Source organism: Pseudomonas sp. WS 5412, from assembly GCF_012985615.1.
GTDB lineage: Bacteria > Pseudomonadota > Gammaproteobacteria > Pseudomonadales > Pseudomonadaceae > Aquipseudomonas > Aquipseudomonas shahriarae.
In genome coordinates this window covers 227,689-343,031 of the sequence record NZ_JAARMB010000002.1, presented here as the reverse complement: position 1 = coordinate 343,031, position 115,343 = coordinate 227,689, and the positions used below count along the sequence as shown (strand labels likewise).

97 protein-coding genes, 1 tRNA gene and 5 pseudogenes (2 of these 103 only partly in view) are annotated in these 115,343 nt (G+C 57.7%); 66 read left to right on the top strand and 37 right to left on the bottom strand.

Annotated features, from left to right (window positions below; all coding sequences use genetic code 11):
- Window positions 1–147, bottom strand: the 5' portion of a protein-coding gene (locus tag HBR94_RS04510; protein WP_170044255.1) for a histidine phosphatase family protein. 564 nt of this gene lie to the left of the window's left edge; 147 of the gene's 711 nt are visible here — the first part of the coding sequence; it begins with the start codon at window positions 145–147; its stop codon lies beyond the left edge, outside the window.
- A 361-nt stretch (window positions 148–508) separates the two neighbouring features.
- Between HBR94_RS04510 and sohB the strand changes: the two genes are divergently transcribed.
- Complete coding sequence (sohB, locus tag HBR94_RS04505; protein WP_057959237.1) at window positions 509–1,531, top strand: protease SohB; 1,023 nt, start codon at window positions 509–511, stop codon at window positions 1,529–1,531.
- Window positions 1,532–1,565: 34 nt separating this feature from the next.
- On the opposite strand, the gene HBR94_RS04500 is transcribed toward sohB, so the two are convergent.
- Window positions 1,566–3,092 carry an MFS transporter gene (locus tag HBR94_RS04500; protein ID WP_057440823.1) on the bottom strand — a complete coding sequence of 509 codons (1,527 nt, stop codon included), beginning with the start codon at window positions 3,090–3,092 and terminating at the stop codon, window positions 1,566–1,568.
- A gap of 150 nt (window positions 3,093–3,242) precedes the next feature.
- Here HBR94_RS04500 and HBR94_RS04495 point away from each other — a divergent pair, with 150 nt between their 5' ends.
- Window positions 3,243–4,118, top strand: coding sequence for a LysR substrate-binding domain-containing protein (locus tag HBR94_RS04495; RefSeq protein ID WP_057959238.1), 876 nt, complete (start codon window positions 3,243–3,245; stop codon window positions 4,116–4,118).
- A 10-nt stretch (window positions 4,119–4,128) separates the two neighbouring features.
- Here the strand turns inward: HBR94_RS04495 and dhaL are convergent, their stop codons facing one another.
- The 7 genes from dhaL to HBR94_RS04460 form a co-directional block, all read right to left on the bottom strand.
- The gene (gene dhaL / locus HBR94_RS04490; protein WP_115128449.1) at window positions 4,129–4,776 is read right to left on the bottom strand and encodes a dihydroxyacetone kinase subunit DhaL; all 648 of its coding nucleotides are present in this window, start codon (window positions 4,774–4,776) and stop codon (window positions 4,129–4,131) included.
- A gap of 3 nt (window positions 4,777–4,779) precedes the next feature.
- Window positions 4,780–5,781, bottom strand: coding sequence for a dihydroxyacetone kinase subunit DhaK (locus HBR94_RS04485; protein WP_057440830.1), 1,002 nt, complete (start codon window positions 5,779–5,781; stop codon window positions 4,780–4,782).
- A 90-nt stretch (window positions 5,782–5,871) separates the two neighbouring features.
- Entirely contained in the window at window positions 5,872–6,987 is a 1,116-nt protein-coding gene (locus HBR94_RS04480) for an alcohol dehydrogenase catalytic domain-containing protein (RefSeq protein ID WP_115128447.1), read from the bottom strand.
- 26 nt (window positions 6,988–7,013) lie between these two features.
- Complete coding sequence (locus tag HBR94_RS04475) at window positions 7,014–7,769, bottom strand: SDR family oxidoreductase (protein WP_170044254.1); 756 nt, start codon at window positions 7,767–7,769, stop codon at window positions 7,014–7,016.
- Between the two features lie 136 nt (window positions 7,770–7,905).
- Window positions 7,906–8,913, bottom strand: coding sequence for a substrate-binding domain-containing protein (locus tag HBR94_RS04470; RefSeq protein ID WP_115128445.1), 1,008 nt, complete (start codon window positions 8,911–8,913; stop codon window positions 7,906–7,908).
- A 55-nt stretch (window positions 8,914–8,968) separates the two neighbouring features.
- Window positions 8,969–9,946, bottom strand: a complete 978-nt coding sequence (locus HBR94_RS04465) for an ABC transporter permease (RefSeq protein WP_115128444.1) — start codon at window positions 9,944–9,946, stop codon at window positions 8,969–8,971.
- Entirely contained in the window at window positions 9,943–11,430 is a 1,488-nt protein-coding gene (locus tag HBR94_RS04460; protein ID WP_057444030.1) for a sugar ABC transporter ATP-binding protein, read from the bottom strand. The genes HBR94_RS04465 and HBR94_RS04460 overlap by 4 nt, the downstream gene beginning before the upstream one ends.
- Window positions 11,431–11,712: 282 nt before the next feature.
- Between HBR94_RS04460 and rpiB the strand changes: the two genes are divergently transcribed.
- The 3 genes from rpiB (at window position 11,713) to HBR94_RS04445 (ending at window position 15,223) form a co-directional block, all read left to right on the top strand.
- Entirely contained in the window at window positions 11,713–12,174 is a 462-nt protein-coding gene (gene rpiB, locus HBR94_RS04455) for a ribose 5-phosphate isomerase B (RefSeq protein ID WP_057440839.1), read from the top strand.
- A gap of 63 nt (window positions 12,175–12,237) precedes the next feature.
- Window positions 12,238–13,218, top strand: a complete 981-nt coding sequence (locus tag HBR94_RS04450) for a sugar-binding transcriptional regulator (protein ID WP_029293725.1) — start codon at window positions 12,238–12,240, stop codon at window positions 13,216–13,218.
- Window positions 13,219–13,660: 442 nt separating this feature from the next.
- Entirely contained in the window at window positions 13,661–15,223 is a 1,563-nt protein-coding gene (locus HBR94_RS04445; protein WP_170044253.1) for a TerC family protein, read from the top strand.
- Here HBR94_RS04445 and HBR94_RS04440 read toward each other — a convergent pair.
- Window positions 15,220–15,582, bottom strand: coding sequence for a thioredoxin family protein (locus HBR94_RS04440; protein WP_170044252.1), 363 nt, complete (start codon window positions 15,580–15,582; stop codon window positions 15,220–15,222). The genes HBR94_RS04445 and HBR94_RS04440 overlap by 4 nt on opposite strands.
- 306 nt (window positions 15,583–15,888) lie before the next feature.
- On the opposite strand from HBR94_RS04440, the gene HBR94_RS04435 reads away from it, so the two are divergent.
- The 8 genes from HBR94_RS04435 to HBR94_RS04400 all read left to right on the top strand — a co-directional run bounded on the left by HBR94_RS04435 (window position 15,889) and on the right by HBR94_RS04400 (window position 22,478).
- A complete protein-coding gene (locus HBR94_RS04435) occupies window positions 15,889–16,734 on the top strand; it encodes a transporter substrate-binding domain-containing protein (RefSeq protein WP_057440842.1) in 846 nt (281 codons plus the stop codon).
- A 52-nt stretch (window positions 16,735–16,786) separates the two neighbouring features.
- Window positions 16,787–17,449 carry an amino acid ABC transporter permease gene (locus tag HBR94_RS04430; RefSeq protein ID WP_057440843.1) on the top strand — a complete coding sequence of 221 codons (663 nt, stop codon included), beginning with the start codon at window positions 16,787–16,789 and terminating at the stop codon, window positions 17,447–17,449.
- A gap of 12 nt (window positions 17,450–17,461) precedes the next feature.
- Window positions 17,462–18,112: an amino acid ABC transporter permease gene (locus HBR94_RS04425; protein WP_057440845.1), complete on the top strand. Its 651-nt coding sequence runs from the start codon at window positions 17,462–17,464 to the stop codon at window positions 18,110–18,112.
- Window positions 18,109–18,876: an amino acid ABC transporter ATP-binding protein gene (locus HBR94_RS04420; RefSeq protein ID WP_057440847.1), complete on the top strand. Its 768-nt coding sequence runs from the start codon at window positions 18,109–18,111 to the stop codon at window positions 18,874–18,876. Before HBR94_RS04425 ends, HBR94_RS04420 begins: the two co-directional genes overlap by 4 nt.
- A gap of 15 nt (window positions 18,877–18,891) precedes the next feature.
- On the top strand, window positions 18,892–19,281 hold the full coding sequence (locus tag HBR94_RS04415) for a RidA family protein (RefSeq protein ID WP_057959246.1): 390 nt from the start codon (window positions 18,892–18,894) through the stop codon (window positions 19,279–19,281).
- A 180-nt stretch (window positions 19,282–19,461) separates the two neighbouring features.
- The gene (locus HBR94_RS04410) at window positions 19,462–20,226 is read left to right on the top strand and encodes an IclR family transcriptional regulator (RefSeq protein WP_057440989.1); all 765 of its coding nucleotides are present in this window, start codon (window positions 19,462–19,464) and stop codon (window positions 20,224–20,226) included.
- Window positions 20,227–20,243: 17 nt separating this feature from the next.
- Window positions 20,244–21,452, top strand: a complete 1,209-nt coding sequence (locus HBR94_RS04405; RefSeq protein ID WP_115128439.1) for an amino acid deaminase — start codon at window positions 20,244–20,246, stop codon at window positions 21,450–21,452.
- A gap of 117 nt (window positions 21,453–21,569) precedes the next feature.
- A complete protein-coding gene (locus tag HBR94_RS04400) occupies window positions 21,570–22,478 on the top strand; it encodes a sugar kinase (protein WP_170044251.1) in 909 nt (302 codons plus the stop codon).
- Between the two features lie 113 nt (window positions 22,479–22,591).
- On the opposite strand, the gene HBR94_RS04395 is transcribed toward HBR94_RS04400, so the two are convergent.
- From HBR94_RS04395 to HBR94_RS28535, 13 genes are all read right to left on the bottom strand, one after another.
- Window positions 22,592–22,867, bottom strand: coding sequence for a peptidylprolyl isomerase (locus HBR94_RS04395; RefSeq protein WP_029293742.1), 276 nt, complete (start codon window positions 22,865–22,867; stop codon window positions 22,592–22,594).
- Window positions 22,868–22,908: 41 nt separating this feature from the next.
- On the bottom strand, window positions 22,909–25,458 hold the full coding sequence (locus tag HBR94_RS04390; protein ID WP_170044250.1) for a PAS domain-containing protein: 2,550 nt from the start codon (window positions 25,456–25,458) through the stop codon (window positions 22,909–22,911).
- 145 nt (window positions 25,459–25,603) lie between these two features.
- Entirely contained in the window at window positions 25,604–27,556 is a 1,953-nt protein-coding gene (locus HBR94_RS04385; protein ID WP_115128436.1) for an acetoacetate--CoA ligase, read from the bottom strand.
- Between the two features lie 100 nt (window positions 27,557–27,656).
- Window positions 27,657–28,430: a 3-hydroxybutyrate dehydrogenase gene (locus HBR94_RS04380; RefSeq protein ID WP_170044249.1), complete on the bottom strand. Its 774-nt coding sequence runs from the start codon at window positions 28,428–28,430 to the stop codon at window positions 27,657–27,659.
- A 7-nt stretch (window positions 28,431–28,437) separates the two neighbouring features.
- A complete protein-coding gene (locus HBR94_RS04375; protein ID WP_057959253.1) occupies window positions 28,438–29,829 on the bottom strand; it encodes a GntP family permease in 1,392 nt (463 codons plus the stop codon).
- Window positions 29,830–30,115: 286 nt separating this feature from the next.
- Window positions 30,116–31,522, bottom strand: coding sequence for a sigma 54-interacting transcriptional regulator (locus HBR94_RS04370; protein WP_170044248.1), 1,407 nt, complete (start codon window positions 31,520–31,522; stop codon window positions 30,116–30,118).
- Window positions 31,523–31,571: 49 nt separating this feature from the next.
- Entirely contained in the window at window positions 31,572–33,149 is a 1,578-nt protein-coding gene (locus HBR94_RS04365) for an ABC transporter ATP-binding protein (protein WP_170044247.1), read from the bottom strand.
- 14 nt (window positions 33,150–33,163) lie between these two features.
- On the bottom strand, window positions 33,164–34,186 hold the full coding sequence (locus HBR94_RS04360; RefSeq protein ID WP_057959255.1) for an ABC transporter permease: 1,023 nt from the start codon (window positions 34,184–34,186) through the stop codon (window positions 33,164–33,166).
- Window positions 34,186–35,247, bottom strand: a complete 1,062-nt coding sequence (locus HBR94_RS04355) for a microcin C ABC transporter permease YejB (RefSeq protein ID WP_170044246.1) — start codon at window positions 35,245–35,247, stop codon at window positions 34,186–34,188. The genes HBR94_RS04360 and HBR94_RS04355 overlap by 1 nt, the downstream gene beginning before the upstream one ends.
- The gene (locus HBR94_RS04350; RefSeq protein ID WP_169960884.1) at window positions 35,247–37,106 is read right to left on the bottom strand and encodes an extracellular solute-binding protein; all 1,860 of its coding nucleotides are present in this window, start codon (window positions 37,104–37,106) and stop codon (window positions 35,247–35,249) included. The genes HBR94_RS04355 and HBR94_RS04350 overlap by 1 nt, the downstream gene beginning before the upstream one ends.
- A gap of 135 nt (window positions 37,107–37,241) precedes the next feature.
- A complete protein-coding gene (locus HBR94_RS04345) occupies window positions 37,242–37,523 on the bottom strand; it encodes a peptidylprolyl isomerase (RefSeq protein ID WP_057440868.1) in 282 nt (93 codons plus the stop codon).
- Window positions 37,524–37,603: 80 nt separating this feature from the next.
- Window positions 37,604–38,674 (bottom strand): 3-deoxy-7-phosphoheptulonate synthase, encoded by a 1,071-nt coding sequence (locus HBR94_RS04340; protein WP_115128431.1) that lies wholly within the window; start codon window positions 38,672–38,674, stop codon window positions 37,604–37,606.
- A gap of 339 nt (window positions 38,675–39,013) precedes the next feature.
- Entirely contained in the window at window positions 39,014–39,148 is a 135-nt protein-coding gene (locus HBR94_RS28535) for a hypothetical protein (RefSeq protein ID WP_262383353.1), read from the bottom strand.
- A gap of 147 nt (window positions 39,149–39,295) precedes the next feature.
- On the opposite strand from HBR94_RS28535, the gene HBR94_RS04335 reads away from it, so the two are divergent.
- Both HBR94_RS04335 and HBR94_RS04330 read left to right on the top strand, forming a co-directional pair.
- Window positions 39,296–40,045: a carbon-nitrogen hydrolase family protein gene (locus HBR94_RS04335; protein WP_170044245.1), complete on the top strand. Its 750-nt coding sequence runs from the start codon at window positions 39,296–39,298 to the stop codon at window positions 40,043–40,045.
- A gap of 19 nt (window positions 40,046–40,064) precedes the next feature.
- A complete protein-coding gene (locus HBR94_RS04330; RefSeq protein ID WP_057440872.1) occupies window positions 40,065–40,514 on the top strand; it encodes a GNAT family N-acetyltransferase in 450 nt (149 codons plus the stop codon).
- 36 nt (window positions 40,515–40,550) lie between these two features.
- Here the strand turns inward: HBR94_RS04330 and HBR94_RS04325 are convergent, their stop codons facing one another.
- Entirely contained in the window at window positions 40,551–40,790 is a 240-nt protein-coding gene (locus HBR94_RS04325; RefSeq protein ID WP_057440874.1) for a DNA-binding protein, read from the bottom strand.
- Between the two features lie 81 nt (window positions 40,791–40,871).
- Here HBR94_RS04325 and HBR94_RS04320 point away from each other — a divergent pair, with 81 nt between their 5' ends.
- The 6 genes and pseudogenes from HBR94_RS04320 to HBR94_RS04295 all read left to right on the top strand — a co-directional run.
- Window positions 40,872–41,237: a helix-turn-helix transcriptional regulator gene (locus tag HBR94_RS04320; protein ID WP_115128428.1), complete on the top strand. Its 366-nt coding sequence runs from the start codon at window positions 40,872–40,874 to the stop codon at window positions 41,235–41,237.
- A gap of 151 nt (window positions 41,238–41,388) precedes the next feature.
- A complete protein-coding gene (gene uvrY / locus HBR94_RS04315) occupies window positions 41,389–42,030 on the top strand; it encodes a UvrY/SirA/GacA family response regulator transcription factor (RefSeq protein ID WP_029293774.1) in 642 nt (213 codons plus the stop codon).
- A gap of 16 nt (window positions 42,031–42,046) precedes the next feature.
- On the top strand, window positions 42,047–43,870 hold the full coding sequence (gene uvrC, locus HBR94_RS04310; protein ID WP_170044308.1) for an excinuclease ABC subunit UvrC: 1,824 nt from the start codon (window positions 42,047–42,049) through the stop codon (window positions 43,868–43,870).
- Window positions 43,871–43,902: 32 nt separating this feature from the next.
- Complete coding sequence (gene pgsA / locus HBR94_RS04305) at window positions 43,903–44,463, top strand: CDP-diacylglycerol--glycerol-3-phosphate 3-phosphatidyltransferase (protein WP_115128427.1); 561 nt, start codon at window positions 43,903–43,905, stop codon at window positions 44,461–44,463.
- 63 nt (window positions 44,464–44,526) lie between these two features.
- Window positions 44,527–44,602, top strand: a tRNA-Gly gene (locus HBR94_RS04300).
- 222 nt (window positions 44,603–44,824) lie between these two features.
- Window positions 44,825–45,485, top strand: a pseudogene (locus HBR94_RS04295) (integrase arm-type DNA-binding domain-containing protein); the annotation flags it as partial.
- Here the strand turns inward: HBR94_RS04295 and HBR94_RS28930 are convergent.
- Window positions 45,484–45,801: pseudogene (locus HBR94_RS28930) on the bottom strand (ABC transporter substrate-binding protein); the annotation flags it as partial. The pseudogenes HBR94_RS04295 and HBR94_RS28930 overlap by 2 nt on opposite strands.
- On the opposite strand from HBR94_RS28930, the gene HBR94_RS04290 reads away from it, so the two are divergent.
- Window positions 45,703–45,978, top strand: coding sequence for a hypothetical protein (locus HBR94_RS04290; RefSeq protein ID WP_346342836.1), 276 nt, complete (start codon window positions 45,703–45,705; stop codon window positions 45,976–45,978). The pseudogene HBR94_RS28930 and the gene HBR94_RS04290 overlap by 99 nt on opposite strands.
- 43 nt (window positions 45,979–46,021) lie before the next feature.
- Here the strand turns inward: HBR94_RS04290 and HBR94_RS04285 are convergent.
- Window positions 46,022–46,434 (bottom strand): annotated as a pseudogene (locus HBR94_RS04285) (DNA topoisomerase); the annotation flags it as partial.
- Here HBR94_RS04285 and HBR94_RS04280 point away from each other — a divergent pair.
- From HBR94_RS04280 to HBR94_RS04170, 23 genes and pseudogenes are all read left to right on the top strand, one after another.
- Window positions 46,434–46,826: pseudogene (locus HBR94_RS04280) on the top strand (DDE-type integrase/transposase/recombinase); the annotation flags it as partial. The pseudogenes HBR94_RS04285 and HBR94_RS04280 sit on opposite strands and share 1 nt — an antisense overlap.
- Window positions 46,827–47,790: 964 nt before the next feature.
- Entirely contained in the window at window positions 47,791–48,294 is a 504-nt protein-coding gene (tssB, locus tag HBR94_RS04275) for a type VI secretion system contractile sheath small subunit (protein WP_170044306.1), read from the top strand.
- 35 nt (window positions 48,295–48,329) lie between these two features.
- A complete protein-coding gene (tssC, locus tag HBR94_RS04270) occupies window positions 48,330–49,871 on the top strand; it encodes a type VI secretion system contractile sheath large subunit (protein WP_170044244.1) in 1,542 nt (513 codons plus the stop codon).
- Window positions 49,872–49,895: 24 nt separating this feature from the next.
- Entirely contained in the window at window positions 49,896–51,257 is a 1,362-nt protein-coding gene (tssK, locus tag HBR94_RS04265; RefSeq protein WP_170044243.1) for a type VI secretion system baseplate subunit TssK, read from the top strand.
- Entirely contained in the window at window positions 51,254–51,934 is a 681-nt protein-coding gene (tssL, locus tag HBR94_RS04260) for a type VI secretion system protein TssL, short form (protein ID WP_170044242.1), read from the top strand. Before tssK ends, tssL begins: the two co-directional genes overlap by 4 nt.
- Before the next feature lie 8 nt (window positions 51,935–51,942).
- A complete protein-coding gene (locus tag HBR94_RS04255; RefSeq protein WP_178112781.1) occupies window positions 51,943–53,670 on the top strand; it encodes an OmpA family protein in 1,728 nt (575 codons plus the stop codon).
- Window positions 53,671–53,685: 15 nt separating this feature from the next.
- Window positions 53,686–54,177: an Hcp family type VI secretion system effector gene (locus HBR94_RS04250; protein ID WP_170044240.1), complete on the top strand. Its 492-nt coding sequence runs from the start codon at window positions 53,686–53,688 to the stop codon at window positions 54,175–54,177.
- A 143-nt stretch (window positions 54,178–54,320) separates the two neighbouring features.
- A complete protein-coding gene (tssH, locus tag HBR94_RS04245) occupies window positions 54,321–56,978 on the top strand; it encodes a type VI secretion system ATPase TssH (protein WP_170044239.1) in 2,658 nt (885 codons plus the stop codon).
- Window positions 56,979–56,980: 2 nt separating this feature from the next.
- On the top strand, window positions 56,981–59,500 hold the full coding sequence (gene vgrG / locus HBR94_RS04240; RefSeq protein ID WP_170044238.1) for a type VI secretion system tip protein VgrG: 2,520 nt from the start codon (window positions 56,981–56,983) through the stop codon (window positions 59,498–59,500).
- 17 nt (window positions 59,501–59,517) lie between these two features.
- On the top strand, window positions 59,518–61,806 hold the full coding sequence (locus HBR94_RS04235) for an ATPase (protein WP_170044237.1): 2,289 nt from the start codon (window positions 59,518–59,520) through the stop codon (window positions 61,804–61,806).
- Between the two features lie 14 nt (window positions 61,807–61,820).
- A complete protein-coding gene (locus HBR94_RS04230) occupies window positions 61,821–62,831 on the top strand; it encodes an SUMF1/EgtB/PvdO family nonheme iron enzyme (protein WP_170044236.1) in 1,011 nt (336 codons plus the stop codon).
- Window positions 62,832–62,841: 10 nt separating this feature from the next.
- Entirely contained in the window at window positions 62,842–63,870 is a 1,029-nt protein-coding gene (locus HBR94_RS04225; protein ID WP_170044235.1) for a formylglycine-generating enzyme family protein, read from the top strand.
- 10 nt (window positions 63,871–63,880) lie between these two features.
- On the top strand, window positions 63,881–64,834 hold the full coding sequence (locus tag HBR94_RS04220) for an SUMF1/EgtB/PvdO family nonheme iron enzyme (RefSeq protein WP_170044234.1): 954 nt from the start codon (window positions 63,881–63,883) through the stop codon (window positions 64,832–64,834).
- 107 nt (window positions 64,835–64,941) lie between these two features.
- On the top strand, window positions 64,942–65,640 hold the full coding sequence (locus HBR94_RS04215; RefSeq protein WP_170044233.1) for a DUF3592 domain-containing protein: 699 nt from the start codon (window positions 64,942–64,944) through the stop codon (window positions 65,638–65,640).
- A 34-nt stretch (window positions 65,641–65,674) separates the two neighbouring features.
- On the top strand, window positions 65,675–65,938 hold the full coding sequence (locus HBR94_RS04210; protein ID WP_170044232.1) for a PAAR domain-containing protein: 264 nt from the start codon (window positions 65,675–65,677) through the stop codon (window positions 65,936–65,938).
- Between the two features lie 73 nt (window positions 65,939–66,011).
- Window positions 66,012–67,133 carry a hypothetical protein gene (locus HBR94_RS04205; RefSeq protein ID WP_170044231.1) on the top strand — a complete coding sequence of 374 codons (1,122 nt, stop codon included), beginning with the start codon at window positions 66,012–66,014 and terminating at the stop codon, window positions 67,131–67,133.
- 28 nt (window positions 67,134–67,161) lie between these two features.
- On the top strand, window positions 67,162–70,521 hold the full coding sequence (locus HBR94_RS04200; protein ID WP_170044230.1) for an ImcF-related family protein: 3,360 nt from the start codon (window positions 67,162–67,164) through the stop codon (window positions 70,519–70,521).
- The gene (tssA, locus tag HBR94_RS04195; RefSeq protein ID WP_170044229.1) at window positions 70,518–72,101 is read left to right on the top strand and encodes a type VI secretion system protein TssA; all 1,584 of its coding nucleotides are present in this window, start codon (window positions 70,518–70,520) and stop codon (window positions 72,099–72,101) included. Before HBR94_RS04200 ends, tssA begins: the two co-directional genes overlap by 4 nt.
- A gap of 24 nt (window positions 72,102–72,125) precedes the next feature.
- Window positions 72,126–73,895 carry a type VI secretion system baseplate subunit TssF gene (gene tssF, locus HBR94_RS04190; RefSeq protein ID WP_170044228.1) on the top strand — a complete coding sequence of 590 codons (1,770 nt, stop codon included), beginning with the start codon at window positions 72,126–72,128 and terminating at the stop codon, window positions 73,893–73,895.
- Window positions 73,859–74,956: a type VI secretion system baseplate subunit TssG gene (gene tssG, locus HBR94_RS04185; protein ID WP_170044227.1), complete on the top strand. Its 1,098-nt coding sequence runs from the start codon at window positions 73,859–73,861 to the stop codon at window positions 74,954–74,956. The genes tssF and tssG overlap by 37 nt, the downstream gene beginning before the upstream one ends.
- Window positions 74,937–75,473 carry a type VI secretion system lipoprotein TssJ gene (gene tssJ / locus HBR94_RS04180; protein WP_170044226.1) on the top strand — a complete coding sequence of 179 codons (537 nt, stop codon included), beginning with the start codon at window positions 74,937–74,939 and terminating at the stop codon, window positions 75,471–75,473. The genes tssG and tssJ overlap by 20 nt, the downstream gene beginning before the upstream one ends.
- Window positions 75,474–75,476: 3 nt before the next feature.
- Window positions 75,477–75,917 carry a type VI secretion system baseplate subunit TssE gene (tssE, locus tag HBR94_RS04175; RefSeq protein WP_170044225.1) on the top strand — a complete coding sequence of 147 codons (441 nt, stop codon included), beginning with the start codon at window positions 75,477–75,479 and terminating at the stop codon, window positions 75,915–75,917.
- Window positions 75,918–75,940: 23 nt separating this feature from the next.
- Window positions 75,941–77,086 (top strand): OmpA family protein, encoded by a 1,146-nt coding sequence (locus HBR94_RS04170; protein WP_170044224.1) that lies wholly within the window; start codon window positions 75,941–75,943, stop codon window positions 77,084–77,086.
- 824 nt (window positions 77,087–77,910) lie between these two features.
- Here the strand turns inward: HBR94_RS04170 and gltS are convergent.
- The gene (gene gltS / locus HBR94_RS04165) at window positions 77,911–79,110 is read right to left on the bottom strand and encodes a sodium/glutamate symporter (RefSeq protein ID WP_170044223.1); all 1,200 of its coding nucleotides are present in this window, start codon (window positions 79,108–79,110) and stop codon (window positions 77,911–77,913) included.
- A gap of 673 nt (window positions 79,111–79,783) precedes the next feature.
- On the opposite strand from gltS, the gene HBR94_RS04160 reads away from it, so the two are divergent.
- From HBR94_RS04160 to HBR94_RS04125, 8 genes are all read left to right on the top strand, one after another.
- Window positions 79,784–81,052 carry an outer membrane protein transport protein gene (locus tag HBR94_RS04160; RefSeq protein ID WP_170044222.1) on the top strand — a complete coding sequence of 423 codons (1,269 nt, stop codon included), beginning with the start codon at window positions 79,784–79,786 and terminating at the stop codon, window positions 81,050–81,052.
- A gap of 324 nt (window positions 81,053–81,376) precedes the next feature.
- Entirely contained in the window at window positions 81,377–81,535 is a 159-nt protein-coding gene (locus HBR94_RS04155) for a hypothetical protein (protein WP_170044221.1), read from the top strand.
- Window positions 81,536–81,630: 95 nt separating this feature from the next.
- On the top strand, window positions 81,631–82,788 hold the full coding sequence (locus HBR94_RS04150) for an efflux RND transporter periplasmic adaptor subunit (protein ID WP_170044220.1): 1,158 nt from the start codon (window positions 81,631–81,633) through the stop codon (window positions 82,786–82,788).
- 16 nt (window positions 82,789–82,804) lie between these two features.
- Window positions 82,805–85,897, top strand: a complete 3,093-nt coding sequence (locus HBR94_RS04145) for an efflux RND transporter permease subunit (protein WP_170044219.1) — start codon at window positions 82,805–82,807, stop codon at window positions 85,895–85,897.
- 80 nt (window positions 85,898–85,977) lie between these two features.
- A complete protein-coding gene (locus HBR94_RS04140) occupies window positions 85,978–87,192 on the top strand; it encodes a PrpF domain-containing protein (RefSeq protein ID WP_170044218.1) in 1,215 nt (404 codons plus the stop codon).
- Between the two features lie 135 nt (window positions 87,193–87,327).
- Window positions 87,328–87,762, top strand: a complete 435-nt coding sequence (locus HBR94_RS04135) for a hypothetical protein (RefSeq protein WP_170044217.1) — start codon at window positions 87,328–87,330, stop codon at window positions 87,760–87,762.
- 158 nt (window positions 87,763–87,920) lie between these two features.
- Window positions 87,921–88,337 (top strand): DUF4398 domain-containing protein, encoded by a 417-nt coding sequence (locus HBR94_RS04130; protein ID WP_170044216.1) that lies wholly within the window; start codon window positions 87,921–87,923, stop codon window positions 88,335–88,337.
- Between the two features lie 11 nt (window positions 88,338–88,348).
- Window positions 88,349–89,122 (top strand): OmpA family protein, encoded by a 774-nt coding sequence (locus HBR94_RS04125; RefSeq protein WP_170044215.1) that lies wholly within the window; start codon window positions 88,349–88,351, stop codon window positions 89,120–89,122.
- A 320-nt stretch (window positions 89,123–89,442) separates the two neighbouring features.
- Here the strand turns inward: HBR94_RS04125 and HBR94_RS04120 are convergent, their stop codons facing one another.
- The 4 genes from HBR94_RS04120 to HBR94_RS04105 all read right to left on the bottom strand — a co-directional run bounded on the left by HBR94_RS04120 (window position 89,443) and on the right by HBR94_RS04105 (window position 93,544).
- Window positions 89,443–90,249: a TlpA disulfide reductase family protein gene (locus tag HBR94_RS04120; RefSeq protein ID WP_170044214.1), complete on the bottom strand. Its 807-nt coding sequence runs from the start codon at window positions 90,247–90,249 to the stop codon at window positions 89,443–89,445.
- A complete protein-coding gene (dsbD, locus tag HBR94_RS04115; RefSeq protein ID WP_170044213.1) occupies window positions 90,249–91,973 on the bottom strand; it encodes a protein-disulfide reductase DsbD in 1,725 nt (574 codons plus the stop codon). The genes HBR94_RS04120 and dsbD overlap by 1 nt, the downstream gene beginning before the upstream one ends.
- Window positions 91,974–92,198: 225 nt before the next feature.
- On the bottom strand, window positions 92,199–92,597 hold the full coding sequence (locus tag HBR94_RS04110; protein ID WP_170044212.1) for a hypothetical protein: 399 nt from the start codon (window positions 92,595–92,597) through the stop codon (window positions 92,199–92,201).
- A gap of 260 nt (window positions 92,598–92,857) precedes the next feature.
- Complete coding sequence (locus HBR94_RS04105; protein ID WP_170044211.1) at window positions 92,858–93,544, bottom strand: response regulator transcription factor; 687 nt, start codon at window positions 93,542–93,544, stop codon at window positions 92,858–92,860.
- A gap of 381 nt (window positions 93,545–93,925) precedes the next feature.
- On the opposite strand from HBR94_RS04105, the gene HBR94_RS04100 reads away from it, so the two are divergent.
- The 3 genes from HBR94_RS04100 (at window position 93,926) to HBR94_RS04090 (ending at window position 99,121) form a co-directional block, all read left to right on the top strand.
- On the top strand, window positions 93,926–97,558 hold the full coding sequence (locus HBR94_RS04100) for a transporter substrate-binding domain-containing protein (protein WP_170044210.1): 3,633 nt from the start codon (window positions 93,926–93,928) through the stop codon (window positions 97,556–97,558).
- 49 nt (window positions 97,559–97,607) lie between these two features.
- On the top strand, window positions 97,608–98,234 hold the full coding sequence (locus HBR94_RS04095) for a response regulator transcription factor (protein ID WP_170044209.1): 627 nt from the start codon (window positions 97,608–97,610) through the stop codon (window positions 98,232–98,234).
- Window positions 98,235–98,329: 95 nt separating this feature from the next.
- On the top strand, window positions 98,330–99,121 hold the full coding sequence (locus tag HBR94_RS04090; protein WP_170044208.1) for a response regulator: 792 nt from the start codon (window positions 98,330–98,332) through the stop codon (window positions 99,119–99,121).
- A 144-nt stretch (window positions 99,122–99,265) separates the two neighbouring features.
- Here HBR94_RS04090 and HBR94_RS04085 read toward each other — a convergent pair whose 3' ends face one another.
- Window positions 99,266–99,955, bottom strand: a complete 690-nt coding sequence (locus HBR94_RS04085) for a response regulator transcription factor (RefSeq protein WP_262383352.1) — start codon at window positions 99,953–99,955, stop codon at window positions 99,266–99,268.
- A 435-nt stretch (window positions 99,956–100,390) separates the two neighbouring features.
- Between HBR94_RS04085 and HBR94_RS04080 the strand changes: the two genes are divergently transcribed.
- Window positions 100,391–101,182: a response regulator gene (locus HBR94_RS04080; protein ID WP_170044207.1), complete on the top strand. Its 792-nt coding sequence runs from the start codon at window positions 100,391–100,393 to the stop codon at window positions 101,180–101,182.
- A gap of 144 nt (window positions 101,183–101,326) precedes the next feature.
- Here the strand turns inward: HBR94_RS04080 and HBR94_RS04075 are convergent, their stop codons facing one another.
- A complete protein-coding gene (locus HBR94_RS04075) occupies window positions 101,327–102,016 on the bottom strand; it encodes a response regulator transcription factor (RefSeq protein WP_262383351.1) in 690 nt (229 codons plus the stop codon).
- Between the two features lie 280 nt (window positions 102,017–102,296).
- Between HBR94_RS04075 and HBR94_RS04070 the strand changes: the two genes are divergently transcribed.
- From HBR94_RS04070 to HBR94_RS04045, 6 genes are all read left to right on the top strand, one after another.
- Window positions 102,297–102,872: a fimbrial protein gene (locus HBR94_RS04070; protein ID WP_170044206.1), complete on the top strand. Its 576-nt coding sequence runs from the start codon at window positions 102,297–102,299 to the stop codon at window positions 102,870–102,872.
- An 83-nt stretch (window positions 102,873–102,955) separates the two neighbouring features.
- Window positions 102,956–103,723 (top strand): fimbria/pilus periplasmic chaperone, encoded by a 768-nt coding sequence (locus tag HBR94_RS04065; RefSeq protein ID WP_170044205.1) that lies wholly within the window; start codon window positions 102,956–102,958, stop codon window positions 103,721–103,723.
- 22 nt (window positions 103,724–103,745) lie between these two features.
- Window positions 103,746–104,525 (top strand): fimbria/pilus periplasmic chaperone, encoded by a 780-nt coding sequence (locus HBR94_RS04060; RefSeq protein ID WP_170044204.1) that lies wholly within the window; start codon window positions 103,746–103,748, stop codon window positions 104,523–104,525.
- Window positions 104,526–104,656: 131 nt separating this feature from the next.
- A complete protein-coding gene (locus tag HBR94_RS04055; protein ID WP_170044203.1) occupies window positions 104,657–107,221 on the top strand; it encodes a fimbria/pilus outer membrane usher protein in 2,565 nt (854 codons plus the stop codon).
- A gap of 74 nt (window positions 107,222–107,295) precedes the next feature.
- Window positions 107,296–108,405, top strand: coding sequence for a fimbrial protein (locus HBR94_RS28530; RefSeq protein WP_262383350.1), 1,110 nt, complete (start codon window positions 107,296–107,298; stop codon window positions 108,403–108,405).
- Window positions 108,406–108,485: 80 nt separating this feature from the next.
- Window positions 108,486–109,004, top strand: a complete 519-nt coding sequence (locus HBR94_RS04045) for a fimbrial protein (RefSeq protein ID WP_170044202.1) — start codon at window positions 108,486–108,488, stop codon at window positions 109,002–109,004.
- A gap of 49 nt (window positions 109,005–109,053) precedes the next feature.
- On the opposite strand, the pseudogene HBR94_RS28455 reads toward HBR94_RS04045, so the two are convergent.
- Window positions 109,054–110,133 (bottom strand): annotated as a pseudogene (locus HBR94_RS28455) (transporter associated domain-containing protein).
- A 312-nt stretch (window positions 110,134–110,445) separates the two neighbouring features.
- On the opposite strand from HBR94_RS28455, the gene HBR94_RS04030 reads away from it, so the two are divergent.
- Window positions 110,446–110,817 carry a type 1 fimbrial protein gene (locus HBR94_RS04030; protein ID WP_170044201.1) on the top strand — a complete coding sequence of 124 codons (372 nt, stop codon included), beginning with the start codon at window positions 110,446–110,448 and terminating at the stop codon, window positions 110,815–110,817.
- A gap of 226 nt (window positions 110,818–111,043) precedes the next feature.
- Window positions 111,044–111,553 carry a DUF3757 domain-containing protein gene (locus HBR94_RS04025; protein ID WP_170044200.1) on the top strand — a complete coding sequence of 170 codons (510 nt, stop codon included), beginning with the start codon at window positions 111,044–111,046 and terminating at the stop codon, window positions 111,551–111,553.
- Window positions 111,554–111,741: 188 nt separating this feature from the next.
- On the opposite strand, the gene HBR94_RS04020 is transcribed toward HBR94_RS04025, so the two are convergent.
- The 3 genes from HBR94_RS04020 to HBR94_RS04010 all read right to left on the bottom strand — a co-directional run bounded on the left by HBR94_RS04020 (window position 111,742) and on the right by HBR94_RS04010 (window position 114,466).
- Window positions 111,742–112,491: a 3-oxoacyl-ACP reductase family protein gene (locus HBR94_RS04020; RefSeq protein ID WP_170044199.1), complete on the bottom strand. Its 750-nt coding sequence runs from the start codon at window positions 112,489–112,491 to the stop codon at window positions 111,742–111,744.
- 183 nt (window positions 112,492–112,674) lie between these two features.
- Window positions 112,675–113,634 carry an alpha/beta hydrolase gene (locus tag HBR94_RS04015; RefSeq protein WP_275942094.1) on the bottom strand — a complete coding sequence of 320 codons (960 nt, stop codon included), beginning with the start codon at window positions 113,632–113,634 and terminating at the stop codon, window positions 112,675–112,677.
- An 82-nt stretch (window positions 113,635–113,716) separates the two neighbouring features.
- Window positions 113,717–114,466 carry a 3-oxoacyl-ACP reductase family protein gene (locus tag HBR94_RS04010; RefSeq protein ID WP_170044300.1) on the bottom strand — a complete coding sequence of 250 codons (750 nt, stop codon included), beginning with the start codon at window positions 114,464–114,466 and terminating at the stop codon, window positions 113,717–113,719.
- A 123-nt stretch (window positions 114,467–114,589) separates the two neighbouring features.
- Here HBR94_RS04010 and HBR94_RS04005 point away from each other — a divergent pair, with 123 nt between their 5' ends.
- Window positions 114,590–115,343: the 5' portion of a LysR family transcriptional regulator gene (locus HBR94_RS04005; protein ID WP_170044198.1), read on the top strand. The gene runs 167 nt beyond the window's last position; the window shows 754 of its 921 coding nt (coding positions 1–754); it begins with the start codon at window positions 114,590–114,592; the stop codon falls past the right edge of the window.

The following is a 115,343-nucleotide window of genomic DNA, read 5'->3' as shown; positions in this document are numbered from 1 at the left end:
CGACACACAGCGGTCGAACGTCAGGCCCAGGTCTGCCAGATGGCTGCCCAGTATCTGCGCCTGCTGCACACCCACGGGCGACAGGACATCATAGTCGTCTGCACCGAAGGAGGCCTGGCCATGTCGAATCAAATAGATGCTGCCCACGTCCGTCACCCGGTACGTTGAAAGTCTGGCGAGGTTATGAGGATGCCGGGAAGCTGTCAATGAAAAAACATACGCTTGTTTTAAAAGCCCGTTAGAGGCCGATATCCGTGTCGGAGCTGTCGAGCCTTGGCGAGGCTGCGATGGCAGCGGCACTGTGAGCAGAGATGTTGCCTGGCCCACCGCTATCGCGGCCTCGCCAAGGCTCGACAGCTCCCACAGGGTTTAGCGGTGTTTGTTGGATCCTTTCACGAGCATGAGCCTTGAGAGGCCCGTTTCAAGGGGTTTCAGCTCTGGCTCACCGGCCGTCCCATCGGTATGCTGGGGCAATCGCGCCTGGCGCACCGTTTCTGTAAGGAGTCCCATGGAGTTTTTGGCTGAGTATGCAAGTTTTCTGGCTAAAACCGTCACGTTGGTCGTCGCCATCCTGGTGGTGCTGATCAGTTTTGCGGCGTTGCGCAGCAAGGGCCGGCGCAAGAATGCCGGGCAGTTGCAGGTCAGCAAGCTCAATGACTTTTACAAAGGCCTGCGCGAGCGCCTGGAGCAGACCCTGCTCGACAAGGATCAGCTCAAGGCCCTGCGCAAGTCCCAGGGCAAGGCCGAGAAAAAACAGAAGAAAACCCCCGAAGCCAAGCCACGGGTGTTTGTGCTGGATTTTGACGGGGACATCAAGGCGTCGGCCACCGACAGCCTGCGCCACGAAATCACTGCGCTGCTGAGCCTGGCCACGCCCAAGGACGAAGTGGTACTGCGCCTGGAAAGCGGCGGTGGCATGGTCCACAGCTATGGCCTGGCGTCCTCGCAATTGGCGCGGATCCGCGAGGCGGGCGTGCCGTTGACGGTGTGCATCGACAAGGTCGCGGCCAGCGGCGGCTACATGATGGCGTGCATCGGCGAGAAGATCATCAGCGCACCGTTTGCCATCCTCGGCTCGATTGGCGTGGTGGCCCAGTTGCCCAACGTCAACCGCCTGCTGAAAAAGCACGATATCGACTTTGAAGTACTCACCGCTGGCGAGTACAAGCGCACCCTGACGGTGTTTGGCGAAAACACCGAGAAGGGCCGGGAGAAGTTCCAGGAAGACCTGGATATCACCCATCAACTGTTCAAGAACTTCGTGTCGCGCTATCGCCCGCAACTGGCGATTGATGAAGTGGCTACCGGCGAAGTCTGGTTGGGCGTCGCGGCGCTGGACAAGCAGTTGGTAGACGCGCTGCAGACCAGTGACGAATACCTGGCCACCAAGGCCAAGACCGCCGAGTTGTTCCACCTGCACTATGCCGAGCGTAAAAGCCTGCAGGAGCGGGTGGGCCTGGCGGCCAGCGGCTCGGTGGACCGGGTGCTGCTGACCTGGTGGAGCCGCCTGACTCAACAGCGTTTCTGGTAACTCACCCACCCTGTAGGCGCCGGCAAGCCGGCACCTACAGGGGATCGCGTCGATCCTGCAGCAGTGGAATCGGATGCCTCATCAGCAGGCCCACCACCAGCGCCCCCAGCAGCCCCAATAGCCCCGCCACCCACAACACCCTGGCAAACCCGCCGACAAACGCTTGCCACGCCAAGGGTTGCACCCATCCCTGCGCCGATTCCGGCAGCAGTGCCATGGCCGCTGGCATATCCCCGGCCACCACCCGCGAGGCAATCCCCGGTACCTGGGCCTGCCATTGCGTGCCAAGGCTGGTTTGCAGCAGATACTCGCTATGGCTGGCCAATAGCGCGCCATACACCCCAATCGCCAACATGATCGCGCTGAAACGCATCGTGGTGCTCATGCCCGATGCCATGCCCGCGCGGTCCCTTGGCACGCAGGCCATGATGTTTTTCTGGGTGTCGCCATTGAGCAGGCCGGCCCCGGCGCCAGTCACTGCAATCGCCAGGGCGAACGGCAGATAACCGCCGACATTCACCGCCCAGGCGCTGAGCAGGTTGCCGCTGCCCACCAGGGCCAGGCCGGCCGCCATCATGGTCGCGGGGGCGAAGCGGCTGGCCAGGCGTGCGCCGATCCGCGGGCAGATCAGCATGGTCAGGGCAAACGGCAACATCCCCAAGCCCGAGGCAATCGCGGAAAACCCCAGGCCGTTTTGCAGGTAGAACGGCAGCAGCGTCATCATCACCTGGGCACACCCGGCATAGGCAAACATCCCCAGCAAGGCCCCGATAAACCGTGGGTACTGGAACAGTTGCAGGTCCACCATGGGCCGGCGCTGCAAGCGCTCCACCCACACAAACAGGCCCAGCAGCAACGCGCCGCCGAGCAGCCGCGCATAGGTCAGCGGGTTGTCCCAGCCGATGCGATTGGCTTCGATCAGGCCCCAGATCAGGCACAGCAGGCTGGCGCTGAAGGTCAGGCTGCCCCAGGGGTCGAGGCGCGCCGATTGGCTGTCGCGCGATTCCGGGATGGCGTGCAGGACCAGTGCGAGCAAGGCCAGACCCACCGGCAGGTTGAGGTAGAAAATCCAGCGCCAGCCCATGTAGTGGGTAATCAGGCCGCCAAGGGTCGGCGCGGCGGTCATCGCCACGCCCATGCAGGCGCCCCAGAATGCCCAGGCCTTGGCCCGTTCCAGGTCATCGTGAAAGGCATGGCCGATGGAGGCCAGGGCCGAGGTCAGCAGCAACGCTGCACCGACACCCTTCACGGCACGGGCGATATCCAGCAGCAGCACGCTGGGCGCGGCGCCACAGCCCAGGGAGGCGAGAATAAAAATCCCCAGGCCCCACACCAGGGTTTTCTTGCGGCCGAAGCGGTCGGCAATGCTCCCGGCTGGCAGCAGCAGGGCGGCGAACGCCAGCATATAGGCGCTGACTACCCATTCGATATCGGCGAAATTGGCGCCCAGGTCGCGAGCAATGGTCGGCAGGGTCACGGCGACGATGTTGGTGTCGAGGACAATCAACGAACAGACCCCGGAGGCGGTCAACAGGGTAAGGCGGGGGCTGACCCGGCTCATGGCAGGATTACCTGACAGGCAACAGGCAAGACGGATTTGACGGGCATCAGGTGGACTCTCTACTGTGGATGTCCTGTGAGCTTATCGTCGGCGCCCAATGATTCTGTTAGCCGAGGCGAAGCACATCATTACCTTTGAGCTAATCCTGCGATGGAAATACGTCATTTCCGCTACTTCCTGGCCGTTGCCCGGCACCGCAACTTCACGCGGGCCGCCGAGCAACTGGATATTGCCCCACCCACCTTGAGCCGACAGATCCAGGATATGGAGCGCGCCCTGGGTACCCGCCTGTTTATCCGGCGTCAGCGGGATGTCAGCCTGACCGAGGCGGGCAGCGCGTTGCTGGGTGAAGCTGAAGCCACCGTGCGCCAGTTCGAGTTCGCCCAGCGCAATGCCCAGCGCGCCGGGCGTGGCGAGATCGGCCATATCGAGTTGGGCTATGTGGCGTCGGCGGTGTATTCCGGCGTGTTGCAACGTCAGGTGCAGGGGTTTTGTGCGGAGTTTGCCGATGTCAGCCTCAGTGTGCGGGAAAGCCCCATGGCCCTGTTGCCGGGGCTGGTGGCCGAAGGGCGCTACGACATTGGCTACATTCGCTCACCCATGACCCTGCCCGACGGCGTGGAGGCGCTACGCCTGGGCAGTGAGGGTTTTGTCCTGGCGCTGCCACAGGGCTCGTGGCTGCTGGGCTTGAAGGCGATCACCTGCGAGCATTTGCAGAACGAGACCTTCATCCTGCCCGAGCAAATCAGCGGCACCTTGCAGGTGGCCGCGCAAGGCGGGTATGCCCCGCGCCTGGGGCCGCAGCCGGGAGGCCTGGTGGCGGTGATTGCCCTGGTGTCCCTGGGGCAGGGCGTGGCGGTGGTGCCGGAGTCGGTGGTGGGGCATGTCAGCTTGCCGGGTGTGCACTACCGCACCCTCCAGGGCAGCGATGCGTCGTCGTGGCTGTCGCTGATCTACCGGCGCTTTGAAAAAGCCCCGGCGGTGGCGCGGTATATCCAGCACATCAAACACAACCCCACCCCGTAGCAACTGGTCCCTACCGGGTCAGGCGGGGCTGTATCGAGTCTGCCAGCTGCGTGAGGATCAGGCAGCAGGACACCGCCCCCGCATCCAGCACCCCCAGCGAGCGTTCGCCCAAACGGCTGGCCCGGCCGATCTTGGCCACCAGGTCCTTGGTCGAGTCGCGGCCCTGGGAGGCGGCGCTTTTCATCGCATCCAGGGCGTCGCTGAAGGACGCACCCGCCGCCTGCGCCTGCTCAAACGCCTCCACCGCCGGGATCAGGGTGTCCATCAGGCACTTATCGCCGACGCCGGCTTCGGTGATGTCCTGCAGGGAGGTGAGGCCGCCGCGCAGTAGATGGGCGAAGGTCGCGGCGTCGATGTTTTCGCTGCCGCGCACTTCATCGGCCATGCCGATAAACAGGCTGCCATACAGCGGGCCCATGGAACCGCCGATGCCTTCCATCAGGCTCAGGGTCAGTTCATCCAGGGCCTCGGCCAGGGTCAGTTGCCGGCCTTCGAGGGTGCGGCCGCAATGGGCGAAGCCCTTGGCCATGTTGATGCCGTGGTCGCCATCGCCAATCGCGCCATCGACTTCGCTGAGGTATTCACGGTTGGCGACGATCACGCTGACCAGGTCGGTGACAATCGCACTGCCGTCGTGGGTAGAAAAATGCTGGCTCATGGTCTATTCCGCCTGGGTCATGCCGATGGAGCGGCAAGGTTGGTCGATCAGGGTTTTCAGCTCGGCATCCAGGCCCAGCAGGGTCAGGGTCACGCCCATCATTTCCAGGGAAGTGAAGTAGTTGCCGACGTAGCAGCGATGGATCTTCAGGCCCTTGGCCTTGAGCTGGCTTTCGACTTCGGCGTAGAAGATGTACAGCTCCATCACCGGCGTCGCGCCCAGGCCCGAGACCAGCACCACCACGCTGTCATCCTGGCTGAAATCGCGGTCGGCGAGGATCGGTGCAAGCATGCGTTCAGCCATGGCCGCTGCAGACTCGATCGGGATCACCTCGATCCCGGGTTCGCCGTGGTGGCCGATACCCAACTCCATCTGGCCGTCCGGGATCTGGAAGTTCGGCTTGCCCACCGCGGCAATGGTGCAAGGCGTCAGGCCGATGCCGATGGAGCGGCAGTGATCGACCGCCTTCTGTGCGACGCGGATCACTCCATCCAGGTCATAGTGCTGCGCGGCGGCGGCCCCGCCGATCTTCCACATGAAGATTTCCCCGGCGACCCCGCGGCGCTTGGCGATATCGGCCTTGGGCGCCGACGCCACGTCATCGTTGGCGACCACGGTGCGGATCTGCATGTCCTTGCTGGCGGCCATTTTCATCGCCAGCTTCACGTTCATATTGTCGCCGGCATAGTTGCCGTACAGACAGGCCACGCCGGCGCCGTGATCGGCGACACGAAACGCGTCGAAGAAACTCTTGGCGGTGGGCGACGAGAAGATTTCGCCGACGGCCACCGCGTCCACCAGGCCGGGGCCGACGTAGCCGAGAAACGCCGGCTCATGGCCGGAACCGCCGCCGGTGACAATGCCCACGCGGCCTGGGCCGGAGGGCTTGGCCTTGCTGATCACGCGGGGGTTGCTGTCGCATTGGCGCAGCTCGGGATGGGCGACCAGAATGCCGCGCAGCATGTCCTCGACCACTTGGTCCGGATCGTTGATGACTCGATTCATAACGCGGGTTCCTGTTCTTGTTGTCTTGGGCGCAGTCGTTCAAGTGTGGGAGCGGGCAGGCCCGCTTCCACATTTGGATGTGTGTTGGGTTCAGGGCTCGAGCACGACCTTCAAGGACTTGTCCCCGCGCTCCATTACCGCAAACGCCTCCTTGAAATCCGCCAGCGCAAACTTGTGGGTCACCACGTCGCGCATGTCGATCTTGCGCTTGCCGATAAAGTCGATGGCCCGTGGGTACATGTACGGGCCCAGGTGCGAGCCGAGTACGTCCAGCTCCTTGCGGTCGCCGATGATCGACCAATCTACCGTGGCCTCGTCGTTGAACACGCTGAATTCGACGAAACGCCCCAGCTTGCGCAGCATCGCCAGGCCCTGGTTCACCGCTTTGTGGTGCCCGGTGGCTTCGATATAGATATCGCAGCCATAGCCGTCGGTGATTTCGCGGATTTTCGCCAGTACATCAACTTCGGCCGGGTTCCAGACTTCGTCGGCGCCCATGCGCAGGGCCAGTTCGGCGCGTTCGGGTTTCATGTCGAGCACGATCAGGCGTTTGGGGTTGCGCATGCGCACCGCGCCGATGATCCCCAGGCCGAGGGTGCCGGCGCCGGCCACGACCACCACATCGTCGAAATCCACATTGGCCCGTTCCGCCGCGTGCAGCGAGCAGGCCAGCGGCTCGATCAGGATCGCTTCGTCCGGCGCGATGGAGTCCGGCACCTGGTGGATGATGCCTTCCTTGGTGAAAATCATGTACTGGGCCATGGCGCCCTGTACGTTGTTCTGGAAGCCATAGAGGTCGTGCTTCTGGCACATCCAGTACTGGCCGTGGTTGCAGAAACGGCAGCCCCAGCAGGGCACGATCTGCTCGGAAATCACCCGGTCGCCGACCTTCACCCCGCGCTTTTCAGCGCCTGGGCCCAGGGCGACCACGCGGCACACAAACTCATGCCCGGGAATCATCGGCGGCTTGACGTAGCGCGGCTGCTCGGCGTCGCCCCAGAACGACGGCGCGCCGCGATAGGTCTTGATATCGCCCATGCAGATGCCGCACAGCTCGACCTTGGTCAGGATCTCGTCGGGGCCTGGCGTCGGTACATCGACGGTTTCCAGGCGATAGTCTTCCGGGCCATGGCAGACCACGGCCTGCATGGTCTTGGGGATCACTGGGTGGAGTTGTTCGGCGGTACGTTCGGTAGCGATGGACATGACAAACCTCACGACGAATAGAAGGATTACTGAATGCTGTAGCCGCCGTCGATCACCATATTGGCGCCGGTGATCATCTGGGCTGCGTCGCTGAGCAGGTACAACGCCAGCCCGGCGATTTCATCCGGCTGGGCAAAACGGCCCGCCGGGATCTGCAATTTGGCCCGTTCGCCCACTTCGCCGGCCCAGGCTTTCTTGCCCAGGGCGGTCTCGACGATGGTGGGGGAGATGGCATTTACAGTGATGTGCGGCGCCCATTCCATGGCCAGGACCTTGGTCATGCCGACAATCGCGGCCTTGCTCGCGCAATAGGCCACATGCCGATCCAGGCCGATCACCGCCGCCTGGGACGCCAGGTTGACGATGCGCCCGCTGCCCTGGGCGAGCATGTGCCGGGCGCAGGCCTGGGCCACGAAAAAGCTGGCCTTGAGGTTGATATCCAGGGTGATGTCCCAGGCGTTTTCGCTGACGTCGATGGCCTTGTCCAGCATCACCACGCCGGCGCTGTTGATCAGATAATCCAGGCGTTTGAAGTGCGCGAACACGTAGTCGATGCTGCTCTGCACCTGATCGAGCTGGCGCAGGTCGACGGCCAGGCCAAGATGTCCGGCGCCGAGGCTGGCGGCTATTTCCACCACGGCCGGATCGCGGTCGAGCAGCGCCACGCGTGCGCCACGCTCCACCAGCAGGCTGGCACATGCCAGACCAATCCCCGCAGCCCCACCGGTGATCACGGCGCAGCGGCCGCTGAGGTCGAAGGCTTGGTTCCAGAATCCAGACATTGGTTTAACTCCATTCTCAAAAACAGTGGAGATCGGATGTGGGAGCTGGCTTGCCTGCGATGCGCGCATCTCGGTCTGTCAGGGATGCCGAGGTGAGGCAATCGCAGGCAAGCCAGCTTCCACATTGACCGCGTTGCTATTTAGTGCCGCTGACCTGCTGGTACAGCGCATCCGCATTGGCATTGGTGACCGGCACCCACGGCAGGATGTAGTTCTTCGCGGTGCCGTCGGCCCATTTCAGGTCCTTGGCATAGCGCTCCCAAATCACCGACTTGGGCTTGTAGTCTTCGCCCGCCAGTTGCCGCAGGGCTACGTCCAGTGCGCCCTGGGACTGGGCCTGGGCGTCTTGCAGGAAGGTGGTGACTTCATCTCGTTTCGCTGCCTGGATCGCGTCGGGCATGCCGTCGATGGAGGTGACAGGCACCTCCTTGGAGGTCAGTCCATGGGACTTGAGGGCCTGCACGGCGCCGAGGGCCATGTCGTCGTTTTGCGCGATCACCCCGTTGATGCCCTTGGGGTGGGCGTTCAGCCAGTCTTCAGTCAGGGTCAGGGCCTGGGCGCGGTCCCAGTTGGCAGTCTTCTTCTCGATGATCTTGATCCCGGGGTGTTTGCCCAGCACTTCCAGCTCGCCTTTTTCCCGGTCGATCTGCGCCGACTGGCCAATCGGGCCCTGGATGATCACCACATTGCCCTTGCCCTGGAGTTTGTCGACCATGGCCTGGGCCTGCAGGCGACCACCCTCGACATCGTCGTTGCCCACGTACGGCACGCTGGCGTCGGCGACCTTGGTGTTGGAGGCGATCACCACCACATCGTTGGACATTGCCTGCTTCACCGTGCCGACACCGGCCTTGGTGTCGATGGGCACGAAGAGGATCGCGTCGTAGCGCTGGGTGACCATGTTTTCGATCTGGTTGTTCTGGGTCAGCGCGTCATAGTTGCCGTCGAAGACGGTCAACTGCACGGTGCCATCCTTGACCGCCGGATGCTCCTTCAGCTCGCGCACCCAGTTCTGCATGAACTGGCCCTTGAGGCCGTACACGGCGGCGCCGATTTTGTAAGTCTTGCCATCGGCGGCCAGGGTGATGCTGCTGGCGAGCAGGGAGAGGGCCGCCACGGCGGCAAACGATGTAGCGAATTTCATAATGAGAACCCCGTTTATTGTTGTGGTCGTTCAGTTCGGTTCAGAGCAAAAGCGACTAGCGTTTTTTCTTGCGCCACACGTCAATCAACACCGCGAGTACGATGATCAGGCCCTTGGCGACCTGCTGGTAATAGGAGGACACGCCAAGCAGGTTCAGGCCGTTGTTGATCACCCCGATCAGCAGGGCGCCGAACAGCGTGCCGACGATGGTGCCGACGCCGCCGGACAGGCTGGTGCCGCCGATCACCACGGCGGCAATCGCATCCAGCTCATAGGACATGCCGGCCTGGGGCAGGGCGGAGGTGGTGCGCGCGGACAGCACCACGCCCGCCAGGCCGGCGAGCAAGCCCGAGACCACGTACACCGAGAACGTCACCTTGCGCACGCCGATCCCCGAGGTGCGTGCGCTTTTTTCGTTGCCGCCCACCGCGTACACATAGCGCCCGTAGGTGGTGTAGCGCAGCACCATCCAGAAGATCAGCGCGACCACCGCAAAGATAATGACCGGTATGCCAATCGGCCCGAGCTTGCCGATGCCCAGGGCCAGGTAGGCGTCCGGCAGGTCGGTGACCGGGCTGCCATCGTTGAGGATAAAGGTCATGCCCCGGGCCACACTCAGCATGCCCAGCGTGGCAACAAAAGGCGGGATCGACAGGTTGGCCACCATGAAGCCGTTGACCATCCCCAGCATCGCTCCGGCGAACATCCCGGCACTGACGGCGGCGAGCAGTCCGTAGCCCTGGGTCGCGACCAGGGCGCTGCACAGCCCGGCGAAGGCGAGGATCGAACCTACCGACAGGTCGATGCCCTTGGTCAGGATCACGTAGGTCATGCCCACCGCCAGGATGCCGTTGATCGAGGTCTGGCGCAGGATGTCCATCCAGTTGCGCCAGGTCATGAAGTATTCGCTGGAAAACGCCATGACCACGCACAGCAGGATAAACACCAGTGGCAGGCCAAAGCGGTCGAGGGAAAGGCGCAGGCGGCTGCGCGCAGGGGTGGTCAGTGGCGTGGCAAGGGTTTTGGCATTCATGAGGCAAGACTCAACAAGGCTTCCTGGGAAAGGGCGGTGTCGCTGCTGATAGTCACCAGCCGGCCGCCCTTGAAGACCGCGATACGGTCGCTCAGGTGCAGCAGTTCCGGAGCTTCGGACGACACCACGATGGCCGCGCCACCGGCGCGCACGAACTGGTCGAGCAAGTGATAGATCTCCTGCTTGGCACCTTCGTCGATGCCCCGGGTCGGCTCATCGCACAGCAGGCACACCGGTTGGGTCGACAGGCATTTGGCGAGCACTACCTTTTGCTGGTTGCCGCCGCTCATGGACGCCACTGGCAGGTCGAGGGAGGTGGTCTTGATCTGCAGGCGCTTGACCATGTCCTCGGCCAGTTGGGTTTCCTTGCGCGCATTGATCAACGACCAACTCGACAGTTGCTTGTACGCCGACAGCGCGATGTTCGAGAGGATGCTGGAGCTGAGTACCAGGCCGCTTTCCTTGCGGTCTTCGGTGACCAGGGACATGCCGGCGCGGATGGTCGCCTTGGGCAGGCCGATGGGCATCGGCTTGCCTTGCAGGGTGACGCTGCCGGCGTCCGGGGTGGTCAGGCCGTAGATGCAGTTGAGGAACTCGCTGCGCCCCGAGCCCATCAGCCCGTAGATGCCGAGGATTTCGCCCTGGCGCACTTGCAGGCTGATGTCCTGGAACTCGCCGCTGCGGCTCAGACCCTGGACGTCCAGGCAGCAGTCGGCGGCGCTTTCGCGGCCGACCTTGTGGTCGATGCGCGTCAATTCCTGGCCGACGATGCCGCGCACCAGGTGGGCGCGGTCGATATCGGCCATGCGCCCGCTTTCGACGAAGGCGCCATCGCGGAAGATGCTGTAGTCGTCGGCTATCTGCGCAAGCTCGCTGAGGCGATGGGACACATACACGATCCCGGCGCCACGGGCGGTGAGGCGGCGGATGGCTTTGAACAGGGTTTCGGCTTCGCGCTCGCCGATGGCGGACGTGGGCTCGTCCATGATCATCACCTGGCAGTCATGGCTGAACGCCTTGGCGATCTCCACCAGTTGGATCTGCGCCACGCTCAGGCGATGCATGGGCGCGCTGGCGTCGACCTCGAACTCCAGGCTTTCCAGGAGCTCGCGGGTGCGCCGGTGCAGTTCCTTGCTGTCGACGATGCAGCCGGCGCGCCGTGGTTCGCGGCCCAGCCAGATGTTTTCGGCGACGCTCATGTAGGGGATCGGTTCCAGCTCCTGGGTGATCATCGCGACCCCCGCCGCCAGCGCTTCGCTGGGACGATTGAAATGTACGGGAGCGCCATTGAGCAGGATGTTGCCGGCATCACGTTGGGTAATGCCCATCAAGATACTGAGGAAGGTGGATTTGCCCGCGCCATTGCCGCCGCACAGGGCGTGCACGCTACCGGCCCGCAGCGAGAGGCGGCCGTCACGCAGGGCAGGGATGCCGGCGTAGGCCTTGGCGACGTGTTCAGCCTGGAGCAGTAATGGCGTGGCCATCGGCGTGTCCTCGTGCTGTGAATTCTTATTAGGTACACAGTCGTGTTGCTGCGTGATCATATGTGTACCAAATGAAATTCTGATCAGTCAATCTCTTTCACTGGAAACTTGTAATCGCCGGCAATTTCTTAATGTTTGGCGTTTTAGAGGGGTTTGACTGGAAGGTCAGTTAAAACGTGCTTGACAGTTGCGAGGGAATATCCGAGAAATGCCTGATCGAAATTTCACTGAGTGATCATATGATCAGTCTTAAGTTTCACCACGGCAGCGGAGCCTAATGCCATGAACACACCTTTCCCGGTGGCTATCGGATGTGACGAAGCGGGTTTTGAGCTCAAGGAGCTGTTGAAGCGCCATATCGAGGCGCTGGGGTATCCGGTGACCGACTTTGGCACCCATTCCACGGCGCCGGTGCTGTACCCGGATATTGCGCTGGCGGTGGCCACGGCCATCAACGGCGGGCAGCAGCGCCTGGGAGTGCTGGTGTGTGGCACGGGCATCGGCATGGCCATCTCGGCCAATAAAGTCTTGGGTATTCGCGCGGCTCAGGCCCATGACACCTATTCGGCGGAGCGGGCGCGCAAGAGCAACGATGCGCAGATCCTGTCCATCGGTGCGCGGGTGGTGGGGGCGGAGCTGGCCAAGAGCATCGTCACCGCGTTTCTGGCCTCGGAGTTCGAGGCGGCGCGTTCCGGGGCCAAGGTCGAGCGCATCAACGCCATTGAGCGTGATGGGCATCAGTAGTGGACGTAGCGGGGCAAGAGTCGGGAGAATGCGCCTTTGACGCCGAAACGGAAGCCCGTCCCCATGAGTGACAGTACCCTGCGCACCGCCAGCGATATCGATCTGATGACCGAAGTGGCGATGCTCTATTACCTTGAGAACGTCACTCAGGAAGCCATCGCCAAGCGCTTTGACCTATCCCGGGCCAAAGTCAGCCGGCTGCTCAAGCGTGCGCGCGATGAAGGGATAGTCGAGGTGCGGGTGCTGCAGCATCCGGCGATGAACAACGAATTGGAACAGGCGTTGGTGGAGCGCTTCCAGCTGGACCGTGCGTTGATCGCGGTCGATCACAGTGACGCCGACACCCAGCGCTCCGCCGTGGCCAGCCTGGTGGCCAACTACCTGAACAAGACCCTGGGCGACGGCATGATTGTCGCTGTGGGCATGGGGCGCAATGTGGGGGCGGTGGCCGATAACGTGTTTTTGCCGGTGACGCGCAACTGCACATTTGTCTGCGCCATTGGCGGTTCGCTCAAGGCTGGCGAATACATGAACCCCGACCATATCTGCCGACGCCTGGCCCTGCGTTTTGGCGGCGAGAGCGAAAGCCTGTACGCCCCGGCGCTGGTGGCCAACCCGGAACTGCGCAGCGTGTTGATCAGCAACGACACCGTACGCTCCACCCTCGACCGCGCACGGCGCGCCGATATGGCGCTGATCGGCATCGGCGACATGAGCGAGAACAGCAATATGGTGCGCATGGGCTGGTTCTCACCCCAGGAAATCGCCCAGGCGCGCTTGTCCGGCACGGTGGGTGACATGATGGGTTACGACTTTATCGACATTCATGGCCAGCCGGCGGTCAACGCCATCCAGGGGCGAGTGATCGGCTTGACGGTGCAGGAGTTGTTCCGCATTCCCGATGTGGTGGCGATTGCCAGTGAAAACACCAAGGCGGCGGCGACCCTGGGGGCGTTGCGCTCGGGGGTGATCAATACGCTGGCGACCACGGTAACCAATGCCCACACCATCCTAGCGCTGGACGACGCTACCCGCAAAACCTGACCTGTCTTCTCTCAAAATATGGGCACTGGCGTGTGTGGGGGGAGGGGGCTGGCTTGTGTGGGAGCTGGCTTGCCTGCGATAGCATCGCCTCGTTCTAACTGATACACCGAGGTGCCTGCATCGCAGGCAAGCCAGCTCCCACACAGCCCCCCCCACGCAAGCCCACAGCTCCGGCTTTCGAGGGGCGGCTTTTACAGATCTTGTAATGGTTTTAAATTGTAGGGAATTTGTATTTTCCATGTAGGATTAACGTCCTTTTCTCACTGCAGGATTTGCATGAACACCCTCTCGGAGCCCCCCAGTCGTCTTTCTCCAAGACCGCTACTGCCGACGTTCCCGCTGAAACATCCTCTATTTAGGCTGCTAACCTTTTCCCGGTCATCGGACCGCGTCTTGTTGTGCCCGGCATTCTGAAAATCAATAAAGAGACAGAGACTTCTATATGGAATGGTTAGCGGATCCAACGGCCTGGCTCGGCCTGTTGACCTTGATTGTGTTGGAACTGGTACTGGGTATCGACAACCTGGTGTTTATCGCGATCCTGGCGGACAAGCTGCCACCGGAGCAGCGTGACCGTGCGCGGTTGATCGGCCTGTCCCTGGCGCTGATCATGCGCCTGGGCCTGTTGGCGAGTATTTCCTGGTTGGTGACCTTGACCCAGCCGTTGTTCGAGGTGTTCGACAAGAGCTTCTCCGGACGTGACCTGATCATGCTGTTTGGTGGTGTGTTCCTGTTGTTCAAGGCCACCATGGAGTTGCATGAGCGGCTCGAAGGGCATGTCACCGAGCGCACCGGCAATGCCGCCTACGCGATGTTCTGGCCGATTGTGGCGCAGATCGTGGTGCTGGACGCTGTGTTCTCCCTCGACGCGGTGATTACTGCGGTCGGCATGGTTGACGAGCTGGCGGTGATGATGATCGCGGTAATCGTGTCCATCGGCGTAATGATCGTGGCCAGCAAGCCGCTGACTCGCTTCGTCAATGCGCACCCGACGGTGATCATGCTGTGCCTGGGCTTCTTGATGATGATCGGTTTCGCCCTGACCGCCGAAGGTCTGGGCTTCCACATTCCGAAAGGCTACCTGTACGCGGCCATCGGCTTCTCGATCCTGATCGAGGTGTTCAACCAGATCGCCCGGGCGCGCCGCAAGAAGTCGGCGCAAGGCCTGCGGCCGATCCGTGAGCGCACTGCCCATGCGGTGATGCGTCTGCTGGGCGGTCGCAGCCTGGCGGTGGAAGAAGTGGGTGAGGACGTTACGGACCTGTTGGGCGACTCGCAGGACCATCAAGGCCCGCTGTTCGACCGTCGCGAACGGATCATGATCAGTGGTGTGCTGCAACTGGCCGAGCGGCCGATCCGCACCTTGATGACCCCGCGGGCGAATGTCGACTACATCGACTTGGCCGACGACCCTGAGACGATCCGCCTGAAGCTGATGCACTCGTCCTACTCGCGCTTGCCGTTGATCCGTAACGGCGCGGTGGATGAGCCCCTGGGCTTCGTGCATAAGAAGGAGTTGCTCAAGGAGTACCTGGCCGGCAATGAGCCGAACCTGGAACACCTGGCGCGGCGGGCGATCAACCTGCTGGACAGCTTCTCGATCCTCAACGCCCTGGAGCAGATGCGCCAGGAGTCGACGCACATCGCCTTTGTGATCAACGAGTTTGGCGATTTCATGGGGGTGTTGAGCATGACCGACATCCTTGAGTCCATCGCCGGTGAGTTGCCTGATGCCAGTGAAGTCGAAGGCCCGGACATCGTCGAAGAGCAGGGCGGTTATCGCGCCAATGGTGCGTTGAACCTGAACCTGATTCGCCAGCGCACCGGGTTCAAGGCCGTGGCCACCGAGGATTACCAGACCCTCGCCGGCCTGGTCATGAGCCTGTTGGATCGCCTGCCAGTGGTCGGTGACAGCCTGGAATACGAAGGCTGGCGCCTGACCGTGGCGGCGGTGGAGGAGCGGCGGGTGACGCAGGTACTGCTGGCCCCTGTCGCGCTGGGTTAACGGGGCTTTGCTCGTTTGGTCGGCACACCCCGGGTGCGCCGCTCGAAGGTTCTTTTCAGGGTCTGCTCCTGGGTCTCCCAGGGGCCGAACCCCTTGAGCTTCTCTACCAGCCTGCCGTTTTTCAAGATCAGCAGCGTCGGCGTGCCGGTCACCTCGGGATGCCGTGGGGTCTGGCTGGTGTCCAGTACATAAAGCGCCGCCTGGCGTCGATAGCGACCGGCCACTTTGCTGAACAGTGGCTTGGCCGCGCCGCACGCCGGGCACTGGGGCGATACAAACAGCATAAACACCGTGCGGGGCGTCTGCAGCGCACGTCTATACGCCTGCGCGTCGTCGATCACCGTGTTGATCAGTCCCATGACAGTCTCCTTGTAGGCACTTGGCCAAACCCTAAGTCGGGTGGGCTGGACGGTCTACTGTGAGAATTCACAGGTAACGCACCCAAATGGGATGGACCGCAACGGATTGTGGCGCACGGTAGCAGTGTGTCTGCCGGCGCTGGCGGCGCGGTGATTCGTCGGTGCCTTCTTATCTCTCTGATTTAAAAACACTTGCGCGCTTCAATAGGCTTCTCCTGCTGGCTGTGGCACACTTTCTGCTGTCTATTCCGTTGTTACATACCTGGTTCCGGTATAGCGGAATACACAACTTCTGGAGTGCTTGCCATGCATCGCCGACCTTCCGTGTTTAAAGCCTGTGTTTTTCTCTTCGCCGCATCGGCTTGCCTCGCCAGCCAAGTGCAGGCGGACAGCAAGCTCGATGAGGTGCTCAAGCGTGGGCATCTGCTCGTCGGTACAGGCAGTACCAATGCGCCGTGGCACTTCCAGGGAGCGGATGGCAAGTTGCAGGGGTTTGATATTGATATCGGGCGCATCGTCGCCAAAGGCCTGTTCAACGACCCGAGCAAGGTCGAGTTTGTGGTGCAGTCGTCCGATGCGCGGATTCCCAACCTGTTGACCAACAAAGTCGACATGAGCTGCCAGTTCATCACCGTCACCGCCAGCCGCGCGCAGCAGGTGGCGTTCACCCTGCCGTACTACCGCGAAGGCGTGGGCCTGCTGTTGCCGGCCAACAGCAAATACCAGCAAATCGAAGACCTGCAGGCAGCGGGGGATGACGTCACTGTGGCGGTGCTGCAAAACGTCTACGCCGAAGAGCTGGTGCACCAGGCGCTGCCCAAGGCCAAGGTGGATCAATACGACAGCGTCGACCTGATGTACCAGGCGGTGAACTCCGGGCGTGCCGACGCGGCGGCCACCGACCAGTCCTCGGTCAAGTACCTGATGGTGCAGAACCCCGGCCGCTACCGCAGCCCGAGCTACGCCTGGAGCCCGCAAACCTATGCGTGCGCGGTCAAGCGTGGCGATCAGGACTGGCTGAACTTCGTCAACACCGCCCTGCACGAGGCGATGACCGGCGTCGAGTTTCCGACCTATGCAGCCTCGTTCAAGCAGTGGTTTGGCGTTGATCTGCCGACCCCGGCGATTGGTTTTCCGGTGGAATTCAAATGATTGTTGAGCGCGGGGCGTCGCAGCGGGCGCCCCAATCAAGGTAGTGCCGACCATGAACTATCAGCTGAATTTTGCCGCAGTCTGGCGCGATTTCGACACCCTGCTGGCGGGCCTCGGCCTGGGCCTGCAACTGGCCTTGCTGTCGATTGCCATCGGCTGCGTGATCGGCCTGTTGATGGCCTTTGCCATGCTGTCCAGGCACCGTGCGCTGCGGATTCTGGCCTCGGTGTATGTGACGGTGGTGCGCAACACGCCGATCCTGGTGCTGATCCTGTTGATCTACTTTGCCTTGCCCAGCCTGGGCATCCGCCTGGACAAGATCCCCTCGTTCATCATCACCCTGTCGTTGTACGCCGGGGCCTACTTGACCGAAGTGTTCCGTGCCGGCCTGTTGAATATTCCCAAGGGCCTGCGCGAAGCCGGCCTGGCGATTGGCCTGGGGGAGTGGCAGATCCGCGCCTACATCACGGTGCCGGTGATGCTGCGCAACGTGCTGCCGGCGCTGTCGAACAACTTTATCTCACTGTTCAAGGACACCTCTCTGGCGGCGGCGATTGCCGTGCCGGAGCTGACCTATTACGCCCGCAAGATCAACGTCGAAAGCTACCGGGTGATTGAAACCTGGCTGGTGACGACCGCGCTCTACGTGGCGGCCTGCTACCTCATCGCCATGCTGCTGCGTTACCTGGAGCAGCGCCTGGCGATTCGTCGATAAGAGGGGTTTTCCATGTATTGGCTGCATGAGTTGTGGATCGCCCGGGCAACCCTGTGGGCAGGGTTCCAGACCAGCGTGTATTGCTCGGTGCTGGCGATTATCTTCGGCACCCTGATCGGCATCGTCGCCGGGTTGGTGCTGACCTACGGCAAGTTCTGGATGCGCGCGCCGTTTCGTCTGTACGTTGACCTGATCCGTGGCACCCCGGTGTTTGTGCTGGTACTGGCCTGCTTTTACATGGCCCCGGCGCTGGGCTGGCAGATCAGTGCGTTCCAGGCCGGTGCCCTGGGCCTCACGCTGTTTTGCGGCTCCCATGTCGCCGAGATTGTGCGCGGTGCGTTGCAAGCCATTCCCCGTGGGCAACTGGAAGCGGGCAAGGCCATCGGCCTGACCTTCTATCAGTCCCTGGGCTATGTGTTGCTGCCCCAGGCACTGCGGCAGATTTTGCCGACCTGGGTCAATTCCTCCACCGAGATCGTCAAGGCCTCGACCCTGCTGTCGGTGATTGGTGTTGCCGAGTTGCTGTTGAGCACCCAGCAAGTGATCGCCCGGACCTTTATGACCCTGGAGTTCTACCTGTTTGCCGGCTTTCTGTTCTTTGTCATCAACTACGCCATCGAGTTATTCGGGCGCTACATTGAAAAGCGGGTGGCCTTGCCATGAATCAACCATTGCTCAACATCAGCGGCCTGCGCAAGCAATACGGTGCGGTGGAAGTCCTCAAGGGCGTTGACCTGTCGCTGCAGCGCGGCAACGTGGTGACCTTGATCGGCTCCAGCGGCTCGGGCAAGACCACGCTACTGCGCTGCGTCAACCTGCTGGAAGAGTTCCAGGGCGGGCAGATCACCCTCGACGGCGAGTCCATTGGCTATGCCGATGTTGCCGGCAAGCGCGTGCGTCACCCGGAAAAACTCATTGCCCAACACCGCGCCATGACTGGCATGGCGTTCCAGCAATTCAACCTGTTCCCCCATCTGACGGCGTTGCAGAACATCACCCTGGGCCTGCTCAAGGTCAAGCATATGGGCAAGGACGAGGCGGTGGCCCTCGCGGAAAAATGGCTGGAGCGCGTCGGCCTGCTGGAACGGCGCAACCACTTCCCCGGTCAGTTGTCCGGCGGCCAGCAACAGCGCGTGGCGATTGCCCGGGCGATTGCGATGAACCCCAGCCTGATGCTGTTCGACGAAGTGACCTCTGCGCTGGACCCGGAGTTGGTCGGCGAGGTGCTCAGTGTGATCAAGGGCCTGGCGCAAGAGGGCATGACCATGTTGCTGGTGACCCACGAAATGCGCTTTGCCTACGAGGTTTCGGACAACATCGTGTTTATGAACCAGGGGCGGATTGAAGAGCAGGGCCCGCCCAAAGCGGTCTTTGAGCGCCCGCAATCGCCACGCCTGGCGGAATTTCTGAAAAATATTCGTTTTTAATCAAGGAGCAACTTTATGAGCATTACTCGTTACGGCGCCGGCAGCACTGCCGGCGGTGGCCAACCCCGCCCATTTGCCCGTGCAGTGGAGGCCGATGGCTGGTTGTACGTGTCGGGCCAGGTGCCGGCGGTGGATGGCGAGATTATCAACGGCGGGATTGTCGAGCAGACCCACCAGACCATGAAGAACGTGGTGGCGATCCTTGAAGAGGCCGGCTACGGGCTTGAAGACGTGGTCCGGGTCGGCGTATGGCTGGAAGACCCGCGGGATTTCTGGAGTTTCAACAAAGTCTTCGGCGAATACTTCACCCCCGAACACGCCCCGGCGCGGGCCTGTGTGCAGGCGAATATGATGGTCGATTGCAAGGTTGAGATTGATTGCGTGGCTTACAAGAAAAAAGGCTAAATGCCCGATCTCAAGACCACTAAAAATTCAATGTGAGAGTGAATTGGGGGGGGAGCGGGCTTGCTCGCGAAAACGGTGTATCAGTGCCAGATTTGTTGGCTGACACGCCGCTTTCGCGAGCAAGCCCGCTCCCACACAAAGCGACTCTTACATGGACCTCTTACGCTGATGAAGACCGCCATGACCGAAGACACCATCAAGCGCCGCGCAAAAGGCCTGGACCGAGCGTTCGATATCCTCGATTTTCTCAAGGAAGTCGGCCAGCCCCTGCGCCCCAATGATATTGCCAGTGGCATCGGCAGCCCCAAGTCCACGGTCTATGAACTGGTCGCCTCCCTGCTGGAGCGGCGGATTCTCGAAACCGTGGGCAAGGACGGTCACGTGTACCTGGGCCGTCAGCTGTACTTCCTCGGCCAGGCCCACTTGCGCCATTTCGACCTGACCCGCGAGGCCGATCACGCCTTGCAGGAGATCGTCAGCCAAACCCACGAGACGGCGCAGATGTGCCTGCTCAACGGGCGCAAGTACACGGTGGCGCTGATGCGCGAGGGCGAGCGGCATTTCCGGATTTCTTCGGATATCGGTGAAAACGCGCCCATCCCCTGGACCGCGTCCGGGCGCCTGTTGCTGGGGCATTTGAGCGACCAGCAGATCATCGACCTGATCGACCACGACGACTTTATCCTGCCGGACGGCCAGCGTTTACCCCTGGACACCTTCCTCGGGCAGATCCGCCAGGCCAGCGTCGATGGCTTTTTTTCCTTCGACAGTGTTGCCGACACCTTTACCCACTGCTTTGCCGCCCCGGTGCGTGACGCCCAGGGCGTCGCCATTGCGACCCTGTGCATCGTCGCCCCACGGGCCGACGCCAAGAACAATTACGACGACTACCGCCGGGTGCTGATCGAAAGCGCCAATAACCTGGCCCGTCGCATCAATGAATAGCGAAACGGAGTAACCCCATGTCTGCCTTCAATGCCGTTGAAAAAGGCGCCGCCGCCAGCGGTGCCCACCTGGTACGCGACGTCAGCCTGCCCGCCCTGGTGCTGCACCGCGCGGCCCTGGAACACAACATCCGCTGGATGCAGGACTTTGTCAGCAACAGCGGCGCGCAACTGGCGCCCCATGGCAAGACCAGCATGATGCCGGCGCTGTTTCAGCGTCAGTTGGCACAAGGCGCCTGGGGCATCACCCTGGCTACCGCAGTGCAGACCCGCGCGGCCTATGCCGGTGGCGTGCGCCGGGTATTGATGGCCAACCAACTGGTGGGCGCGCCTAACATGGCGCTGATCGCCGAGCTGCTGGCTGACCCCGAGTTTGACTTCCATTGCCTGGTCGATCACCCGGACAACGTCGCTGACCTGGGCGCATTCTTCGCCGCCCGTGGCCTGCGCCTGAACGTGATGATCGAATACGGCGTGGTCGGCGGCCGCTGCGGTTGCCGCAGCGAGCAAGAGGTGCTGGACCTGGCGCGGGCAATCAAGGCCCAGCCGGCCCTGGTCCTTACCGGGATCGAAGGTTATGAAGGGGTGATCCACGGCGAGCATGCCATCAGCGGTATCCGCGAGTTTGCTGCGTCCCTGGTGCGTCTGGCGGTGGATATGCAGAACAGCGGGGCCTTTGACCTGGGCAAGCCGATCATCACCGCGTCGGGTTCGGCCTGGTATGACCTGATCGCCGAGTCTTTCGCCGCGCAAAACGCCGAAGGGCGCTTCCTCAGCGTGCTGCGCCCCGGCAGCTATGTGGCCCACGACCACGGCATCTACAAGGAGGCGCAATGCTGCGTGCTGGACCGGCGCAGCGACCTCACGGAGGGCCTGCGCCCGGCCCTGGAAGTCTGGGCCCATGTGCAGTCGTTGCCGCAGCCGGGGTTTGCAGTGATCGCCCTGGGCAAGCGCGACGTGGCCTACGACGCCGGCCTGCCGGTGCCCCTCAAGCGCTACAAGGCTGGCGTGCTGCCGGCGGTGGGCGATGACGTGAGTGCCTGCAAGGTCACGGCGGTGATGGACCAGCACGCCTTCATGAGCGTGGCGGCGGGGGTTGAACTGCGTATTGGCGACATCATCTCGTTTGGCACCTCGCACCCGTGCCTGACCTTTGATAAGTGGCAGGTGGGGTGTTTGGTGGATGAGCAGTTACAGGTGATCGAGACATTGCACACCTGTTTCTAGACCCCGTCGCGGCCATCCCAGGCAAGCCAGCTCCCACATGGGGATTTGTGAATACATTCCAATGTGGGAGCTGGCTGGCCTGGGATGAGGCCCCAAAACCCAGCCGAGAATCCAAATATGACCCCACACCCGCGCATCGCCCTGATCGGCGAATGCATGATCGAACTGCAACACCGCGCCGACGGCAGCCTGCAACAGAGCTTCGGTGGCGACACCCTGAACACCGCCGTCTACCTGCGCCGCGAGCTGGGGGCCAGCAGCACGGTGGATTACGTCACCGCCCTGGGCGATGACAGTTTCAGCGATGCCATGTGCCAGCAATGGGCCGCCGAAGGCCTTGGCCTGGACCGGGTCCAGCGCTTGCCGGGGCGCCTGCCGGGTTTGTATTGCATCCAGACCGATGCCCGCGGCGAGCGTAAATTTCTCTATTGGCGCAACGAAGCGGCGGTGCGCGATTGCTTCACCACGCCAGGGGCCGAGCCGGTCCTGGCGGCCTTGCCGAGTTATGACGTGCTGTATTTCAGCGGTATCACCCTGGCTGTATTGGGCGAAGTGGGGCGCGTGCGCTTGCTGGCCGTGTTGCTGGAAGCCCGCCAGCGTGGCGCCCGGGTGGTGTTCGACAACAACTACCGGCCGCGTCTTTGGGCCAGTGTCGAAGCCGCTCGTGAGGCTTATCAGCAGGTGTTGGCGCAGGTGGATATGGCCTTGCTCACCGAAGACGACGAGCGTGCCCTGTTTGGCTATGCCGACAGTGAGCAGGTGTTCGCCGCTTATCCAGGGATCGAGGAAGTGGTGCTCAAGCGCGGCGCGGATGACTGCCTGATTCGCCAGGGCGGCGAGCGTTTTGCGGTGCCGGCGCAGGTAGTCGAAAAGGTGGTGGACACCACGGCGGCGGGGGATTCGTTCAGCGCGGCGTATCTGGCCAGTCGGCTCAGGGGTGGTTCACCGCAAGAGGCGGCTTTGGCGGGGCATCGGTTGGCCAGCCGGGTGATCCAGATTCCGGGTGCGCTGATTCCCAGGGACTGAGCATTCCCACGCTCCGCGTGGGAATGCAGCTACGGACGCTCCGCGTCCCAGAAGCGGACGCAGAGCATCCAGTGAGGCGTTCCCACGCGGAGCGTGGGAACGATCAGGGTGCTCTAGTCGCGGTAGAACACCTGCACCAGGTGATACCCAAACTTGCTCTTGATCGGCCCATGCACCACCCGCAGCGGTTTCTTGAAAATCACCGCATCAATCACCCCGACCATCTGCCCCGGCCGCACTTCACCCAGATCGCCGCCGCGCTTGCCGGACGGGCAGGTGGAGAACTTCTTGGCCAGCACATCAAAGGCTTCGCCCTTGGCAATACGCTGCTTGAGTTGTTCGGCTTCTTCGCTGGTCTTGACCAGGATATGGCGGGCTTGGGCTTTCATCGGGCAGTTACCTTGCAACGGTCGGGCTTGAAGGCGCGGGATTATGCATCAACTTGGCCTTTGACGCCGATCATGCTGCGGATTTTCGTGGCCAACTGGTCAATGGAAAACGGCTTGGCCACCATGTCCATGCCGTCCTCCAGAAAACCCTGGCGCTCGGCGGCGGTCTCGGCGTATCCGGTCATGAACAGCACCTTGAGTGTCGGGCGGTGCTGGCGAGCGATTTCCGCCAGTTGTCGGCCGTTCATGCCGGGCAGGCCGACATCGGTCACCAGCAAGTCCACCCGCAGGTCAGACTCCAGCAGTGGCAGGGCTGCGCGTGCGTCGGCCGCCTGGTGGGCGGTGTAGCCCAATTCATCCAGCAGGTTGACCACCAGCATGCGCACCGCCGCATCGTCCTCGACCACCACCACGGCTTCGCCGTCCAGCGCCAGGGGGGCTTCCACGGGGACCTGCGGCGGGACTTTTTCCAGGGCGGTGCCATGCAGGCGCGGCAGGTACAGGCGCACGCAGGTGCCCCGGCCCGGTTCACTGTGGATCGTGACGTGGCCGCCCGATTGCTGGGCAAAACCATAGATCATCGACAACCCCAGGCCGGTGCCCTGGCCGATGGGCTTGGTGGTAAAGAAGGGGTCGAAGGCCTTGGCCAGGATTTTCGGGGTCATGCCGGCGCCGTTGTCGCACACGCCGAGCATCACGTAGTCGCCGGCCTTGACCGGCTCCAGGGTGGTGATGTCGGTGCCGTCAAGGTAGCTGTTGGCGGTCTCGATGCTCAGTAGCCCGCCATCAGGCATGGCATCGCGGGCGTTGATCACCAGGTTGAGCAGGGCGTTTTCCAGTTGGCTGGCGTCGGTGTTTACCGGCCAGATATCGCTGCCCAGCTGCACCTTGAGTTCGATATGGGCGCCTTTGGTACGGCGGAACAGGTCTTCCAGGGACGCGACCAACTGGTTCGGGTCCAGGGGCCGGCGGTCCAGGGACTGGCGCCGGGAGAAGGCCAGCAGGCGATGGGTCAGGGCGGCGGCGCGATGGGCCGAGGACACCGCAGCGTCGGTGAAGCGGCCGATCTCATCGCTACGGCCGGCGGCGATGTAGCGCTGCATCAGGTCCAGGCTGCCAATGATCCCGGTGAGCATATTGTTGAAGTCATGGGCGATCCCACCGGTAAGCTGGCCGACCGCTTCCATTTTTTGCGCATGGCGCAGCGCGTCTTCGGCACGCTCGCGCTCGAACATCTCGTTTTGCAGGCGCTGGTTGGCTTCGGCCAGCGCCTGGGTACGCTGGGCCACGCGTTCTTCGAGGTTGTCGTTGAGGTGGCGCAGGGCTTCCTCGGTGAGTTTGCGCTCGGTCTCATCAATCACAAAGATGTAGAAACCATTGACCGAGCCATCGGCGCTGAAGCGTGGCAGGTACTTCATCAGCGCATGCCGGGGCCGGCCATCGCGATGGGGGGTGACGGTAATGAAGCTGCAGGCCTTGCCCTTGAGTGCGGCGGCGATCTTATCGGCGCGCCCGGCATAGATCTCGGCGCCGATCACTTCGCGGATGGTCTTGCCATACAGCTCTTGCGGGGTCAGGCCATACCAGTCGAGGTAGGCGCTGTTGTTCAGGCGAAAGCGCTCTTCGTGATCGACATAACCGATCAGCACCGGCATCGCGTTGATGATCAACTGCAGCTCGGTCTGGCTCTGGCGCAGGGCTTGCTCGGTGTGCTTGCGTTCGGTCAGGTCCAGGGCCGCCCCGAGAAAACGCGCTGGTCGGCCGTGGTGATCCTTGTAGCAGCGGCCACGGGCAAACACCCAGCGCACCTGGCCGTCGGCCTGGAGCAGGCGATATTCCTCGGCGTACTCGGAGCCATGGCTGATGCAATGCTTGATGCTGCGGGCCACCATGCCACGGTCTTCCGGGTGCACGCCTTGCAGGTAATCACTGATGGGCAACTGCCGGGCTTTAGCCGGATCAACCCCATGCAGTTGGGCAAAATGGCTGTCGGCAATAAAGCGGTCTTCGCTGATATCCCAGTCCCAGGTGCCCACTGCATCGGTGGCGGCCAGGGCCAGTTGCAAGCGTTGCTCGGTATCGTGCTGGGCCTTGAGGCTGGCCTCGGAGCGTTGTTGCAGCTCCTGGGCGAGTTGCCGGCGCTCGTTGGTTTCAATCGCCGTGACCAGGACCCCGGCGACCTGGCCGCGTTCGTCGCGGATCGGGCTGTAGGTCAGGTCCAGCCAGATTTCCGTATCACGGTGATTGCGCTGCAGGATAAAACGCTGCTCGCTGAAGGTGCGCACCTGGCCGGACAGTACGGCGCTGTAGATCGGGGCGGTGAAGTGTTGCATCTCCGGCCAGACCTGGTGGGTCGGCTGGCCGAAGGCCTGGGGGTGCTTGTTGCCGGCCAGCAGTGCGAAGCCATCGTTGTAGATCTGCGTGAGTTCGTCGCCCCACAGCAACAGCATCGGCATTGGTGAGTGGATGACGATATCGACTGCCGTGCGCAGGCTTTGTGGCCAATGGCTGGCATCACCGAGGGGGCTTGTGGCCCAGTCCAGCCGTGCGATCAGGGCCGCGGCCTGGCTGCCGGTGGGTGATCCGTTCATGTGTAAGTGTCCCGCGCGTAACGCTTGAAGAATGACAGAGGCCGATTATCCCGTGCTGCGGAAACGGCTGCCTACCCCTCGAAAAATAGCATGCTTGAGGGGTTTATCTTCAAATGAGTGTGTGGGCGCTGAAACCTTTCATCCTTTATGCCAGCTCAGGGCGGTCGCGAAACTGCTCCAGGGCTTCGGGGTTGGCCAGGGCATCGGTGTTTTTCACCGGTTCGCCATGCACGACATTCCTTACCGCCAACTCGACGATCTTGCCGCTGATGGTGCGCGGGATGTCGCTGACACTCAGGATCTTCGCCGGCACATGACGCGGCGTGGTGTTGGCGCGGATCACCTCGCGGATCTGCTGCTCAAGCGCGGCGTCCAGGTGTTCGCCGTCATTGAGGCGCACAAACAGCACCACGCGCACGTCGTCCTGCCAGCGTTGGCCGATGGCCAGGCTTTCCAGGACCTGGGGGACTTTTTCCACCTGTCGGTAGATTTCCGCCGTACCGATGCGCACGCCACCGGGGTTGAGCACCGCATCCGAACGGCCATGGATCAGCAGGCTGCCATTGGCGCGTTGCTCGGCATAGTCGCCCTGGGCCCAGACGCCGGGGAACTGGCTGAAATACGAGGCGCGCAGTTTTTCCCCCTGTGGGTCATTCCACAGGCCAATGGGCATGGCCGGGAAGTGCCGGGTGCATACCAGTTCGCCTTTTTCGCCGACCAGCGCCCGGCCCTGGTCGTCCCACACTTCGATGGCCATCGCCAGGCTCTTGCACTGCATTTCGCCGCGCCGTACCGGCAGCACCGGGTTGCCGATGACAAAGCAGGAGACGATATCGGTACCGCCCGACATCGACGACAGGCACAGCTCCTGTTTGATGTCGCGGTACACGTAGTCGTAGCTCTGGGGCGACAGTGGCGAGCCGGTCGAGATCAGGCCCTTGAGGCTGCCCAGGTCATGGCTGCGACGCGGTTGCAGGCCGGCCTTTTCCAGGGTGGCGAGGAATTTCGGGCTGGTGCCGAACACGCTGATGCGCTCCTGGTCGATCAGGTCAATCAGGCGCTCCGGCCCCGGATGAAACGGCGAGCCGTCGTACAGCACTACCGTGGCACCGATGGCCAGGGCCGACACCAGCCAGTTCCACATCATCCAGCCGCAGGTGGTGTAGTAAAACAGGCAGTCGTCGCGTGACAGGTCGGCGTGCAGACCATGTTCCTTGAGGTGAGTCAGCAGCACGCCGCCGGTACCGTGGATGATGCATTTAGGCACGCCGGTGGTGCCGCTGGAGTAGAGGATGTACAGCGGATGGTCGAAGGGCACGGCGACAAACTGCGGTTCGCCGCCGGGGCGGTAGAAGTCATCCCACAGGGCGACGTTGGCCTGGGTCGGGTAATCCTCGACGCGCGCCTCGGGCCGGGCGTAGGGCACGATGATCAGGTGTTCCAGGGACGGCAGGCGGTCGAGGATTTCATTGAGCTTGGCGCTCTGGTCGATCAGCTTGCCGGCATAGCGATAACCGGCGCAGGTGATCAGCACCTTGGGCTCGATCTGGCCGAAGCGGTCGATCACCCCTTGGGTGCCGAAGTCCGGTGAGGAGCATGACCAGATCGCCCCTAGGCTGGTAGTGGCAAGCATGCCCACCAGGGTTTGCCAGGTATTGGGCATGCACGCCGCCACCCGATCACCCAGGCCCACGCCCGCCGCTTGCAGGCTCCGTTGCAGGCCGGCGACGTGGCGGGCCAGTTCGGCATAGCTCAGTTGTTCGCGCTGGCCGTCTTCGCCGATGGCGACCACGGCGGGGTGGTCATCGCGGCGGCGCAGCAGGTGCTCGGCAAAGTTTAGGGTGGCGCCGGGAAACCACTGGGCGCTGGGCATCGGCGTGCCTTCCACCAGCACGGTGCTGGGTGGCGTACGAAACTGCACGTCGAAGAACTCGACAATCGCCGCCCAGAAATCCGGGCGCTGGTCGATGCTCCATTGGTGCAGGGTGGGGTAATCGTTGATCTGCAAGGCGTGGCGATCATTGATAAAGCGCCGGAACTGGTCTATCCGGGTGGTGTGGATGCGTTCCGGGCTGGGTTGCCAGAGGATATCGGACATGGCGCACTCTCTTGTTCTTGTATGAAATCTGCCAGGCACCACACATCCAAACTGTGGGCGCAGGCTTGCCTGCGCCTACAGGGGATTTGCGGTGTTTGGGTTACTGGGCCAACCACCCACCATCAATATTCCACGCCGCGCCACGTACCTGGCTGCCGGCTTCGCTGCACAGGAACAGTACCAGTTCACCCAGTTGTGGTGGGGTGACGAACTCCAGGGAGGGCTGCTTCTCGGCCAGCAGATCATGCTGGGCCTGTTGCGGGTCTACGCCTGCGGCAATGCGATCGTCGATCTGCTTTTGCACCAGCGGGGTCAGGACCCAGCCGGGGCAGATGGCATTGCAGGTCACATTGCTGGTGGCGGTTTCCAGGCCGACCACTTTGGTCAGGCCGATCACCCCGTGCTTGGCTGCTACGTACGCGGCCTTGCCGACCGAGCCGACCTGGCCGTGTACCGAGGCGATATTGACGATCCGTCCCCAGCCCCTGGTCTTCATGCCCGGCAGGCTCAGGCGCGTGCTGTGGAACACCGACGACAGGTTGATCGCGATGATCGAGTCCCAGCGCTCCACCGGGAAGTCTTCCACTGCCGCCACATGCTGAATGCCCGCGTTGTTCACCAGGATGTCGATGCCGCCGAACTCGCGCTCGGCGTAGGCGACCATCTCGGCGATTTGCGCCGGGTCGCTGACATCCGCCGGGTGATGGCCGACTTTGCCGCCGAAGGCTTGCACCTGGGCGATCACCGCGCTGGCATCGCCGAACCCGTTGAGGATCAGATTGGCGCCGGCCTTGGCCAGGCTCAGGGCAATCCCCAGGCCGATGCCGCTGGTGGAGCCGGTGACCAGGGCGGTCTTGCCGTTCAATGTCGTCATGAAAACCTCACACAATGCCGGTGGCGTAGAAAGTACCGATCACCACGAACACCGCGAGGGTCTTGATGATCGTGATGCCGAAAATATCCTTGTAGGCTTCGCGGTGGGTCAGCCCGGTGACCGCCAACAGGGTAATGACCGCGCCGTTGTGCGGCAGGGTGTCCATGCCGCCGCTGGCCATGGCCGCGACCCGGTGCAGCACTTCCAGGGGGATATTGGCGGCATGGGCCGCGGAAATAAAGCTCTCGGACATGGCCGCCAGGGCGATGCTCATGCCGCCGGACGCCGAGCCGGTGATGCCGGCCAGCAGGGTCACGGTAATCGCTTCGTTGACCAGCGGGTTGGGGATGCCCTTGAGCCAGTCCGCCAGCACCAGGAAGCCTGGCAACGAGGCGATGACCGCGCCGAAGCCGTATTCCGAAGCGGTGTTCATCGCCGCCAGCAGCGCGCCGCTGACTGCGCTTTTACTGCCTTCGGCCAGCTTGCTCTTGATCGCCTGGAAGCCGAACACCAGGACCATGATGATCCCCACCAGCAAGGCCGCCTGCACCGCCCAGATCGCGGTGAGCTTGGCGATTTCGGTGGTCACCGGTGCGCTCATGCCCGGCAGGGCGAGGCTGTGGGTCTTGCCGTACCACTGCGGGATCCAGTGGGTGAACAGCAGGTTCATCACCCCCACCAGAATCAGCGGCGACAGGGCGATCCACGGGTTGGGCAGGCTCAGGTCTTCGGCGGTTTCCGGCTCGTTGCGCAAGTCGGTGCCATAGCCTTCACCGGCACGCTGGGCCTTGTTGCGCTGGCGCGCCAGGTACAGCATGCCGGCGCAGAACACAAAGATCGTGCCGATCACGCCCAGCCAGGGCGCGGCCCAGGCGGTGGTGTTGAAAAAGGTGCTGGGGATGATGTTCTGAATCTGCGGCGTGCCGGGCAGGGCGTCCATGGTGAACGAGAACGCGCCCAGGGCAATGGTCGCCGGGATCAGACGCTTGGGGATATTGCTCTGGCGGAACATCTCGGCGGCGAACGGGTACACCGCAAACACCACCACAAACAGCGACACGCCGCCGTAGGTCAGCAAGGCACACACCAGCACGATCACCAGCATCGCCTGGCGGGTGCCGAGCAAGCGGATGGCGGCCGCGACAATCGAGCGCGAAAAGCCCGACAGCTCGATCAGCTTGCCGAACACCGCGCCGAGCAGGAACACCGGGAAATACAGTTTGATAAAGCCGACCATTTTTTCCATGAACACCCCGGTAAAGGCTGGGGCGACGGCGGAAGGGTCAGTGAGCAACACCGCGCCGAGGGCGGCGATAGGGGCAAACAGGATGACGCTATAGCCACGGTAGGCAGCCAGCATCAGCAGCGCGAGCGCCGCCAGGGCAATGATCACACTCATGGTGTGTCTCCATCGGATTGTTATTGTTGTGGGGTGTAGCTGTAGGAAGGGGCTATAGCGGGAAGCGTGCCAAGTTTGTAACTTATTGATATGTATGGATATTTATAATTACTGTGCTGTGATTTTCATGCTGAGTCTCTATTTAAAGACAGATGAGATTCCAATGTGGGAGCGGGCTTGCCCGCGAAAGCGCTGTGTCAGGCAATGATTTTGTTGCTGATAGACCGCATTCGCGGGCGAGCCCGCTCCCACATGGAGGTGTCTTTGTTGTGAGATTTATGTCTCTTTATTGAGATTGCTCGATGCCCAGCGCCACCATCTTCTTGTACAGCGTCGAGCGCCCGAGCCCCAATTGCTTGGCGGCCTCGATCACATTGCCCCCGCATTGGCGCAACGCTGCACCAATCAACTGCCGGTCAAACCGCTCCCGCGCCACGCTGAAGGTTTCGACCTCTACGGGCGCCAAAGCGCTACGCTCCACCGGGCTGAAGGTGCCGATCGCCGCGCGAATCTCCTGCGCATCCAACACCAGGTCATCACTGAGCAACGCGGCGCGCTCCAGCACGTTGCGCAGCTCGCGGATATTCCCCGGCCAGGCATGCTGGGCCAGCAGTGCCAGGGCTTCGCGGTCCAGCTCATGCTGGCTGCGCAGTTCTTCGAGGATTGCTTCACTCAACGCCGGGATATCGTCCAGGCGTTCGCGCAGGGGCGGGACCTGGATCGGCAACACGTTGAGGCGGTAATACAAGTCGGCGCGAAACTCGCCACGCTTGATCGCGGCTTCCAGGTCGGTGGAGGTCGCGGCAATCACCCGCACGTCGCTGTGGATCATCTCGTTGGAGCCCACCGGCTCAAATTCTTTCTCCTGCAGCACCCGCAGCAGTTTGCTTTGCAGGGGCAATGGCATGTCGCCGATTTCATCGAGGAACAACGTCCCGCCCTGGGCGATTTGCAATTTGCCGGGGCGGCCCTTGCGGTCGGCGCCGGTGAAGGCGCCGGGCGCGGTGCCGAAGAACTCGGCTTCCAGAAGGTCATGGGGGATGGCGGCGCTGTTGATGCTGACAAACGCTTTGTTGGCTCGGGGTGACGCACCATGGATGGCCTGGGCCAGCAGCTCCTTGCCGGTGCCGGTCTCGCCCAGCAGCAACACCGGCGACTCGGCACTCGCGCTGCGCCGCGCCCGGCGCTTGACCTCGAGGCTGGCAGCGCTGGTGCCGATAAAGTGCGCGAAGTTGTACTTGCTCTGGCGTGAGCGCAGCAGCGAACGGGTCGAAGCCAGTTCCTGTTGCATGCTCAGGTAGCGCTCGATCATCGGCGAGAGGTTGCGCAACTCATCGAACAGGGCAAAGCCGATGGCGCCGATGACCTTGCCGGCATCGTCGTGGATCGGCAGGCGCATCACCACCAATGGGCCTTTGGGCGTGTCCTGGATATCCAGGAGGATCGGCTGGTCACTGCGCACCACCTGGCGTAACAGGCTGTTGGAGATCACCTGCTCGCAAGGTTGGCCGATGGCCTGGTCGGCGCTTTTCAGGCCGAAGCGCTTGGCATAGCGTTCGTTCATCCACACGATGTTGGCGTCGCGGTCGACAATCACCGTGCCTTCGCTGGACTGCTCGATGATCTCGAACAGGGACTGGATCGCCAGGCCGCGAACGTGCGGGTAGTCCTTGAGGCTTTCGGTGGTGTTCATGGTCGGGGCGCCAAAAATAAAGGATGAGTTCAATGGTAGGAGCCGGCTCCTACAGGGGAGCGTGCGCGGCAGCAAGCAGCTCTTGAGTGTAGGGGTGCTGTGGCGCGGCAAAGACGTCAGCGCATGGCCCGCGCTCAACCACCTGGCCATCCTTGATCACGATCATATCGTGGGCCATGGCCCGTACCACGGCCAGGTCATGGCTGATAAACAGGTAGGTCAGGGCGTATTTTTCCTGCAGTTCACGCAGCAGCGCCACCACTTGTTTTTGCACGGTGCGGTCCAGGGCCGAAGTCGGCTCGTCCAGCAGCATCAAGGCCGGGCGCAGCACCAGGGCGCGGGCGATGGCGATGCGTTGGCGCTGGCCGCCGGAAAATTCGTGGGGGTAGCGGTGACGGCTGGCCGGGTCGAGCCCCACATCCTGCAGCACTTTGATCACCTGGGCGTCACGCTCCTGTGGGCTGCATGGCGCGTGTACTTCCAGGCCTTCGCTGATGATCTGCTGCACCGACATGCGCGGGCTGAGGCTGCCGTAGGGGTCCTGGAATACCACCTGCATCTGCTTGCGCCACGGGCGCATCTGTTTCTGGCTGAGGCTGTCGAGGGCCTCGCCCTGGAAGCGGATGCTGCCGCTGGAGTCGAGCAGACGCAGGATCGCCTGGCCCAGGGTGGACTTGCCGGAGCCGGACTCGCCGACGATTCCCAGGGTCTTGCCCCGTTGCAGGTCCAGGCTGATGCCGTCCACCGCCTGCAGGTACTGCTTGCGCCGGAACAGCCCGCCACCGATGGGGAAGCGCACACTCAGGCCGGCGACCTGCAACACCGTCTCGCGCTGATCCTGGCACAGTGCGGTACCGACCGGTTCGGCATCCAGCAGCAGGCGGCTGTAGGGATGTTGCGGGGCATTGAACAGGGTTTGGCAGTCGGCCTGCTCGACAATTTCCCCGGCCTGCATCACGCACACGCGCTGGGCAATGCTGCGCACCAGGTTGAGGTCGTGGCTGATCAGCAGCAGCGACATGCCCAGGCGTTGCTGCAAGGATTTGAGCAGCAGCAGAATCTTGCGCTGCACCGTCACATCCAGGGCGGTGGTCGGCTCATCGGCGATCAGCAGTTCTGGTTCGCAGGCCAGAGCCATGGCGATCATCACCCGCTGGCGCTGGCCACCCGACAACTGGTGGGGGTAGGACTTGAGGCGTTCCTGGGGGTCGCGAATGCCCACCAGGTCCAGCAGTTCGAGGATGCGTGCCTGCGCCGCCTTGCCGCCCAGGCCTTTGTGCAGCAGCAGGGTTTCGCCGATCTGCTTTTCGATGCTGTGCAAGGGATTGAGGGAGGTCATCGGCTCCTGGAAGATCATCGCGATGCGGTTGCCGCGCAGCTTTTGCAGGGTGCCGGCCTCGGCGCCGATCAGCTCCTGGCCGCGATAGCGCACCGACCCTGTGGTAACGGTGCCGGCCTGGGGCAGCAGTTGCAGGATCGAATGGGCGGTCACCGACTTGCCCGAGCCCGACTCGCCCACCAGTGCCAGGCACTCGCCGGGGCGCACATCCAGGCTCAGGTTGCGCACCACGGTCTGGCCGCTGAAGGCGACGCACAGGTCGCGGATCTCGATCAGGTTGTCAGTCATGGATGCATCGCCCTTCATGATCGTGGGTCGAAGGCGTCACGCAGCGCCTCGCCGATAAATACCAGCAGTGACAGAATCAGCGCCAGGGTGAAAAAGGCCGTGAGCCCGAGCCACGGTGCTTGCAGGTTCTGCTTGCCCTGGGCGATCAACTCACCGAGGGACGCGCTGCCCGCCGGCATGCCGAAGCCGAGAAAGTCCAGGGCGCTGAGGGTGGAAATCGCCCCGGTCAGGATAAAAGGCAGATAGCTCAGGGTGGCGGTCATCGCGTTCGGCAGGATGTGCCGGCGAATGATCTTGGCGTCGCCCAGGCCCAGGGCGCGTGCGGCTTTCACGTACTCCAGGTTGCGCCCGCGCAGGAACTCGGCACGCACCACATCCACCAGGGCCAGCCAGGAAAACAGCGCCATGATCCCCAGCAGCCACCAGAAGTTCGGCTCGACAAACCCCGAGAGGATGATCAGCAGGTACAGGACCGGCAGCCCCGACCACACTTCAAGGATGCGCTGGCCGAGCAGGTCGACCCAGCCGCCGTAATAGCCCTGCAAGGCGCCGGCGGCAATGCCGATGACGGCGCTGATCAGGGTCAGGCCGAGGGCGAACAGGATCGACACCCGCGCGCCGAAGATCACCCGCGCCAGCACATCGCGGGACTGGTCGTCGGTGCCCAGCCAGTTCACCGTGGACGGCGGGCTGGGGGCAGGGCGGGTCAGCTCGTAGTTGGGCGTGTCATCGCTGAAGGGGATCGGCGGGAACAGCATCCAGCCGCCGTCTTGCTTGATCAGTTGCTGCACGTAGTCACTGCGGTAGTCGGCCTGGAATGGCAGTTGCCCGCCGAACTGCTGCTCGGTGTAGCGCTTGAACACCGGGAAATACAACTGGTCCTGATAGCTGAGCACCAGGGGTTTGTCGTTGGCGATCAACTCGCCGCCCAGGGTCAGGATAAACAGGCCGATAAACAGCCACAGCGACCACCAGCCCCGGCGGTTTTGCTTGAAACGTTCGAAGCGGCGACGGGCTACAGGAGACAGATTGAGCATCAGGCGTTCCTCGCGGCGAAGTCGATACGCGGGTCCACCAGGGTGTAGCAGAGGTCGCCGATCAGTTTTATCAGCAGGCCAAACAGGGTGAAGATAAACAGCGAACCAAACACCACCGGATAGTCCCGCGACACCGCGGCTTCGTAGCTCATGCGGCCCAGACCGTCGAGGGAGAAGATCACCTCGATCAGCAGCGAGCCGGCGAAGAACACACTGATAAACGCCTGGGGGATCCCGGAGATCACCAGCAGCATGGCGTTGCGAAACACATGGCCGTAGAGCACGCGCCGCTCGCTCAGGCCTTTGGCGCGTGCCGTGACCACGTACTGACGCGTGATTTCATTGAGGAACGAGTTTTTGGTGAGGATGGTCAAGGTGGCGAAACCACCGATCACCAGGGCGCTGACCGGCAGCACCAGGTGCCAGAAGTAATCGGCGATCTTGCCCAGGGTGCTCAGTTGCTCGAAGTTCTCCGACACCAGGCCGCGCACCGGGAACCAGTTCAAGGTACTGCCGCCGGCAAAGACCACGATCAAAAACATCGCAAACAGGAAGGCCGGCATCGCGTAGCCAATGACGATGGCGGTGCTGCTCCATACATCGAAACTGCTGCCGTGGCGCACCGCCTTGCGGATTCCCAGGGGGATCGACACCAGGTAGGTGATCAGGGTTGTCCAGAGGCCGAGGGAAAGGGTCACCGGCAACTTTTCCAGGATCAGGTCGATCACCGTGGCGCCGCGAAAGAAGCTGTTGCCGAAATCCAGCTGGGCATAGTTCTTGAGCATCAGCCACAGGCGTTCGGGGGCGGATTTGTCGAAGCCGTATTGTTTTTCGATGTCCTTGATCAGCTTGGGGTCAAGGCCGCGACTGGCGCGGGAGCCACTGCTGACGCCGTCGCCGGCCGAGCCGCCGACGCCCCCGCCGCCAATCCCCTGCAAGTGGGCGATGGCTTGCTCCACCGGCCCGCCGGGCGCGGCCTGGACGATCACAAAGTTCACCAGCAGGATAATCACCAGGGTCGGGATGATCAGCAGCAGGCGCCGCACGATATAGGCAAACATCAGTGGGCACCTCGCAGCTTGCTCAGTTCGGCTTTCATCTGCTCATTGGTCAGTGGCGTGGGGCTGACTTCCCACCACGATTCCAGTGCCTCGTCGTTGCTGGCCTCGATGGCCGGGCGACCGAAGCGGTTCCACCACGCGGCCGAGGTGCCGGGCGGGTAGTAATTGGGGATCCAGTAGTAATTCCATTGCAGCACCCGGTCCAGGGCATGGGCGTAGCTGAGCATCTGTGCCTGGGTGGTGGCGCGTACCAGGCCGGTGACCAGGGTATCGACCGCCGGGTTTTGCAGGACGATGTAGTTGTTGCTGCCCGGGTCGAACGCCGAAGACGAACCGAAGTAGTTGTACAGCTCCATACCCGGCGAGGTGGTGACCGGGAAGCCGGTGACGATCATGTCGTAGTCCCGGGTCATCAGGCGGTTGACGTACTGGGACGAGTCGATGCGCCGGATGTTGAGGGTGATGCCGATCTGCGCCAGGTTGCGTTTATAGGGCAGCAGCAGGCGTTCCAGGCCGTTTTGCACATTGAGGAAGGTGAACTCCAGGGGCTCGCCGGCGGCATTCACCAGTTTGTCGCCCTTGGGCGTCCAGCCGGCGTCTTCCAGCAGGGCCAGGGCTTGTAGCTGCTTGTCGCGGATCATGCCGCTGCCGTCGGTGGTCGGCGCCTTGAACACCTGGGTAAAGACTTCGTCGGGGATCTGCCCGCGCAGGGGTTCGAGAATCGCCAGCTCCTGGGCGTCGGGCAATTGAGTGGCGGCCAGCGGGCTGTTGGAAAAGTAGCTTTGCTGGCGGATATACAGATTGCGCATCATCTGCCGGTTGGCCCACTCGAAATCCCAGAGCATGGCCAGGGCCTGGCGCACGCGGCGGTCCTGGAACATCGGTTTTTGCACATTGAACACATAGCCCTGGGCCGTTTGTGGGGCGTGTTTGGCCAGGTGCGCGCGTTGCAGGCGGCCATCGTCCAGGGCCGGGCCGTTGTAGCCGATGGAATAGCCGGTGGCGGAGAACTCGCGATTGAAGTCGTAGGCACCGCCGCGCAGGACCTGGCGCGCGACTTCGGTATCGCCGAAGTACTCCAGGCTCAGGCGGTCGAAGTTGTACAGGCCGCGGCTGACGGGCAAGTCCTTGCCCCACCAGTCGGGATCGCGCTGGAAGGTGATGGTACTGCCGGCATTGATTTTGCTGACCTTGTACGGGCCGCTGCCCAGGGGCGCTTCATAGCCGCCACCATTGGCAAAGTCGCGGCTCTTCCACCAATGCTCGGGGAACACCGGCAGGGTCGCGAGATCCAGGGGCAGGGTGCGGTTTTCATTGCTGGCGAAGTCAAAGCGCACTTGCAGCGGGCCTTCGACCTCGACGTGCTTGACGTCGGCAAACAGTGTGCGAAACCGCAGGCTGCCCTGGGTCATCAGCAGGTTGAAGCTGTAGCGCACATCTTCTGCGGTGATCGGCTTGCCGTCGGCAAAACGTGCCTTGGGGTTGAGGAAAAACCGCAGGTACAGGCCGTCCTCGGCGCGCTCCATCTTTTGCGCGACCAGGCCGTAGACGGTATAGGGCTCATCCAGTGAGCGGTAGGCCAGGGGCGAATACACCCAGCCGTCCAACTGGCTGACGCCGATGCCTTTGTCGATATACGGCAGCACATGGTCGAAGCGGCCGACCTCGAGGGCAGAGCGCTTGAGGCTGCCGCCCTTGGGGGCGTCGGGGTTTACATAGTCAAAATGGCTGAAGCCGGCAGGGTACTTGGCAGGCTCGCCGTAGACGGTCAATGCATGTTGCGGGGCTGCGAACGAGGCGGTACTCGCCAGCAGCAGGGCCAGGGTAGAGCCAACGAACGTGAGGAAATCCAGTCGCATTATCAGCCTTGAGCACCGGGTGAAGAAGGAAGGGGACTTGTACCCTAACCGTGCGCGGGTCGCCAGTCACCTGGCGACCCCGCAAACACAACGGCCCACCAAAAGGCGGGCCGTTGAGTGCTGCGCAGACGTGGATCAGTCCTGGCGGCTGGTCACTTCCAGCAGGTGATAACCGAACTGGGTTTTCACTGGGCCTTGCACGGTATTGACCGGTGCGCTGAATACGACCGCGTCGAATTCCTTGACCATCTGGCCAGGACCGAACGAACCCAGGTTGCCGCCGTCGCGGCTCGATGGGCAGCTGGAGTTGGCTTTGGCGACTACTGCGAAATCAGCGCCGCCTTCGATCTGGGCTTTCAGTTCGTTGCACTTGTCTTCGGTGGCAACCAGGATGTGACGGGCGGTGGCTTTGGCCATGGTGGGTAACTCCTTGAATAAAAAAGGTGAGCGTACCGGATTCAGGCGGTTATTTCCCGGCAAAGTTCCACTGATTTACATCAGGCTCGATCGCGCAGACGTGCGGCTGCTTCACGCAGCAACTGCTCAGTCCCGTCCCAACCCAGGCAGCCGTCGGTCACCGAGACGCCGTAGCGCATCGACGGGCTGAGCGGCTGGCAGCCTTCGAACAAATGACTCTCCAGCATCATGCCGATCAGCGAGGTGTCGCCCTGCAAGCGTTGCGCCAGCACGTCATTGAATACCGCCGGTTGGCGCATCGGGTCCTTGCCGCTGTTGGCGTGGCTGCAATCGACCATGATCCGCGTGGCCACTTTGCTTTTGGTCAGGTCGGTCTTGATCTGGGCCACGCTCTGGCGATCGTAGTTCGGGCCACGGTGGCCGCCGCGCAACACCAGGTGGGTGTCGGCGTTGCCCGGGGTCTGGATGATCGCCGGATGGCCCTGGCTGTCGACGCCGAAGTGGCGGTGCGGGTGGGCCGCCGAACGCATGGCGTCACAGGCGATGGCTACGCCGCCGTCGGTACCGTTCTTGAAGCCGACGGGCATGCCCAGGCCGCTGGCCATTTCCCGGTGGATCTGCGATTCGGTGGTGCGGGCGCCAATGGCCACCCAACTGAGCACATCGTCGAAGTAGCCGGCGGCCATCGGTTGCAACAGTTCGGTGGCGACCGGCAGGCCCAGGCGCAGCATTTCGCGCATCAGTTCCCGCGACAGTGTGAGGCCGGCGGCCATGTCATCGCTGCCATCCAGGTGCGGGTCGTAGGCCAGGCCTTTCCAGCCGATGGTGGTGCGCGGTTTTTCGACGTAGGCGCGGATCACCAGCAGCATCTGGTCACTGACGTCATTGGCCAGCTTCTTCAGATTGCGCGCGTATTCCATGGCGGATTCGGGATCATGGATCGAGCAGGGACCGACGATGACGAGCAGGCGGGAGTCTTGACCATTGAGAATCGCGCGGATGGCCTGGCGATGAGCGTTGACTTGCTCGGTCAGGAACGGGCTCAGGGGCAATTGGTGCTTGAGCTCAAGGGCGCTGGGCAAACGCTGGGTCAGCGCTTCATTGGCGCTGGACAGGGTGGTAACGGGCAGTGCGGTGATAGAGGAGTTCATGATTTGTGCTTCCTGGGCAAGCGGCGGGCTGTTCCCGCGCGCTCTGCCCTACTGGGGTGTTCGACAATTGGCCGTATTGGCTGCGTGTGTTGGCTTGCCACCAATAGGTGACCGATCGGAGGCGGCAGGCTGTCCCGAACGGAGCTTGCTAAATCGCCAGGCGGTGCAGGTGTCGTAACGGTAATAAGTGGTGAAGTTCATGGTGTGATTTCCTTTAAGTTCGGTGTGTAGCAAAAATTGTTCAGGGCTGGAAAAACAAAACCCCCGGTCGGGGAGCCGACCGGGGGTTAGATTTCTCTGGCAGGCGACCCCTTGAGTAGTGGGCGCCGATTTCAGGTATCAGGCGCGCCAGTGGCTAAACCAATACCCAAAATAAAAGCTGACCAGTGCGCTCAAACCGTTCACGCGGGTAGCCACGACCGAACGCTGGGCGTTGGCAGTAGGGCAGGCCTGGGTGAGGGTGAGTGGCAACATGGTGTTTCTCCAAATGATGGGGTGGAGCTTAACTGAGGGATGCCGCTGGATTCAATCAGTAATTTCTATCGCGATGCGCGACTTAGCGCTATGGCGCAAGTCCCGATATGCTGGATGGATAGTCCTAATGATTGCCAGGATGCGAGCATGACTCCTTTGATTATTGCCAGTGCCCAGACCTGTTCCATTGCTGGCGACCTGGCGGCCAATATCCAGCGTCACCTGGCGTTGATGGTTGCGGCCGCCGAGCACGGCGTACAACTGCTGGTGTTTGCGGAGTTGTCCCTGACCGGTTACGAGCCCGCGCTGGCGCGGGAGCTGGCGATTGCGCCGGACGATACGGTGCTTGCGCCCCTGCGAGAGCTGGCGCGTGAGCTGCAGATGACGGTGGTGGTGGGTATGCCGATTCGCTTGGCGTCGAGCAGCGGGGTGCTGATTGGTGCGCTGGTGTTGGCGGCGGATGGCTCATTGGCGGTGTACAGCAAGCAGCATCTGCACCCCGGTGAAGACGCGGCATTTGTGCCGGGCTCGGGTGGCAAGGCGTTGGTGTGGGGCGAGGACCGGATTGCCCTGGCGGTTTGCGCTGACTTTTCTCACGCCAGCCATCCGCGTGATGCGGCGGCGCTTGGGGCTACAGTCTATGCAGCGGGTGTATTGATCAGCGAGGGCGGTTACGCCGCAGATAGTGCGTTGCTTCAGGGGTACGCCAGCGAACACTCGATGGTGGTGCTGATGGCCAATCATGGCGGGCCGTCCGGTGGCTGGGCGTGTGCCGGGCGCAGCGCTATCTGGGGGCCTGATGGCGAGTTGATTGCGGCTGTGCCGGGGGTGGGCGACGCCTTGGTAATAGCCCGCAGGGAGGCCGGCAATTGGAGTGGTTGGCAGGTCGTTCTGTAACGCAATGGAGCACGCCGCGATGGCATTCACCCTCAAGGCCGCATCGGATCAGCACTTGGCCTTTGCACGCAGCCTGACGCATCAGGCGATGGGCCATTACTATCGGCAGTACGATCTGACATGGTCCGACAAAGGCTTCGACACCGCCTGGGCCGGGCGGGAAAACTGGTTGATTTGCCAAGAGGACAAGTTGGTGGGGTTCGTCAGTCTGAGCCGGGATGACAACGCGCTGTATATTCGCGAGCTGCACATGCTCGAGGATTTTCGCCGCCAGGGCGCGGGCAGTTGGGTGCTGGAGCAGATGTTCGCCAAGGCTCGGGCCGAAAGCCGGGGTTATTTGCGATTGACGGTGTTCAAGACCAATCCGGCAAAAAGGCTGTATCAGCGCCAGGGCCTGAGTATTGTCGGTGAGGAGGGCTGTTTCTGGCGGATGGAGTCTGTTTGTCTGTCAGCGCAGTCGTCCCGGTAAACCTCGCGCTCAACTTGAATCGGTGCATACTGCTCTTTAGGAGCCGATCTCCTGATCATTGCACAGGCTTTGCGCCTCGTTAAGGATGATCCCCTCTTTCATGCCCAGAAGGACCGCCACCTTATGGGCTTCTCCACGCCGCCCCTTTTTGCGCCCAGCGAGCACTTGATAGGTGGTCGCCGGGTCCACGCCATGTTCCCTGGCGAATGCCTGAACCGATTTGCCTTGATGTTCCAGCCAGGCTTTGGCTTGTGCAGCAGTACGGATTCCGGGCATAGTTCAAAACCGTTCAAGTTTGTGCAAAACGAGATGACGTCGTCACCTCTTGGGGTGTGCCATAAAGGATATTACATCCAAATGAGTGGAATAGGTTCGCGCTTAAGGCAAGAAAGAGAGCGACTTGGCTTGTCGCAAAAGGTTTTTGGTGAAATAGGAGGTGTGGAGGCTAACGCGCAGGGGAAATACGAAAGCGGTGGGCGCGCGCCGAAGGCCGATTACCTATCCCGCGTGGCAGAGAAAGGTGTCGATATTCTGTTTGTTTTGACAGGTAGCCCGACGCCTGTCCACTTGGACAACCTGAGCCAGATCGAAGAAAAGGTTTTGGGTAACTACCGTGCGATGTTTAAAGAGGACCAGGATGCAATCCGTAGACTGACCAACACCTTGGCAGAGCATTCCTCAGTGGCGAGTGGAAAACCCCGGTCGATCCTCAAGGAATCCTGACCTTTTGCCCAGGAAACACCCCCGCCTGCCGCTCGGCAGGCGCTCGTAGTGTATTGAAACTCTATATATATGACGCGTTCAGCTAGGTCTGTGCCTTGGTTTTTTGCTAAGGTGTTCAGCAACCTATAAGACCATTTCGCGAGGTGTCTGCTTGATTAGGGTGCTAGTAGTCGATGACCATGATCTCGTTCGTACAGGCATTACACGAATGCTGGCTGACATCGATGGCCTGCAAGTAGTCGGTCAGGCCGAGTCGGGGGAGGAATCCCTGATCAAAGCGCGTGAATTGAAACCCGATGTGGTCTTGATGGACGTCAAGATGCCGGGGATTGGTGGGCTTGGTGCGACCTGCAAACTGTTGCGCAGTCATCCGGACATCAAGGTCGTGGTTGTTACGGTCTGCGAAGAAGACCCTTTTCCTACCCGGCTTCTGCAAGCTGGCGCAGCAGGTTATCTGACAAAAGGCGCAGGGCTCGCGGAAATGGTCCAGGCTATCCGCCTGGTATTTGCCGGCCAGCGCTACATCAGTCCGCAGATTGCCCAGCAATTGGCGATCAAGTCGTTTCAGCCAGTCAGCGACTCGCCGTTTGATGCCTTGTCCGAGCGCGAGATTCAGATCGCCCTGATGATCGTCGGCTGCCAGAAGGTTCAGTCGATTTCCGACAAGCTTTGCCTGTCGCCAAAAACCGTGAACACCTACCGTTATCGAATTTTCGAGAAGCTATCCATCAGCAGTGATGTTGAACTGACCTTGCTCGCGGTTCGCCACGGCATGGTGGACGCCAGCGCCTGAAATGCAAGCCTCTGAAATAAACACCGTGTTTGATCCGAGTGCATTTCTTGCGACCTGCAGCGGCCGGCCTGGCGTGTATCGCATGTTCGACAGCGAGGCGCGCCTGCTGTACGTGGGCAAGGCCAAGAACCTCAAGAAGCGCCTGGCCAGCTACTTCCGCAAAACCGGCCTGGCGCCGAAGACGGCCGCTCTGGTGGGGCGTATCGCCCAGGTCGAAACCACCATCACGGCCAATGAAACCGAGGCGCTGCTGCTTGAGCAGACGCTGATCAAGGAATGGCGGCCGCCCTACAATATTCTGCTGCGTGACGATAAGTCCTACCCGTATGTGTTTCTGTCGGACGGTGACTTTCCGCGCCTGAGCATCCATCGCGGGGCGAAGAAGCACAAGGGCAAGTATTTTGGCCCTTACCCCAGCGCCGGGGCGATCCGCGAGAGCCTGAGCCTGCTGCAAAAGACCTTCTTCGTGCGCCAGTGCGAAGACAGCTTCTACAAGAACCGCACCCGCCCGTGCCTGCAATACCAGATCAAGCGTTGCAAGGCGCCCTGCGTCGGGCTGGTCGAGCCTCAGGAATATGCCGAAGACGTACGTCACTCGGTGATGTTCCTCGAAGGGCGCAGCAACGCCCTGGCCGACGAACTGTCCGGCGCCATGGAGCAGGCAGCCAGTACCCTGGACTTCGAGCGGGCCGCCGAACTGCGTGACCAGGTGTCCCTGTTGCGACGGGTGCAGGACCAGCAGAGCATGGAAGGCGGTACCGGTGATGTCGACGTGATTGCGGCCTTCGTCAATCCGGGCGGGGCTTGTGTGCACCTGATCAGCGTGCGTGGCGGCCGGGTGCTGGGCAGCAAGAACTTCTTTCCCCAGACCGGGATCGAGGAGGAAGTGGCCGAGGTCATGGCCGCGTTTCTCGGCCAGTACTACGTCAGCAGCCCCGAGCGCGACTTGCCGGGCGAACTGATCGTCAACGTGGTTCACGAAGACTTCCCCGCATTGATTGACGCCATTCACGCCCTGCGCGGCCGCGAGCTGGACATCAGCCACCGCGTTCGCGGCACCCGTGCGCGCTGGCAGCAACTGGCGGTGACCAACGCCGAACAGGCCCTGAACGCGCGCCTGGCCAACCGCCAGCATGTTGCCGCACGCTTTGAAGCGCTGGCCGACGTGCTCAAGCTTGACGAGCCACCGCAACGCCTGGAGTGCTACGACATCAGCCATTCCAGCGGTGAGGCGACCGTGGCGTCCTGCGTGGTCTTTGGTCCGGAAGGGCCGATCAAGTCCGATTATCGACGCTATAACATCGAAGGCGTCACCCCAGGCGATGACTATGCGGCCATGCACCAGGCCCTGACCCGGCGCTTCAGCAAATTGAAGGACGGCGAGGGCAAACTGCCGGATATCCTGCTGGTGGACGGCGGCAAGGGCCAGTTATCCATGGCCCGTGACGTGCTCAACGAGCTGGCGGTGCCCGACCTGATCCTGCTCGGCGTGGCCAAGGGCACGACGCGCAAGGCCGGTTTCGAAACGTTGTACTTGAATGATGCGGCCCATGAGTTCACTTTGAAGGGCGATTCACCGGCATTGCACCTGATTCAGCAGATTCGCGACGAAGCCCACCGTTTTGCCATTACCGGTCACCGCGCCCGACGTGGTAAAACCCGGCGTACCTCCACCCTGGAAGGGGTGGCGGGGGTAGGGCCAAAGCGGCGACGCGAACTGTTGAAACATTTTGGTGGATTGCAGGAATTGTCCCGTGCCAGCATTGAAGAAATAGCCAAAGCCCCCGGAATCAGTAAAAAGCTCGCTGAGTTGATTTATGCAAACCTACACAGCGAGTAGAATGCCTTCTCACCTCGTAGCCAGTTGTGCCGATGAATATCCCTAATCTGATCACCGTTCTACGCGTCCTGCTCATTCCGATTTTCATTTTGCTGTTTTACCTGCCTTATGATTGGAGCTACATGGCCTCCAGTTCGGTCTTTGCCTTCGCGGCCGCGACCGACTGGCTGGACGGCTACCTGGCAAGACGGCTGGAGCAAAGCACGCCGTTTGGCGCGTTCCTCGACCCCGTGGCCGACAAGCTGATGGTTGCGGTGGCGCTGGTGCTGCTCGTGCAGGAGCACGGCAACCTGTGGCTGACCCTGCCGGCCGCCGTGATCATCGGTCGCGAGATCGTCGTCTCCGCCTTGCGCGAATGGATGGCCGAAATCGGCGCACGCGCCCACGTGGCCGTGTCCAACATGGGCAAATGGAAAACCGCTGCGCAGATGCTGGCGCTGGTCATCCTGCTGGCCAACCCGTCGAACTTCACCTTCTGGGTGCTGCTGGGTTATGCCTTGCTACTGATCGCCGCCGGCCTGACCCTGTGGTCCATGCTGCAATACCTGCGCGCCGCCTGGCCCCATCTGCGCACGACCGTGGAAAAGAAATAAAACTTTTTTGAATCAAGGGGTTGACGGGTGGTGAGGATTCTATAGAATGCGCATCACCAAGACGCGGGAATAGCTCAGTTGGTAGAGCACGACCTTGCCAAGGTCGGGGTCGCGAGTTCGAGTCTCGTTTCCCGCTCCAAACATAGCACTGCAGAGCTCCACTGAATTCTGCAAGTGATTGAAATAAGGACCTTCGGGTCCTTTTTTCGTTGCGGCGGGAACTACTGAAATCCAGCACTATCCGGTGCGTTTAAGTCCAGAATTGAGTCCAGGATTCTGACGAGCACTGAATCGGTTTTATGCTGGAGCAGATTGTGTAGCGAGATGAGCATTTGGCCCTGACTCTGTTCAGGAGCTCGTGATGGCACTCTCAGAAATAACAGTTCGGCATGCCCGAATCACCGGTAATGATTACACCCTCGGCGACAGTGGTGGGCTCACGCTCAATGTGACGGCCAGAGGCGGAAAAGTCTGGCTCTTCCGTTACTACTGGGCAGGCAAGCAGAAGCGCATGTCCCTCGGTAGTTACCCCCCAAATTGGGCTTAAGGAAGCCCGTACCCGTCGTGATGAAGCCCGTACCTTGGTTGCCCAGGGCATCAACCCCTGCGAGCATCGTAAACAACAGCGACTTGCTGTTCATGCTGCGAAGGAGCATACCTTCGAGGCCGTGTTCAATCAGTGGGTGGAGTTCCGCAGGCTAAGCCTGAAGGAATGGCGCCAGAGCACGCTCTCGCAGATCTTGAGAATCTTCAATAGAGACGTCCTGCCAACGCTGGGTGGGCGGTCCATCTACGACATCAGTCGTCACGATCTGTTGGATTTGCTGAGCAGGATCGAACAGCGCAAGGCCTTAACGACCGCCGAAAAATGCCGGACCTGGTTCAACCAGTTGTTCCGCTATGCGCTGGTGAAAATCGAGGGGCTGGAACACAGCCCGGCTTCAGACCTTGATGTCGTCGCACTCCACAAATCTCTGGTGTCACACAATCCGTTTCTTCGTATGGACGAGCTGCCTGCGTTGGCGTGCCGATCAGTTTGCAACCGATACCGCAGCAATTTGGCAGCGTAAAAAGCTCGAACAAGAGGCCGGTTTGCCGCAGAGCTAGGTTACTGACCCACACCTCCAGATAAAGCATCAATTCTTCGGGAAAGTGCGCGGTACTGATTTCCCAGGCTCGACTGTAGTGTCCCGTTTCGAAGCTTTAGCGATGGACCACGGCTTTGGCTTCTTCCAGGGAGTGCAGATCGCCGAGGTGAGGCCGCTCGTGGAGCATTTCGCCGATCACGGCGTAGACCACTTGGCGCACCAGCCCGGTGGACTGGCAGCGTTCATCCAAATTAACCCCGAACACTTCGACAGCCTTGTTCATTGGCTCAACGAAAATCCTGCTCACCTGAAAGCGTTCAACGAACTGGGGCAAATATGGATTTCGACAGGCATCGCCTTGGCCCGTGAAATCGGACAACCGCTAAGTGACTTAGAGAGGGACCAGCCGCCGTTGATGGTGCACTGACCAGTACATCGCTCCAACACACCTGTTGATCCTCAATGGTGCGTCATGGGCGACGCGTATCTTTTCTGATGGGCACAGTGCCTTTGCAGTCTGGGTATTGGGAGCACGACCAAAACGGCCCTGATTTCCCCTTTCGTCTGAACATCGAGGCATTGCAAATGGGGCAGGCTGGACCGGCTTCGGCCGGTACCGACAAGGTGAGCGCTCCGCAGTGTTCCACCAACTGCGCAATCCAGTTCGCCTGCTTGGCGACGAATGCTCCAGAGACAGGCGTCTCGCTTCGATTTCGTCCAGCGCCTGTTCCCAGAACGCGGTCATACCTGGATCTGCGATTGCAGCGGGTACTGCCTCAATCAGGGTATGGGCAGCGGCGGAGGCCATTAATGCGCGGTTTTTCTTCAGCAAATAACCTCGATCAATCAAGCCCTTGATGATGCCGGCTCGCGTGGCTTCGGTGGTCGATGCATCATCGCCCGGATCGGCAGATGGTGATCCTGGCGGCAGAAATGGCGGTCTGGCAGCGCGAGGGAGACTGGTTAGTAATTCTACATTCCGATCGCGGCAGCCAATTCACCAGTGCGGACTATCAGCGTTTTTTGACCAGCAACATGCTGATCTGCAGCATGAGTGCCGTGGGGCGCTGTGGCGATAACGCAGCCTGCGAAGGTTTCTTCGGTCAGCTCAAGCGCGAGCGTGTTACCCATCAATCGTATAGAACTCATGATGAAGCGCGGGCGGATCTATTCGACTACATCGAGCGGTTCCACAACCCAAGAATGCGTCGTAGAGTCGCGCGGCAAGATCTGAAGTTTTCAGCCCTTTTCAAGCCGTCCGTGGAAATGGGGTAGAACCCCATCGGTGTAGCCCGAATTGATGGGCCTTTTCAAGGTGGAGCGATTGAAGATTCAACCGTTGCCTGGGCTCTGGTCTCACCAATTGACGCTGATCAAGTCATTCGTGTGGCGCGAGGTGGCGCAGCGGTTGGGTCAGTAAAAATGGTTCTCGAATGGGCAATCCTGCGAGTTATCAACGTTGCCGGTGGCGGGTAGTGCTGACTTTTGTCCGAGGCTGGAGAGCTAATCTGTAACGGATTTCTAGGTTGTTTGCCGTACCCATTGTTTTAACGGTCCATTTAAATTTTGAATCGCTTGGCCGTGGATGGGGTGGCGTTTTATTGGGGCTATTAATTGAAATGACATAAATATCCCCTCCCTAATGAATGGGGTGAAAGGTGTTAGTGGTCTAATTGGGTTTAATCTTTTTTTCTAACAAAATATAAGAATAAATGATGTAAGACTTGTCCCAAAAATCAAGTGAAATCTCTTGTGTGGTTTTTTAGGGGGCGTCTGCGTAGTAATGCGAGCGTGAAGTCTTGATATTTTTCGAAGTGGGGTGTAATACTTTAAAAAATCTTGTGCTGACAGCGTTTGCAGTAAATTCCGATAGCGTCTTGAGGTGTTACTTGTCATCGCTTACCTGAGCGATTGTGCGTCGATTGCCTTTGGGGCGCCTAGTTTGTTGCCTGTCAGGCGAGCAAGCACGAGCCTTTTGCCTCTTGGAGGGTCGGGGGGACGGTTAGTCATTGCAAGTGTTTGTGATGTTTTGTGGGAGGGAGACAGAGAAGTACAGATAGCGTGTTTGGGGTGGCTTATTAAATTTTTCTCTGTGGCACCTTTGCCTGTTGCGATTTGAAGGGGTTTATATGCTGTGGCCGATAAGCCGTTATTGGGTATCGGCTAAGAGTGTGAACTCCAGTATTGCTTGTTTCTTGTGATGCAGTTCTGTATCACGCTAAGAGTGCTTGGAGGATGTATGGCATCAAATAGCTTTCAAAATGAAGTGCCTAAGGCACGGGTCAATATCAAACTTGACCTGCATACCGGTGGTGCACAGAAAAAGGTCGAGCTGCCTCTCAAGTTGATGGTGATGGGTGATTACAGTAACGGTAAGGAACAGCGGCCGTTGTCTGAAAGGGGCAAGGTCGGCATTAACAAAAACAACTTCGACAGTGTACTGGCCGAATTTTCTCCGAGCCTGAAACTGGCGGTTGAAAACACCCTGGTGGATGACAATACCGATACGCCTGTCGCGTTGAATTTCCAGAGCATGAAAGACTTCGAACCGGAGCAGGTAGCACGGCAAATTCCACAGCTGCGGGCCCTGTTGGCGATGCGCAATCTGTTGCGTGATCTCAAATCCAACCTGTTGGATAACGCCACCTTTCGCCATGAGCTGGAGCGCATTCTCAAGGACGACGCGCTGAGTGACGAGCTGCGAGCCGAGCTGGCCGCCCTGGCTCCACAAACAGACCGTTAATTGGCCTTGTCTCGTTAATAAGGAAGTTTCCCATCATGTCCGTAGAACAATCATCTGCACCCGCGCAACACACTAAAACCCTCGACGCAGACGGCGGCCAAGGGGTCTATGGAGCTTTGTTCGCGAAGATCAACCTCAGCCCTGTGGCGGAGTTGAACGGGATTGAAGCGTTTCAAAACGCCGAGGCGTTATCCGAAGCGTCTGCTGATGAGCGGGTCACAGCAGCTGTCAGCGTATTTCTGAACTTGCTCAAGCAGTCGTCGCACAAAGTCGAGCGCCTGGACAAAACGCTGCTGGATGAGCACATCGCCTCTTTGGATGCACAGATCAGCCGTCAACTTGACGCGGTCATGCACCACCCCGATTTTCAGCGCGTTGAGTCTACCTGGCGTGGCGTTAAATCGCTGATCGACCAGACCGATTTCCGTCAAAACGTGCGTATCGAGTTGTTGGATATCAGCAAGGATCACTTGGTACAAGACTTCGAAGATTCGCCGGAAATCGCCCAAAGCGGTCTGTACCTGCATACCTACACCCAAGAATACGACACCCCGGGTGGTGAGCCGATCGCCGCGGCCATTTCCAACTACGAGTTTGGCCGTGGCCCGCAAGATATTGCCTTGCTGCGCAACATCTCCAAAGTTTCAGCTGCCGCGCACATGCCATTCATTGGGGCTGTCGGACCGGCGTTCTTTGGCAAGCAGTCAATGGAGGAAGTGGCTGCCATCAAAGATATCGGCAACTACTTTGACCGTGCTGAATACATCAAATGGAAGGCGTTCCGCGACAGTGACGACTCCCGTTACATCGGCCTGCTCATGCCGCGTGTGTTGGGTCGTCTGCCGTATGGCCCGGACACCATCCCGGTGCGCAGCTTCAACTACATCGAAAGCGTCAAGGGCCCGGATCACGAGAAATACCTGTGGACCAATGCCTCGTTCGCCTTCGCAGCCAATATGGTCAAAAGTTTCATCGCCAACGGCTGGTGCGTACAGATTCGCGGGCCGCAATCAGGTGGCGCGGTTACCGAACTGCCGATTCACCTGTATGACTTGGGTACTGGAAACCAGGTGAAAATCCCCTCCGAAGTGATGATCCCAGAGACGCGCGAATTCGAATTCGCCAATCTCGGTTTCATTCCGTTGTCGTACTACAAGAACCGCGATTATGCGTGCTTCTTCTCGGCCAACTCGGCTCAGAAACCGGCCCTGTATGACACCGCCGATGCAACCGCCAACAGCCGAATCAATGCGCGCCTGCCGTATATCTTCCTGCTGTCGCGAATCGCCCATTACCTGAAGCTGATCCAGCGCGAAAACATCGGGACCACCAAGGACCGCCGTTTGCTGGAGCTGGAACTCAACAAGTGGATTGGTGGCCTCGTCACTGAGATGACCGACCCTGGCGATGACCTGCAAGCTTCTCACCCGCTGCGTGAGGCCAAGGTGACGGTAGAGGACATCGAGGACAACCCTGGCTTCTTCCGCGTCAAGCTGTATGCCGTGCCGCACTTTCAGGTCGAAGGTATGGACGTCAACTTGTCGCTGGTCTCGCAGATGCCCAAAGCAAAAGCCTAAGCCACTTCGTAGGGAAACGTTGTCATGAAGATCGACCGCCCACTGTGGGCTGCGGGGGCGTTATTGTCTCCGCAACAATTCCAGCAGCAGGCACGCTGGGAGGCGTGGACCAACGAGAGCCTGGCCCATCTGACCCTGGTACATCCGTGGGGCGTTCAGGGGGCGGCGTTCGACCTTCAAGCCTTGCGGCTCGGCAAGCTCAAGGCGACTCAAGTGCAGGTGCGCTTGCCCGATGGTACGTTGATCGATACCGACCATGTGGACCGGCTGCCACCGGCCCTTGAGTTGGCCCGTCTGTTGCCCGACGACGTCCAGGGCACTACGTTGCTGCTGGCGCTGGCGCTGCCGCTCGAGCAAGCCAATGGCAACAACTGCTTGTTCGAAGGCTCGAGAGCCGACCGGCCAACCCGATATCGGCAGGACTGGCGGCAAGTGCAGGATGTCTATGCAGACGAGGTGCAGTCGATTGGCGTGCTGGAGTACGCCTTGACGTTGCGCCTGGCTGACGACGATAACGCCGACTATCTGACATGTCCGCTCGCACGCCTGGTGCGAGACGGGCAGGGCGCCTGGCAGCTTGATTCTGAGTATGTGCCGCCGTTGCTCAGCTTCGCGGCTCATCCAGGGCTGTTGACCCAACTTGATAATCTCCTGACTCAATTGTCCGCCAAGCGCCAGCGTTTGATGGGCATGCGTCGTGAGAGCAACCAGCGCATGGCTGATTTTGCCGTGGCCGACGTTTCGTTGTTCTGGTTACTTAACGCTTTGAACACCTACCAGCCGGTACTGGCCGACCTCAAGGCACACCCTGCGCGGCATCCCGAGCAGGTGTACCTGGAGCTTATTAAATTGGCCGGTAGCTTGCTGACCTTTTCGCTGGAGCACGATATCGACAAGATTCCTGCCTACCGGCATGAGCATCTGGAAAGCGTGTTTCCACCGTTGATGCGCACCATTTCCACCTTGCTGGAGGCCAGTCTGCCTTCACGGGTCATTGCGTTGGTCCTGGAGGAAGTGGGTGCCAACCGCTGGCAGGTCACGCTGAACGATGCCCGTCTGCGTGAGCCCGACGGTGTCGATTTTTATCTGTCGGTGCGTTGCCGCATGCCCGCGGCACAGTTGCAAAGCCAGTTCCCGCGCCTGTGCAAGGTGGGAACGCCAGATGACGTCAATTACCTGGTCAACGCTGCGCTCGACGGTGTTCCGCTACAGCCGCTTAGCCATGTGCCAGCGGCCATTCCGTTGCGTCTGGAGAATCAGTATTTCGCCCTCGATCTTGGCCACGCCAATGGACAAGCAATGCTGGCTGAAGGGACTTGTGCGTTCTATGTACCGAGCACGTTGGCGGATATCAAACTTGAACTGTTTGCGGTGCTGCGCGCATGAACTTGACCGCCTCGAAAAAACACACTGTTACCGCACAAGGTCTCGACGCACTGCTGCAGGACAGCTACCTGCTGGTTGTTGAACTGCGCCACGGCGCGTCGGTGCAAGAGAGCCCGAACCTCTGGCGGCGCTGCGAGAAGCAAGTCGAGCAGGTTCAACAGAGCCTCAAAGACGCGGGAGTGAGCACTCGTAGCATCGAGCTGATCAGCCACGCCCAGTGTGCTTTGCTGGACGAGACGGCGCTGACCTGCGCCCAAGGTGATGCCCATGCAAAGTGGGCCAGCGAACCCCTGCAGGCGAGGTTCTTCAGTCGTCACCAGGCGGGTGAGTTCTTGTATGAAGATATGCGTGAATCACTTCGCCAACCCTCGCCAGACGTCTTGGTGCTGACGGCATTTCAGCGAGTTTTGATGCTCGGTTTTCAGGGGCGGTACCGCGACGCGAACGACCCAGAGCGTGAGCAACTGCTGGACGAGCTGAACGCACGGGTCGCACCACTGGAACTCAATCAGGCACTGACGACACACAGTGTCGGCCACCGGATGAACCCTTTGCGTTGGTTGCGTTCGCCCCTGGTGCATATCCTGGCTGCGGGGCTGTTGCTGGTCGCTACGTGGTGGGGGCTGGATCATTGGCTGAGCGGTCTGGTCGGTGCGCTTGTGCCGGGTCAGGCGTGAGGGATGTGATGACGCTCAAGCTGACACAAAACCTGTGGTTGTGGGCCGGCACGCTCGCTTTGATGCTTCTTATGATCATGCCGTTCGCCGGCTGGATAAGTATCGTGACGGCCTTGGTCGTTGTCATTGCGGTGGCTTGGGCCTGGATTCGGGTGGGCCATCGTTTTGCACGGCAAGGTCAGCAACTGGTGCTGGTTGGCGACACGCCGCTGCCACCGTGTGCCTATCGTCAGCCGGTGGTGCTGGTCTGCGGCGATGGTCTGACCGGGCTGTTTGGGGCAGCGCCTGCCAAGCAACTGGCTTTGCGCACCACCTCACAGGGGTGTTATGTGCGCGTACCCACCTTGGATCAATTGGCGGCGGTGGCCAACGGTATACAGGCCTTGCGTCCGGACTGGGCCGGGCAACTGAGCGTTATGTTTAACGTCAATCCGGGTGAGCACGCCGACGCCGAAGACCTGGCCGGCCAGGTACGTGCCTTGTGCAATCAGATCGCGTTGGTGCGCAAGCGTGGCACTGCACTGCCACTGATGTTGGTGAGCTACCTGCAAGCCGCGAGAGGCGAGGGTGCCTGGTTCAGTTGGGAAGCCGGTCAAGCCAACCCCTCCGTGCGTGAGGCCGGTACCTGTGTCAGCCTAGCGGAATGGCAGCGACAGGCTACCGACAGTGCTACCCGCGCCGCCCGCTTGTGCAGTGGTGTACAGGTCAGTAGCGCGGCGACCTGGCTGAAAGAAATGGTCCATGCGCATTTCGAAACCCGACACAATCAGCCTCCTCTGATCTACGCCATCACCCTGGTAGCGGTTTTGCCACAGCGAGTTGCCGGCAATCTGTGGCAGCAATGGCTGCGTGACAAAGTGGGGTTGATTGACGCTGGGCAACCTTTGTCGGGGGCCAGTTCAGACTTGCCGTTTCCCGACCCCTTGCTGAGCCTGTTGCCACTTCATACCAGGCGTTCCCCGGTCATGCGGGCGAGCGTCGTGGCCGTGTGGTTGTTTGCGGTGGCCGGCGCTGTGGCTCTGGTCAGTTCGGCCTGGCAGAACAACTTGTTGCTGCGTCAAATCAGTGACGACCTGCGGCGCTACACCGCCATTCCCGTGGCCGAACGTCGTGATCAACCCCAGTTTGCCCTGCGTGAAGATGCCGTGGCTGTCCTGCGCCAGGATGCCATGCGTCTTGATGCCTACTACCGGCAGGGCGAACCACTGTCGTTGGGCTTGGGCCTGTATCGCGGCGAACTTCTGCGCCAGCCTCTGCTGGCGACTATCGCAGATCACCGGCAACCGCCCGAACTTCCGATACTCGCGAAGATTCCCAGTCCTGTGCGGCTGGACAGCTTGTCGTTATTCGCTCCGGGCAGTGCCGAACTCAAGCCGGGTTCGACCAAAGTGCTGATTACCGCCCTGGTCAACATCAAGGCCCAGCCGGGTTGGCTGATCGTTATTGCAGGGCATACCGATATCACGGGTAACCCGGAACAAAACCTTGAGCTGTCACGCAGTCGAGCAGCGTCGGTACGCGATTGGATGCAACGCATGGGCGACATCCCCGACAGCTGCTTTGCCGTCCAGGGCTTTGGTGCCAACCAGCCCGTGGCCAGTAATGACACTGAGGGTGGCCGTGCCGCCAACCGTCGCGTCGATATCCGTCTGGTGCCGGAAGTGGGGGCCTGTGCGCTACCCACCGCGGGACTGGACAGACACCCCCTGTCGCATCGTGCGGCATTTACATTTTGAGAAAAGGAGCTTCACATGGCTATTCCCGTTTACCTATGGCTGCAAGATGACGGCGGTGCTGAAATCAAAGGCTCTGTGGATGTACAAAAACGCGAAGGCAGCATCGAAGTAATTGCTCAGGACCACAGCCTGTACATCCCCACCGACAATAACACCGGCAAGCTGACCGGCACCCGGGTGCATACCCCGTTCCTGTTCTCCAAGGAAATCGATGCCTCCAGCCCATACCTGTACAAAGCAGTCACCACCGGCCAGACCCTCAAGAGCGCCGAGTTCAAGTGGTACCGCATTGATGACGCCGGTCAGGAAGTCGAGTACTTCATCACCAAACTGGAAAACGTCAAAGTCGTAAAAGTCGCGCCAAAAATGCACGACGTTAAAGACCCAGCCAAGGAAAAGCATAACCACCTGGAGCAGATTGAGCTGCGCTACGAGAAGGTCACTTGGACCTACAAAGACGGCAACATCATTCACTCCGATTCCTGGAACGAACGTCAGAGCGCCTGATGCAAGAGAGTCGGCAGACAGGTTTCTGTCTGCCGGTTCGCGGTGTATTGGGTTGAGCGTCCGTGCGCGGGCGCTCAGCCAAACACATCAAGCAGCCTGTGTCGTAGACGGCACACCGACTATCCACAACAGGGATGTATCCCATGGTCCAGAATTCCGCCCGTTTGCTTCGCCGCCTCAACCCCTACTGCGCTCAGGCTCTGAGTGCGGCGGCCTCCTTGTGCCAGAGCCGCGGCCACGGACTGATCACCATCGAACACTGGCTGCTCAAATTGCTCGAACAGGGCGAGGGCGACCTGAACCTCATCGCACGCCGTTATGAATGGGATATGGACGCGATCTGGCGCGGTCTGCTTGACCACCTCGACACCCTGCCGCGCAGCGTGCAGGCCAAGCCGCAATTGTGCGGCAAGCTGCAACAACTGATCAAAAACGCCTGGCTGCAAGCTTCCATGGAAGCCAACAGCGATACCCTGCGTTCGGCTCACTTATTGGGTGCACTGTTGGAGACGCCGGGTTTGCTCGCGTGCGAAGACGCCTGGCCATTGCTGAGCATCAGTGATACCCAGTTACAGCGCTTGTTTGTACTGCTTGACGAACACTCCGAAGAGCGTCCACAGGTGCAACAAGAGGCCGCGCTGAGCCGAGCCGAGCCCGCTGTAGCGCATGCGTCATCGAGTACCGACAAGTCGGATGCCCTGCTCGCTGTCCTGGACAAGTTCACCCTGGATGTGACAGCCAAGGCCAGGCAAGGGCAGATCGACCCGGTGTTTGGTCGTGACGATGAGATTCGTCAGGTGATCGACATCCTCAGTCGTCGACGCAAGAACAACCCGATCCTGGTCGGCGAGCCTGGGGTGGGCAAGACCGCCTTGGTCGAAGGCTTAGCGCTACGTATCGCCGAGGGTAATGTCCCTGACAGCCTCAAACCGGTCAGCGTACGCACCCTGGATCTGGGCCTCTTGCAGGCCGGCGCCGGGGTCAAAGGCGAATTCGAACAGCGCCTGAAAAACGTTATCGACGCCGTGCAGCAGTCGCCACACCCGGTGCTGCTGTTTATCGACGAAGCCCACACCCTGATTGGCGCCGGTAACCAGGCCGGCGGTGCAGACGCCGCCAACCTGCTCAAACCGGCCCTGGCACGTGGCGAATTGCGCACCATCGCCGCAACCACCTGGAGCGAATACAAACAATATTTCGAACGCGATGCCGCTCTGGAACGACGCTTCCAGATGGTCAAGGTCGACGAGCCGGACGACGCCAATGCCAGCTTGATGCTACGTGGTCTCAAGGCGCGCTACGCCAGCCACCACGGCGTGCATATTCAGAACGCAGCGGTACAGGCGGCTGTCAACCTGTCGCGGCGCTACCTGACCGGTCGCCAACTTCCCGACAAAGCTGTCGACCTACTCGACACCGCCAGTGCGCGGGTGCGCATGAGCCTGGACTGCGAGCCCCAGGCCCTGGTGCGCCTCAAGGCTCGGCAGACGGCTCTGGAGTTGGAGCGCCTGGCCCTGGAAGAAGACGAGCAATTGAGCGGCAGCCCGGCGGACGAGCGCCTGGCAATCATCGCAACGCAACACGGCGAGCTGCACGGTCAACAACTGTTGCTTGAAGAGCAATACCGCCATGAACTCGACCTCACCCAACAACTGCTCGACGCCCGCCAGGCCGAACCGCCACGGATGGACGCCTGCCTGCACCTGCAACAACAACTGAGCGACGTCCAGGGTAACCAACCGCTGTTGTCCCTCGACGTCAACGCCCGCAGCGTGGCCGAAGTCATTGCCGACTGGACCGGCGTACCCTTGGGCAGCTTGCTCAAGGATGAACAAGCCAACCTGCTGGAACTGGAACACCAACTGGGCCAACAGGTGATCGGCCAGGACCATGCCCTAAACGCCCTGGCGCAGCGCCTGCGTGCGGCCAAAACCGGCCTGACGGATGATAAGGCGCCCTTGGGCGTGTTCCTGCTGGTGGGCACCAGCGGCGTCGGCAAAACCGAAACCGCCCTGGCCTTGGCTGACAGATTGTTCGGCGGTGAAAAATCGCTGATCACCATCAACCTCTCGGAGTACCAGGAAGCCCACACCGTCAGCCAACTCAAAGGCTCGCCGCCCGGCTATGTCGGTTACGGCCAGGGCGGCGTGCTCACCGAAGCCGTGCGCCAACGGCCCTACAGCGTGGTGCTGCTCGACGAAGTAGAAAAGGCCCACCGCGATGTGCTCAACCTGTTCTACCAAGTCTTCGACCGTGGCTGCATGCGCGATGGTGAAGGGCGGGAAATCGACTTTCGTAACACCGTCATTCTGATGACCTCCAACCTGGGCAGCGATGAGTTGCAAACCTGCCTGCAAGAGTTCCCCGACGCACCGGACAGCACCTTGCACGAACTGCTGCGCCCGATCTTGCGCGAGCATTTCCAGCCGGCGTTACTGGCCCGGTTTCAGACCCTGATCTACCGACCGCTGCAAGCCGATGCTCTGAAAACCATCGTTGCGATCAAGCTCGCCCAGGTGGCCAAGCGCTTGCAGCGCCACTACGGCCTGGATTGCCAGATCGACGCGGCCCTCAACGAGGCGCTGGTCGCCGCCTGCCTGCTGCCTGACACCGGGGCGCGCAACATCGACAGCTTGCTCAATCAGCAGATCCTGCCGGTGCTCAGCCAGCAACTGCTGCAACGCCAGGCCGCTCGCCAGAAAACCTCTGGGGTGACTTTGGGCTACAGCGATGAGGACGGCATCGTCCTGCATTTCACCGACACCCAAGACGCGGCGTTGCCCATCGCCACGGAGGCCTGAACATGCTCAACCAACTGCGCACCCTTTTTGACCACAGTCGCCACTCGCTCACCGTTCGCGACGTTGACGCACGGCTCGACGTCCTGGCCTTCCTGGGCACAGAAGGTTTGAGCCAACAGTTCAACTACCGCGTGGAATTTACCTGCCTTGACGGCGATATCAACGCCGAAAAAATGCTCGGCCAGGACGCCAGTTTCAGTCTGCACGATGCGCCGCACAACTTACCCTTTCTGGGCCTGAACGCACCCAAGGTTAAGCCATTGCGCACGCTGCACGGCGTGGTCACCGGTTTCAAACGCCTGTCCGGCTCCGTTGATGAGGCCCGCTACGAAATCACCCTGGAACCGCGCCTGGCGTTGCTTGGCCGAGGCCGGCAGTTCCGTATCTACCAACACCAATCGGTGCCGGACATCGTCGAAAGCATCCTGCGCAGCCGCCACGATTTTGAAGGTCAGGACTTTCTCTTCAGCCTGGTACGCGAATACCCCAAGCGCGAACAGGTCATGCAATACGGTGAAAGCGACCTGGCCTTTATCTCGCGCCTGCTGGCCGACGTGGGCATCTGGTACCGCTTCACCCGTGACGAACGCTTGAACATCGACGTGGTGGAGTTTCACGATGACCAGCGCCACTACCAGTTCGACGTCGAGCTGCCTTACCGCCCACAGTCCGGCACCATCAGCAGTGGGCAAGACGGCGTATGGGCCTTGCAATCGAGCCATCAGGTGGTGGAGCAGCACGTCAACATCCGCGCCTACTACCACCGTGTCGCCAACGCCCAGCTCAACGGCGACGTCGATCAAAGCCGTGGTGCGAGCACCACCTACGGCGAGGCCTATCACTACGCTGAACCCTACACCGCACTGGGCGACCCTTATGCCCATGACGAAGACCTGCAAAGCGAAAGCGGTTTTTTCTACGCACGCCTGCGTCACGAACGTTACCTCAACGGCCAGACCCAGCTCAGCGGCATCAGCAGCAGCGCCACCCTGGCACCTGGCCAGGTCCTGAAAATCTCCGGCGGCGCCCCGCAAGCCTTCGCACCTGGCGCGGTGATCACCCAACTGAGCACCCGCGCCGCACGGGATAGCAGTTTTGAAGTCAGCTTTGAGGCGATTCCTTACTCGGAAACTGTATGCTTTCGCCCCGCACTGCAAAAAAAGCCGCAAATCGCCGGCACCGTCCCGGCCCGCGTCACCAGCCCGCAGGAACACGACCCCTACGGGCACATCGATATCGAAGGGCGCTACAAAGTTAACTTCCTCTTCGACCGCGACAGCTGGAAACCCGGCGAAGAAAGCCTGTGGCTACGCCTGGCCCGCCCTTACGCCGGCGACACCCACGGCCTGCACCTGCCGCTGATTCCCGGCACCGAAGTGGCTATCGCCTTTGAACAAGGCGACCCAGACCGGCCCTACATCGCCCATGCGTTGCACGACAGTCAGCATGTTGACCACGTGACCTTGCGCAACTACAAACGCAATGTGCTGCGTACTCCGGCGAATAACAAACTGCGCATGGATGACACGCGGGGGCAGGAGCACGTCAAGCTCAGTACGGAATACAGTGGCAAGAGCCAGCTCAATTTGGGGCATGTCGTTGATGACAAGCGCCAACCCCGAGGCCAGGGCGCGGAGCTGCGCACCGATGGGCATGCCGCTATCCGGGCGGGCAGCGGCATCTTCATCAGTGCTGATGCGCAGCCTAAGGCTCAGGGAGACATGCTTGAAATGAGCGCCGCATTGGCGCAACTCAATAATGCCTTGCAACTGGTGACCGCCCTGGCGCAAAGCGCCTCTGTATCGGGTGCGTTACCGGCAGACACCCAGTCACAGCAAGGGCTAACGGAAGCGTTGACGCGTCTCAAGGGCGCCGGTCTGATCGCCTCGGCACCCGCAGGCGTAGCGCTCACGACACCCGCCAATATTCAACTTTCAGCCGGGAAAACTCTCACTGCTACAGCGGGAGAAAGTGCTGATATCAGCGTCTTCAAGCGTTTCAGCGTGGCAGCCGGTGAAGCCATCAGCCTGTTTGCCCAGAAGTTGGGGCTCAAGCTCTTTGCTGCCCATGGCCCGGTAGAGATCCAGGCCCAAAGCGATGCAATGACATTGCAGGCGGATAAGGCGCTGACGCTCAACAGCATCAATGGCGAAATCATGCTTGACGCTCAGCAGGGCATCACTCTGGTCAGCAGAGGCGCCTACATCAAGCTTAAGGATGGCTCCATCGAGATCGGTGCGCCGGGTGAGCTGCGTATCAAGAACGACAACATTGCCTGGGGAGGCACAGCCTCACTCGATTCGGCCTTGGCAGCAATGACCCTGCAAGACCCTGTCTATAAAAATCCGATGCAGGGTGGGTTCCAAGTCAGGGACAAGGGCAGCAATGAGCCCAAACCTTACGTGCGTTATCGCATCGAAGCCGCTGATGGCAGTGTGGTGCGGGGTGTAACCGACGGCAACGGCTACACCCAGCGTCATTACGGCCTTGATCCGCAAGGCATCAAGCTATTTTTTGAATGATAGTGGAGTCCACGAACATGACTGAAGCCAATGCGCATGTCGCTGAAAACCAGATCAGCAAACAGGACTCCACGGTGGTGGCACACCACCAGTCGGCCCAGTGTTATTTCTGCCCCGAGACAGAAGAGTTGGTATTTATTGCGGACAGCGACGCCGGAGAGTTTGAGAACCACTGGCAAAGCATGATGACGCGTGTCAATGAGTTTCATCTGGCCAAGGAGGCTTATTCCGCAGCCCTGGAGGCTTATGGAGCGAAGACGTCAACTACAGCGCTTTCATCGCTGGAAACCGACGCCTATACCAAAAAAATAATTGCGGCGGAGACTAAGCTGGAGGAAGAAAGGAAAGCTTTGCAGAAAAAACTCGGCACGTTCTCCCAAAAAGGGATGAGATACGACGATGTCGTTGAACTTATTCCCATCATGGGGCAAGGAGCAAAACGAAAGCGCGGCTCCAAGCCTGTTCGCTATGCCTACGTCAAGAAAGGCTACTTTAGTGACAGTAAGTCGGGAAAAAAACTTCACACGGTTTCCTTGAAAGGCAGTGACAAGGACGGTGCTAAGAACAGCATCTACAGCAAAGATAAACACGGCAATCGTCGAATCGATTCACAGAAACTCAAAAAACAACTGAGTACTCTGAAGGGGCCAAAGCTAAAGCTTGAACTCAAGGATATTGTCAGTTGGAGCGGGCTGGATTTTGACCCCGAGGCGCTGAATGAAGATTTCGCCTTGTTTGAATGGGCTGAGGCCTGGAATAAAAGCCTCGTGGGCCAGCGCGAACTCGGTGCCAACGTCGATATTTCCGGCGGTGCGCAATTCATGCGGTTCGTGTCCAATGTCGGCGCCAGCGCCGAATTTGATCCGAGCAAGGGAAATGTTGCGCTCAAAGGCGAAGCCAAAGCCACATTGACCGTTGCCTCCGGAATGATGAATCTCACCGCCTATGTGCCGGATCGCCTGGGTTGGTCGTTGTCCTACACCAACTCAAGTGGCAACACCTTCGACATGGGCATGTTGCGCCTTTACCTGAGCCCTGAATTGAACGGCTTTATTGGTGCTTCGGTACAGGTCGAAGGGCAACTGCAGGTCGTGACAAAAGACGATCAGCAACTGGTAGCGGGCCAACCGGGTGGTCGATTACCGCGCTTCCAGGAAAGAAGAACCAAAGGCGCAGCCTTTTACAACCAAATGAAAGCCGAAGATGAAGGTTTGACACTTTCCGGCGAAGCCTTTGCCGGCGTACGTGCAGAAGGCAGCCTCAAAGGCGGGGTGCAATGGTTAAAACCGACGCAACCTGCGGATGTTAATGGCAGTGTCGCCGGCCTGTTGAAATCCAGCGGTGAATTCACCGACTTCTGCAGTATCGGCGGCAGTATTGCTGGCATGCTCGGGGTGGGGGCAGGAGGGAAGTTTTTTTGTACATTTATCAATGGCAAGTTCTGCTTCCATGTGGCCGCTAGTCTTTGCTGTGGGGCGGGGGCGAAAGGTAGTTTTGTTTGTGAGGTGGGTACCAAGACGATTGTAGAGTTCGGGGCTTGGCTGATTTATCAGCTGTATCGGTTGGATTATAGTTTTTTTGATGTGATGGAAGAGGATGCTTTTAAAACCTACACCAATTATTGCATTTTGCAAATAGGAGGTGCAGTTGATAATATTTATGAGGCTTACGATGAACTCGGGCAAAGCATGGGGCAAGTTTTTATAAGGTTCGGTGAGTTTGTAGATAGTGTAATAAGCGAAAATAAAAATAATCTGGATGCGTCGCGCCGCCGTAATCAACTGGCTATAAGTGTTAATGCTCATCCGGAGAGATTGTTGTGCTATACCCCTGAGGCTAAGGGAATTTTAATTTATTTGCTCACTCGACATGGTACTTGGGATCACGTTGACTTCGACAATCGTGGTAAGGGTTGGATTCCCGATCTGTATCAAGAGCGTAAGGAAGCAGTGAACTGGGTACTCAAAAGTATTCAGACGCGAGCTGAGTGGCGCAAGGTGCTATGCCGGATGACAGCGAATGGGACAAGCCTGGCCGAAGACGGTAACGAGTTTACTGTGGTTGAGCAGCAGGAGCAGCGCCTCGTGAACTTTCTTCAAGAGGGCATTAATCAGGATCAAGAACTGTATAAGGCGAAAGGCGAGCTGATGGTTATCTATGATCGATTAAAAGAAACCGTCGCTTGGGGGTATGCTTTGGCTATGAATAATACAAAATACTATGATCTTAATAGAGTGCCTAATCCTCATTATCCAAAGCGCTGCACATTTGGGCCTTGTGAAGAGCAATCAATTCAGATGGTTTGATGGTGGGAGGTTTCATGAGTGCAAAGAGATCCACAATTGGTCTGCTTCTTGTCTTAACGCTAGTTGGGTGTGATCAGGCCTCTAAAGCGGCAGGGATTTCTGGAGTTAATAGTTCGCCAGCGGAAATGGATGGGTTTATTAAGTCCGCGAAAGAAAATCTTGTATTTGTCGAGGGTGGCGAGTTCTTGATGGGGGACTATGGTGCGGAATACGGGCCAGAAAAAATGCCCTATGATTTAGATAAAGATAGCAAGCCCGTGCACAAGGTTAAACTAAGTGTTTTTTCAATCAGTCGATTCAAGATTACCAATCAGGAGTATCAGTTTTACTTAAGTCGTAATGGTTTGGAGTTGCGAGGGGATGTGGCGGGTTCTAGTTTTAAAGCAGTAAGCAGTACGCCAAATATACCGGCTTACATGGACTGGTATGAGGCTGAAAAGTATTGCACTTGGTTGGCGAAGATTACTGACTTGCCTTTTCACCTACCAACAGAGGCTCAGTGGGAATATGCCGCGCGCAGTCGCGGGCAATTTTTGATGGTGGCCACGGATGATGGAACTTATAAGGCCACTGATGATGCAGTGACGAGGGAATGGGAGAGTGGTCCAAGGGGTATTAATATTTCGAGTTCTTGGGATCGGAAAGCTTTTGCCAAGGAGAAGGGGTGGAAAACAGGCACATTGACACCTTTACCCGTAGATAGATTTCCGCCCAACCCGCTGGGCTTATATGCCATGTCTGATAATGGTTTGGAGTGGGTTAAGGATTGGTATGACCCGGATTATTATAGAAAATCACCAATGATTGATCCTCAAGGGCCAGATAACCCTGTGTTCAAGGATCGCTATGTGCGCTATGTAAAGGTGGCGCGCGGTCAGGAGTTTGCTAACCCTATGTGGGGTGGGGGAATCAATGTGCAGCGAACAGCTGCGGAGCCGCATGGGTATATCGATAAAACTGATTTGATATATTTAAATTCTAAGACAGCGCGCTGTGTCGTAAACACGGCGGAGCCAGTAAAATGAGATTTATTTTATGAGGGGAAAACAGCTGCTAACGTCCTTGTATTTGGTGATGGCTCTAAGCGGTTGTAATCAGGAACTTGATTCTGTGGATGTTAAGGCTGCGAAGATATCCCATGAAGAGTTGGGTGCGTTCATTGGAAATGTAAAGGGTGATCTTGTTTTTGTCAAGGGTGGCGAGTTTTTGATGGGGGACTATGGTGCAGAGTACGGCCCTGAAAGACTGCCATATGATTTGGATAAAGACAGCAAGCCATTGCACAAAGTTGAGCTAAGTAGTTTTTCCATCGGTCGATTCAAGGTCACCAATCAAGAATATCAGACTTACTTAAAATACAATGGGCTAAAGCTAAGGGAGGTAAATAAAGGCAGTCAAAAAAAATGGAAAAATATTAACAGCGTACCGAACATGCCAGCCCATATGGACTGGTATGAAGCTGAAAAATATTGCACTTGGTTAGCAAAAGTCACGGACTTGCCTTTTTATCTCCCGACTGAGGCCCAATGGGAATATGCCGCGCGCAGTCGCGGGCAATTTTTGATGGTGGCTACTGATGATGGAAGCTATAAGGCGACGAATGTGAGCTTTACGGAAAGTGATGGGCCTCGAGGCATCAACATATCCAACTCAGTGGATAGAGAAATCTTTGCCAAACAAATGGGATGGAAAACAGGGTCTTTAACACCGTTGCCGGTGGACAGGTTTCCGCCCAATCCCTTGGGTTTATACGCAATGTCTGATAACGGTTTGGAGTGGGTCAAGGATTGGTATGATCCGGAATATTATAAACACTCACCACTGATCGATCCTCAAGGACCGGAGAAACCTGTATTCAAGGGGCCTGTCTCCAATAATAAATACGCCAAGGTACTACGGGGTGTTGATTATGCTGATCCTCGGTGGGGAGGAGGAGTGAATGTGCAGCGAAGCTATAGAAGTCCAGATGGGTATCTCTACAGCACGGTAAATGAAGTGGATATGCTAATAATTTCTGATAAAACAGCTCGTTGTGTCGTGAATGCGACAGAGCCGGTAAATTGAACAGGTTTTTATGAACGGAAAACAGTGGCTAACGCTTTTGTTTTTGGTGATGGCTTTAAGCGGCTGTGATCAGGGACTTAATTCTATGGATGTTAAGGCTGAGAAAATATCCCATGAAGAGTTGGGGGCGTTCATTGTAAAGGTAAAAGGAGATCTGGTTTTTGTCGAGGGTGGCGAGTTTTTGATGGGAGATTATGGTGCGGAATACGGGCCAGAAAAAATGCCCTATGATTTAGATAAAGACAGCAAGCCGGTGCACAAGGTTGAACTAAGCGATTTTTCAATCGGTCGATTCAAGATCACCAATCGAGAATATCAGTTTTACTTGAGTCGTAATGGGTTGAAACTGCGGGAAGATGTCATGGGCTCTAGTTTTAAGATAGTAAGCAGTACGCAAAATATACCGGCGTACATGGACTGGTATGAGGCTGAGCAATATTGTACTTGGTTGGGGAGGGTCACTGAATTGCCTATTTACCTGCCCACCGAGGCCCAGTGGGAATATGCCGCGCGCAGTCGTGGGCAATTTTTGATGGTGGCTACTGATGATGGAAGCTATAAGGCGACGAATGTGAGCTTTACGGAACATGATGGGCCGCGAGGCATCAACATATCCAACTCAGTGGATAGAGAGATCTTTGCCAAAAAAATGGGTTGGAAAACAGGATCTTTAACGCCATTGCCGGTGGACAGGTTTCCGCCCAATCCCCTGGGCTTATATGCAATGTCTGATAATGGTTTGGAGTGGGTTAAGGACTGGTATGACCCAGATTATTACAAACATTCCCCAGTCGTTGATCCTCAAGGGCCAGATAGCCCTGTTTTCAAGGATTATTTTGGTCGTTATGTAAAGGTAGTACGTGGTCAGAGTTTTGCTGATCCTAAGTGGGGGGGGGAATCAACGTACAGCGAACCGCTGCTGAGCCACATGGGTATACAGAAAAAGATGAGTCGATATTTTTAAATTCTAAGACAGCTCGCTGTGTCGTAAACAGTTCGGAATCGATTAAGTAACGACTTTGAATTTAATTCGTTGCTTTTAATGTGGTAAATGCCTCAGTGGAGAGTGTGATGAAAGTGCTGTCCGTTTTTAAGTATGTATTCTCAATAGTCGGTGTGGCGTTGCTGATTAGCGCTCTATTTGTCTATAAGAATACGAGTGACTTTTTGCTCAATGCTGTTTCCGCACAGGGTACGATAATCGACCTTGTGCAAAGCAGAAGTAGTGAATCAGTCAGTTATCACCCCGTCGTCAAATTTATCGATGCCGATGGCCAGGAAGTCGAGTTCACTTCCTCTACGGGGGGAAGTGCGTCTTCCTATCCATTAGGGAAGATTGTGGAGGTTTTGTATCTACCACATGATGTAAAAGATGCAAGAGTTAAAAGCTTTTTTGCTCTTTGGGGTGCGGCATTGTTGATGGCTATTTTAGGCGCCGGGTTTGCTTTTATTGGTGCGATTATCTTCTTGTTCGGCATGCTGAGGGGGCGAAAAAAAGCTTATTTGCAACGCAGTGGTGTTGCTGTAGAAGCGCAGATTCAGGCTGTTGAGCTTAACCAGAGTCTTTCCATGAACGGCCAAAATCCTTTCGTGATTTTATGCCAGTGGTTGAATCCAGTAAGCCGCCAATTGCACGTATTTAAAAGTGAAAATATCTGGTTCGATCCTTCGCCGTATATAGAGCAGGATGCGATCAAAGTGCTTATCGAAAAAGATAATCCCAAGAAGTATTACGTCGACATTTCATTTCTTCCTAAACTGGCTGATTAAGGCTAGAACGATAGTTCACTGATGTGGAGGTTTTATGAGGGGCGTCATTCGTATCGGCGACAAGCTTTCTTCGGGTGGTGACGTGCTGACGGGCGCCCTGGAATTTACGTTCATGGGGCGTGAAGTGGCGTGTGTGGGTGATGAGGTTTATTGCCCATTGCCTGGGCATGGCCGCAACCAGATTCGTGAAGGGGATGCCGGCAGTGAGTATCTGGGCCGACCTATTGCCCTGCACGGGCATCGTTGTGCCTGTGGCTGTACGTTGATCACTTCACTGCCTCAAGCCGGGAGGCTATGACGTGCCTGTTGACTTAAGGACCTTACCGGCGAAATTGCCGCTACCTCGTCCCCCCCGTCACGGGCGCTGGTGCTTGATTGTGTTGCTTTGCTCGATGCTGGTAGGTGCTTTGATTGTATTGCTGTGGCCGCAGAGCCATTGGCGAATGTCGCTATGGTTCTGGTGTTGCGTAGTAGTGCTTCCTTTGATAGCAGGACTGGTGGTCTACGCCTTGCGTCTCTTGGCCTATGAACGGCGAGGTGACTACACACAAAGCTGGAACCAAAGCCGCGAAGAGCAAGAGCAGGTGCTGATTCGGCAAGGGCGGCGCGCGGTTGCTTTATTGGCCAGCGCTTATTGCACCGGGGCTGGGAACAATCAAATAGCCCAAGCACTTCGGCGTGGTAGCAAACCACTGCAACCGGTTTATCTGGAGTCCATGGGCCAGACGATGCGTTTGAGCCAATTGGCGCCTCAGGCACTGCGTCATACGCAGGAAGAGTATGCGCAACGTTTGGCGATGTGCATGCAACAACTGTTGACGGGTCTTGACTCGGACTTGCAGCGCTATGCGTGCAGCTTGCCTCTATGCGTTCGTATCCGCCACAACCAGGTGCTGGGTGATGAGGAGGTCTTGTCGTTGTGGCGCTCGGCTCGGCGTCGCGAGAAGGCAGATGATCAAGTGCTTTTTGCAACCCAGGATGACGGCCTGATCTGGCTTGACACATGGCTGGATGATCCAGGGCAGCATCGGCTCTTGCTGTCGCTGGAAATTAATCTGTTCGTGGAGCCAGTTGCCGAACACGCTGAATCGGTATCAGCGGTGTTGTTGGCGGTTCCTGATGAGGGTGCCGCTCAGAAAGTCGCACCGATGGCTTGGATCCACCGCCCGGTACGAATCGCTGACCCGGCCTGTGCGTTACAGGATGCCTTCTTTTGGGGAGGCATTCCGCCGGGAAACAGCGAGTACTTTACCTGGCTCACCCAAATTCCCTTTGATGTTCTACGTGATGTAAGCATTGCTTTGAGTGCGGCCGGCTACCCCTTCGATGTTGCCAAATACCAATCGCTGGATAACTCATTTGGCTTGCCGGGATGTGCGGTGGGTAACGTTGCCCTGCTACTTGCCTGTGAACAAGCCAGTGTGGATCGTCAAGCTCAGGTGGTAATTCTGCAGGACGCCTCTGCGCAGGTTTTCGTTGCCCAGCCTGCTTGATGATCTCGAGATAAGGATAGTCGTCAAAATGAAGAGATTTAGTGTCTGGATTGTGATCCTTTGCTTGCTGGTGGTCGGCGGGTCTTTGATCTGGATCGATAACCCGGTTCTTCATGCAAAAAATGAGGCCCAGAGATTGCAGCTGTCGGCCGGACTGTTGATTGCTTGCTTAGTGTTCCTGTTCCTTGATGGTCTTGGTGGCCTGGTTAACAAGACATTGGGGGCGATGGCGTTTGCCTCTCGCTGGGGGGCAAAGCTTGGCCTTCGTAGTTTTGATGTGCCTCACAACGAATCTGGTTCCAAGGGTGAGGAACCTACGGCAGTTGCTCGTTTGAAAGCCCACCTGCGCGACCGCCACGGCCTTTTCTGGCGCCGCAAAGTCCGCCTCCTACTGGTTCTCGGCGAACCCGCGCAAATCGAAGCCATCGCCCCGACCCTGGCCGATAAACGCTGGCTGGAAGGTCAAGGCACCGTGCTCTTGTGGGGCGGCAGTGCCCAGTCGACGCTGGACCAATCATTCCCTACACAATGGGCTGGCCTAAGCCGCTGGCGTGCATTGGACGGCGTGGTCTGGGCGCTGAACAACACCCAGGCCGCCGATGATGCCGCCATAGCGGCGGGTATTCGTCAGTTGCAGCGCCTGGCCCGCAGCCTGAGCTGGCAGTTGCCGTTGCACCTGTGGCAGGTCTGCGACAGCACATGGTCTCAGGCCACTCGCAAGGCACGGCCGGTCGGCTGCTTGTTGCCTGCACGGTTAACGGCGGCGGCGTTGGAAACCTCTCTGTCGCGTTTGCTGGAGCCGTTGCGCCGTGAGGGCCTGGCGCAGATGAATGGTGCGATGAGCCATGACTTCCTGCTGCGCCTGTCGCGGGATTTAAAGGGTGAGGGCATTGCTCTTTGGCGTCACACGCTGGCCCCTCTGGCCGGTGAGTTTTCCCGTGGCGTGCCGTTGCGCGGGTTGTGGTTCAGCCTGCCGGTGCAGGGGGCTCAGGGTGATGCTAACCATGTTTGGCCGGCCGCCCCGGTGTGGCATGGCGTGCTTGACGATAAAGCCAGTGGCCGTCGGTTGGGCTGGAGTGTTCCGCGTGTCGCCTATGTCTTAATGCTGGGGCTGGCGACGCTGTGGGGCGCCGGTTTGTTGCTGTCGTTTGTCAGCAACCGGGTGCAGATTGCCCAGGTGCAGGCCTCGTTGGCGGCTTTGGAGCAACCGGGTAACGGCGATGTGCAACTCAATGCACTCAATGATCTGGTGCGTGAACTCGCGCGCCTGGATTATCGCGCCGAGCACGGCGTGCCTTGGTATCAGCGTTTCGGTTTGAACCAGAACCCGGACTTGCTCGATGTGGTGTGGCCGCGTTATGTCGAAGCCAACAACCGCTTGATACGTGACCCGGCGGCGGCCAATTTGCAGCGCCAGCTCAACGCTTTGATCAGCCTGCCACCGGGCAGCGAGCAACGGGCCGAGCGCGCTCAGAGTGCCTACGAGCAATTGAAGGCTTACCTGATGCTGGCGCGCCCGCAAAAAGTCAATGCGGACTTTCTTACCAAAGCCTTGACCAACGCCGAACCGTCGCGCGCAGGCGTATCGCCGGGGCTGTGGCAAGGCTTGTCGCCAACGTTGTGGCAGTTCTATGGCGAGCACCTGGCGGCGCATCCGGACTGGGCCATCAAGGCTGATCCGACGCTGGTGGCGCTGACCCGGCAAGTGCTGCTCGGTCAGTTGGGCCAGCGTAATGCCGAGACCAGCCTGTACCAGCAAGTCCTCGACCTGGCCGCTAACCAATACCCCGACATGGGTGTGCAAAACATGGTCGGTGAAACCGACGCTTTGTCACTGTTCTACACCGAAGCCAGCGTGCCGGGCGTGTTCACCCGCCAAGCGTGGGAAGGCCAGGTGCGCCAGGCCATCGACGACATCGCCGAGGCGCGTCGCGAAGAAATCGACTGGGTGCTCAGCGACAAGCAAACCGACATCGCCGCCGAGTTGACGCCGGAGGTGCTCAAGGAGCGTCTCACCGAGCGCTACTTTCTGGACTACGCCAATGCCTGGCTGGATTTTCTCAACACCTTGCGCTGGTATCAGACCGACAGCCTGCCCGATGTGATCGACCAGTTGACCCTGATGACTGATGTGCGCCAGTCGCCGTTGATCGCACTGATGAACACCCTGGCCTATCAGGGCCAAGCCGGCACGCGCACGCAGGCATTGGCCGACTCGCTGATCAAGTCCGCGCAAAAGCTGATCGACCAGGACAAGGTGCCGGTGATCGACCAGCAAACCCACGCGCCGCGCAGCCCGCTGGATGCCACTTTCGGTCCACTGTTGACGTTGCTGGGCAAAGACCCGGAGGGCAAGGCTGATAACGACCGGTTGAGCCTGCAAGCGTTTCTCACTCGGGTCACGCGGGTACGGTTGAAATTGCAGCAAGTGAGCAATGCCCCCGACCCGCAAGAAATGACCCAGGCCCTGGCGCAGACCGTATTCCAGGGCAAAAGCGTAGACCTGACAGACACCCAGTCTTACGGCAGCCTGATTGCCGCCAGCCTGGGCGCGGAGTGGGGGGGCGTCGGCCAGACGCTGTTCGTGCAGCCGCTGCAGCAAGCCTGGCAACGGGTGCTGCAACCGTCAGCGGCGGGGCTCAACAATCAATGGCAGCGGGCAGTGGTCACCGACTGGCAAGGAGCCTTCGCCGGTCGTTACCCGTTTTCAGACACCGCCAGCGACGCCTCGTTGCCGATGCTGGGGCAGATGATCCGCGCCGACTCCGGGCGCATCGAGCAGTTTTTGCAACGCCAACTGAGCGGCGTATTGCGCAAGGAAGGCAGCCGCTGGGTGGCCGATCCGCGTCACAGCCAGGGGTTGCGTTTCAACCCGCAGTTCCTGGCGGCCATCAACCAACTCAGCCAGTTGGCCGATGTGATCTACACCGACGGCGGCATGGGCTTGAGTTTTGAGCTGCAAGGCAAACCGGTGCGTGATGTGGTGCAAACTACCTTCGTGCTCAATGGCGAACAGCACCAGTATTTCAACCAGCGTGAAATCTGGCAGCGCTTCAACTGGCCGGGCCGCAGCGACCACCCGGGCGCCAGCCTGAGCTGGACCAGCATCAACACGGGCGAGCGTTTGTTCGGTGACTTCCAGGGCACTTGGGGCCTGATCCGCCTGCTGGAAAAAGCCCAAATCACGCCGCTGGATGATGGCGACAGCCACTACCGCATGGTCCTCAAGGCGCCCGATGGCGCGAACCTGACCTGGAACCTGCGCACCGAACTGGGCGCGGGGCCGTTGGCGTTGCTGCAACTGCGCGACTTCACCTTGCCGCAGCAGATATTTCTGGGGGAGGGCGCCGCAGACGAGCCCTATGCAAAAAACGGGAGTTTCGAATGAGCCTGCGCACCTTAATCAATAATTGCCTGGGCAAGCGCGACGCCCTGACCCTGGGCCGCAGCCAGGCCGAGCGCTGGCAACCGTGGCTGCAACCGATCAGCACAGATTCTCCCGTGGGCGAAGACCCAGGTTATGACGATGACTTTCAGCGCATGCGCGAGGAGGTCAACAAACTGTCTGGGGCGGATGCCGAGCGGGTGGTGCAGATGGCAGAAAAACTGCTGACCCACACCTGCAAGGATTTGCGCGTGGCCACGTATTACTTGTGGGCGCGTTTGCAGATGGACGGTGAGGCAGGGCTGGCCGATGGGCTGACGTTGTTGGCCGCGCTGGTGGAGCGTTACGCCGTCGACATCCTGCCGGCCCGGCCCAATAGCCGCAAGATGGCCTTGGAGTGGCTGGCCAGCAGCAAGGTGCTGGACAGCTTGTCGCTGTACCCGGAAGTGGTGCGCAGCGAAGCGGAGCGCACAGTCGCCGCGCTGGCTTGGCTGGAGCGCGGGCTTGAAGCCTGGGCGCAGGACCAACGCCCGGCGCTGGGGGCGCTGTATGGCGCGTTGTCCGCTCGGTTGACGCAGTCTGGCGGCGTAGATGCGCTGGTGCTGCAGCACAGTGCCAGTCACGACGCAAACGTGCAGGCGGCGCCCACTGCCACGGCGATCAAGTCCGGGCGCGACCTGCTGGACAACGGCCGGGCGCTGGCGAGCTATTTGCGTGAACAGCCCCAAGGCTGGCTGGCGGCTCATCGGCTGATGAAGAGTTTGCGCTGGGACACCGTGCACCAGGCACCGCCCGAGGAAGCCAGCGGCAACACGCGCCTGGCCTCGCCCCGTGGCGATTATCGGGCACAACTCAAGCGCCTGTACTTGCAACAGAGCTGGACCGAATTGCTCGATCAGGTCGAGCGGGTGTACGCCGAAGGGGTGAACCATTTCTGGCTGGATTTGCAGTGGTACCTCTACCAGGCACTGAGTAAACAACCGGCGCCGCAAGACGGTTGGGCCGACATCGTCAAGCGTGACCTGGGCATGTTTCTTGAACGCTTGCCGGGCCTGGAATTGTTGCATTGGAGCGACGGCAGCCCCTTCGCCGATGAGACCACCCGTGACTGGATCACCCAGCACGTCAGCGGCAATCGTGCGCAGCAATGGCTGCCGGCACCCAAGGCGGTGCTGACCACCGGTGATGCCGAGATTCTGTCGCTGGAAGGCGAAGCCCTGGCCCAGGCCGACAGTGATGGCGTGGAAGTCGCGCTGGCCTGGTTGGCGGCGCGGCCGGGCGTGCACAGCGGGCGTCAGCGCTGGCTGTTGCGTTTGCTGATGGCGCGAGTCGCCGAGCAGTACGGCAAGAGCGACCTGGCCGTGCACTTGCTGGGCGAGCTGGACACGACTGCGCAACTGCACGCCTTGGCAATGTGGGAGCCGGAATTGAACTTCGAGGTCAAGGCTCGCCTGCTCAAGCTGTTGCGTTTGAAAGCACAGCGCAACGATGCCGACAAACCCACTTTGGCGCGACGCAACGAGGCATTGCTGGCGGCGTTGGTGGCGATTGATCCGGTACGCGCCGCCGTGCTCTGCGGTTAACCCTCATTCATCAGGAATCTATCTGTGAGCTTGGACAATTTAACACTGCGCTACTTTGACGCCGAAATGCGTTACCTGCGCGAAGCCGGCAAGGAGTTCGCCGAAGCCTTTCCGGATCGCGCCGCCCAGCTCAACCTGGACAAGCCAGGCGCGCAAGACCCGTATGTGGAGCGCTTGTTTGAGGGGTTTGCCTTCTTGATGGGCCGGCTGCGCGAGAAGCTCGACGATGACCTGCCGGAGCTGACCGAAGGCTTGGTCAGCCTGCTATGGCCGCATTACTTACGCACGATTCCCTCGCTGTCGATCATCGAACTGGTGCCCGAGCTTGCGCAGATGAAGCGCAGCGAAGCCATCGCCAAGGGCTTTGAGGTGCTGTCCCAACCCATCGGCCCGCAGCGCACCCGCTGCCGCTACACCACCACCCAAGACCTGACGCTGCAGCCGCTGGCCCTGGAGTCGGTGCGGCTCGCCTACGAGCCGGATGGGCGCTCGCTGCTGCGCCTGCGTTTCGCTTGTGGCGCGTTGACGGACTGGAGCCAGATCGACCTCAGCCGTTTGCCGTTGTACCTCAATGCCGACGCGCCGCTGGCCAGTGCCTTGCACCAAGCGCTGACCCTCAACACTCAGGCACTGTACGTACGCTTGCCGGGACAGCAGCAGAGCCAGACGTTGGAGGGCCATTTCGCCCCCAAGGGTTTCGCCGACGAAGATCGTTTGTGGCCCAAGGGTGACAGTGCATTCAGCGGCTATCAGTTGCTGTTGGAGTACTTCACCTTTCGCGAAAAATTTATGTTTGTGACCCTCTGTGGCCTGGAGCAACTGAGCCTCACCTCGGGTACACCCTGGTTCGAACTGGATGTGGTATTGCGCGAAGCATGGCCGCACGAATTCAGCTTGAGCAGCGAACACATCCGTCTGCATACGGTGCCTGTGATCAACCTGTTCCCGCTGGAGGCCGACCCGCTGACCCTGGCGCCGTTGCAAACCGACTACCTGCTGCGGCCCATGCGTTTGCAGGATGGCCACACCGAGATCTACTCGGTCGACCAAGTCACCTCGTCCAAAAACGCCGTGCGCCAGGACTATGTGCCGTTCACCAGTTTTCGTCACAAGGGCGGCATGCTGCGCGACGACGCGCCGGAGCGGTATTTCCACACCCGTTTGAAGCGCTCTGCCAAGGGTTTGCATGACACCTGGCTGATTCTGGGGGGCGACGGCTTTGACAAGGACCGGTTGCGCGACAGCGAAAGCCTATCACTGCGCCTGACCGGTACTAATGGCTTGCTACCGCGTAAAGCGCTGCAAAGCACCTTGCTCGATACCGTGGTGCAATCCACCCAAGCCGGTTTACGCGTGCGCAACCTGTGCGCGCCGAGTTTGCCGCAGTACCCGCCGAACCGTGATCGTTTTCATTGGCGGGTGCTCAGCCATTTGGGTTCGAACTTTTTGCCGATGCTCGACAGCGCGGAAGTGCTACGCGGCACCTTGGCGCTGTATGACTGGACCGCAAGCGAACTGAATCGACGTCGCCTGGAGGCGATTGTCGAGGTTCGCCATCATCTGGTTCAGCGCTTCGAAAAAGGCTTCTTGCTGCGTGGCGTGGATATCGAAATCACCCTGGATGCCAGTGGCTTTTCAGGGGAGGGCGATATCAGCCTGTTTGGCGAGATGCTCCATCGCTTCTTTGGCTTGTATGCCGACATTCATTTGTTCAACCAGCTCACGCTGATCCTGCAACCTACTGGAAAGTGCCTGCGATGGAACGAGAACCACAGTCAGCGTATTCCCGGCTGAAAGCCGCTGGTTTACTCCAAGCGCTGGATGGGCGGGTTGCCGAGGCCAACCTCTACCGTTTCTGTCAGTTGCTGGAACAGGCCTTGCCCAATCACCCTCCCTTGGGTAGCACCGCGCACCCGGCGGATGACCCAGTGCGCTTTCGGCCCGACCCTGGCATGGGGTTTCCTGTGGGGGAGTTGAAGGCCATCGAAACGGACGAGGACCATCCTGAACGTCCGGCCACGGTACGCACCCGGTTGCTCGGCCTATATGGCGTCGATTCGCCGATGCCGACCACCTTCTTGGACGATATCGCCCAGCGCCGCGAGGGGCATGAGGCGCTGGAAGCGTTCCTGGATATATTCAATCATCGGATCTTCACGCAGTTCTATCGCATTTGGCGCAAGTACTCCTATCCGGCAACGTTTGAGGCCGGTGGTAACGATGCCACCTCACAATGCCTGCTGGGGCTGATCGGTCTGGGCATTCCCGGCACGGCCCAGCAGATCGCTACGCCTATATCGCGTTTCCTGGCATTACTCAGCGTGATGCGCCTGCCGACACGCAATGCCGAAGGCATCACCGCGCTGGTCAAACTGCTGGCCCCCAATACGCAGGCTCAGGTGACGCCGCACTGGCCGCAGAAAGTACCTCTGGCGCAACCGGCCAGTTTGTCCATGACTCATCCGGTGAGCTTGTCCCAGGGTACGCCATTGGGCAGCGTCGGCTTTGATGCTAACAGTCAGTTGCGCCTCGCGCTGTTCACCGAGAACCCGGACGAAGCACGTGGCTGGCTCCCGGGCAACCAGTTGCACAACGATCTATTGGTGCTGTTGCGGGTGTACCTCGGCTGGCGCTGCACTGCAAAACTGCAGTTGTCGCTGCCAATACACAGCCTGCCCAAACCCGTGCTCGGCGGCGCACCAGTGCTCTTGGGCATGACCGGTGTGTTGGGCCTGGGCAGCGAGGCCTGGCAGGTTGGCGCAGACGACACCATCACGATAAACCTGGGCCGATACCAGGGCCTGCACGGCAACCCCCAGTACAGAGAGGCACAGCATGTCGCGTACCGTTTTTAATCTATGCAAGGTGGCAGCGCTGGGTGCTCTGCTAAGCGGGTGTGGGCTGACCCAGACCGTGACCGACGCCACCACGTCCACGGCCAAGGCGATTTTCTACAAGCAAGTCAAAACCCTGCACCTGGACTTTACCGGCAGACCGGCGCTGAACACGGACATGACAGACATGACGGGTTTGTCGGTGCCCACCGTCGTGCGGGTGTATCAATTGCGCGACAGCAAAATCGTGGACAAGGCAACCTATGACAATGTGCTGAACGATGCTGACAACCTGTTGCGCACTGATCTGTTGGACCAGCAAGCCACGATAGTCAAACCCGGAGAAGGTGCCCAACTGGACGTGCCACTGAACAAGGACGCTCAGTTCGTCACGGTGGTGGCGTTGTTCCGTACGCCCGACACGCAGAAAAACACCTGGCGCCTTACATTGACTCGCGATGACCTGGACCCGGACCGCGCTCGGGTCATTGAACTGGGAAACAACCAACTGACCCTGCAACCGTTGGCGAAGGAGTAAACCGTGAGCGAGCTGAACCCTTCGCTGTACGAGATGCTCCTGCAAAATTTTGACGGCGAGTTGGACCTGTATCGCGTTCGGGAAGAGGACCAGCACATCCTCTCGGTGCTTGACAATGTGCAACGTATTCTCAACAGCCGTGCGGGATCGATCAGTCATTTACCGGACTACGGGCTCCCGGACATGGGCTTGATCCTGCAAGGCTTACCCGCCGCCGCGCACGGGTTGATGAGCACGCTGGCCAATACCTTGCTCAAGTACGAGCCGCGGTTGGCGACCATCAACATTGAACTGCTGCCGCAGACTCAACCCGGACATCTGGAATACGCCCTGGACATGCAACTCAAAGAAGGCGAGCAGGTAACCTTCGGCGCCACTCTGGCGCCGGAAGGCAAGGTGTTAGTGCGCCACCTGAGGCGGCAGAACTATCTGTCCAAGCCGTAAACCTATAACGGAAAGGTAGCTGGATGACGGCGTTATTTGAAATGCGAATCCGAGTCGGCGGTGACCCGCGTGGCTTCGGCGAATTTACTGCGCTACGTGATGAGCTGGCCAAGCTGAGCCATCCGGCGTGCCCGGATATCGATTGGGCTCAGGTCGAGCAGTTGTGCCTGACGTTGTTCCATAACAACGGCGCCGACCTGCAAACCGCTGCGTCGTTTACCCTGGCCCGCAGCCAACGCCACGGCCTGGAAGGCATGGCGCAAGGCGTGACAGTGATCGAGGCATTGTGCAGCGAATGGTCCAGCGTGTGGCCGCCCATGGCGTCGGTACGCCTCGACATCCTCTCCTGGTTGTTCGCCCAATTATCGCCATTGCTGCGAAGCCTGGATATCGGTACCTGGACATTGCCCGCGCTGGTGCGTTTAGACAGTGAGCTGGAGCGGCTGGCCACGCAGTTGGCGCGCCAGGGGCAAGTGCCTCTGGTCACGCTACAGGCGTTTCGCCATCAGATCGGCGGATTGATGCACCGGCTGGAGCGCAACGGCGCTTCGGGTGACAAGTTACCGGTATCAACCAGAATCCCGGAACCGGCTTTTGTGATGCCGGTGGTCATCCTGCCAACGCACCCAATGCCTGAAGTGCTACCTGATGCGTCGAAACGCAAGCGCCGTATTGGGCTATGGCTGCTTGCGCTGATTGCCGTCGTTGCCTTGGCGTGTGGGGCCTTGTGGTGGCACCAAGTAGTCGCCAATCAACCGCCGCCGGTAGTACCAGAGCCGGTGCGTCTGGACAGTTTGTCGCTGTTCGATGCCGGCAGCAGCGAACTCAAACCCAGCTCGGCCAAAGTGCTGATCAACGCGCTGGTCAACATCAAGGCTCAGCCGGGCTGGCTGATCGTAATCGTTGGGCACTCCGATACCACGGGCGATGCCGAGCAAAACCTTCAGTTGTCATACGCGCGTGCTCGGGCGGTGCGCGACTGGATGCAGCGCATGGGCGATATTCCCGATAACTGTTTCGCTGTGCAGGGTGCTGCCGGTACTCAACCGATTGTCGGTAACGACACCGCCTCGGGGCGAGCGATCAATCGTCGGGTAGACATCCGCCTGGTGCCGCAAGCAGGTGTTTGCGGGGTGTCCAGCGTGGAGGTTGGGGGAACGGCTCGATGAAGGAGCCGAAATTAATCGCACTGGGGGTATAGAAACATCACTGATAAACGAAGAACCGGAGATCTATCCGCCTGCAAACGACTCCAGGGAGGAACAACCATGTGTAAAAAAATTGTCGTTGCTACTTTGAAACTGATGAAAACAAAGCTTACCGAGATATAGATGAACTGATAGGGCAAAGCACTCCAATGGGCTTACGCTTATCATTTAATGAATCCCCTAAGCTAGGGGGCGGGTCAGCCTCGGCAACGTGCCATCAAGCTTCTGCGTAAGGTGTGTTTCAGGTCGTTAGTCCTGAACGATCTAAACCCAGGATGTGCCGGCGCCTGATCGAACTTCTCCCGCTCCCGCTTGTACACTGCGTGCACCCCGGCGTTCTCCAGGCAGAGTCATGCTGTTGGCCCGAATTGATCTGGCTGCCCGTGTGGGAACACCAAGTCTCTGTGCAAGCCGCACTGATTGTCGATGATCGACATGGCCACTTTGTTCAGGATTACCAGGCTCTCATCGCCATTGTTCACACTAGCTTACCCCCCCCTATAAACTGTCTGCGAGTTTCCCCGTGCACCGCTAAAGCCCCTGCTAGTGAACGAGCCCTGATCTTGATCAGCCGTGCAATGGGCGTCTCTATCGAGGGGCGCGACGTGTCGCTCTGAACGCTGTCAACGTTCAGTCGATAGTGGTTTGAGTGATGGGCTAGGCTTAGCCAAGGCAGCGTTTACAGACAAACGCCCCGAATAGTCGGGGCGTTCTTTAAGCTAGCTTTTCCTTTATTTTCATGCGGCAATAGTCATCAGCCCCCTTTGCGGGCTGTACTCGGTATGTCACAAAAACGGCAGCGCCAAGTAAAGTTTGATGACGATTGCATTCGTGATGTCGATAAAGAATGCGCCCACCATGGGCACGACCAGGAACGCCATCTGCGAAGGGCCGTAACGTTGCGTCACAGCTTGCATGTTGGCGATGGCGGTCGGTGTTGCACCGAGACCAAAACCACAGTGTCCGGCAGCGAGCACCGCTGCGTCGTAGTTTTTGCCCATGACGCGAAAGGTCACGAAAATGGCGAACAGCGCCATCATCAGGGTCTGTGCCGTCAGCAGAATGAATATTGGCAAAGCCAGTGACGCCAAGTCCCACAGTTTGAGGGACATTAGTGCAATAGCCAGGAACAATGACAAGCTTACGTTGCCGAGCACCGAGACTTCATGCTCGAACACTTTGTGCCAACCCAAGGCCGATAAGCCATTGCGCAGTACCACACCCATGAACAAGACGCAGACAAACGTTGGCAACTCGAACGCCGTGTCCTGTATGCAGTTGCTCAGGAATGTGCCTGTCTGCAAGCTGATCGCTAGCAAGGCCAAGGTTTCAATGAAGGTAAACGGAGTGATCTGTCGCTGTTGATTGGGCTGCTCGAACCCTTTTGGCAAGCACTGTTCGCCTTGTCCCACGCCGGGCGTTTGCACGCGCTTGATCAACAGGCGAGCAACTGGTCCACCGATCAGTCCGCCCAACACCAAGCCGAAAGTAGCGGACGCTATCGCAAGTTCCGATGCAGAAGCCAGCCCATACTTCTCGCTGAATACCGAACCCCACGCTGCGCCGGTACCGTGACCTCCTGACAAGGTGATTGAGCCGGCCAGCAATCCCATCAAAGGGTCTAATCCTAGAGCCGTTGCCAGGCCTATTCCCATCGCATTTTGGACAATCAGGAGCGCGGTCACCACTAGCAGAAAGATGCCCAGCGCCCGTCCGCCCTTTTTCAGGCTGGCAAAGTCTGCACTCAGACCGATGGTGGCAAAAAATGCCAACATCAAAGGTGCTTGGAGCGACGTATCAAATCGTATCTCAATGTTCGCGAAGCCGCGCAATGCCAAAAGTAACAGGGCTGCGAGTAAGCCCCCTGCGACGGGCTCTGGAATGTTGTAGGTGCGTAAAAATCCAACACGAGCTACAAGGCCTCGTCCCAGTAACAGCACCATAGATGCGGCCACCAGGGTTCCATAGAAATCAAGTTGAACCAATGGGAAATTCCTCAGTAGTTAGTCAGGGGGGGCGGACGTTTCCTGTGTCACACCACTGGATGCGGGCAAGTTTTATCTTTCCCAATTGATGTTGGGAGACTGGCGACCGACATTGGCTGGCCAAATTTTATGCTCATCGAAGACATGCGATGAAATGTTTTGGTTTTTTACGATCCGGATGGCGTCATGTAACGCTCAATTCGTTAGGGGGTGTCGCGTTAGTTGAGCAAAAAATACGGAGTGAGTAGTGTAATTGGCAGTGTATACAGTGCTTAGTGAAATGTGCATGGGAGGGTGTCGTTGTAAAGATGCTCAAATAAGATCGTGAAATGATTAAGAGAGGATTAACGCTGTCGAACAAGGGAGACTTGAGGGGAGGTGGTTGCTTGGATTTTTGAGACAAGTCTCATGGCTCTGGTGGCTCAATTTTTGTTAGTGTGTTTAGTTAATGAATGAATCGAAAAATCTGGTCGGGTTTGAAGGAAGTGTAGGTCGATATCGCTTCATGAGCATGCGTTGCTTTTTTTGGCTTTGCTAATGTAAGTATAGAATTTCGTACTGTTAATTTGTTTGAAGCCTTTAAAGCAAGTGGCAGCTGAACGCGAATGCCTACTTCAGAGTCCAGGGTATATAGCTTTTTAATGACTATTTTTTACTGTTAAGGGGTTGGCGAATGAGTGGCATTATGTTTAAAACAGCGATAGGACTCGCTGTTACGCTGGCATCAACTTCTATTTTTGCGTCGGGCTTTGCCATCAACGAGCAAAGTATCAGCGGAATGGGCACCGGCTTCGCAGGGCGCTCTTCGGCCGCTGAGGATGGCAGCACGGTTTATGGCAACCCTGCGGGTATGTCGCGCCTCAAACACGAACAGATCACCGGCGGTGTCACTGTAATCAATGCTCGTACCGATATTAGTGATGCCAATACTTTTCCTAATGGCGGTACCAATGACGGCGATATGGTGCCCTTTATTGGCATTCCCATGGGTTACTACGTAAAACCGCTCAATGAGCAATGGACGGTCGGTGTAGGGGTTTACGCGCCTTTTGGCATGGCTACCGACTACGAGAACAGTTTTGCCGGGCGCTACTTTGGGACCACGAGCGAGGTTGAAGTGGTCACCTTCCAGCCCACTGTGTCCTATGCGATCAATGAACGCGTGTCAGTTGGTTTCGGCCCGACCATTAACCGCATTGTAGGCACGCTGGAGTCGGATCTGTCGCTGACGCCTGCGATGCCGGACGGTAGCGTTCGTATCAAAGGGGACGATATCGCGCTTGGCTTTAACATCGGTGTATTGGCACAGTTGACAGATAGCACGCGTATTGGTCTGACTTACCATTCAAAAGTGGATTACACGCTCAAGGGTGATACTCAGGTCGATTACGCTCTGTTTGCTGTACCTGGCCTGGGCAAAAAACAGAAATTTGATGCCTCTCTCGACCTGACGACCCCGGAATCCGTCGACCTTTCGGTCACCCACAACATCAACGATCAATGGACGTTGTATGCAGGCACAACCTGGACGCGCTGGAGTCGACTCAAGGACATTACCGTCGAGAACTCAGGTGTGCCGGGTGCGCTGGCTGGCCAGTTTGGCCAAATCACCGAAGAGCAGAACTGGCACGACACTTGGGCTTACGCCGTCGGCGCCTCGTATCAGCTTAATAAGCAATGGGTATTGCGCGCCGGTTTGTCCTTGGACCAATCGCCAGTAAACAATATTGACCGCTCCCCAAGAATACCCAGCGGCGACCGCACTATCTTCAGTTTTGGTGCCGGTTGGACCCTCACTGATGATCTGACGATTGATGTGGCTTATGCCTACTTACAGGAAGAAGCCGTCAGCGTAAATAACAGCAGACACGGTCAGCATTACAGCGCTCAATACGAAAACTGGGCGCATGCATTGGGTGTCGGGGCGACTTATCGATTCTGACGCTGATGCCTGGTACAAGTAGTAAGGGCGAGCTTGCTTTGCGTCCGTGAAACCGCAGTCGTTTGGCAAGATGTGTCCCGATATGGCTGGCAAATCCTTTATATACGAGGCTGTTTTAGGATTTGTCAGTTGCTTGGGGGTGCTTTAGTTACGCCTTTTTTATCTGGAAAGCTTGCCTGCAGTGGCTCGGATTGATAGTTGAGAAGTTTTAACTCTCACTTAATGAAACGGTGTGAGAGTTTATTGGCAGTCATTTTGCTGCGTACTTGAAGATTAAGGTTTTGTATGTCTCCTGTTAGAGTTGTCTCACTGGCTATCCTGTGTATGCTGCCCCTCGTTTCTCAAGCAGAAGGGGGTGGGGAACGTGTCAATTCATACTATAAAAATATGCTAGAGGCCAAAGCTGTTGAATCAGCCAAAAAAGCTGAAGAAGCGCAGTCTTTCGTTGAACAAAATACCCAGGAAAATGAAGAAGAAAGTTAAGTAATCGGCCTTGTCAGGCAAATTTATCAAGGTCAATAATTGCAGAATCTCATTGCGCACGAAGTTAATGCGTAGGGCGCTGCCGAGGTCATTACGTGCAAAAAAAATTGTTCGCTGGGATAACTCTGTTTGCTTTATCGGTCATGCTGGCGGCATGCGGTAAGCCACCCTCTCAGCAGGAAACGACACCGCTAGCCACCGTCCGCATTGAAACCGTTCAAACGCAAACGCTGTCGATTCACAGCGAACTCACCGGACGCATCACTGCCCCGCGCAGTGCGCAAGTACGTGCTCGCGTAGCGGGTGTGGTGCTGGAGCGGACATTTCGCGAAGGCAGTGACGTAAAAAAGGGCGAGGTTCTTTTTCGGATTGATCCCGCGCCCTTGCAGGCCGAATTGGACAGCGCCCAAGCCAAGCTGCGCAAAGCGCAAGCTAATGCCATGCAGGCCCGTTTGCACGCTCGACGTTACGCCCAGTTGATCGACGCCAATGCCATCAGTCGGCAAGAGCATGACAATGCCATCAGTGCTGCTGAACAGACCAGCGCTGAGGTAGCGGCCAGTGAGGCCGCCGTGGCCCAGGCAACACTGAATCTGGGTTACGCCACCGTCACGGCGCCGATTTCCGGTCGAGTTGGTCGTGCACTGGTCACCGAAGGGGCGCTGGTCGGGCAGAACGAGAGCACGCCACTAGCGCTTATCCAGCAACTCAACCCCATCCATGCCGACCTCACACAATCAACGCGGGAACTCAGCGAGTTGCGTAAGGCGTTCCGTACCGGCCAAATGCAGCAGGTGGGGCATGAACAGGTCAAGGCAACACTTATTCAGGATGACGGCAGCCTTTACCCTCTATCGGGCAAGCTGCTGTTTTCCGACATCAGTGTTGATCCAGGCACCGGCCAGATCACTGTGCGTAGCGAGTTTCCCAACCCGGATCTGGACCTGCTTCCCGGTAGCTTTGTTCGTGTACGGCTGGAACAAGCAGTCAATCAGCAAGGGATAAGTGTTGTGCAACGTGCCGTTCAGCGCGACAGCGCCGGTATAGCACAGGTGCTGCTGCTTGATGTCAATGACCGTGTGGTGCAGCGGCCTGTGCAGTTGGGCAAGGTCGTGAACAACCGCTGGGTAGTCACTGGCGGATTACAGCCGGGCGACCGCATCATCATTGAAGGCCTGCAGCATGCCCGTCCCGGCGAAAAAGTGCTGGTCGACGATACTCCCTCACCCCATGCCCAGGTAATTGAGCAGTAGGACGGATATCCCCTTTATGCCGCAGTTCTTTATCGAACGCCCCGTATTCGCCTGGGTGGTCGCGCTGTTCATCCTCTTGGCGGGTGCCCTGGCCATTCCGCAACTCCCAGTCGCACAGTACCCGAACGTGGCGCCGCCCAAAGTCGAGATCCAGGCTTCGTACCCGGGTGCTTCTGCCAAAACCGTCGACGACAGCGTGGTCAGTCTGATCGAAGAGGGGCTCAACGGCGCCCATCACCTACTGTATTTCGAATCGAAAAGCAGCCTTGGCAGCGCCACGATCACCGCGACCTTCAAACCGGGAACCGACCCTGATCTGGCGCAGGTCGATGTGCAAAATCGACTCAAGGCCGTCGAGTCGCGCTTGCCCCAAGCAGTCATCCAGCAGGGATTACAGGTGGAAAAGGTCTCGACCAGTTTTCTACTGCTTATCACCTTAACGTCGATAGACGGTTCGCTGGATAACGTGACGCTCAGCGATTATCTCGCGCGCAATGTCATGAACGAAATCAAGCGACTGGAGGGGGTCGGAAAGGCCTCACTCTATGGCGCCGAACGGGCCATGCGGATCTGGATTGATCCGCAGAAACTGGTGGGTTTTAACCTGACCCCCGCTGATATCAGTGCCGCAATTGCCGAACAGAACGCCCAAGTCGCGGCCGGTAGCATCGGTGATTTGCCGAACGCGAGCACCCAGGAGATCACCGCAAGCGTGTTGGTTGACGGCCAGTTGACGACTCCCGAAGCGTTCGCCGATATCGTGTTGCGTGCGAACCCGGATGGCTCTGAAGTGCGCATTGGGGATGTCGCCCGCGTTGAGATCGGCAGCCAGGAGTACCAGTTTTCCACCCGTCTAAATGGCAAGCCCTCTACTGCAATTAGCGTGCAGTTGGCCCCAGGTGGGAACGCGCTGGAAACGGCCGGGCTTATCAAGGCAAAGATGGATGAGCTGTCGCGCTATTTCCCGGCCGGTGTGGAATACCAGTTGCCATTCGATACCTCACCCTTCGTCAAAGTCTCGATCACCAAGGTTTTTTACACCTTGCTTGAAGCGATGGTGCTGGTGTTCGCGGTAATGTATCTGTTTCTGCAGAATATCCGCTATACCCTGATTCCAACGTTGGTGGTGCCGGTGGCGCTGATGGGCACCTTGGCCACGTTGTTGGCGTTGGGGTTCTCGATCAATGTGCTGACTATGTTCGGCATGGTACTGGCGATTGGGATCTTGGTGGACGATGCCATTGTCGTGGTCGAAAATGTCGAGCGGATCATGGTGAATGAAGGGCTGTCGCCCATCGAGGCGACACGCAAGGCGATGCATCAGATCACTGGTGCGATTGTCGGTATTACCCTTGTACTGGTAGCGGTGTTTATCCCGATGGCATTCATGCCCGGCACGGTTGGCGTGATCTACCAGCAGTTCTCGTTGTCGATGGCCACCTCGATTCTATTCTCGGCATTTCTTGCGCTGACCCTGACACCGGCGTTGTGTGCCACGCTGCTCAAACCCGTGGCCAAAGGTGAGCAGCACGTTAGGACGGGGTTCTTAGGCGGGTTCAATAAGCGCTTCGAGCAACTGACTGTCCGCTACGAAGGTTGGGTCGTGCACGCGCTCAAGCGCAGCGGCCGCTATATGCTGATCTATGGCGTGCTGCTCGTCGGCCTGGTGGTGTGCTTCAATCGGCTGCCCACCTCGTTCCTCCCTGTCGAAGACCAGGGCTACACCATCACCGATATCCAACTGCCGCCGGGAGCGAGCCGGCAGCGCACGGTGCAAGTGGTCGAGCAGATCGAAGCACACAACGCGACGGAGCCTGCCATTGCGAACAGCACGATCATTTTGGGGTTCAGCTTTTCCGGCAGTGGTCAGAATGCAGCGCTTGCGTTCAGCACGCTCAAAGACTGGTCCGAACGCGGTTCCGATGACTCGGCAGCCTCCATCGCTGATCGGGCCAGTCAGGCCTTTGGTCAAATCAAGGACGCCGTGGCCTATTCCGTGCTGCCGGCGCCGGTCGATGGACTTGGGGATTCCAGTGGTTTCGAGTTTCGTTTGCAGGATCGCGGCGGGCTAGGGCATGCCACGCTGATGCAGGCGCGAACGGCGTTGCTTACTGCCGCAGAGAAAAGCCCGGTGCTGATCAACGTTCGTGAAAGTGCCTTGGCCGAAGCGCCGCAGGTGAAGCTGGTGATTGATCGCGCGCAAGCCAAAGCCATGGGCGTTTCCTTTACCGACATCAGCAGCGTGTTGTCCACTGCGGTGGGTTCGGCCTACATCAACGATTTCCCTAACCAGGGCCGTATGCAGCGCGTGGTGGTTCAAGCTGAAGGCGATCAGCGCAGTCAGGTTGATGACCTGCTGAAAATGCATGTACGCAATGCCAGCGGGAACATGGTACCGCTGGCTGCATTCGTCACCGCCAAATGGACGCTGGGGCCGACCCAACTGACGCGATACAACGGCTACCCGGCTGTCAGCATTTCCGGTGAGCCCGCGGCAGGTTACAGTTCTGGGGAAGCCATGGCCGAAATCGAACGCTTGGTGGCCCAAGGCCCCGCGGGACTTGGGCAGGAGTGGACGGGGCTGTCGCTGCAAGAGCGCTTGTCCGGTAGCCAGGCGCCGCTGTTGCTAGGATTGTCGCTGTTGATTGTGTTCCTGTGTCTGGCTGCGCTTTATGAAAGCTGGTCGATACCGACGTCCGTCTTGCTCGTCGTACCGCTTGGGGTACTCGGCGCAGTATTGGCTGTTACTCTGCGCGACATGCCCAACGATGTGTTTTTCAAGGTCGGCCTGGTGACCATCATTGGTCTGTCGGCGAAAAATGCAATTTTGATCATCGAGTTTGCCAAGCGACTGCATGAAGAGGGTCACGACCTGATTACCGCCACCGTGCAAGCGGCGCGCTTGCGTTTGCGGCCGATTGTCATGACCTCTTTGGCGTTCATTCTCGGCGTGGTGCCTCTGGCGATGGCCACGGGCGCCAGTTCCTCTAGTCAACAGGCGATCGGGACTGGGGTCATCGGAGGAATGATCAGCGCCACACTGGCTGTTGTGTTTGTTCCGGTATTCTTTGTGCTCGTGATGAAGCTGGTTCGCTTTCGTCATAAGTGAAAACCTGCCGGCCATTACTGAGCAATGGCTGGCGTGAATGAGCTGTATCTCTAATAAGTCGATGAGTTGAGGGGTCGCCAATGTCTGATAGCGAGCATCGCCAAGTACCAATTCAAAATCACTTAGGCATTATGGAAGTACCGGTGCATTACATGAGGGGGGGCACCTCTACCGGTGTGGTGATCGCGGACCATTGGGTGCCTCAGGACGAGTCGCTGCGCACTGAACTCCTGTTGCATTTGATGGGGGCGCCTCTGTCGGGCCATCAGCCCGGTAATCGGCAAATCACCGGACTCGGTCGCGGCGTGGCCACAAGCAACAAGGTATTCCTGGCCAGCGTTGAACAAACCCCGAACGGGCGCCAACTGGTGAGCACGCTGGCGCAATTGGCCAGTGGTCATGGTGAAATAGACTGGAGCGTGAATTGCGGAAATATGTCCTGTGCGTTGCCTCTCTGGGCCATCGATACGGGGTTGTTCCAGGCGCCAGTGACGGGTGAGATAGAGATCACGATCAGAAATACCAACACCCAGGTCATTACGATCACGCGCATGCTACGGGATGCCTATGGCCGGCTGGCGAGCGCCGAGATTCCTGGCGTCAATGGCGCTTATCCACGAGTTGATTTGTTTCTTCAGTCGCCGGTGGGTAGCAAGACGGGTGCGCTGTTACCAACCGGCGCAGTCGTCGACACCATCGGCGGGCATGATGTGTCGTGTGTCGATGTGGCTGTCCCCATGGTGATCGCAGATGCCAAGAGCTTTGGTAAAACCGCTCATGAACCCATTGCAGAGCTCGAGGCCGATGCTGCGTTTATGGCCGCCTTGAGGCAGGTATGGATTGAGGCGGGGCTGAAGATGGGGCTGCGTCGCCGCGATGGCGAACTCATGAGTCGTGCTGATCTTGAAAAAAGCGAAACCATTCCAAAGGTCTGCATCGTCGGCGCGGCACGTCAGGGGGGAAGTATTGCTGCGCGCTATTTCACCCCACAGGCAGGCCATGCTTCGATGGCCGTTTCGGGGGGCTGCTGCCTGGCTGCTGCCTGTCTCATTCCTGGCACGGTTGCCCACCGATTGGCCCAGGGAATTAGTCAGCCGACAGAGGCATTTTTGGATATCGAGGTCGGTATTGAGAACCCTGCGGGTAGATTGGATGCGACAGTGGTTGCTCAGTACAGCGGCGGCACGGTCGCGATTCAAAGCGTTGCCTATCGACGCAGTACACAAATCTTGATGCGTGGGTATGTTCCGCTTTACAGGGCGTCCGCCGCGCTGGTTTGTGCGTTGAGAAACTGACCAAACACGCGGTGCAGTGGGGGGCTGAGCGGAGGTGGGGCTGGCCGCTCGGCTTATGGTCTTTGAGACATGTCCTGTATAGCAGGCGAAGCGCTTCGGATAATTTGCTGAACACGCCCCATCTGAGTGTTCACGATGACTCCTCAATCCCCGTCAGGCAAATTTCTACGAGTCCTGGTCGCCGATCAGGAATGCTCCCGACGCGCACAGATTGAAAAAGACCTAAATGGCCTCGGTTACTACCGGGTCGCTCCCGTGAGTTGTTTCAGCGATTTGTTAACGCTCACTCACTACAGCCCTAACCCATTCGAGCGTTTCGATCTGGTCGTCATCAATGCTCAATTGATGTCTGCGGTGGGCGTGAAGGCACTGGATTTTTGTCTGGAGAATGCGCGCTTGCGTCATGCACTGATCTATGACGCCAACCTCCAGCGACGCTTTTCGCGGACGTTCAACGAGCGTGCCAGCCAGCAAGTCCGTTTGATTCATAAGATCGATCGTCGGCAATTGGTGGACTTTCTTTCTTTAATCGATCCCGCTTTCGATGTGCTCACCGCAGATTCCTGTTGATCCCTATAGATTCCCTATTGCTGTGTTCGCTCTGATGTTCAGGGCAAGGAAGGTGGAGGTCATCCGCTATCACTAAAAGGGCGCGTACGCGCCAGTCCCTTGAGTCATTCGGGTTGTTACGCCTGGACTCTATCCGTTGAAATGCTCTGGAGCGTTCTATGACTAATGAGCTTGTGTTTGTCCGTACCCGTAAGGTCGCATTATTGGTTGCAATGACCGGGGCCCTGGCTGCCTGTGCCAGCGTGCCCGAACCGAATGATCAGATTGCACTCTCGCAAAACGCCGTCGCGCGGGCGATCTCGGCCGATGCCACACAATACGCACCAGTAGAAATGAACGCTGCACAGGACAAGATGTTTCTGATGGAGCGAGCCATGGGCGAGCGAGATTACATTCAGGCTCGCACCTTGGCCGAGCAAATTGAAGTCGATGCCAATCTCGCCGAGCGAAAGGCTCAGACTGCGAAGTGGCAGCACCAATTGCAGCAGTCTCAAGCTGGCATTCAGGTTCTCAAACAAGAAATGCTTCAGGCTCCTGTCACTGGGTTTATGCCAGCCGCGGATGCCGCTGAATAAAGGAAGTCGCTATGCATTACTCAATCAAGCTGCCGGCTGTATCCCTTCTTGCGCTGTTGGTCGCCGGTTGCGCTGCGCCTGCGCTCAACAGCCAGTTGCAGCAGGCCCACGAGCGCTTCAGCGCGCTGCAGAATAACCCGCAGTCCAACACCTTGGCGCCGTTGGAAACCAAGGACGCCTTCAATGCGTTGAACAAGGCGGACCTGGCCTCTAACGAGGATCGCCTCGATCCGGCCGTCGGTCAACTGGCGTACTTGGCCAACCAAAAAATCGCCCTGGCCGAACAAACCATCCTCGGTCGGAAGGCCCAGGCGGATCTGCAACACATCATGGCTGACACCGTTCAAGTGCAGTTGGACGTGCGCACCCAGCAGCTCAAGGCGTTGCAAGCCATGAATGCGAAACAGACCGACAGAGGGCAGATGATTACGTTTAACGACGTCTTGTTTGACACAGGTAAGGCTGACTTGAAATACGGCAGCCGGCGCAATTTCGAGCAACTGGCCAGTTTTTTGAATGCCAATCCTGAGCGTAAAGTACGAGTGGAAGGTTTTACCGACACGGTAGGCAATGATGCGTTCAATCAGCGTCTGTCCGAACGTCGGGCCGCTTCCGTTGCTGAGGCGCTTGCGCAATTGGGTGTCGATCCAGGGCGGATCTTCACTCAGGGGTATGGCAAGGACTACCCGATTGCCGACAATGGCAGTGCCAACGGTCGGCAGCTCAATCGACGGGTTGAGGTGATTGTCTCCAATGATTCCTCGCGGGTGGATAACCGTCGCTGAGGTCCTCCATCAGAACACCCGCCACCTATTGGGGTGGCGTGGTTGGTCCTGAAGCACTGCCGATATCCCAGATGAGGGCAGCTTTGCAGATACATATGAGGACGTGGGCTCAATTCAAGCACGAAAATAAACATGCCAAATAAAGAACTGGGATTCCTTATTATCGATGAGCAGCATCTCTAACGACTGAAAATCGAGTGTGCGCTTAATCAGTTGGAAGGCTACTGTACGGCCCCGATGTACAGCTGACTCAACATTTGATCTGCCAGTGTTCTGTATCGACAAGCTGTAGATTCGATCCCGAATGGGGCCAGGGCCTATCAGGGCTTGTCAAATTGTTCCAGCACATGTGCCAGGCTTGCGTCTGATAATTCACCCAGATGGCTTCTGACCAGTCGCCCGTCTGCGCTGTAGAACAATGTGGTCGGCAGCGCCATCGAACCCACGACCTGGCCGAGACGTCCGCCGCCGTCGAACAGGATGTTGTCCAGGTGTAGGTTTTGACCGGACAGAAACTGGTTAACGATCTCCGCTCCTTCGCCTTGGTTCACGAACAAAAACGTTACATGTGGATTCTGCGCCTGTGCCTTCTGCAGCACCGGCATTTCACGACGACAAGGTGGGCACCAGGTCGCCCATAGGTTGATTACCAATGGACGCCCCTGGAACTGGGTGAGGTCAACGGTTTGGCCGTCGAGGGTGCGCACCGGGATTTCCGGCAATCGAGTACCCTGCTCGTAGACGTTCAACGACAGTGTGCCCAGCCCCCATACAAGCATACCGCTGATCACTGATGCGGCCAGAGGACGACGCAAGTGAGCATTTTTCCAGCCCCAGACCAATGCCAGGAGAACCATGGCTATGGCCCCTGACGGCGCGTGAAAGCCACCGTCGCGTATGTCGATGATGCGCCATGGATCGTTCCCATACTGCTCGTGATACATCAGCACAAAGCTTAATCGGGCCACCAGCAGGCCCAGCATAAACAGCCAGAACAACAACGAGTCCAGGCGCTGCTTATCTTGCGTGGCGACTCGACGCCCTATAAGGGTAGCGGCGAGCAGGGCCACGAAGAGCAGCAGGTGGCTCAAGGAGATAACAAAACTTCCGATGTTCAACGTCAGCATCAATTGCTCTCTTTCGTCTGGTTCCAGCGCTTTAGAAATTGTTCGGCATCCACTTGCCCGGTTATGCGTTGGCTGCGGCGTTCTTCTCCATCGGGGCCGATCCACAGGAAGCTTGGCGGTCCTGGTACTTTGTAACGGTTCAGCAGTGTACCGCTGTCTGCGTTATTGGCAGTCACATCAAGTTTCAACAGGCGCACGTTCTTCAATGCCGCCATGACTTCACTCGAACCAAACACCTCCTTCTCCATCACCCGACAAGACACGCACCAGTCGGCATAGAAATCCAACAACACCCATTGGCCAGCAGCCTTCGCCGAGTCCAGCTCGGCTTGCAGTTGAAGGGGCGACTTTAACTTCAGGAACGCTTCGGAACCGGCGGCTTGCGGAGCTACTGTCGCTGACGACGCTGTAAAGCCCTTCAAGGGGCGCCACACATCGTCAGCTCCAGCCGCTGCACCGACGACCAGCAGGCTGCCCCACAGACCGAGCATCAACGAGGCGATCCCTACGACATGATGGGGCTGACGTTGATGCCACAGTGTGTAGGCCAGTGCCAGCAAGAGAAGGCCCCAGATTCCGATCCAGAGTGACTCATCCAGCACCGGACGCAGCATATACACGGCCGTGGCCAGAAACAGGAAACCGAACGCGCCCTTGAGCAGGTTCATCCATGCGCCTGGTTTGGGTAGGAAACGATTGCCAACGGTCACCAGTAACAGCAACGGTAGGCCGATACCCAGGCCCATGGCGAACAACACAAGACCACCATGCAGCGCGTTTCCGCTTTGTGCGATGTACAGCAGCGCACCTGCTAACGGCGCTGTCATGCAGGGTCCGACCAGTAATCCCGAAAGCGCGCCGAGTACACCGGCACCGACCAGGCTTCCTCCATTGCGCTGACGGCTGACGTTTTCCAAACGGTCGCGGACAAAGGTCGGCAGTTGCAGCTCAAAAAAACCGAACATGGGCAGCGATAGCACAATAAACACCGCCGCAAAGCTGCCCAGAACCCAAGGTTGTTGCAACATTGCTTGCAGATTTGCACCCAGCATCGCGGCGAGCACGCCCATAGCGGCATAGACCAGCGCCATACAGATTACGTAGCTGCCCGCCAGTGCAAAGCCGCGACGCGCACTTGCGCCACTCCCGACGACCAGGCCGGCGAGAATCGGCAGCATCGGCAGCGAGCACGGGGCAAACGCCAAGAGCAGGCCCAGGCCAAAGAAAATCAGCAAGCTCCAACCCAGTGAGCGCTGCTGCAACCCGCTGGCGAGTGCCTGGTCTGCAGCTTCCTGTTCAACGCTGACAGCTGGGGCGCCGCCCAGGTCTAGGGTCAAAGATTGCGGTGGGTAGCATAGCCCCGCATCCGCGCATCCTTGCCAGCCAAGCGTGAACTTGCCGGTGGCGTTTGCGGGTATTTTGAGTTCCAGCCCCTGTCGATAAACCTGCTGAGTGCCGAAAAATTCATCGCTGTGGGTTTCGCCCTCAGGGAAGGCGGGCACGTGCTCGACCGGCAGACCGTCAAATGTTAGTCGTTGCTGATAGAGGTAATACCCATCCGCTATTTGCCAATAGAGTTGGGTTTCTCCTGTGGGCAGGCGTTCGGAGCTAAAGCTGAATGCTTTTTCAGCAGAGAGAAATTGTGGCTCGACATCGAATGGACTCAATCCCGCATGAGTCAGTCCAGAAAACACGATTGCTATTAGGGCTAACAGGCGCCGCATCATAATATCCTTGGGTCGGAAGCCGCCGGAGATTATCACCTGTCAGTTTGTTAGTCATTATTGATAGGGGACTTGTATTTATCCGCGCTTTCGAAATTAAGTTGAAAAAATTACTGCGTTGTAAGTTTTGACTGGTGATGCTGGTTGTGACTGCTGGGTCTGTATGGGGACCAGGCCTCCCCGAACTCTTTAACAGGGTTCAGTAAGAGACCGTCCAGTGACTCGTCATGCCGATTTGGCCAAGCCTTGTGAGCGCGCCCGAACTACGCGGTCCATAAAATCTTCAAGTGCCGAGTATTCTGGCAGTCCAACCTGAGTGCGCAGCGCGCCTCTGTTACGCGGAGCCGCTATTGCGGATTGAGGGTCGCACGCATAAATATACAGACTGTCAATGTTGAACAGAAAGCCAGACGGGGCTGACTCGGCTTTAGGGTTGATCATATGTTCAGGTACGATCAGCACATCAAATTTTTTCTGGCCGTAACTGTTGAGTATCAAGCCGTCAATCAGCGTGTGGGTGGTAGCAACGCAGTAATAGCCCATGCGATTGAGCATTTTATCAACGCAGATGGCTTGGATTTCGTTAGGCTCAACGATCAAAACTCTCAGATTTTTATCAAGCATTTTCCGTTCCTTCAGTGGCTGGCCTTATAGAAGGCATTTGAGGCCTTTAAGGTTGCCTGAAGACACGAGCAATGCATTTAAGGCTTGTCTCAAAAAAGCCGCAGGGTGGCGATGCGAGTGGACTCAGCAATGATTGTGCCCGGCGTTGGCGGGCGAAATGGTGTGTCATGAGCTCATCTGTGCAGGGCCCATTCCGTTATGTGGATGGGCGCTACAGAAAACCCCAAGACTGGCTGGGGGAGGGGGCTAGCGGAATGAACTCAGACTTCTTTTAATTGGGACTGTAGTTTGAACAGCTCGGTATCGGTTTTGATTCCCAGCTTTCTAAATGCCGCTTGTTTTTGCCCGCTGATAGTCTTTCTGCTACGAGAAAATTTGGTCGCAACCTGAATGACCGAGAGGCCTTCCAGGCAGCAGCGCAGCACTTCGCGCTCTTTTGGCGACAGCTCAGGGTGATCGAGCAGGGCCTTATCCGTGCTGAGGCTGTTCTCGTCTGTGCCCTGCGAAGCCGGCGGTTTGTCGTGTTCAGTCAGCATGCTCGGCGCCAGGTACATTCGACCCATCGCGACCATTCGAATGGCCTTTATCAGCTCGTTTGTTTCTTGAGACTTCCCCACGAATCCATTGGCGCCAGCGCGAATACTCAGGTTGACAGTCGCCGGTCTTTCCAAGGAGGAATAAATCAGAATATGCAAATCCGGATAGTGATTACGGACCAATTGAATCAGCCTGATGCCATCCAGCTCACCATCCGTTAACTGATAGTCGAGTATCACCAGGTCCGCGTTCTGCTGACGCAGCGCTTCAATGAGTTCGCTACTTCTGGCGTAAGCGCCCAGTACCTTAAAGTCGGCTTCCACGGTCAGGCGAATCTTTAAGGCTTCACGAATCAGGGCATGGTCATCCATCAGGATAATTCGTAAGGGTGACATGACTGACCACTTCATGGTGTCGCACTCCAGCGCGTAGCTCAGGGGCAGGCATCATAGACGACTCTGCATTATCTCACCGCGTCGCTACATTAGCTCAAGCGGGCACTCAAATAAATCACTCGCTTCAACGTCCAGGGTTTTTATTGCGTTTAGACGGCTAATGGCATGCGTGCTCGTTTCGGTTTGAGACAGGTCTCGTTCTCAGTTGGCGGCAAGTTTGTCACTCTGATGTCCATGCTCCAGGCACACGATGATGGGTACAAAAGTTTGCGCAGGATGTGGTTGGAACTTTTGTAGGATGGGTGATGAGTCGGTATAGACTGTTGAGCACACCAAGCTCTCCTGTCGCAATTGCTTAGACAGAGCCTCCTGCACCATTAATGGATGTTGTGCATCTTGAAAACACTATCTGCCAATCGTTGGATTACGTTCATCTGCCTGCTGTGGCTCTCGTCGATCGCTCAGTTGGCTTTTGGTGAAAATGGAGTAAAGCTCCTTGTGCACACGCCATTAACCGCTCCCCATGTCACCTTTGACAGTAAAACCCAGGCGTGGCTGGACCGTAGGTCAACAATCCGTGTGGGTTTTTGGGGGGGGGCGCGCCCGCCAATGCACATAGGATTCGACCCGAACAGCTTTGAGGGGGTGACGGCCGACGTATTGGGGCTGCTCCAGCATACCTTAGGGGTGAGCATGCGCATGCTACGGTTTGAGGACCGGCCTCACGCGTTGCAAGCAATGGCACGAGGTGAAGTCGATATGTTGGCATTGAACGATGTGACAGACGATGACAACCCTGTTTTCAAGTCCAGCAAGCCTTATCTTTTGAATCACAAGGTCATCATTCGTCGTATCAACGACCCGGTTAAATCCGGCACCGCGGCTACAGTCGAGCGACTGGCCTATATTGGCGCAACTGACTCACACATCAAGCGCATTCAAGATCAGCACCCTAAAAGTACACTGTTGCCTTATGTGAACCATCTGAATGCTTTCGCAGCATTAGCGTATGACCAGGTTGATGCGGTTCGTACCAATGCGGTGACGGCCGAGTTTCTCTTGTCAAGCTTCTACCGCAACGATTTGTATATTGCCGCCGATGCAAATGCGCGGACGGCAGCGGACATCAACTTCGCAATCAGTGCTCGTCAGCCGCACTTGCTGGAAGCCGTCAACGCATCACTGGCGGCGATTCCTGTGGCTGATATGTTGAGGATTACCTCCAATTGGGCACTCAACAATAACTTTGTGATCGCACCTAAATCCCTCAATCTCACTCCTGAGCAAAGCGCGTGGATAGCGGCGCACCCCAAACTCAAGGTGGTGGTCGCTGACGCCTATGCACCCTTGACGTTCTTTGATGATAAGAACCAGCTCAATGGGCTGAGCGCCGATATGCTCAAGTTAATCGCTCGCTTAACCGGTTTGGAGTTTGAGATTGTCCGCAGCGACAGTGTGAGCGACATGGTAAGTCGCTTGCAGGACGGTAAAGTGGACGTGATAGCGGCATTGAGTATTGGGGAGTTTCGTCTGGAGCCGGAGCAATACACCCGGCCGTATATGATCAGCCCATTCGTCGTGGTCACCCGTCGTGCCGAGGCCGGGATCCAAAGTCTGGAAGAGTTAAGCGGTTTACGGCTGGCGTTACCTTGGGGCAGCCCGGTGTCATTGACGGTGCACAATCAGTTCCCTCACATCACTCAGGTGACAGCGCAAAATGCGACGCAGGGCCTTGAAATGTTGGCGGCAGGTGAGGTTGAGGGTTCGGTTCATACCCAATACGGTGCGGACTACTTTATCAAGCACCACTTTCAGGAAGACTTGCATATTGCGTCAGTGGTCGGCACGCATCCTGCCAGGGTCGGTATGGCAGTCGGACCTGATCACCAGGTGCTCAAGGACATTATCAATGCCGCGTTGCTGGAAATCCGACCGGACGAGTTCAAGATGATGGTCGACCGTTGGCGCGTACATGAATCTCCGGCGGTCGCCAGTTCCTGGAGCACTTACAAGGAAGTTGTGTATACCGTCATCGCCGCTGCGATTCTATTCGGTCTTGTGTTTTTGGTCTGGAACTACTATTTGCAGGTCCAGATCAACAAACGTAAAAAAGCAGAACATGCGTTGGAAGATCAGTTGCAGTTCACCCGGACGCTGATCGATGGGGCACCGGTGGCGCTGTATGTCCGCGACCGCGAAGGTCGCTTGGTGGACTGCAATCGCGCCTACCTGGACTTTTTCGGCATTACACGAGAGACGGTGATCGGACGAACGTTAATCCAGAGCGACGTGGCGGGTATCGAGGTGAGCGCGCGCTACCACCAGATCTACATGGATGCGTTGCGGCACGGGCAAGCGACCTTTGATGATATGGACTTTGAACTGCGCGGGCAGCAGTTCCGTGTGTACCACTGGATACTGCCGTATCTGAACGGCGCTGGCCAATACACGGGGGTGATTGGTGGTTGGCTGGATATTACCGAGCGTTCGCAGTTGATAGAGCAATTACGCCAGGCCAAAGAAGACGCCAACGACGCCAATCGCTCTAAATCAGTTTTCCTGGCCAGCATGAGTCATGAGATTCGTACTCCCATTAGCGCGTTGATCGGCCTTATTGAGTTGTTGCGTGTACGTGGTGGTACCGCTGTGGAGATCGAAGAAAGCCTTGAAGTTGCCCATCAATCGGCTCAGTCGCTGCTGTCGTTGATTGGCGACATTCTCGACCTGTCAAAAATCGAGGCAGGCGCGATGGCGCCTTCGCCACGCCCTACCCAACTGGTCGAGTTGACCCAATCGATTTATCGCTTGTTCGAGACCAGTGCGAGTAAAAAGAATATCGAGCTCCGTCTGGTCAACGAGGTTCAGCATAACTGCGTGATGATTGATGCGCTGATGCTTAATCAGGTGATATCCAATCTCATCAGTAACGCGATCAAGTTTACCGAGAAGGGCTATGTTCAGTTGTTATTGCGTGAGTTACCCGGTATCGAGGACGAGGGGCGTGCGCGTTTTGCTATTCAAGTGACAGACACGGGCAAAGGCCTGAACGATGCCCAGCGTAAGGAAGTGTTTGAACCTTTCGTTCAAGCCGATCCGCAAGCCCATCGTGCGGCAGGCACCGGATTAGGTTTGAGCATTTGCGCCAGTCTGGCCAATCTACTCGACGCGAAGTTGAGTGTGGACAGCCAGCCTGGACTGGGGTCGTGTTTCACGGTCTTGTTCGAGGCTGAGCCGGTCGATATTGCCAAGGACGTCAATACCTCCGATATGAACCTGCAATCGGGCCACAAGCTCAGAATTCTGGTGGTGGAGGATCACGCACCAAATCGCACATTGCTCTGCCGGCAGCTGGAGTTTCTCGGGCATGAGGCGGTTCCCTGCGATGATGGTGAAACCGCATTGGCGCTGTGGATGAGCGCGGAGTCCGCCTTCGACCTGACCATCACCGATTGCAATATGCCGCGCATGAACGGATATGAGCTGGCGCGAAATATGCGCGAGGACGAGCATCAAAGAGCTGTGCGCCAGCACCCGATTTTTGGACTGACCGCAAACGCTCAAGCGGAAGCGAGCGAGTTGTGCCTCGCCGCAGGCATGAATCAATGTTTGTTTAAACCGGTCAGTATCGAAACGCTGGCGTCCACGATTGCTGAAGTGGCCCAAAGTTGTGCGCGACGCTCGCAAGCGGCGGCGGTTACGAAGGGCGGAGAGCTGGAAAAAATCAGATTGTTGAGCCCTGAGTCTTATGCGCCACTGGTTGAGCAGATTCTGCTTTCTCTTCAAGAGGACAGTCTAAGTCTGGAACTTCTGGTACAGGCGGATGACAGGCCTGGTCTCGCCAGAATCGCCCATAAGATACGTGGTGGTGCAACGCTGACCGGCGATCTCGTGCTGGGCCAGGCATGCGTCGAGCTTGAGCGGCTGGTTATGGAAGAGGTTGATTCGCCTTATCAGGTTCAGATCGAGCAGATACAGGCTTGCCTCCGTGCGCTTGAAGATGAGTTGCGGGAGGTGCGTGTTGAGGAATAGAGCCAGCTACTATTCAAGATGGATAGTGTCTTTTTTATAGGAGTTAAACATGCACAGAGCTATGGTTGTTGACGATCATCCGTTTATTCGATCAACCGTGAAAATGATCCTTAAGCAGGAAAATTTTGAGGTGGTTGCGGAAGCGGATAACGGATGGGATGGGTTACAGCTTATTCGAGAGCACCTGCCAGATTTGGTCTTGCTGGATATATCAATGCCCAAGATGGACGGCTTGGGCGTACTCAACCGCATCTCGGACTTGGAGCTGCCAGTAAAAGTATTAGTGTTAACCTCGCTGTCGTCAGCGTTTTTTTCAATGCGTTGCATGAAGGCCGGCGCGGCCGGTTACGTGTCAAAAACAGATGATCTTACGGAACTGGTAAAAGCCATTGGTACGGTGATGTCTGGCTACACATTTTTTCCTAATCTAGCCCTTAAATCAGGGCGTAGAAATGATGTACAAGCCTCAGAGCAGAAACTGATTAATAGTCTGTCAGATCGTGAGCTAACCATTTTTCAGCAGTTGGCAAAAGGGTTGAGTAATAAACAAATTGGCGAGGAAATGCTGTTAAGTAGCAAGACCATTAGTACTTATAAGTCTCGCGTCGTTGAGAAATTGAGCGTCAGCTCCCTGATTCACCTTGCGGATTTGGCAAGGCGCAATAACGTAGTGTAAGTGTCCGCATTAGTAATGGTGTGTAACCGATCCTCACGGCGCGTTTTGGCGAATATTGCTTGTTTGTTATGAACGGCGTCAGTTCCCGTGTGCTTATGATCAAGCCAAAATTGAAGAATAAGAAATTAACAATTCTGATCATTGATGATCATTCGGCCAGTCGTTTTCTGTTGTCTAGGCAATTGGATTATCTCGGCCATAAAGTAATCGTCGCGGAAGATGGCGCCCTTGGTTTGAAAGCTTGGCGGGCTCATCAAGTAGACGTGGTTATTAGTGACTGCAATCTTCCAATCATAGATGGATATACATTGACTCGAACGATTCGAAGTGAAGAGCAACGGCGGGGCGCTAAACCCTGTCTCGTTCTCGGCGTCACCGCCAATGCTCAATTATATGAAAACGATCGCTGCTTTGACGCTGGTATGGATGGCTGTTTGTTCAAGCCCGTCAGTTTGGTGGACTTGACCCAGCGCCTGGCAGGCGTACGGCTATTCGAAAATAACGCTCATCTACGGGAATATAAGGTTTCTCGCGGCGCAGATATTGATCTAAGTAGTCTTGAACTCGTGACTGGAAATGATGCGCAGGCAATGAAAAGCCTGCTCAATGATCTGATTAGCAGTAACCTCCAAGACTTGACCGGGCTGGCTAAACTGTCAGTTATGTTTGACATCGAAGCCATTATGGCGTTGGCACACCGTGTGAAAGGAGGCGCGCGAATTATCAAGGCTCAGGGCTTGATATCAGCGTGTGAGCATGTTGAGTTGGCTTTTCAGGTTGGCCATCCTACCGTCATGTTGGAAGCGTCAATCTCTAGCTTGAAGAAGGAAATGACCGCGTTAGCGATAACCCTGAGGTCGCGTTTGGGGACGCAAAATGACTGCTAAAATCAGGGTCGGTGGAGTTTTTTACAGCATATCTAGTCCATCACCTGAACGTTGGCTAGTGCAATTCATTGGGTTCATTTGAAGTTGCGCGTAATACAAGGAAGTGACTCGCCTTTCTATCTGTGCCGTTATAGCCGAAGCCCGTTACTGGTCACGGATTGTGTTGAATAACTTAAACAGCTCGCTATCTGTTTTGATGCCCAGCTTGCGGTACGCCGATTGCTTTTGCGTACTAATGGTGTTGGCACTGCGGGAGAACTTGTGAGCAATGTCATTGACGGATAAACCGTTGAGGAAGCAGCGAAGTACCTCTTGTTCTTTGGGGGACAGTGAGGTGTGTTGAATGAGACTGACTTTGTTCTCCCTATGTATTGAAGCGCTTACAGGCCGTGAACCCAAGTAGTTCGCTACTTCGACAGCCATGGAGGTATGCAGATAGCTTTGGCCCTTTGCAACTTTGCGGATAGCCATCGCGAGTTCGTCCAGTTCCTGACTTTTTCCATAAAATCCCGAACTCCCGTTCTGCATGGCCAGCGCCACAGTTGCAGGCGTGTAGTGCGAGGAAAGTACCAGAACCTTACACTCGGTATGGCGTAACTTGATCATTCTGATCAAATTGATCCCATCAATGTCCGTCTCGCCCAAGTTGAAGTCGATGAGCACGACATCAACCGGCTGCATCGCCATGGCTGCCAACAATTCCTTGCTCGAATCAAAGCTGCCGATTACTCGAATATCAGGTTCTGACTCCAGCCAGGCCGTTATCCCATACCGGACAATTTTGTGGTCATCTACCAGCATCACGGTATAGGGTGGGAATCGATTACTGATCATCGAAGCTCCATGCATATGTCGGTGAATCATCTCAGTGCTTCCAGTGCAGTGTGAACAGGTGATAGAGCACGGTAAGCCCCCCTGAATGTCTATCCCTTTAACTCTATCGTATGCGCGTCTAGAGAAATCTCTATTCCTAAAAACTTAGAGAATTCTCGATGTTCGTCAGGTGGGCATTGCGACAAAGTATTTCCGCAGGCTGGTCAGGCAAGTGCCCGGCTTTGTGCTCCCGGCTGCATGGTGCACGCCGGAAATTTACTCGCATTGTTCAAGGTGTTATATGAAAATCAGCTCCCTGATTCACCTTGCGGATTTGGCAAGGCGTAATAACGTAGTGTAAGTGTCCGCATTAGTAATGGTGTGTAACCGATCCTCACGGCGCGTTTTGGCGAATATTGCTTGTTTGTTATGAACGGCGTCAGTTCCCGTGTGCTTATGATCAAGCCAAAATTGAAGAATAAGAAATTAACAATTCTGATCATTGATGATCATTCGGCCAGTCGTTTTCTGTTGTCTAGGCAATTGGATTATCTCGGCCATAAAGTAATCGTCGCGGAAGATGGCGCCCTTGGTTTGAAAGCTTGGCGGGCTCATCAAGTAGACGTGGTTATTAGTGACTGCAATCTTCCAATCATAGATGGATATACATTGACTCGAACGATTCGAAGTGAAGAGCAACGGCGGGGCGCTAAACCCTGTCTCATTCTCGGCGTCACCGCCAATGCTCAATTATATGAAAACGATCGCTGCTTTGACGCTGGTATGGATGGCTGTTTGTTCAAGCCCGTCAGTTTGGTGGACTTGACCCAGCGCCTGGCAGGCGTACGGCTATTCGAAAATAACGCTCATCTACGGGAATATAAGGTTTCTCGCGGCGCAGATATTGATCTAAGTAGTCTTGAACTCGTGACTGGAAATGATGCGCAGGCAATGAAAAGCCTGCTCAATGATCTGATTAGCAGTAACCTTCAAGACTTGACCGGGCTGGCTAAACTGTCAGTTATGTTTGACATCGAAGCCATTATGGCGTTGGCACACCGTGTGAAAGGAGGCGCGCGAATTATCAAGGCTCAGGGCTTGATATCAGCGTGTGAGCATGTTGAGTTGGCTTTTCAGGTTGGCCATCCTACCGTCATGTTGGAAGCGTCAATCTCTAGCTTGAAGAAGGAAATGACCGCGTTAGCGATAACCCTGAGGTCGCGTTTGGGGACGCAAAATGACTGCTAAAATCAGGGTCGGTGGAGTTTTTTACAGCATATCTAGTCCATCACCTGAACGTTGGCTAGTGCAATTCATTGGGTTCATTTGAAGTTGCGCGTAATACAAGGAAGTGACTCGCCTTTCTATCTGTGCCGTTATAGCCGAAGCCCGTTACTGGTCACGGATTGTGTTGAATAACTTAAACAGCTCGCTATCTGTTTTGATGCCCAGCTTGCGGTACGCCGATTGCTTTTGCGTACTAATGGTGTTGGCGCTACGGGAGAACTTATCAGCAATGTCATTGACGGATAAACCGTTGAGGAAGCAGCGAAGTACCTCTTGCTCTTTGGGGGACAGTGAGGTGTGTTGAATGAGACTGACTTTGTTCTCCCTATGTATTGAAGCGCTTACAGGCCGTGAACCCAAGTAGTTCGCTACTTCGACAGCCATGGAGGTATGCAGATAGCTTTGGCCCTTTGCAACTTTGCGGATAGCCATCGCGAGTTCGTCCAGTTCCTGACTTTTTCCATAAAATCCCGAACTCCCGTTCTGCATGGCCAGCGCCACAGTTGCAGGCGTGTAGTGCGAGGAAAGTACCAGAACCTTACACGCGGTATGGCGTAACTTGATCATTCTGATCAAATTGATCCCATCAATGTCCGTCTCGCCCAAGTTGAAGTCGATGAGCACGACATCAACCGGCTGCATCGCCATGGCTGCCAACAATTCCTTGCTCGAATCAAAGCTGCCGATTACTCGAATATCAGGTTCTGACTCCAGCCAGGCCGTTATCCCATACCGGACAATTTTGTGGTCATCTACCAGCATCACGGTATAGGGTGGGAATCGATTACTGATCATCGAAGCTCCATGCATATGTCGGTGAATCATCTCAGTGCTTCCAGTGCAGTGTGAACAGGTGATAGAGCACGGTAAGCCCACCTGAATGTCCATCCCTTAAACTCTATCGTATGCGCGTCTAGAGAAATCTCTATTCCTAAAAACTTAGAGAATTCTCGATGTTCGTCAGGTGGGCATTGCGACAAAGTATTTCCGCAGGCAGGTCAGGCAAGTGCCCGGCCTTGTGCTCCCGGCTGCATGGTGCACGCCGGAAATTTACTCGCATTGTTCAAGGTGTTATATGAAAAAAAGTACTCTATCCGCTGCCATTGCCGTTGCATTCTCCGCCATTGTTGCTTTGCCGGCATCCGCCACCGACGGTGTTATTAACTTCAGCGGTCTGGTGACCGATGTGACTTGCACGATTGAAGGTGTTGCCCCGGGTAGTGGCGCTGTCGTGAAGGATGTCGAACTCGACGGCATTGCCGCTTCGCGTCTGGCGGCGGCAGGTGACCGTGCCAACCTCACCGGTTTCACCATTCGTGTTGGTGCTCCTGGTGAGGCGGCATGCACCAACGGTCGTACTGCACTCGTAGCGTTCGACCCGACGAGCCCGGCGATTGATGTCGCAACCGGTCGCTTGAATGTCGACGGTTGGGATGACCCGGCCGATACCACCAACGCCAAGAACGTACAAATTGAAGTGACTAAGCAGGATGGCACACCGATTAACGTTTACAGCGAAAAGTCCGATGGTGTGGTGATCGCTGATAACCAAGCCATCATCCCGTTGGCGGCCCAGTACTACGCAACGGGCGCTGCGACCCAGGGTGCCATCGCTTCCCGTGTGGGCTTTGTCGTCGAATATACCGAATAAGGCTGTTACGGGGGCGCCAATGCACCCTCCGTCGGACCCACAGCACCATCGTGGGTCCGTTCTCCACGCAAGAGTTACCTTCCATGAACAATCTAGTCCGTTTTTTCCTCGTTATCAGCGTCTGCGCCACGGCTTCTTTGCATGCCACGGTTAGCTATGCCTCGGTGATCATTCAGGGGACCCGAGTGATTTATCCGGCCGAGCAGCAGGAAGTGGTAGTGCGCCTGGAAAGCAAAGGGGCACGCCCCTCACTTATCCAGGCTTGGCTGGATGACGGCGATAAATCTGTGACGCCGACCACCGCGCAAGCACCGTTCAGTGTGGTGCCGCCGATTTTCCGCATTGAGCCCAAAACGCAACAGGCACTACGCTTGCGGTACACGGGGGAACCATTACCCGCCGATCGCGAAAGCCTGTACTGGTTGAATGTGATGGAGATTCAGCCCAAGACTGTCGGGGCTGATGGTAGAAATCTTATCGAACTGTCTTTTCGCACACGGTTACGGGTTTACTTCCGCCCCTCTGGGCTGCCCTATGCGCGTAGCGATGCCGCGAAGAAACTGTCCTGGACATTAGTGGCCTATCAGGGCGGGTATGCGCTTGAGGTGTTGAACCGCACGCCTTATCACCTTCCGATGTCCTCGGTCGAACTGCTGACTGAAAGCAAGCAAAAGTATCGAATAGCGAAGCCCTTACAGCCCAATGACAACTTGTTATTACCATCGGGAGATATCAAGCGATTCATGCTGCCAGGCTTACAGAGCAAACCCTCCGGGCCCCTGAGGGTCGAGTTCACCGAAACGAATGACTTTGGCGCAAAGATCAAACATTCGATCGACCTGCAATCTTGAAGTCAAGGGAGGAGTGCGAATTATGAATGGCTCTGCAGTGAACCGTACCTGTGCGTCGGTCATTTTGCCTCTGCTAATGGCTTTCCTGAGCGTGGCCATCGCTTTGCCTACCCACGCTGGCGTTGTCGTCAGCGGCACCCGGGTTGTCTACAAAGCCAATCAGAAAGACGTGAGCATCTGGCTCAAAAACAACAATGACAAGCCAGCGTTGGTGCAAATCTGGATGGACGGAGGGGACGAGAATGCGTCTCCGGAAAACGCTCGGGTGCCTTTTGTCGCGATGCCGCCGATTTTTCGTCTGGAGCCCAACAAGCAGCAGGTAGTCCGCTTGGTATATACCGGCGAGGCGTTACCGAGCGATAAGGAGAGCCTGTTCTGGTTCAACGTGTTGGAAGTTCCTCCGAAAGCACAGAGTAATGAAGCCGAAAACCAGCTGCAATTTGCTTTTCGCAGTCGTCTGAAACTGTTCTTTCGCCCTGAAGGCCTACCCTATGACGTTGGTCAGGCACCGGGCAAGTTGCGTTGGCAACTGGTGAACCGCGAACAAGGCCCCGCTTTGCAAGTGCATAACCCTACGCCCTACAACGTGAATTTCGATTCAGTGGTGCTGGTGGCAGCCGACAAGCGATACGTCAAACCCGAAGGGCAGGTGAGTTCGGACAATATGGTCGGCCCAGGCGCGAGCAATCTATTCGCCCTGCCAGATCTTAAGTCGCTGCCGGGTGCCGATGCGCAGGTTGAGTTCAAGGTCATTGACGACATTGGCTCGGTGAGCACTCACACACAGAAGATTTCGCGCTAGCGGGCTGATTAGACGTCCCGCCCCTTCAAGTCCTTCACTCCTGACATCTACACGTCTCGGCGTAGTAGCGGGTTCGGCTTGCCGATTTTCCGCGCTGCACAAGATTTGGAGCGCTCGTAATGAGATCGAAAATGCACTGTTCATCCAACTTCTCACGTTTAAGGTTACGACGCCTGTTCACGGCTATCCATGGCATTTTGTTACTGGGTGGGGGAAATGCGGCATTGGCGTCCGAGGTTGAGCAAGTCGAATTCAATCCGGCGTTCTTCCCGAGTGGGGGCGCGGCTGGGCAGTTTGACATTTCACGGTTCAACGCCGGCAATGTGGTTTTGCCCGGCACTTATCGTTCAGAAATTTATATCAATGGCAGTTGGACTGGTCGCGAGGAGTTGGTGTTTGCCACGGTCGCGGATCGACCCAGCGCTCAACTGTGTCTGGATCGGGCGTTGATGATCAAGCTGGGGATCGATATTGATGGTGTCCAGCAGAAAGCAATGCAGGCAGGGGCCAGCGTTCCGCCTTCCCTGCCCGCGAAGCAGGTCTGCGAGGAAATAGGTACCTATGTTCCGGGCGCGAGCATTCAGTTTGATGCCGGCGAGGGCAAGCTGGAGGTACAGGTTCCTCAGTTGTATCTGTCGCGCAATGCACGAGGTTATGTCAGCCCCGAACATTGGGACGAGAGCACCAATGTCGGGTTTGCCCGATATAGCGCCAATACCTATTCCAACCACAACAACGGACGCGCTTCGACCTCCAGTTACTTGGGGTTGAATACTGGGCTCAATGTGGGCGAGTGGAATTTTCGCCACAACGGGTCATACAGCAGTAATCAAACCAGTTCGGGTTATCAGAAAAGCGCTACCTATGTCCAGCGCGGCCTTGCAACGCTGCAATCTCAACTGATGGGGGGCGAGATTTATACCACCGGCGAGTTTTTTGACAGTGTGCGCCTTCGTGGCCTGACCTTGGCCACCGACGACCGCATGATGCCGGATACCATGACGGGGTTCGCTCCGATCGTACGCGGTGTCGCCGAGACCAACGCCCGGGTGACTGTGCGCCAGCGTGGCATCTTGATCAATGAAGTGACGGTGCCACCAGGGCCGTTCGTGCTGGAGGATCTTTTCCCAACCGGCTACGGCGGTGACCTGGATGTGACGATTACCGAGGCGGATGGGCGCCGCCGGCAATTCATTGTGCCTTTTGCGTCTAATGCCAATCTGCTGCGTCCTGGCTACCAACGCTATTCGTTGAGTGTGGGGGTGATGGATGAGCTAGGCATGACCAGTAAGCCCTGGTTGATGCAGGGCACCTATCAGCGCGGGCTGAGTAACCTGATCACTGGGTACGCGGGCGCCAATGCCTCGGAGGGCTACCAGTCGCAGCTTATCGGTACGGCGTTCAACACTCCTCTGGGCGCACTCTCTTTTGACGTGACCGCCTCGCAGGCAGAGGTGCCGGTGATCGGCGCGATGGAAGGGCAAAGCCTGCAAGTGCGTTACAACAAAAGCTTCGCTGAGACAGGAACCAACTTTGCCTTGGGGGCATTTCGTTACTCCACTGCGGGCTTTCTTGGGGCCCGTGACGCCGCGCAGCTGCGCGAGTACGCCCGTGACGGACGAGACTTGAGCACTATCGGTCGTTTGCGTGAGCGTTTTGACGTAAGCCTGAGTCAGAACCTGAGTCAGGGGTCGCTTTTTTTGACCGGTTCTTCTCAGCATTACTGGAACCGCGGCAACAGCAACCTCTCGTTCACAGCCGGCTACAGCGGCGCCTGGAACCAGGTGAATTACACCCTGAGCGCCCAGCGCAGTCGTGACTTGCTGACGGATCAAACGAGCAACCAGATTGATTTGACGTTCAGCATACCGTTGGGAAGTGCGTCGCGCGCGCCCACATTGTCGACAACCCTGAGCCGTAGCGACCAGTTGAACAGTGCGCGTACCGGTATCAGCGGCTCATTAGGTGAGCGCAATCAAATCAACTATGGCGCTTCGACCAGTTACTCCCAAGGGGTTGAGGCAAGCACCAGGAACTCTAGCGTCGATCTGACCTATCGCGGCCAATATGCTGAAACCTCCGGTAGCTACAGTCAGGGCAGCGGTTATCGCTCGACCAGTCTAGGCATATCCGGCGGTGTGGTTGCTCACTCCGGGGGGGTCACCTTGGCGCCAGACCTTGGCGACACGTTCGGCATCGTCCATGCGCCTGGCGCAGAAGGGGCCTGGGTAGGCAGCGGCGGCAATGCAAGAATCGGTAAAGACGGGTATGCGGTGGTGCCCTATCTGATCCCCTATCGCAGCAACTCCGTTGAGCTTGATCCCAAAGACATGTCTCACGATGTGGAACTCAAAACAGCGTCGCAGAACGTAGCACCTCATGCCGGTTCTGCAGTGCTGATGGAGTTCGCTACCTCAACCGGACGCGCCCTGTTGATCAACGCGGTGCAGGCCGATGGCAACCCTGTGCCCTTTGGTGCGGATGTATTTGACGAGCTTGGCGCAAGCGTGGGTGTGGTAGGGCAGTCTGGAAAGATGTTTGTTCGGACTAGTCATGAAAGGGGTGAGTTGACTGTACGTTGGAGTGAGGGGGGGAGCGGCTTGTGTCGCATACCGTTTGATTTCGCTGATGTTCAGGCTGAAACGACCAAGAAAAGCTTGAGGCAGATTAGCGGTGTTTGCAGGGGCGGGGCTTGAACGTGACTGAACATATCCTTTCAGTGTATGGGCGAGCACCTAAGATCCACTCGTCTAACGACAGAGATACGGGAATGAATACAAATAAAAGGCTACGCTTGATAGAAGATGGTAACGCTCACTTGAGACAGCAGTTGAACGTTTGTGGTAAAAAGTTAGCTAGCGTAAGCCGACGTAAGTCTTGCGCCGGCATTATGGGTCTATTGATGTTTATGGGGGGGGAGGGTGCTTATGCCCTTGATTGCGTCCCGACCAATGTTAAGTATCCGGAATGGCTGCATGTTGTTAAATCGTCGACTATAAGTTGGACGGTTGCCAAAGGTAATCAAATTGGTACGATATTCTCCCAGGTTTCCGACCCTTTCTTATTTACCGGCTGTCCCTTGAATTTGCGAACCGCTTCCTTGTGGGCCCGCCCTGTGAAAGTGCCTGTCGCTACTTGGAAGGGGCATGGTGTTTACCCTACCGGAGTAAAAGGTATCGGTTATGCTCTCACCGGAAAGGAATACGGGGTGGGTGATGAAATATTGATGACGCAGAACCCTTCAAGTCCCGGACATAAATTATGGTCAGCAGCTTTTTCGCAGGGATTTGGATTGCTTACCCATGTGATATTTATTGCAACTGAGGACCTTTCATCGGGAATCTACGATATTCCTCGGCAGGTCGCCCTCACAGTGCGTTCGCGTAGTTATGCAGCGACTTCAATCGATGGGTCGCCAGGTGCAACGAGTAACATTATTATTAACCCCTTCAGGCTCACTATCAATGCGGCAACTTGTAATCTAGCGACCAGCGATACCAATCGCACAATAAAACTTGATCCACTCAAACGTGCTGATTTTGTCGGCCAGGTAGCCGGGAAGAAAAACTTTGAGATTACGGCCAATTGCTCAGGGGCCTCGAATGTGACCTTCAGGTTCAGTGGAAACCCTGCGCCTAGCGATGTATGGCGGTTTGCCAATACTGGAACGGCCAGCGGTATCAATCTCTGGTTGTACTCACGCATTGGCGGTACGGAGCAGACCATCACGGCTAACGCTGACAGCAATGCACGTACGGTGCCTGTCTCTGCCGGTAGAGCGGTGTTACCGTTGGGCGCAGGCTATTACAATACAGGTGGGGGGGCGGTTAAAACAGGCACCCTGGCGAGCACAGTAACAGTGAATATTACTTATAATTGAACAGTTTTTATTGTAGTCGGCTCGTCCTCGCTGAAGATAGTATCGCTTAGATGGCGGGTGTTTAATCTTGGAGAAATAGTATGAAAGTATCACTGTCTTGCCTGGTGCTTGCGGCATCCGTTGGCTTTATGGGGGGCGCACAAGCGGCGACTACGGGAACCTTGAGATTTGAAGGGCTTATTATACCGGGTACTTGTAGCCTTGCTGCGGGTGATGAAAACCGGAGTATCACGCTTGATCCGGTGCGCGTCGCTGATATCAATGCTGATACCGTAGGTAATAAAGAGTTTGAATTGACAGCGGACTGTGATGCAGGGGTGAGTAATGTGATATTCCAATTTACCGGAACGCCTGCTATTGATGGCTGGCGTTTCGCCAATACCGGGACAGCTACAGGGGTTGGTCTTTGGCTGTACTCTCGTATCGGCGGCAGTTGGATTACGATTACGGCTAACAGCGCTAATAACCAGCGTACTGTTCCAGTGGTTTCTGAAAGGGCGGTATTACCTCTAGGAGCCGCTTATTTTAAAGTGAGTGCGGATCCCGTGACTGTTGGTACGTTGGTGAGTACGGTGACCGTCAATATTACCTACAACTGAACCAACCTCTAGATAGTCATCAAAAAGGCCGCTTTCGCGGCCTTTAGATTTACACCTTATGCAGTGAAACTTTGGTGACGCGCCGTTCCTCAATTTCAATAATTTTTATTTTCAAGCCTTGGTGTATTAAGCTCCCCCCAATCATTGGCAAACGCCTCAGCATGCTCATGAGCATCCACGCCAGCGTACGGTAGTCATCCGTGCTGTTGACATGGAACCCAGTCTTGTCTCGAGCCTAGCGCAGGTTCACTGCAGCATTCACCAAGAAACCACATCCTTGGCTAGAATGTCCGACCCTTCGGTTTCACTGGCGTCAGGTAACTCACCTGCGATCGACTCCAGAACATCGGCCATGGGCAGCATTCCGAGAAACTCGCCGAACTCATTGATGACAAACGCGATGTGCGTGGATTCTTTGCGCGTCTGCTCGAGTGCATTGAGACTTGGTTAAACACTTCGATCAGGATAGAGAATCCTATCGCCGCATAGAGATAGCCCTTGGGTATATGGAAACTCAGGCCCTCGGCGGTCAGGCTGAACCGATCATCATCGGAAAGCCCAGGCATAGCATGATGACGGTAGGGTGGCCATTGACAAATTTAGTCAGCGGCCTGCTCGCCACAATCATCAGGCCAATGGAGAAGATGACGGCAATCATCATGATCGACAGTTCTTCGACCATGCCTGCTGCGGTAATCACTGCGTCGAGGGAGAGCACCGCATCCAGCACCACGATTTGCGCCGCGATGGGCTAGAAAAATGCGTAAGTCGTGTTGCCAGAGCGCTCGGCGACATGTCCTTCGAGACGTTCGTGCAATTCCATGCTTGCCTTGAATAACAGGAATACACCACCGAACAGCCTGATCAGGTCCCTTCCCGAAAACGACTTATCGAATACCTCTAACAGGGGGGGCGTCAGCGTCACCATCCAGGAGATGCTTGCCAGCAGGCCCAGACGCATCAAAAGGGCTAAGGACAAGCCGATCACCCGCGCGCGATCGCATTATTCGGTTGGGAGTTTGTCCGTGAGGATGGCAATGAAGACCAGGTTATCAATGCCTAATACGAGCCCCAGAACGATCAGAGTCAGTAGGCCAAACCACGCTGTTGGATCAGTAATCCATTCCATAGAGCTTGTTTTATTTCTTGAGAGGGTAGGGAGCAAGCGGGCCTGAAGGCCTCGCGAAGTGGAGTGCGAAGGCTATTTATTGCGTAAATGGAATGTGGACGCAGTGATGGCTGTGCAGTTTAGCTTTAGAGCACCCGCTCAAGAAATGATCTTAAGCCAGGTAGGTTACGGGCGGTGGAGCAAAAAACAGGGGCAATTATCGCCTTGGCCTACCTCAGGTTAGGTTGGCTGTAAAGAAAAAATAACAACAAAGGCTAAATTTTGAGACCAAACTGACGATGCAGTACATAACTATAAAATGGGAGCATCGCCATGAATCTTCAAAAGTTGTCTGCTGTTGCAAGTTTCGCTCTTCTCATGCTCAACGCCTCTCCAGTGCTGGCCGCGCCTGCCGAAGGCGTCATCAGTTTCAAGGGACGGATCTTTGGTGCTGCCTGCGATCCGTCAAACACGTCTGGAGCCGTGATGGCGCTCAAACGCTGCCCAGCAATAAGTCGGAGCAATATTATCAATGTACGCTCCGTCGGCAGTGGAAGTGGCCTTGAGCAAGCGGCACACAAGGCAACCTTGCTGCACGATAGTGGCACAGGCGGTAAGTATTACGATCAGCACTATTTGCTGGTCAATCAGGCTGGAGAGCCGCTTCGTTCGGGGGCGTATCTGGTGACCTTCATCTCGCAGTGAGTTGGTAAAAAACTTGATCCGTTGCCACGCTTGGCTTCGTCGCAACGGATCAATTCCCTGAAAGGACAGTCAGCCTCTGGGGAGGGTTGCTGGCTGTAGAAGCTGCTTGAAAACGATAAGCGTCGCATACTGTGAAAGTTCATGTGTTCTTTGAGACAAGTCGTATATAACAAAAAAATCAGATTGCGTATAAGTTAGGCTTGATATCGCACGGTGAGAGCCATTAATGATTAAAGTGGTGATTCAGGGGGTTTTGTATTCACAGGTTATTATATTTTCGAGCCTCGCCAATGATAGCGGCTCTTTCGGTGTTACTGGCCAATTTACAGTGCGCGCTGGCAACGTCGAGTCTTGTCCGTCGCCTTTAGATATCAAAAATAAAGATGGAGTCTTCACGGCGCCCGCCAATACCCAACGTGCGAGATGGGCGGGAGTTATAGTTGATGGTGACTTCGATTATGTTGTGAAGTTTGAAAAAGCGATGTTTTTTTTACTGGAAACTAAACCCTTCAAGCAAGGGCTTCTAAATAGCTGCGTATACATGACCTTCGCTGGAAAGCAACTTGATCTGCGGCTTGACTTTGAAAGGCCAAACAAAAGCCTGATGAGGCTGGGGGAGAGCTCCTGGAGACATTCGCAAGAGTTCTCGTCACCGTCGGTTGTTGAGTGCAGCGATCAGTTTCGAGATGCTTGTAGATTCTCTTTGTTGCCTAGCAACGCCAAGACCGAATCTTAAGATCAAATTGCGTTGTCTCCTTCATGGGGAGTTACTTCTGTTTGGTCGGTGATGGCTTGTGCAACCATTACACTCAGTAGGCCCGACTTTTAAGAAGAGTATTAGATCAGGTCGAGACGTTTACACTTGGTCATTGCCGGATACTGATTGACCGGCAATGATCAGTATTGATAGTGAACCTCAGCCCTCTATGCTGAGAAACCGCCATCAATCGTCAGGCTGGCCCCGGTGATGTAGCCCGCCTCGGGCCCGACCAAGTAAGAGACAAATCCAGCGATCTCTTCAGCCTTGCCATAGCGCTGCAGGGCCATCAGCGCTTGCAGCTGGCTTGCGCCTTCGCCGTCGGCGGGGTTCATCTCGGTATCGACGGGGCCTGGCTGTACGTTGTTGACGGTAATGTGGCGCGGACCAAGGTCACGGGCCATACCCTTTGTCAGGCCAACCAATGCCGATTTACTCATCGCATAGATCGTACCGCCTGCCATGGGTACCCGATCCGCATTCACGCTGCCAATATTGATGATGCGTCCGCCGTCGTTCATGTGTCGGGCGGCTTCCTGGCAGGCCACGAACACACTGCGCACGTTAACGGCCAACGTTCGGTCCAGCTCCTCCAGCGTCAGCTCCTCCAGTGGCGCCCACGATAGAACCCCGGCATTGTTGACCAGAATATCCAGCGCGCCAAAGTGCTCCACGGTCTGGCGAATCGCAGCCTGTACGGCGGCCGCATCATTGCTGTCGGCTTGGATGGCAATCGCCTTGCCGCCGGCGGCAGTAATGTGGGTAACGGTTTTTTCGGCTTGTTGTACTGAGGAGGCATAAGTAAAAGCAACGGCAGCCCCTTCCTGAGCGAGGCGCTCGACTATAGCGGCGCCGATTCCACGGGAGCCGCCTTGAACAAAGGCTACTTTTCCTTTAAGGCTATCTTTATGATTCATGGGTTACTCGCTTTGAAGTACTCAAAATGTAGGGGCAGGCGTCGTCAAGTTTCAGGTCAGCCCATTCATGCGAAGATTTATCATTGTCAGGCCGCTCAAGGTCTCAAGTCTAGTGCTGCCGAGGCGGTCTGATTATGCTCTTGTTTCTGATCGGTATAGCAACTTCGGAAAGCTACGGCCCCGTTATTTTTTTCCGTTCAAAAACTCCACTACAAGTGGTTTGACCAAGGAGGGGCATTCTTCCATCAACCAGTGACCGCAGCCGTTCAGGACGTGGCCTTGTACGTTTGTGGCATATTCATTCATTTGATCGATCTGGGTTTGACCCAGCCCACCCCGTCCACTGCCGGACACAGCCAGCAGCGGCATATTTAGCTTGCCTTTAGTCAACAGCGCTTCGTTTTGTTGTACCGAGGCCGGAAGGGCTCGGTAATACTCGAATGCAGCGTGGAGCGTGTGAGGTTTTGAGTAAGACTTCGCGTACAGATCCAGCATTTTTTCAGTAAATGCTTCGGGTTTTTCTGCATGCTTTTTGATGAAGTGAGAAAAGAAAACCTTTTCATTGCCCGAAATCAGCGTCTCGGGAAGTGCGCCGTCCGCTGAGAAGAAGCTGAAGTGCCAGGCGGTGGATTCTCCCTGCGGCGTATAGGCTGGGAAACCGTAAATTCTCGAGTCCGGGATTACCGCTTCGAGGTAGGCGACCTGGGAAATATCTTTCTGATGCTGCGATAGCATCGGATAGGTTGCCCAAATACCGATGTCATGCGCGACGAGTTTGAACGGTGCATCCGGGCTGAAACGCTTGGCGAAGGCGTAGATGTAAGGGGAGACGTCCTCACCGGTATAGGTGGTTTTGAGCGGTTCGGACAAGCCCAGACCTGGAAGATCCACGGCAATGACGGTGTGGGTCTTTGCCAGTTGCGGCATAAGATCGTTCCATTCGTACCAGGATTGAGCAAAACCATGAACCATTAAGATCACCGGGCCGCTGCCGCCTGCGACATAGTGCATTTTTATACCGTTGACTTCTTCGAAGCCACTTTTAAAACCCTGCGGAATCGGGAACTCATCGGTCGCCATCACCGAGAATGAACACATTGCACCGCAGGTCAGAGTCGCTAGATATTTCATCGGGCCAGTCATGTTTGTCTCTTTGGTCGGGGAAGCAGCAAAAGTGTGCCCCAGCCTGCGCCATTGTCTCTGCGCTGGGGGCGGGGGTAAGGGCTCAGGCCGAAAAGCCGCCGTCGATGCTCAGGCTTGCGCCGGTGATATAGCCGGCTTCAGGGCCGGCCAGGAAGGCTACAAAGCTTGCGATCTCGTGATCTTTGCCGTAACGGCCAAGAGCCATGAGTTTTTTCAGCTGGCTGGCGGTCTCGCTATTTTCCGGATTCATATCGGTATCCACCGGGCCTGGCTGCACGTTGTTGACCGTGATGCTACGTGGGCCCAAGTCGCGCGCCAGGCCTTTGGTGAAGCCGACGACAGACGCCTTGCTCATGGCATAGACCGCGCCGCCGGCAATGGGAATGCGCTCGGCATTGATACTGCCGATATTGATCATGCGTCCACCCGCACGCATATGACGTGCCGCTTCCTGGCTGGCGATAATCACGCTACGTACGTTGATGGCCAGGGTGCGGTCGATCTCGTCCAGCGTCAGTTCTTCCAGCGGTCCCCAGGGCAGAATGCCGGCGTTGTTAACCAGGATATCCAGGCCTCCGAAGTGCTCCGTAGCCCTGCGTATGGCCAGTTGCAATTGTTGCGGGTCGGCGCTGTCGGCACGGATGGCAATGACGCAGCCGCCATCCCCGGTAACCTCGCTGACCAGTCGCTCTGCGTCACGCTGTGCTGCGTTATAGGTGAATGCAACAGTAGCCCCCTCACTGGCGAGGCGCCTGACAATGGCTGCGCCGATGCCGCGAGAGCCGCCTTGCACGAACGCGATTTTTTCTTTGAGGTTTTTCGTCGGCTTCATCTGTGTTCGCTCGCTATGGAGTTGAAATTCATTTTCATCAAGTTGAACAAGACTAAGCCATTGCCGCATACTGATTAAGTCCCTTAAATTCCATTCTTTAAGTTCTGATAGGAAGCAATCGCCATGCAGAAAAACCAGTTTCTCGAGATCCGCAATTTTGTCACTGTGGCCCAGGCCGGCAGTTTCACCTTGGCGGCACAGGCGTTGGGAATGACTGGTTCGGCCTTGAGCAAGAGCATCATGCGCCTGGAGGCACGCCTGGGTACCAAGCTGCTACACCGCACCACCCGGCGGGTTAGCTTGACCAACGATGGCGACTCTTACCTGTGCGATTGCCAGAACGCCATGGCGATACTGGATCAGGCCGAAAGCCGGCTGGGCAGCGAGCAGCGCCTGCCTGCTGGCCGGGTGCGGATTGACTTGCCTTCGGCATTCGGCCGCCGGTATGTCCTGCCGGCATTGCTGGACCTCGTGCGGCAGTACCCGCAGCTTGATCTGTCGGTAACCTTCAGCGATCGCCCGGTGGATTTGCTGGCTGACGGGATCGATCTGGCCGTGCGGGTAGGAGCACTGGATGACAACGTGGATCTTGTCGCGCGCCGCCTAGGCGAGCAGCGTCGGGTTATCTGCGGTTCGCCGGCTTATTTCGCTCACCGAGGGCTCCCGCAGGCAAGAGAAGAGCTAGCGCAGCATGCCTGCATCACGGGGTGGCCCATGACGCTGCGCCATAGCTGGCTGCTGAGCAACCCGGACGGTACCACCGAGGCGTTTGAGATTCCTGTACGTCACGAAATAGGGGATTGCGAAGCCATACTGGCCGCCGCGCTGGCCGGAAGCGGGCTGGCCCAGATGCCTACTTGGCTGGTGGAGGAACACC

Bases quoted from the DNA above. Each gene is read 5' to 3' on its own strand.
- HBR94_RS04410 (WP_057440989.1), top strand. From the start codon at position 19,462: ATGACCGAAGACACCATCAAGCGCCGCGCAAAAGGCCTGGACCGAGCG.
- HBR94_RS04120 (WP_170044214.1), bottom strand. From the start codon at position 90,249: ATGCTGACGTTGAACATCGGAAGTTTTGTTATCTCCTTGAGCCACCTG.
- HBR94_RS04015 (WP_275942094.1), bottom strand. From the start codon at position 113,634: ATGACTGGCCCGATGAAATATCTAGCGACTCTGACCTGCGGTGCAATG.
- HBR94_RS04390 (WP_170044250.1), bottom strand. From the start codon at position 25,458: ATGAACGGATCACCCACCGGCAGCCAGGCCGCGGCCCTGATCGCACGG.
- tssL (WP_170044242.1), top strand. From the start codon at position 51,254: ATGAACTTGACCGCCTCGAAAAAACACACTGTTACCGCACAAGGTCTC.
- tssH (WP_170044239.1), top strand. From the start codon at position 54,321: ATGGTCCAGAATTCCGCCCGTTTGCTTCGCCGCCTCAACCCCTACTGC.
- HBR94_RS04170 (WP_170044224.1), top strand. From the start codon at position 75,941: ATGACGGCGTTATTTGAAATGCGAATCCGAGTCGGCGGTGACCCGCGT.
- HBR94_RS04460 (WP_057444030.1), bottom strand. From the start codon at position 11,430: ATGGCCACGCCATTACTGCTCCAGGCTGAACACGTCGCCAAGGCCTAC.
- HBR94_RS04435 (WP_057440842.1), top strand. From the start codon at position 15,889: ATGCATCGCCGACCTTCCGTGTTTAAAGCCTGTGTTTTTCTCTTCGCC.
- HBR94_RS04470 (WP_115128445.1), bottom strand. From the start codon at position 8,913: ATGAAATTCGCTACATCGTTTGCCGCCGTGGCGGCCCTCTCCCTGCTC.
- HBR94_RS04385 (WP_115128436.1), bottom strand. From the start codon at position 27,556: ATGTCCGATATCCTCTGGCAACCCAGCCCGGAACGCATCCACACCACC.
- HBR94_RS04140 (WP_170044218.1), top strand. From the start codon at position 85,978: ATGTCTGATAGCGAGCATCGCCAAGTACCAATTCAAAATCACTTAGGC.
- HBR94_RS04215 (WP_170044233.1), top strand. From the start codon at position 64,942: ATGAAAGTGCTGTCCGTTTTTAAGTATGTATTCTCAATAGTCGGTGTG.
- HBR94_RS04125 (WP_170044215.1), top strand. From the start codon at position 88,349: ATGCATTACTCAATCAAGCTGCCGGCTGTATCCCTTCTTGCGCTGTTG.
- HBR94_RS04425 (WP_057440845.1), top strand. From the start codon at position 17,462: ATGTATTGGCTGCATGAGTTGTGGATCGCCCGGGCAACCCTGTGGGCA.
- HBR94_RS04450 (WP_029293725.1), top strand. From the start codon at position 12,238: ATGAGTGACAGTACCCTGCGCACCGCCAGCGATATCGATCTGATGACC.
- HBR94_RS04250 (WP_170044240.1), top strand. From the start codon at position 53,686: ATGGCTATTCCCGTTTACCTATGGCTGCAAGATGACGGCGGTGCTGAA.
- HBR94_RS04445 (WP_170044253.1), top strand. From the start codon at position 13,661: ATGGAATGGTTAGCGGATCCAACGGCCTGGCTCGGCCTGTTGACCTTG.
- HBR94_RS04430 (WP_057440843.1), top strand. From the start codon at position 16,787: ATGAACTATCAGCTGAATTTTGCCGCAGTCTGGCGCGATTTCGACACC.
- HBR94_RS04325 (WP_057440874.1), bottom strand. From the start codon at position 40,790: ATGCCCGGAATCCGTACTGCTGCACAAGCCAAAGCCTGGCTGGAACAT.
- HBR94_RS04200 (WP_170044230.1), top strand. From the start codon at position 67,162: ATGAAGAGATTTAGTGTCTGGATTGTGATCCTTTGCTTGCTGGTGGTC.
- HBR94_RS04055 (WP_170044203.1), top strand. From the start codon at position 104,657: ATGCACTGTTCATCCAACTTCTCACGTTTAAGGTTACGACGCCTGTTC.
- HBR94_RS04340 (WP_115128431.1), bottom strand. From the start codon at position 38,674: ATGAACTCCTCTATCACCGCACTGCCCGTTACCACCCTGTCCAGCGCC.
- tssA (WP_170044229.1), top strand. From the start codon at position 70,518: ATGAGCCTGCGCACCTTAATCAATAATTGCCTGGGCAAGCGCGACGCC.
- HBR94_RS04110 (WP_170044212.1), bottom strand. From the start codon at position 92,597: ATGCTTGATAAAAATCTGAGAGTTTTGATCGTTGAGCCTAACGAAATC.
- HBR94_RS04010 (WP_170044300.1), bottom strand. From the start codon at position 114,466: ATGAAGCCGACGAAAAACCTCAAAGAAAAAATCGCGTTCGTGCAAGGC.
- HBR94_RS04330 (WP_057440872.1), top strand. From the start codon at position 40,065: ATGGCATTCACCCTCAAGGCCGCATCGGATCAGCACTTGGCCTTTGCA.
- HBR94_RS04220 (WP_170044234.1), top strand. From the start codon at position 63,881: ATGAACGGAAAACAGTGGCTAACGCTTTTGTTTTTGGTGATGGCTTTA.
- HBR94_RS04145 (WP_170044219.1), top strand. From the start codon at position 82,805: ATGCCGCAGTTCTTTATCGAACGCCCCGTATTCGCCTGGGTGGTCGCG.
- HBR94_RS28535 (WP_262383353.1), bottom strand. From the start codon at position 39,148: ATGTTGCCACTCACCCTCACCCAGGCCTGCCCTACTGCCAACGCCCAG.
- HBR94_RS04060 (WP_170044204.1), top strand. From the start codon at position 103,746: ATGAATGGCTCTGCAGTGAACCGTACCTGTGCGTCGGTCATTTTGCCT.
- HBR94_RS04480 (WP_115128447.1), bottom strand. From the start codon at position 6,987: ATGTCCATCGCTACCGAACGTACCGCCGAACAACTCCACCCAGTGATC.
- tssK (WP_170044243.1), top strand. From the start codon at position 49,896: ATGAAGATCGACCGCCCACTGTGGGCTGCGGGGGCGTTATTGTCTCCG.
- HBR94_RS04210 (WP_170044232.1), top strand. From the start codon at position 65,675: ATGAGGGGCGTCATTCGTATCGGCGACAAGCTTTCTTCGGGTGGTGAC.
- HBR94_RS04400 (WP_170044251.1), top strand. From the start codon at position 21,570: ATGACCCCACACCCGCGCATCGCCCTGATCGGCGAATGCATGATCGAA.
- HBR94_RS04070 (WP_170044206.1), top strand. From the start codon at position 102,297: ATGAAAAAAAGTACTCTATCCGCTGCCATTGCCGTTGCATTCTCCGCC.
- HBR94_RS04075 (WP_262383351.1), bottom strand. From the start codon at position 102,016: ATGATCAGTAATCGATTCCCACCCTATACCGTGATGCTGGTAGATGAC.
- tssC (WP_170044244.1), top strand. From the start codon at position 48,330: ATGTCCGTAGAACAATCATCTGCACCCGCGCAACACACTAAAACCCTC.
- HBR94_RS04130 (WP_170044216.1), top strand. From the start codon at position 87,921: ATGACTAATGAGCTTGTGTTTGTCCGTACCCGTAAGGTCGCATTATTG.
- HBR94_RS04345 (WP_057440868.1), bottom strand. From the start codon at position 37,523: ATGGCCAAAGCCACCGCCCGTCACATCCTGGTTGCCACCGAAGACAAG.
- vgrG (WP_170044238.1), top strand. From the start codon at position 56,981: ATGCTCAACCAACTGCGCACCCTTTTTGACCACAGTCGCCACTCGCTC.
- HBR94_RS04155 (WP_170044221.1), top strand. From the start codon at position 81,377: ATGCTGCCCCTCGTTTCTCAAGCAGAAGGGGGTGGGGAACGTGTCAAT.
- HBR94_RS04320 (WP_115128428.1), top strand. From the start codon at position 40,872: ATGAGTGGAATAGGTTCGCGCTTAAGGCAAGAAAGAGAGCGACTTGGC.
- HBR94_RS04235 (WP_170044237.1), top strand. From the start codon at position 59,518: ATGACTGAAGCCAATGCGCATGTCGCTGAAAACCAGATCAGCAAACAG.
- HBR94_RS04415 (WP_057959246.1), top strand. From the start codon at position 18,892: ATGAGCATTACTCGTTACGGCGCCGGCAGCACTGCCGGCGGTGGCCAA.
- HBR94_RS04065 (WP_170044205.1), top strand. From the start codon at position 102,956: ATGAACAATCTAGTCCGTTTTTTCCTCGTTATCAGCGTCTGCGCCACG.
- HBR94_RS04025 (WP_170044200.1), top strand. From the start codon at position 111,044: ATGATTAAAGTGGTGATTCAGGGGGTTTTGTATTCACAGGTTATTATA.
- HBR94_RS04085 (WP_262383352.1), bottom strand. From the start codon at position 99,955: ATGATCAGTAATCGATTCCCACCCTATACCGTGATGCTGGTAGATGAC.
- HBR94_RS04485 (WP_057440830.1), bottom strand. From the start codon at position 5,781: ATGAATCGAGTCATCAACGATCCGGACCAAGTGGTCGAGGACATGCTG.
- HBR94_RS04360 (WP_057959255.1), bottom strand. From the start codon at position 34,186: ATGCTCAATCTGTCTCCTGTAGCCCGTCGCCGCTTCGAACGTTTCAAG.
- HBR94_RS04255 (WP_178112781.1), top strand. From the start codon at position 51,943: ATGACGCTCAAGCTGACACAAAACCTGTGGTTGTGGGCCGGCACGCTC.
- HBR94_RS04230 (WP_170044236.1), top strand. From the start codon at position 61,821: ATGAGTGCAAAGAGATCCACAATTGGTCTGCTTCTTGTCTTAACGCTA.
- HBR94_RS04105 (WP_170044211.1), bottom strand. From the start codon at position 93,544: ATGAAGTGGTCAGTCATGTCACCCTTACGAATTATCCTGATGGATGAC.
- HBR94_RS04365 (WP_170044247.1), bottom strand. From the start codon at position 33,149: ATGACTGACAACCTGATCGAGATCCGCGACCTGTGCGTCGCCTTCAGC.
- HBR94_RS04370 (WP_170044248.1), bottom strand. From the start codon at position 31,522: ATGAACACCACCGAAAGCCTCAAGGACTACCCGCACGTTCGCGGCCTG.
- HBR94_RS04355 (WP_170044246.1), bottom strand. From the start codon at position 35,247: ATGTTTGCCTATATCGTGCGGCGCCTGCTGCTGATCATCCCGACCCTG.
- dhaL (WP_115128449.1), bottom strand. From the start codon at position 4,776: ATGAGCCAGCATTTTTCTACCCACGACGGCAGTGCGATTGTCACCGAC.
- pgsA (WP_115128427.1), top strand. From the start codon at position 43,903: ATGAATATCCCTAATCTGATCACCGTTCTACGCGTCCTGCTCATTCCG.
- HBR94_RS04335 (WP_170044245.1), top strand. From the start codon at position 39,296: ATGACTCCTTTGATTATTGCCAGTGCCCAGACCTGTTCCATTGCTGGC.
- HBR94_RS04420 (WP_057440847.1), top strand. From the start codon at position 18,109: ATGAATCAACCATTGCTCAACATCAGCGGCCTGCGCAAGCAATACGGT.
- HBR94_RS04395 (WP_029293742.1), bottom strand. From the start codon at position 22,867: ATGAAAGCCCAAGCCCGCCATATCCTGGTCAAGACCAGCGAAGAAGCC.
- dsbD (WP_170044213.1), bottom strand. From the start codon at position 91,973: ATGCGGCGCCTGTTAGCCCTAATAGCAATCGTGTTTTCTGGACTGACT.
- HBR94_RS04135 (WP_170044217.1), top strand. From the start codon at position 87,328: ATGACTCCTCAATCCCCGTCAGGCAAATTTCTACGAGTCCTGGTCGCC.
- HBR94_RS04465 (WP_115128444.1), bottom strand. From the start codon at position 9,946: ATGAATGCCAAAACCCTTGCCACGCCACTGACCACCCCTGCGCGCAGC.
- HBR94_RS04090 (WP_170044208.1), top strand. From the start codon at position 98,330: ATGATCAAGCCAAAATTGAAGAATAAGAAATTAACAATTCTGATCATT.
- tssJ (WP_170044226.1), top strand. From the start codon at position 74,937: ATGTCGCGTACCGTTTTTAATCTATGCAAGGTGGCAGCGCTGGGTGCT.
- HBR94_RS04405 (WP_115128439.1), top strand. From the start codon at position 20,244: ATGTCTGCCTTCAATGCCGTTGAAAAAGGCGCCGCCGCCAGCGGTGCC.
- HBR94_RS04045 (WP_170044202.1), top strand. From the start codon at position 108,486: ATGAAAGTATCACTGTCTTGCCTGGTGCTTGCGGCATCCGTTGGCTTT.
- tssG (WP_170044227.1), top strand. From the start codon at position 73,859: ATGGAACGAGAACCACAGTCAGCGTATTCCCGGCTGAAAGCCGCTGGT.
- HBR94_RS04020 (WP_170044199.1), bottom strand. From the start codon at position 112,491: ATGAATCATAAAGATAGCCTTAAAGGAAAAGTAGCCTTTGTTCAAGGC.
- sohB (WP_057959237.1), top strand. From the start codon at position 509: ATGGAGTTTTTGGCTGAGTATGCAAGTTTTCTGGCTAAAACCGTCACG.
- HBR94_RS04225 (WP_170044235.1), top strand. From the start codon at position 62,842: ATGAGGGGAAAACAGCTGCTAACGTCCTTGTATTTGGTGATGGCTCTA.
- HBR94_RS04375 (WP_057959253.1), bottom strand. From the start codon at position 29,829: ATGAGTGTGATCATTGCCCTGGCGGCGCTCGCGCTGCTGATGCTGGCT.
- HBR94_RS04030 (WP_170044201.1), top strand. From the start codon at position 110,446: ATGAATCTTCAAAAGTTGTCTGCTGTTGCAAGTTTCGCTCTTCTCATG.
- HBR94_RS04380 (WP_170044249.1), bottom strand. From the start codon at position 28,430: ATGACGACATTGAACGGCAAGACCGCCCTGGTCACCGGCTCCACCAGC.
- HBR94_RS28530 (WP_262383350.1), top strand. From the start codon at position 107,296: ATGAATACAAATAAAAGGCTACGCTTGATAGAAGATGGTAACGCTCAC.
- HBR94_RS04495 (WP_057959238.1), top strand. From the start codon at position 3,243: ATGGAAATACGTCATTTCCGCTACTTCCTGGCCGTTGCCCGGCACCGC.
- HBR94_RS04440 (WP_170044252.1), bottom strand. From the start codon at position 15,582: ATGGGACTGATCAACACGGTGATCGACGACGCGCAGGCGTATAGACGT.
- HBR94_RS04475 (WP_170044254.1), bottom strand. From the start codon at position 7,769: ATGTCTGGATTCTGGAACCAAGCCTTCGACCTCAGCGGCCGCTGCGCC.
- rpiB (WP_057440839.1), top strand. From the start codon at position 11,713: ATGAACACACCTTTCCCGGTGGCTATCGGATGTGACGAAGCGGGTTTT.
- HBR94_RS04080 (WP_170044207.1), top strand. From the start codon at position 100,391: ATGATCAAGCCAAAATTGAAGAATAAGAAATTAACAATTCTGATCATT.
- HBR94_RS04160 (WP_170044222.1), top strand. From the start codon at position 79,784: ATGAGTGGCATTATGTTTAAAACAGCGATAGGACTCGCTGTTACGCTG.
- tssB (WP_170044306.1), top strand. From the start codon at position 47,791: ATGGCATCAAATAGCTTTCAAAATGAAGTGCCTAAGGCACGGGTCAAT.
- HBR94_RS04095 (WP_170044209.1), top strand. From the start codon at position 97,608: ATGCACAGAGCTATGGTTGTTGACGATCATCCGTTTATTCGATCAACC.
- HBR94_RS04350 (WP_169960884.1), bottom strand. From the start codon at position 37,106: ATGCGACTGGATTTCCTCACGTTCGTTGGCTCTACCCTGGCCCTGCTG.
- HBR94_RS04500 (WP_057440823.1), bottom strand. From the start codon at position 3,092: ATGAGCCGGGTCAGCCCCCGCCTTACCCTGTTGACCGCCTCCGGGGTC.